Consider the following 84001-nt stretch of genomic DNA (forward strand, 5'->3'; position numbering starts at 1 on the left):
CTGTTGGCTGCGTATATGCAGGTAGTGGAGTACGGCTTGGTATTTGAAGTGTAATGTATATTTGCTCATAAAAAAACTGCACCTTGTGAGTTGGAGGGGATGTGTCCAACTTTTGGGGTGCAGTTCAGTTTTCAGACGACCTTTTTACTTCCTTAACACTTTACCTGACGCGTTTTACCTGCCCGACTGTGCCCACACGTTTTGCAGGTAGGCGTAGGTCAGCTCGGCGGTGCCGGACACCAGCGCGATGTCGCTGCCTAAGTCTTCGGCTTTACCCACGCCGATGGGCAGGGCGCCGGAGGCTTTGATGGCGGCTACTCCTGCTGCGGCGTCTTCGATGCCGATGCAGCGGCGGATGTCCGCGCCCACGCCCTCGGCGGCGGCGAGGAAGATGTCGGGGGCGGGTTTGGAATGCGCGACGGCGGCAGGGTCGGCGACGGCGTCGAAGAAGTGGGTCAGCCCCATGCGTTCCAGCAGGAACGGGCCGTTTTTACTGGCGGACGCGAGGGCGATTTTTTTGCCGTTTGCCCTCAATGCTTCCAGCAGCGGCAAAATGCCGGGGTACACGTCTTCGGGTTTGACTGCCTGAATCATCTCGACGTAGTTGTCGTTTTTGCGGCGGGTCAGTTCGGCGAACTCGGCTTCTCCGACGGTTTTGCCGCCGTGCGCGAGGATGCGTTTGAGCGAATCGTCGCGCGACACGCCTTTGAGCTGCTCGTTAAACTTGCGGTCGATGCTGATGCCCAGTTCTTCGGCGAGCTTTTTCCATGCGCGGTAGTGGTATTCGGCGGTGTCGGTGATGACGCCGTCGAGGTCAAACAGGACTGCGGTAAAAGTCATTTTTCGTCCTCCTTATTTTTCCAACGCGGCGGTATGGCTGCCGTTAAGCGTGATGTCTTTGCCGTACACCTGCAATTCGAGCGGCTCGCCTTTGAGCAGGGTGAAGACGACGTTTTCTTTGCCGACGGCGACTTTAATTAGACGGCCGCGGTAGTTGATGTGGAAGGCATAGCCTGTCCACGCACTCGGCAGGAACGGTGCGAAGCTGAGTTTGCCGCCCCAGGTTTTCATTTGGGCGAAACCTTGGACAATGGCGAGCCACGAGCCGGTCATGGAGGTGATGTGCAGGCCGTCTTCGGTGTCGTTGTTGTAGTTGTCCAAGTCCAGGCGGGCGGTGCGCTGGTACATTTCCACGGCTTTTTCTTCTTTGCCCAGTTCGGCGGCGAGGATGGCGTGGATACAAGGCGACAGCGAGCTTTCGTGCACGGTCATCGGTTCGTAGAAGTCGAAGTTGCGGCGTTTTTCGTCCATGTTGAAACGGTCGCCGAAGAAGTAGATGCCTTGCAATACGTCCGCCTGTTTGATGAAGGGCGAACGCAGGATTTTGTCCCACGACCATTTCTGGTTGAGCGGCAAATCGTCGGGCGAAAGCGCGGACACGGGGCGGATGTCTTTATCGAGGAAGCCGTCGTGTTGCACGAATACGCCGAGTTCTTCGTCATGCGGACGGTACATATTGGCGCTGATGTCCGCCCATTTTTCCAGCTCGGCGGCACTCACATTCAAATCCGGACGCGGATATTTCGCCAAGGCTTCGCGGGTGTAGTCCAATACCCATGCGGCGAGGGTGTTGGTGTACCAGTTGTTGTTGATGTTGTTTTCGTATTCGTTCGGGCCGGTTACACCGTGAATCATGTATTTGCCGTTGCGTTTGGAGAAGTGGACGCGGTCCGCCCAGAAGCGGGACACTTCGACCAAGACTTCCAAGCCTTCTTTGGCAAGATAGCTTTCGTTGCCGGTGTAGTTGGTGTAGTTGTAGATGGCATAAGGAATCGCGCCGTTGCGGTGGATTTCCTCGAAGGTGATTTCCCATTCGTTGTGGCACTCGATGCCCGTAAACGTCACCATCGGATAGAGTGCGCCCGCCAAGCCCTGTTCGCGCGCGTTGTGCTGCGCCTGCGGCAGTTGGTTGCGGCGGTATTGCAGCAGGTTGCGGGTAACTTCGGGTTCCGCCAGTGCGAGGTAGAGCGGCACGGCGTAGGCTTCGGTGTCCCAATAGGTCGCGCCGCCGTATTTTTCGCCGGTAAAGCCTTTGGGGCCGATATTCAGGCGCGCGTCTTCGCCGTAGTAGGTGGAGAACAGTTGGAACAGATTGAAGCGGATGCCCTGCTGCGCTTCGTCGCTACCTTCGATGACCACGTCGGCGATTTCCCAACGGTGCAGCCAGCCCGCTTTGTGCGCGTCCAACAAGGTTTCGAACGCAACGCCTGCGACTTTTTCCGACAAGGCGCGGCCTGCGGCTTTCACCGCTTCCAAGCCCTGATAATCGCGGCTGGTAGTAACAATCACGCGTTTTTCAAAGGTTTCGGGCGTGCCGCCGACTTCGGCTTCAAAAGAATTGGAGACCTGCCAGTCGGTTTGGCTGCCGCCGAGGGCTTTGAAGCTGCCGGCGAAGGTTTGCTCGGCGTTGACGATGAATTGTTCCACGCCGAAGGGATTGGCGACGGTTTGGGTGGCAATGTAGGAGCGGTCGTCTGAAACGCCTTTGTCCAATACCTGCCAGAATTTTTCTTCGTAGTTGGAGTCTTCGTTTTTCACGTCGGCGTCGATGATGGAATCGATGCGGACTTGGTGGGTTTTTCCGTCAACGGATACGGCTTCCCAGCGGATAACCGCCAGTTCTTTTTGCGCGACGGACAGGAATTTGCACACATCGAAACGTACGCCGAATACGGTGAACGAGCGGCGCAACACGCCGTGCTGCATATCGAGTTCGACGGAGAAGCCGGCAACATCGTTTTTCGCCAAATCCACTTCCTGCCCGTCAACAAAGATTCTGACTTTGCTGAAATTGAGCGCGTTGATGGCTTTGCCGAAATATTTGGGGTAGCCGTTTTTCCACCAGCCGACGCGGGTTTTGTCGGGGAACCACACGCCGGCGATGTAGGTGCCCAAGTGGCTGTCGGCGGAATAGGTTTCTTCAAAGCTGCCGCGCATACCCATATAGCCGTTGCCCAAGCTGGTCAGGCTCTCTTGCAGCCGTTTGTGTTCTTTTTCCAGTTTTGCCGAACGCAGCGTCCAAGGGCTGATTTCCATGATTCTTGTATACATCGTAAAGCTCCTGTTTTGATGGTTTTATGGCAAACCGTTTTGGAATACGGTTCGTCTTATTCAATCGGATAAAGCGTCGGCAGAAGTTTCAGACGACCCTCCTGCCGATAAATGAAGAAAATTATGCGCCGCCGCGTGTTTCTTTAATCAGGAACACGGAAAACGCGCCCAGCAGCAGGGCGACGCCCCCTACCAAGAACATATTGGCCTGCAACTCGCCCAGCATCGGGAACAATTTGACGGTCGACAGCGAAGCGACGATTTGGGGCATACAGATGGAGCCGTTGAACAAGCCCAAGTAAGTGCCCATGTGTTTGCCCGACAAGGCGTTGGTCACAATCGTCAGCGGATAAGTGATGATGCCCGCCCAAGCGATGCCGATTAAGGTGTAAGACAACACCAGCGCGTATTGGTTACTGATGTAGCAAACGGAGAAAAAGCCGAGCGCGCCCAAAGCCAGACAGCTGAAATAACCCGCCTTATGGTATCGGTTGGGGATTTTTGCCAATACAAACGAACAAATCACTGCCGCAACCGACTGCACCGCCGCCAATACACCATACCAGTTGCCCGCTTCCTGATAGCCTACGGAAGACGCATTGGTCGCATGCCAGACGTTTTCCGCAATCGCGCCTGTGGAATAAATCCACATATATTGGAAGGCGAACCAGCAGAAAAACTGCACCAAAGTAACCGTCCAAAACGCCTTAGGCGCGGTTTTCAAGAGTTCGATCCAGTTGGTCTTTTCCTGATTCGCCGCCACATCTATGCCGTGGTAGCGGGCGTAGGTCTCCGGATCGTATTCCTTCACTTTGAAAATCGTGAACGCGCTGGTAATCACCAGCAACGCCGCACCCACATAAAACGCCACGACCACGGTCTGCGGCACGACGCCTTTCTCGGCAGTGTTCGCCAAACCGATATACGCAAACACAAACGGCAGAATCGCCGCCAAAACCGCGCCCGTATTCGCCAAGAAGCTCTGAATCCCGTAGGCGTAGCTTTTCTGCTCCTCATTGACCATGTCGCCAACCATCATCTTAAACGGCTGCATCGCCATATTCGACGACACGTCCAACAGCGCAATCATCAGCGCGCCAAACGACAAAGCCGCCAGAGACGCATAGCCGAAGCCGAAGCTGCCCGAGTTCGGCATCAAAATCATCACGATGACCGCAATCAGCGTGCCGTAAAGCAGATACGGCAGACGGCGGCCGCCCAAGTGCGGCTTCCAAGTGCGGTCAGAGTAATGACCGACAATCGGCTGTACCAGCATCCCCGCCAACGGCGGCAGGATAAAGAACCAGCCGAGGCTGTGCGGGTCGGCGCCGAGCGTCTGGAAGATGCGGCTCATCTGCGAACTTTGCAGGGTAAAGGCCGTCTGAACGCCGAGAAAGCCGAAACTGAGCATCCAAATCGTGCTTTTCGGCAGCGAGGGCAAGCCCTGCCGCGTAGGTTGCGTATTGTCCGACATGAGGTAGTCCTTTCGTTTTTTTGTAATAAAACCGGTTTCGGTAAACATCATCGATCGATGGATACCGATAAAAGGGGCGTGTTGTGACAGCGCATGATGTTGAGTTGCGCGGGTCAGGGGTCGTCTGAAAACGAAGACAGAAGACGTTTTCAGACGACCTGATGTCCACATCACACTAAGCTATTTTTTAATCAACAGTTCGGGCAATTCAGCCCCATCGGTGCAATTTCGGTAACGCAGGCAGCGGTTAAACCATAATCATCGTTATGATGAAGTCGGTTTGGGAGAGGACATCCGGCTGCGAAACGGTAAGAAATTGTTTAAGGAATTCAATTAAAGAGGAGGCGTCCTTACTTGGATAACAGTCGGATAAAACCATTTTCTGCGCTTGTCACGGATAGAAAGCGTAACGTTCAAACATTTGTTTTCAGACGGTTTTGAGTAACGTGTCATCAGTAAAAACGCGCAGGGGATATTGTCGGAAGAGTAGGGTGGGCGCGATTTGCTGAGGGATGGTATTGTTGTTGTGAAGCATCTGGTATAGATAAGCGGGGTCATTATGTTTTAAAACATACATGCTGGCAAGTGGCTATAAGTACCATAGTTGACTATCCGCAAAGTTTGAGTGGAGAAGCAAAGAAACGGCTTGCAAGCTGTTTACTGATTCGTCCTATTTTCCGTAGGGTATATCAGGAAGTCGGCAGAGAGTTTGGAGGTAGGGTATACAGGTCGTCTGAAAACGGTTCATCCTGTTTTCAGACGACCTTTTTTGACAATGTGATACACTGTCATTCTGACGACATAAATTATAGTGGATTAAATTTAAATCAGGACAAGGCGACGAAGCCGCAGACAGTACAGATAGTACGGAACCGATTCACTTGGTGCTTCAGCACCTTAGAGAATCGTTCTCTTTGAGCTAAGGCGAGGCAACGCCGTACTGGTTTAAAGTTAATCCACTATATCGATGCAAAGCCAAACGCTTCAGGAATACAAATTGAACATCCTCATCACTTCTCCCCGAGCGCCCGTTGCGCTGGAATGGGCGCGGTTCGCCAAACGCGGCGGGCATCAGGTTGTGTTTTGCGACAGCCTGCATTTTCCGGTCGGCATTTTTGCCGGATTGGGCGGATACCGCCGCATTCCCGCGCCGCGTTTGGATTTCGCCGGCTATGCGCGTGCTATGACGGAATTGGTGGCGCAGGCGGATTGTGTGATTCCGACCTGTGAAGATATTTTTTATTTGGCGAGGCTGGATTTGCCGGAATCGGAGCGCGCCAAATGTTGGATGCCCGATCATGGAACGTTGTTCACCCTGCATGACAAATTCCGTTTTTTCGAGCGGATGCCGCAGGATACGACGGTGCGTTTTCCGGCTACGCGCCGAATTACATCGGTCGGCGAGGTCGGATACGACAGCGTGAAGAAAACGGTATTGAAGCCCGTTTATTCGCGTTTCGGGCGTTCCGTAATACGCGGCGTAACGGAGGGTCGTCTGAAAAACATCCATATCAGTGCGGATTATCCTTGGGTGCAGCAGGATTTCATTACGGGGCAGGGGGTGTGTAATTATGTGATTTGCGAACACGGCAGCGTGTTGGCGCATGCCGCCTACCGCCCGCGCTACCTGCTCAACGATTCGGCATCGACCTATTTCGAGCCGCTTTCCGACCCGCGTTTGGACGAATTTGTGACGAAATTTGCCGAGCAAAACGCGTTTCACGGACAGGCGGCTTTTGACTTTATCGATGACGGAAACGATTTGTGGCTGTTGGAATGCAACCCCCGCGCGACCAGCGGCCTGCATCTTTTACGCGAGGATTTGATATTTGACGGAGCAGGGCGCTTGCAGCAACGGAAACACAACGCGCCATCCAAACCTTTACGGGTCGGCGCGACCTTGCCGTTGCTTTTCGGTTATCGGGCTTGGAAAGAGGGAAAATGGACGGCGCTTTGGCAGGACTTCCGCCGAGCCGATGATGTGATTGCCGATTTGCCTTTCTATGCGCAATGGCTGGCATTGGGCGAGATGATGTGGCGCAGTATCCGGCATCATAAGCCTTTAACCAGCGCCAGCACTTTCGATATTGAGTTTGACGGCGATGAAAACTGATCTGTCCCACGAATTTGCGGCATTGTTCCGAGACATTCCGCTGCAACGCCTGTTTGCCAATATGAATGTCCGCGCCGAGGTTTTGAATATCGACGGTTTGGATATTCCCTGCACCGTCATCGACCGGATCACACCTAATTGCTATACCGCGTCGCCGCATTCGGCAATCGTGGATTATGCGAGGGACGAGTTGGTCAAGCTGCCCGGCGGGCAGCGTATGCTTGCGGCCGGTTTGTTGTCGGCGTTAAGCGGCATTCTGCGGCTGAATCAGATTGACCGTATGGTGACGCTGAACAATTATTGCCTCTCTACCAATAGCTTCTCTGAGGCTTTTCAGACGACCTCAATGTCGAAGCTGACCCAAGCCGCCGTCGCAAAATGGCCGAAACATGCTTTGTCCGTCCGTTCGCTGAATCCGCGCCAACATAAGGATTTGATTGAACGGCTGGAACAGCTCGGTTGGAAAATGGTTGTGACGCGGCAGGTTTACATTATGGACGATTGGCAGGCAGTCATGGCAAAAACCAATACCAAACGCGACCGCAAGATATTTAATGACGGACGTTATGTTTTTGAGCGCTTGAGTGCCGACAGCCCTGATGCGGATTTTGAAGCGGCGGTGCATTGGTACAACCGCCTGTATCTGAACAAATATTCCAAGCAAAACGTACAATTTACCGCTGAATTTATGCGCGAAGCCGTATCGCGCAATATCTTGAATTTATTTCTACTGTGTGACGGCAAAACCGGTGAAAGTGCCGGAGTATCAGGCGTGGTCATCGACAGCAATACCGCTACTTCGCCCATCGTCGGCTACGATGATGTCAAGCCGCAAAGTGATGCCTTATACCGCCGCTGCATGACGCGTTCCATGCAAACCTGTATCGAAGCGGATGTCCCTTTAAATTTCAGTTCCGGTGCGCCCGATTTCAAAAGGGTACGCGGCGCAGTACCTGAAATCGAATATATGGCGGTCTATACGTCCCATCTCCGACCTGCGCGCCGGCTTATTTGGAAGCTGTTACACGCATTGAGCCAGGGGTATTACAAAAAAATCCTGATTAAATACAAACTGTAAACATAAATATTGAACTTAAAAAACGGAGTACATCATGAAAAAAACGTTTTTACTCATCTGCCTTGCCGCCACTGCGGCCGCATCCGCCGAAACGATATCGTTGGAAGTATCGGGCAATCCGGCATTCCGTCAATATTCCGCAAATGCAAAGGTAGAGCCTGCGTTCAAATCCATACAAAACGAATGCGGTGATTTTGCCGTTGCACCTGTTTCGCTTTCCCCGAAAAAGGACACCAAATATTTCGTCGCAGTCTGCACAATGGGCGGCAGCGCATCGACAGAATTCCAAATCCTCTCCAGCGGACGCGGCAAATCAAAGGTCTTGTTGGAAGACGGAGGTTATGGAATCAATATCTTGCCGAAACAACATAACGGCTTGCGCGATATCGCCGTTACAGAAGGCAATGCAGGATATTGCACCGAAACGCGTTACCGCTTTAATGGAAAAGCCTACCGTCCCTATAAACGTAAGAGCTGCCTAGGTTAATCCATGCTGTAAGTTTCAAAAGAGGTGTATCAACATGAAAAAGTTGATTCAACATCACAATCAAATAAAACGACACAAACCATGAACATAGAAAAAATGAAACGTGCTTGGTATCCGTTGATACCGAGCAAGCAGCTGAAAGACAAACCCGTTCATCGCGAATTGTTGGGACAGCAGCTGGTATTGGTACGGCTGAACGGACAGGCAGCCTGTATGGATGATTGCTGTCCGCATCGACATGTGCCGCTGAGTGCGGGCAAAATCGTTTCAGGCAAACTCCAATGTTGTTATCACGGCTGGGAGTTTGACGCGCAAGGCAAAGTTTTGACTGTTGTCGGCGGGATGTGTGCTTGTGAAGAAGCTGAGAGTGTTCCTACGTTTCCATGCCGAGAGTACGACGATTGGGTGTGGGTTTGTCTGGTTTCCGATATTCCTTTTGAACCGTATGCCGATTTTGAAGCGCCGGAAGGTTTTGAAACCGCCAACGCCGTCCGATATATGGAAGGCGATTTTATCCACGCCATCGAAAACTTCCTCGACCCGACCCATACGCGCTATATCCATGCCAAACTGCTGCGCAACAACGGCAGGCAAAGCATGCAGATCAGCCAGAGCCACCATGAACGTGGTTTCGTGACGCATTATCGTCTCAATCAACAGCAAAATGGATTGATTAACAAGCTGTTCGACAAAGGCATTACCGTTAACGATGCGGCATTTACCTTCCCGGGTTTGGTGCGTATCGATTACTTCACGCCGAACAGTCATGAATATCGGATTTCCGCCTTTTTTATCCCTCAAAACAAGGGCAGTATGGGCTTAAATGTCCGAGTCCATTTCCCTAAAAGCCGCTTTCCTTTGCCCATCAAATTCCATCTGTTCCGCCCGTTTCTGGAACGGCTGATGGTTCAGGATTCCGCCGTTATCAAAAAACAATACCATCATCACAAAGAACATTATGCGAATAGGCCTTATTGCAGCACCACCAATGATTTGGTGATTGATCATTTGCTGCATCTCTTCTTGGAAAACATGCCGGAGGGCATAGACAAAACGGGAGAAGTGAGTTTATAGAGAATGCGAAACTGGAGGAGGAGGGTGGTAGCCTGAGGGTCGTCTGAAAACAGTGTAAAACGGGTTTCAGACGACCCCTTCTATAAAAACTGTCAACAATTTTCATTAATATATTCCGAATGCCCGAATATTTATTTTATAAAAATCAATACTCAATCTTTTCGGTATTCGGATAATGTTAAAAGATGAAAGATTTTGTCTTGATTGAACAGGCGGTTTGCGTTATCGTTTGCATTCTTTCATTCATAAACTCTGTGTTTCATTCCAATTGATTGGACAGTCTGACTGTCGCCGTGTTCCTTCAATGCGCGTACCCTAAACCGCTGCTTGGAGGGCTTGCATTACAGGTGCTGTGGCGAGGCGGGTTGCCCCTATTGGTTTGAAGCCGTATAAAAGAGGTCATTATGCAATTATCAGGTGCACAAATCATAGTGCAAAGTCTCAAAGCCGAAGGTGTAGAGTATGTTTTCGGCTATCCGGGCGGCGCAGTCATCGAAATCTACGACGCTATTTTCCAACTCAATAAATTCAAGCACATCCTGACCCGACACGAGCAGGCGGCGGTACACGCGGCAGATGCGTATGCGCGCGTCAGCGGCAAAGTCGGCGTCTCGCTGGTTACTTCCGGTCCGGGCGTGACCAATGCGCTGACAGGCATTGCCACCGCATACAGCGATTCGATTCCGATGGTGGTCATCAGCGGACAGGTCGGTAATTCGCTCATCGGTACGGATGCGTTTCAAGAGGTGGATACGGTCGGCATTACCCGTCCGTGCGTCAAACACAATTTCTTGGTAACCAACGTCAACGAGCTTGCCGAGACCATTAAAAAGGCATTCCAAATCGCCGCCAGCGGCCGACCCGGCCCGGTCGTAGTCGATATTCCCAAAGATGTAACGCAGGCGATGGCAAAATTCAGCTATCCGCAGGAAGACATCTTTATCCGCTCTTACCAACCTGTCGTACAAGGCCATATCGGGCAGATTAAAAAAGCCGTCCAAATGTTGGCTTCCGCCAAACGTCCGGTCGTTTATTTCGGCGGCGGCGTGGTATTGGGCAATGCTTCGGAAGAGCTGACGAAGTTTGTCCGCATGATGGGCGCACCATGTACCGGCACACTGATGGGCTTGGGCGCATATCCTTCAAGCGACCGCCAATTCTTGGGTATGCTGGGTATGCACGGTACTTACGAAGCTAACCTCGCTATGCAAAACGCAGATGTCGTGTTGGCTGTGGGCGCGCGTTTTGACGACCGTGTCGTATCCGTTCCGTCTAAATTCTTTGAAAAAGCCAAAAAAGTTATTCATATTGATGTTGACCCGTCCAGCATTGCCAAACGCGTCAAAGTCGATATTCCGATTGTCGGCGACGTGAAAAACGTGTTGACCGAAATGATCGGCTTGTGGGGTAAACAAGATACGACTCCCGCGTCCGATTCTTTAGACAAATGGTGGAAAAGCATCGAAGAATGGCGTTCGCGAGACTGTCTGTGGTTTGACAACGACAGCGAAATCATCAAACCGCAATATGTCGTGCAAAAACTTGCCGAGATCACCAACAACTCCGCCATCATCACTTCGGACGTAGGGCAACACCAAATGTTCGCAGCGCAATATTATCCGTTCGAACGCCCGCGCCAATGGCTTAACTCCGGCGGCTTGGGTACGATGGGTGTAGGTTTGCCGTATGCGATGGGCGCGAAACTCGCCGCTCCCGATCAAGACGTGTTCTGTATTACCGGCGAAGGTTCGATTCAGATGAACATCCAAGAATTGTCCACCTGCTTCCAATACCGCATTCCGGTAAATGTCGTTACCCTCAACAACGGCTATCTCGGCATGGTTCGCCAATGGCAGGAGCTGTATTACGGCAACCGCGAATCGGAAACCTATTTCGATTCCCTGCCCGATTTCGTCAAACTGGCGGAAGCATACGGACACATCGGCATCCGCGTGGACAAAAAATCCGATGTTGAAGGCGCGCTTTTGGAAGCGGTCAAACAAAAAGACCGTCTGGTATTTATGGACTTCTTGACCGATAAAAAACAAAACGTGCTGCCCATGGTCGGCAACGGCAAAGGTTTGGACGAAATGGTCCTGCCGCCGCATATGCGCGAAAACCCGAAAGCGTAAGGAGAACGACAATGCGACATATCTTATCTGTTCTGATGGAAAACGAATCAGGCGCGATGAGCCGCGTGGTCGGTCTTTTCTCCGCTCGCGACTACAACATCGACTCTTTGGCAGTAGCTCCGACCGAAGACAAAACCCTTTCACGCATGACCATTGTTACTCATGGCGACGAGCAAGTCATCGAACAAATCACCAAGCAACTCAATAAATTGATTGAGGTTGTCAAAGTGGTCGATTTGAACGAAAGCCGTTTTGTCGAACGCGAATTGATGCTGGTAAAAGTCCGCGCCATCGGTAAAGACCGCGACGAATTTTTACGGTTGACCGAAATCTACCGTGGCAGCATCATCGACGTAACCGACCGCAGCTATACCATCGAAATCACAGGCTCGACCGACAAACTCGACTCCTTCCTCGAAACCGTCGGACGCGCCCAGATTTTGGAAACCGTACGCACAGGCGCAGCCGGTATCGGCCGCGGCGAGCGTATTTTGAAAATTTAACGCCGTCAGGTCTTCAGACGACCCGATAGGTCGTCTGAAAACAGAAACGGCAGGAGAGATTGATGTCAAACATTAAAATCGTCGCGCTGGTTACCGTCAAACCCGAATACACGGAAACGCTGAAACCCTTGTTCCAAAGCCTGGTCAAAGCCAGCCGCGCGGAAGAAGGCAACATCAGCTACGATCTGCATCAGGAAATCGGCAAACCCGAACGTTTCGTCTTCGTCGAAAATTGGAAATCTCAGGCGGCCATCGATGCACACAACGCCAGCGAACATTTCCAAGGCTTCGTCAAAGCCATCGACGGAAAAACCGACGCACTCGAAATCGTTTTGATGGAAGAACTCTCCGTTTAACCCTTTACCCTCAATCCAACCGTCCGGCATCCTCAACACACAGCCGGAATCCATTTTACCCAAAGGAAATCAAATGCAAGTTTATTACGATAAAGACGCCGACCTGTCCCTGATCAAAGGTAAAACCGTCGCCATCATCGGCTACGGCTCGCAAGGCCACGCCCACGCGGCCAACCTGAAAGATTCAGGTGTAAACGTAGTAGTCGGCCTGCGCCAAGGCGGTTCTTGGAAAAAAGCAGAAGCGGCCGGCTTCGAAGTATTGTCCGTAGCCGATGCCACCAAAAAAGCAGACGTGGTGATGATTCTGCTGCCCGACGAAAACCAGCCTGTTGTGTACAAAAACGAAATCGAGCCTAACCTGAAACAAGGCGCGGTACTCGCTTTCGCACACGGCTTCAACGTACACTACAACCAAATCGTACCGCGTGCCGACTTGGACGTGATTATGGTTGCTCCCAAAGGTCCCGGCCACACCGTACGCAGCGAATTCTTGAAAGGCGGCGGCGTACCTTCCCTGATCGCCGTTTACCAAGATAAAAGCGGCAAAGCCCGCGACATCGCCCTGTCTTACGCAGCAGCCAACGGCGGCACCAAAGGCGGCGTGATTGAAACCAACTTCCGCGAAGAAACCGAAACCGACCTCTTCGGCGAACAAGCCGTGTTGTGCGGCGGTGTGGTCGAACTGATCAAAACCGGCTTCGAAACCCTGACCGAAGCAGGCTACGCGCCCGAAATGGCCTACTTCGAATGCCTGCATGAAATGAAGCTCATCGTTGACCTGATTTACGAAGGCGGCATTGCCAACATGAACTACTCCATTTCCAACAACGCGGAGTACGGCGAATACGTTACCGGCGTGGAAGTCATCAACGACAAATCCCGCGAAGCCATGCGCAATGCCCTCAAACGCATCCAAACCGGCGAATACGCCAAAATGTTCATCCAAGAAGGCGCCGTCAACTATGCCAGCATGACCGCACGCCGCCGCCTGACTGCCGACCACCAAATCGAAAAAGTCGGCGCGCAACTGCGTTCCATGATGCCTTGGATTGCCAAAAACAAACTGGTTGACTTGGACAAAAACTAATTCAATTCAGCCATAAGAAAACCTGCCCGATGATTCGGGCAGGTTTTTTGTTACGTTGAGATTTTGAGAAATTAAAAATTCCGGTAGAGGAAAGGTCGTCTGAAATATAGTGGATTAAATTTAAATCAGGACAAGGCGACGAAGCTGCAGACAGTACAAATAGTACGGCAAGGCGAGGCAACGCCGTACTGGTTTAAATTTAATCCACTATACGAATTGAGAATTTCAGACGACCTTTGGCTTGAGTTGGAAGTTATAGTGGATTCAGTTCAAACCAGAACATAGCGACGAAGCTTTATCTGTGGTTTGTAGTGTTCTTTTTTATTAACGAATTTCAGGTCCGAAATCGGCTATGATAAATTCTTGAACAATCATGACCGTGCAGTTGTCTTTACGTTTTTTCATAAAAAGCAGTTTTGCCTTTGCCGGAGCGGGTAACGTAAGAATGGATATGTCTTTACCGTCTAAATGGCCGATAAAGCTGGGGCTGCCTGCGAACTCTTCATAGTTTGTAGGTGGTAACGGACAGCGATTATGGTGAAGTTCAAATTCAAGCTGCTTCATCTTGCCTTTTTCAGACGACCATTCAGCAAACGAAATACTGCGGATACCGTATTGTTGATGGGGTTGTTGGTTAACATGGTATGTGCTGTTGAACTGCTTGTCGTTTTTTATCGTATGGTTAACAGTTCGATTGATTTCATGCGCCAACTCGGGGATGTCAATACTGCGACCGATTTTATCCAAGTCAATAAAACTGCCATCGCGGGCAGCTTCTACCAAAACCTTAGACAAAGATTTATCGTACATACGCATGGTTTCCATCGTATCAGCCTTGGCGATATTGACAGATGTAAGCAATGCGCAAAATATCAAAAAATGAGATTTCATTATAAATCCTTGTTATTAAATAGAGTTTAAGAATAAAACAAAATTGTCTGCATAAAAGATGGGATATTATAAGGTATACCAATAATTTATTGAAATTTTCCCAACATTATTTTTCTTATGTCTGAAAAACTTTTTGATGAATTATTTTTAAGAGCTATATAAATTTCATCATCAATTTTGTTTTGTGTTAATACCATATCTTCAATATATGGAATAATTTGTTCACAGTTGATTGAGATTAGGTAGGCAGCTATCTCAATATAAATATATGATTCTATGCGAGAATGGTCTAATCTGTTTTCTTTTAATGCATACACAATCCAAGAGATAACTTTGGGGTGTCTGCTATTTAAATTTTTTATTAGATATTCTTCAATATAATCCCTTTTGGGAAAAATGCAGAGCTGAACGCAGTAGCAATAACAATAGAATATCTATGTATTTGCCAAATTAATTTAATTTTTTCTTCTATTGCGCAGAATTCTTCCTCTCCTAAATCATAATGGTGAAACAAATGCCCTAAAGAGGATATCGCTGAGGATTTTACGTTAATGCTTTTATCGTTGTTTATAAAATGAATTAAAAGAGATAAAACCTCTTCAAGTTCGGATTTATCAAGCTTATTTTGAATTTGTCCGAGAATAAAAACAGCAAGTTCCCTATGCCGACTATACTGGCTTGTTAAGAGAACATTTTTAACGATGTCTTTGATTTCACGATATCGGAAAAATTGCAATCTTCTAGCTGCTTCGTATTGAGTTTGAGTATTAGAATTCAACAGGATATTGAGTAATTCAGTAGATGATAAATCTTTACATGCCAAATAAGCATCAAAACTCATAGAATCGTTATTTTTCATATAGTTTGCCTTGTCTTGTGTCTAATGCAGGGGGCTATCTTGAAAAATGTGATTTGATTTCATGAGTTTTGGCATTTATATGAATCTCGATAATTCCATGTCCCCCTCTGCGATGAGGATTTAATATTTGAGGAGAGTAGGTAAAACATAATATTTGTTTTCTGTTTTATCAATGTAAGTGCTGCATGATATATTGTAGTCGGAGATATTTAATCCTTTAGCCTCTATTTCTTTCATGGAGAGAAATAGAGGTTGGGAATATTCTTTTTCTATTAATAGTTTTTTACCCGAATATCTGTAAATTTCAAAAGAATCAGCCATAGTATTTTGCGGTATAAAGAATATAAAGAGTAAAGTAATCAGATATTTTTTAAGATTCATTTTTAGCATTAACTCGATAGGATTTAAAATCGAAGGAACCAAGTTTCATGGTTTATAGCAAGCTGTTGGATCAGCAGATGTAGGTTGGGTCGTGACCCAACATTCAGGTTTTTGTTGGGTTTGCCAACCCAACCTACGCTTGCTATTCAAAAGAATTGCAACTTATTAATACAGTTCAATAAAATATAATAAACACATATAATAACTAAAGACAAAGTTATCAAGGAATTTGGCAAATATGGAAAAGATTGAGAAATTTAAATCTGAATTATTGGATAACATCTTTGAGTACATTCAGTGTATATCCATTTTTGTCTATAAGAAAAAGATATATTATTTGATTGATTATAAGGAAAATTTTGAATTAAACGCAAAAATATCTTTTGATATTTATCTAAGAGAAGGAATTATAACCAAAGAACAATATAATTATGATTATAAGAATTACCGTAATGGTATCTGGCAGTTAACAAAGGACAATTTCGAAAGCTATCTTCAATCAGATTCGGTCGTCGTACTGGAAAAAGATGAATTGATGGCACTGATGTTACAGGGATTTACTTCTGATGAAGCGGTAAGGTTATATTCCGTTGTCGAAAATAAGTTGTCGTACAATGAACCTATCTCGGATTCTGGCCAACAAAGTGATTTCTTAAAAATCAATCAGATTTCTTCGAGACTGCCGTTGTTTTATATTAATTTTGATACGGAAGTTTACCTTCATATGGATTGGGACAGATGTCATGAAGATTATGTCTATGATGGTTGGTTTTCTAAGGCAATGGACTTTGGGTATTTGATACCGGACGAATTTTGTTATTGGAAAATTGAAGGACGGGATTATTGGAAATTTCAGCAATTATAAAAATAAACAAACGATACAAGTCGTAGTCTGCCCAAAACTGAAGGTGGGGGCTGAGGCACGCACGAGGTTCAACAAGTGATATTTCGCATCATTTGATAAAAGGTCGTCTGAAAGCCGGAAAAACGTTTCAGACGACCTTTGTTTAATATGGTGTCTGTAATTGATAATTAGCCTGCATGCGTACTACACTCTTATAACTCTTCCGAATCTGAAAGATCCTCAAATCCAACAACATCATTATCGTGGTAGTTGATTAAAATGCCGTATGGCTCGGCAATAGGGAGCTGACTTTCTCTAAATATAATATCCCAATCTTTTGTTTTTTCATAAAACATAAACTCCGGAAAAGAAATCAATTCTTTGGTTTCGTCTAATTTATCTTTGTAATGATTAAATCCAAGTTGTTTGGGTTGGGTATATAGAATATTTCTTAAGAATAGTTCAGTTTTTACTTTGATCTGAGAAAAGTTATTCATTTTGTTTTGAATAAAGTTAAAATCTATTTCCCCTAAATTAAATGGTTGACTGACTTGAATAGAGAAAGATATTTCATCAAATTTACCTTGAAGAAAAGATATGTTTGTTGTTTCTTCAGTAATAAGGGTCAAGTTGCCCAGTGGGGTATGGAATTTACCCATATTAGCGTCCTCTATAAGATATTAATTTTTTGATTGTTTAATATTTTTCATTGCATTGGAAAGTTCTATTGGTATGGGTATATCATGTTCACTTGAACGTGAAATTTTTAGCAAATAGCTATGTAGAATAAATTCAAAATCAGAAAATATTTTTAATTTGATTAGGCAACATATTTTTAACTCTTGGATTTTTAAGTCTCGCCAATTTTGATGACTGGATAGTTTTGAAAAGTAATTATCTGGAATTTGCTCTATCATATCAAGGCAATGATTAAATTCCTTTAGGTCATAATAAATATGTGCTAGGTAGGCTTTGGCAAACATAGCATTTTCAGAATCAGAAGTAGCCTTTTTAAGGGGAATTTTTGCTTGTTCTAAAAGAGAAATTCTATTTTTATCTTCTGATAGACTAGCTTTTAAATATAAGTTATATCCTAAAAGATATGGGTAATTATCTAAATTTAATAAATTATTTAGAAGATAATCTATCAGGATTAATTTTGTTCGATTCTCCTCAGTCAATTCGATTACCTCAGTTATTACATAAGGATTGTTAGTTGATATTGAGTCTAAAGGGGAGTCGATATATTCCAAAGCATTCATAATATTAACTTATGGTTGTACTGTTTTCTTATAGTATATTCTCTGTTAGTTACATATTTTGCTATTGAATCATTCACTTACTTTACGTCGATAATCGTAGGTCAGATCCCTGAAACCGTCATTTTGTATCTAACAGTTGTGCAAGATAGGGTCGTCTGAAAATCGTTTCAGACGACCTTTTCTTCACTAGCCTCTACCTTGCTATCATTCTTTCTTTCAAAGTCTTCAACACACTTTTCACCGTCTTAATTCTTATCTCCACATCCTCCATCTGAGCCGTAAACTTCAACTTATCCGCTCCAGCCAGCCGATATTTTTTATCTGTCTGAATCAGCAGGATGATTTCTGTCGGGTCGATTTGGTGGTGTTTACCGAAGGTAATGGTGACGGCTTCGCTGGTCGCGTCGATGGCGTCTATGCCCAATTCTTTTGCGGCGAGCCGCAGGTGGTGGCTTTCGATGAGGGTTTTGACGGGTTGTTCGGGCAGGCCGAAGCGGTCGACGAGTTCTTCGTGTATGGCGTTGATTTGCTGTACGGTTTCGCAGACGGCGAGGCGTTTGTAGAGGACGAGCCGTTCGTGGATGTCGGGGCAGTAGCTTTCGGGCAGCAGGGCGGGGCTGTGCAGTTTGATTTCGGTGGTGATGCCCAGCGGTGCGTCGAGGTCGGGCTGGCGGCCTTTTTTGAGGTCGCGCACGGCTTGTTTGAGCATTTCGGTGTAGAGCGTGAAGCCGACCTGCATCATTTCGCCGGATTGTCCTTCGCCGAGGATTTCGCCTGCGCCGCGGATTTCCAAATCCTGCATGGCGAGGGTGAAACCTGCGCCGAGTTCGTCTGCCGCCGCGATGGCGTCGAGGCGTTTTTCTGCGTCTTTGGTGATGTATTCGGGTGTGAGCAGGTAGGCGTAGGCTTGGTGGTGGCTGCGGCCGACGCGCCCGCGAAGCTGGTGCAGTTGCGCCAGTCCGAATTTGTCGGCGCGGTTGATGATGATGGTGTTGGCGTTGGGGATGTCGATGCCGGTTTCGATGATGGTGGAACAGAGCAATACGTTGAATCTTTGCTGCAAAAAGTCGCGCATGACTTGCTCCAGCTCGCGCTCGCGCAGTTGTCCGTGCGCCACGCCGATACGGGCTTCGGGTAACAGGGTTTCCAGACGCTCGCGCATGTTTTCGATGGTATCCACTTCGTTATGCAGGAAAAATACCTGCCCGCCGCGTTTAAGTTCGCGCAACACGGCTTCGCGCACGCTGCCTTCGCTGAAGGGTTTGACAAACGTTTTCACGGCGAGGCGGCAGCTGGGTGCGGTGGTAATCAGCGAGAAGTCGCGCAGGCCTTCGAGCGCCATACTGAGGGTGCGCGGAATCGGCGTGGCGGTCATGGTGAGGATATCGACATTGGCGCGCAGGCGTTTGAGCTGCTCTTTCTGACGCACGCCGAAGCGGTGTTCTTCATCGATAATCACTAAACCTAAGTTTTTGAATTTGATGTCGTCTTGCACCAATTTGTGCGTGCCGATAACGATATCGACCGTGCCGTCCGCCATGCCTTCCAACGCGGCTTTGGTGGCTTTGCTGTTGTTGAAACGCGAAAGGCTGGCGACTTTCACGGGGAAATCGGCAAAGCGGTCGGCAAAGTTTTGCGCGTGCTGCTCGACCAGAAGCGTAGTCGGAGCGAGTACGGCGACCTGTTTGCCGCCCATCACTGCTACAAACGCGGCGCGCAGGGCGACTTCGGTTTTACCGAAGCCGACATCGCCGCACACAAGGCGGTCCATAGGCTTCGCCTGTGTCAGGTCTTTAATCACGGCGGCAATAGCGGCGGCTTGGTCTTCGGTTTCTTCGTAGCCGAAGCCGTCGGCAAACGCCTGATAGTCCAACTCGTTGATTTCAAACTTGTGTCCCGATTGGGCGGCGCGCTGGGCGTAGAGATTGAGCAACTCGGCGGCGGTGTCGCGCGCTTTTTCGGCGGCTTTGCGCTTCGCCTTGTTCCACGCGCCGCTGCCAAGCTTGTGCAGGGCGACGTTTTCATGCGCCTGACCGGAGTAGCGGCTGATTAAATGCAGTTGCGAAACAGGTACATAAAGCTGCGCTTCGCCCGCGTATTCGAGCAACATCATTTCGTTGGTTTCGCCGCCCAAATCCATCGTTACCAAGCCCATATACCGCCCGATGCCGTGTTCCTCGTGCACGACGGGATCGCCGATATTGATTTCAGCAAGGTCGCGCAACAGGCCGTCTGAAACGGCGGCGTGTTTCTTGCGGCGGTTGTGGACGCGCGAACGGGCGACGTATTGGTAGAGCTCGGATTCGGTGATGACGGCGATGGCACTTTGAGCGGCAACCGCTTTGCCCTCTCCCCAATCCTCCCACACGTGGGAGGGAGCAGGTTGCTGTCGGATTTGCCCGTGCAGACTACTTTCGACGGGGTGCAGGCTGCTTTCGGTTTTCAGGTCGTCTGAAACGGCGGCGGCACTTTGTTCCCTCTCCTGAGGGAGAGGGCTAGGGAGAGGGTTTGTTGCGGCTGCGGAAAATTCGGTTTGGTCAGCAACCGTTTTGCCTTCTCCCTCGGAGGCGGGAGTGGGTTGTTGTTGGTTCAGGGATTGCGGCCCGCCCAGTTTGAATCCGTATGCCAACGGCGCGACTGTAATCATCAGCGGCTCGTGTGCCGATAAAAAGCCCTGCCAGTCGGACACAGGTTTGGCTTTCAAGCCGTTTTGCTGCAAGAAGCCGAGCATGGTTTCGCGCCGTCCCAAGCTTTCGGCACACAGCAAAATCCGCCCGTCAAAGGTCGTCTGAAAATCCTTCAATGCCTGCAAAGGTTCGTCGGATTGGCGGTTGACGGCAAGGTCGGGCAGGATGTGTTCCTTGCCGGAAACATCGGGCAGCACTTGTCCGTAGTTTTTCAGACGACCTGCGAACACATCGGCAGAGAGATATAAATGCTGTGGAAGCAAAGGCGGATAGGTTTCATCGCCCTGCGCCATGGCGTAACGCGATTTGACGTCGCTCCAAAAGCGGTTTGCCTCGGCGTGAACGTCGCCCAAAGAGACAAACAGCGCATCTTCGCCGATATAGTCAAACAGCGTTTCCAGCTCGTTTTCAAAAAACAGCGGCAGATAATATTCCACGCCCGCGCCGAAGTGGCCGTTGCTGACGGCTTTGTACACGGCGGCATCGTTCGGATTGCCATCGACTTCCTCGCGGAAGCGGCTGCGGAAGATTTTTTGCGCCTCGCTGTCGGTGGGGAACTCATGCGCCGGCAGCAGGCGGATTTCGGAAACGGGGGAGATGGTGCGCTGCGTGTCGGTGTCAAAGGTTTTGATGCTGTCGATTTCATCGTCGAACAAATCGATGCGGTATGGCATCTCGCTGCCCATCGGGAATAAATCGACAATGCCGCCGCGCACGGCAAATTCGCCCGCGGCGACAACATGGGAAACATGGTTGTAGCCCGCATCCACCAAATCGGTTTTCAGACGACCTATATCCAAAGTCTGCCCCGTTTTCAGCCAAAACGTGCGCCCCGCCAGAAATAGCACGGGCGGCAGCTTCTGCATCGCCGTGGCAACCGGCACGAACAACACGTCCGCCGCGCCGCTCTTAATCTGCCACAACGCCGAGAGCCGCTCCGACACCAAATCCTGATGCGGCGAAAAACGCTCGTAAGGCAGCGTTTCCCAGTCCGACAGGAACACCGCTGTATCGTGCGGACGGAAAAACCGCCATGCCGTCTGAAGGCGCAACGCCTGTTCCGCATCTTGGGTCAGCACGACTTTGAGCCGCTTATGCGGCAGATAACGCGCCAAAGCCAGCGGCAGCGAGCCTTGCGAAAGATTGAGCCAACGGGATTTTTCACGGGGTTTGGGGATAGGGTAGTTCATGGCGTAGGGACAATGGCTTGCGGCAGCCGGAAAATTTTTCGGGCCGCCGTAGTGGGTTGTAAAAGCGGGATTTTAGCAGATTAAAAGCGGGTATAAGGAGTGGGATGGCTTGGGTGGTTTTCAGACGACCCGCGATGGTTTGTGATAAGGTATAACTATTCCTATTTCTGGAATGAAGAGGTCGTTGAAAAAATGGTTTAATGGCTTTCAGACGACCTCAACCGCATCAGAGGTGCGGTATCATCGTATTATCTTTTTATTTTATGCCTGCCATCCGTGGCTAGAAGGAAATAATGTTATTAGCCAATTTAAAAAAATCTGACACATCAGCGGAATTTATACACCAAAAATTTACAGCGGAAGAAATACAGGAGTTGCTGAAATACAAACGTCTCAAAGGTATCGTGTTTCGCGATTGTCCGCTAGAGGATAATGATGTCGCCCAAATTGCCAAGCTGCCCCAATTGGTGAATCTGACTTTGGATAATACTGCCATAAGTGATAAAGGGTTGGCTGCATTGGCTGATGCGGGTAAGCTCATGTATTTGTGGATAACTCATGCCAAAATTGATGGAAGCGGGCTGGCAGCATTTGTAGAGAAAGGGCACAAATTGCGTTGTCTGAAGTTGGAGCATACTATGTTTGACGATCAAGCATTGCAACTTGCCGCCCGAATGCCTAAATTGGATACGTTACATTTGAACCATACTCGAATCAGTGAAGCTGGATTGATGTCAGTTACAAGTAATCCGCGTTTGACGATTATCGCCAAACAGTTTTCAGACGAAATATACGCCCGATTCGAGCAGCAACAACGCGAACAGGCTAAAAAGCAGAAAACACCCCCTGAACCGGCAGATGTAGCTGCTGCCCAAACTGTGTTGCAGGCTTTTTTTGATGCCATGACGGAATGTGAAGCTAGTTTCGTCAACTTTGATGATGACTGGACAGAACGCACGATTGCCCTGTTCCAACAATACGGCAGTGAAAAATTGCCAGAACGGCAAAGCAAGGAAGACCGTTACCATACCAGTGGGCAGCCGGAAGGTACATATGGAAACCATGTTTTCATAGATCAGGAAAAACAGGGGCGCAAAATCTGGCTCTATACCCAAGATGGCCGTGACTTCTACCGTTTTTTGATGGTTAATGAAAACGGCGAATGGAAATTGGAAAAGTCGCAAACTAAATTAGATGGTGGATGGAGTCGGAATTGGTTGTAGGACAGGGGGCAGGCAGTTGCCTATATTTTTAGCAGGCATTTCAGATTTGCGTTATACTTTTCCCCGTCTGTGTACTTTACTTATGAGAAAGGCAGCAAAATTATGATTTTAGAATTCATTAAAAAACTGTTTGGCGCTACTGGCGGCAGCGTATCGTCTTCGCCTAAACGCGGCGGCTGGAACGAGGAAGAGGGCGTGTATTACGCCAAAGGCAGCTATGATAATGCAGTAGAGTACAACAATGAGTTGATGTGTATTGCCAATTTTATGCTCTACCACATGGAAGACATGAACAAGGCAATGGACAGACGCGATTACGCCCAAGCCGAAAAAGTCCGCGTGCAGTGGATAGCCGCGATTCCCAATTACATCGCGCAAGCCGATAAATTGGGCGCATACAAAGGCGATACATCCCTGTTGAATGATTTGAAACGCCATCTGCGTTTCTTTAGCGATTTGATGGAAGACGGCTATAAAAAGCTGATTCAAATACGCGCTTCCGGCAAACACGGTTCGGAAGAAGACGAAGAACAATTGGACGAAAATAACGAGAGAATCTTGGACAGTACCGACAAGTTCAATGAAGTGAGCGACGAGTTTTTGGAAAAATTCGAAGACGAATAAACCTTGTAGGCGAATTTTGTGAAACGCCATCTTTAAAATCAAAAATCCTCTAAATTTTTTTTCAACAGAATTTAGAGGATTTTTTTATAAGCAGTAGTGTTCAAGCAAACAGCACAAACGTAGCGAATCGCCAATGATCAAAAAGGTCGTCTGAAAATCGGTATGGCGGGTTTGCTACAAGTTTTCAGACGACCTTGTTCAAACCGCCACCCCCGCTAGTTTGCCGATAAGGCCGGTAACGGCCAACGCCGCCACACCCCACAGGCACACGCGCAGGACGGCGGGTGCGACGGGGGCGCCGCCGAGTTTGGCGGAGGTGTAACCCAGCGCGGCCAGCCCGCACAAAGTGGTTGCCGCCAGCGTAGGGATAAGGGCGGTGGGTGTGGTCAGCGCGACCAGCAGCGGCAGTATGGCGCCTGCACAGAACGAACCTGCAGAGGCAAGCGCGGCCTGCATGGGCTTGGCGGCGGAGGTTTCAGTGATGCCGATTTCGTCGCGGGCATGGGCGGAGAGCGCGTCTTGTTCCATCAATGCTTGTGCGACTTCGGCGGCAAGCGCGTCGGACAAACCGCGGCGGCGGTAGATTTCGGTCAGCTCTGCCAGTTCGGCAGAGGGGTTGGCTTCCAATTCGTGGCGTTCTTTGTGCAAGTCGGCTTTTTCCGTGTCCGACTGGCTGGATACGGAAACGTATTCCCCCGCCGCCATCGAAACCGCGCCGCCGATAAGGGCGGAGACGCCCGTCAGCAGCAGGGTTTGAAAATCGGGGGCGGCGGCCGCGACGCCCGTCAGCAGCGAGGCGGTGGAAATCAGGCCGTCGTTCGCGCCCAATACGCTCGCTCGCAGCCAGTTGTTGCGGTTGCTGAAATGGCGTTCGCTGTGTTGTGAATACATGGCAGTGTTCCGGCGGTGTTTTGCGTTATGGTAGCACCGTATCGGTTTATCGGGGGCGGCGCAAATGGATGTTTTAAGGCTGAAATTCCGTTTATACCTGATAACAATTGTCGCTTATGCGGGTTTGTGGTATAAATCGAAATTCTAGAAATTTAGCTCTAAACTCTAATAACTGCCGTTCAACAGAGAATCATGATGACACACACCGAATCAAGCGCGCAGCCGTCAACTATGGACACGGCTGCTTTTTTAAAGCACATCGAATCCGCATTCCGCCGCATTTTTTCAGACGACCTCAACCTCATGCAATACCTGCCCGAAGACAAATGGCTTGCCTTGAAGCAGGCGGGTTTGCTGTTGCCCTTCCTCGACAAAAAACACGGCGGCCGCAAGGGCTGCCAGTTTGAAATCCAAGAAGTCCTGCGGATTGCGGGGCATTACGGCGTGCCCGTTACCCTGCGTACCGGCATCGAAGGCGCACTGGTGTTGCAGCCTCTGCAAGAGTTCGGCGACGAAGCCCAAGTCGCGCAAGGTTTGGACATGATTTTCGAAGGCGAGGGCGGCGGTTTGGGCATTACCGAACCCGAAACCTCCGGCGCGGCGATTGCCCGCGAAATGCAGTCCTACTACGAATACATCGACGAACAAACCATTTACGTCAATGCCGCGAAATACTGGCAGGGCAACTCGCAAAGCGACTTCCTCCTCGTTGCTGCCAAAGAGCGCAAAAACGGCAAACTCTCCAAAGTCATCAACCTGCTGCTCGTTCCCAAACAATACATCCGCTACGAAGCCCTTACATCCGAAGGCTTGCGCGCCGTCCGTTATGCCGTCAACCGCATAGACGCCGAAATGCCAGCCGCCGCCGTCATGAAACTCTCTCAGAACGACGCCGCAGGCTTGCGCGCGTTCCAAAACATCTTCATCCGCAGCCGCCTGCAACTGATCGGCATGACACACGGTATCATGGAATACATCCTTGAAAACCTGAACCGATACGTCCGCAACGACATCAAATTCGTCGATTACGAACGCCGCGAAATCCAACGCCGCCATCAGGTTTCCGAGATTCTTTACCGCTACGTCTGCCATTCCGTTTCGCCCGTTGCCCCCGTCGCCCATCAATTGATGGAGGCAAACATCATCAAAACCCTCGCTACGGAATACACTTACGCCGCCGCGCAAATGTTGCAAAAACTCTTGGGCGCGAAGGGTTTTGAACGCGGACACACCGCCAGCAATATCGCTATCGACATCCGTCCCTTCACGATTTTTGAAGGTCCGAACGATATGCTTTATGCCGAAATTTACGACCAGTTCGTCCGCGCCACCGCCGAAGAAAAAGAAGCGGGCATTAAGTTGGACAAAAACCAAACCCTGCTCGACCGCCTGCAAACCGACGCCCGCTTTGCCGCCGTTGCCCGCGACTACACCTTGCCAGAAGACATCCGCAGCTTCCTGCAGGAACACACCCTGACCGATGCCTGCGCCTTGCAAAAAGTCTTTATCGGCAAAATCATCGCCCGACTCTTCGTTTTCGTACAGGCAGAACATGAAGACACCGTAGCCTTCCTGCTGAACGACATCCGCAAAGACATATTGGATTGCCGATATTGCGGTTGATGGTTTAAATCAGAAAGGTCGTCTGAAATCGGTTTTCAGACGACCTTTCGTCGATTTTCATATTTTTAATTCAAAAACAGCTTCGTCGTGAAAAGTATATGAACCGACCATCTGGTTGATGTCCATTGATTTTCAGACGACCTCAAGCCCATGACTCTTTCCAAACTTTCTCTTTGGCAGACTCCCGAACAAGTCTGCGACATCTTACTTGCCTTGCCGGAGAAGCAGCGTAATCGTGCGTTGTACGAACTTGTCTCTCTTTTCGGTCACGATAATCCGCAAGGTTGGACCGAATCCGAAAGTCAGCTCGCTACCTTGCGCCTGCTGTGGCATGACCCGCGTTTTCAAGGTTTGGAAAACATCAAACATTGGCTGCGCGATGTACTTGCTTTGGACGAGGTAAACGGTTCATGGCTTGCGTTGCAAGGCGAAATCGAAACGCTGATGGAAACGCTTCATCCTGAAACCTGCCGCACTTACGGCGAATACGGCGGTATGTTCAAAAGCGCGCAAACGCTCGAACCTTTTGTCGCCCGAATGCTTGAGCGAGATACCGAAGCCTCGCGCAGCATGGCTTGGGACTGTCTGTATTGGAATAAAGAACTCTGCCGTTTACGCCATGATTGGGATGAATGGTTGAAAGAAGGAATCCGAAATCTGCATAATAAATACGGCGAAAACAAATAGCCGCCGCAACTGATTCAGGTTGACTGAAAGGTGTTTCTGACTTTGAGCGGCTGAAAATCAAACCCGACAGTTTTTTATAGTGGATTAAATTTAAATCAGGACAAGGCGACGAAGCCGCAGACAGTACAGATAGTACGGAACCGATTCACTTGGTGCTTCAGCACCTTAGAGAATCGTTCTCTTTGAGCTAAGGCGAGGCAACGCCGTACTGGTTTAAAGTTAATCCACTATAAAACGGCAATTTTGTGCAAGAACGAATAGCAAGCAATAAAAAGGTCGTCTAAAAATTTTCAGACGACCTTTCTTCATCTTATCAACAGGCTAGTTGAATCAATCCAGCTTTTTGAAGTGGCGGCGGCGTTCCAGTTCGCTCAGGTAACGCTTGCGCAGGCGGATGGATTGCGGCGTGATTTCAACGAGTTCGTCATCGTCGATAAACTCGACCGCACCTTCCAGCGTCAGCTTGATCGGCGTAGTCAGGCGCACGGCTTCATCGGTGCCGCTGGCGCGGACGTTGGTAAGTTTTTTGCCTTTGAGCGGGTTGACGACCAAATCGTTTTCTCGGCTGTGGATGCCGATAATCATGCCTTCGTAGATTTTATCGTTGGGTGATACGAACATACGGCCGCGGTCTTCCAAGTTCCACAAGGCATAAGCGACGGCTTCGCCTTGCTCTTGGGAAACCAGTACGCCGTTGTGGCGGCCTGGCATATCGGGTTTTACGGGCGCGTAGTCGTCGAATACGTGGCTCATCAGGCCGACGCCGCGCGTAAGGGTCATGAATTCGCCTTGGAAACCGATCAAGCCGCGTGCGGGAATATGGTATTCGAGGCGGGTACGGCCGTTGCCGTCGCTTTCCATATTGGTCAGTTCGCCGCGGCGGCGGCCGAGTTCTTCCATTACCGCGCCTTGGTTGTCGTCGGGCACGTCCACGGTCAGGTTTTCATAAGGTTCGCATTTTTGACCGTCAATGTCGCGGTAAACGACGCGCGGTTTGCCGACTGCCAGTTCATAGCCTTCGCGGCGCATGTTTTCCAGCAAAATCGTCAGGTGCAGTTCGCCGCGCCCGGATACGCGGAACACGTCGGCATCGGCGGTATCTTCCACGCGCAGGGCGACGTTGGTCAGCAATTCTTTTTGCAGGCGGTCGCGGATTTGGCGGCTGGTCACGAATTTGCCTTCGGTACCCGCCAGCGGGCTAGTGTTTACCATAAAGTCCATCGTCAGCGTCGGTTCGTCCACGCTCAACATCGGCAAACCTTTAGGGTTGTCTTTGTCGGTGATGGTCACACCGATACCGATGTCTTCGATACCGGAAATAATCACAATGTCGCCGGCTTCGGCTTCTTCAAGCGGCACGCGTTCCAAACCTTTGAAACCCAAAAGCTGGTTGATGCGGCCTTGGGCGATTTGTTGATCGTGGTTCATCACGGCAACGACTTGACCGGGTTTGATACGTCCGTTCAGGATGCGGCCGATGCCGAGACGGCCGGTGTAGTTGTCGTAGTCGAGCTGGGAGATTTGCAGTTGCAGCGTTTCGTCCGCGCTGCCGCTTGGTGCGGGCGTGTGTTTTAAGATGGTGTCGAACAGCGGACGCATGTCGTTGCTCTCGTCGGTTTCCTCCAGTTTGGCGAAACCGGACAGGCCGGAAGCGTAGACAATCGGGAAGTCCAACTGCTCGTCGGTTGCGCCCAAGTTGTCGAAGAGTTCAAAAGTTTGGTCGATGACCCAGCTCGGACGGGCGGACGGTTTGTCGATTTTATTGATGACGACGATCGGTTTCAGTCCCAAAGCCAAGGCTTTTTTGGTAACGAAACGGGTTTGCGGCATCGGGCCTTCCTGCGCATCTACCAACAATACGACGCAGTCCACCATACCCAAAACGCGCTCTACTTCGCCGCCGAAGTCGGCGTGTCCCGGAGTGTCGACGATGTTGATGTGGTAGCCTTCGTAATCGATGGCGGTGTTTTTGGCGAGGATGGTAATGCCGCGTTCTTTTTCAAGGTCGTTGCTGTCCATCACGCGCTCGTCAACCTGCTGGTTGGCGCGGAATGTACCGGATTGGCGCAGCAGTTGGTCAACTAATGTGGTTTTGCCGTGGTCGACGTGGGCGATGATGGCGATGTTGCGAATTTGTTTCATGGTGATATGTATTTCAAATGATTTTTATCAAAAAGTAACTCGCAATTATATCACGGTTCATCTTATCGGACGGTGGGGGAGTAGATTAAATTTGAATCGGTACGGCGTTTGTTCCGGTTCAACCGTCATTCACTAATGCGTACTGCAGCACAGTTTGACGATATAGTGGATTAACTTTAAACCAGTACGGCGTTGCCTCGCCTTGCCGTACTATCTGTACTGTCTGCGGCTTCGTCGCCTTGTCCTGATTTAAATTTAATCCACTATAAAAGCATTTGAGAATAATTAATAATAAAATTTGATTGGATTTTGTAATTTATTTGCTTTTGTTTATGGTTAAAGAGTGTAAATGTTTTTGAATGTTGAAATGGATTCTTAATACCAATGGCAACAAATATCTATATAAAACAAGATATTGAATTTTCAGACGACCTTTTAAGGCTTCTGTTTCTTTTGATAATTGTTTGTATTTTAAATAGAAAATTTGTCAAGCGTCAGGCTTTTTCATACAATTCAGTCATCAAAAAACAACACGCAATGTTTTTTACAGACACTTTACAATTTCAAAGAAAGAGAAAGAATTATGCAAGGCAATCAAGCTGTTATCGATTATATGAACGAACTGTTGTCCGGCGAGCTGGCTGCACGCGATCAATACTTCATCCACTCACGCCTGTACTCCGAATGGGGCTACACCAAACTGTTCGAGCGTCTGAACCATGAGATGGAAGAAGAAACCACTCACGCCGAAGACTTCATCCGCCGTATCCTGATGCTGGGCGGTACCCCTAAAATGACCCGTGCCGAACTGAACATCGGGACCGACGTGGTTTCCTGCCTGAAAGCGGACTTGAACACCGAATACGAAGTACGCGATGCGTTGAAAAAAGGCATCAAACTGTGCGAAGAAGCACAAGACTACGTTACCCGTGATTTGATGATTGCCCAGCTGAAAGACACTGAAGAAGATCACGCGCACTGGCTGGAACAACAACTGCGCCTGATCGAACTCGTCGGCGAAGGCAACTACTACCAAAGCCAAATGTAATTAAGCGTATATAAGGAGCTGAAAATGAAAGGCGATCGCTTAGTTATCCGCGAATTGAACAAAAACTTGGGCTTGCTTTTGGTTACCATCAACCAATATTTCCTGCATGCCCGCATTTTGAAAAACTGGGGCTTTGAGGAATTGGGCGAACATTTCTTCAAACAATCCATCCGCGAAATGAAATCCGCAGACGATTTAATCGAGCGTATTTTGTTCTTGGAAGGTCTGCCTAATCTGCAAGAATTGGGCAAACTGCTTATCGGCGAATCAACCGAGGAAATCCTGACCTGCGATTTGACAAAAGAACAGGAAAAACACGATGCCCTCGTCGCTGCCATCGCCATCGCGGAACAACAGCAAGACTATGTCAGCCGTGATTTGTTGGAAAAACAAAAAGACATCAACGAAGAACACATCGACTGGCTCGAAACCCAGCAGGAGCTGATCGGCAAAATCGGTTTGCCGAACTACCTGCAAACAGCGGCGCAAGAGGACTAAAACACAAACCACTGCCAAATATAGCAGTCCCTGCACCCATAAACGGCATATCTTTTCGGATATGCCGTTTTTCTTTTAAGTTTTTTGAGTAAAAGGACCGGTTTTCCTGCCTTGTTAATGGCTGAATATGGAGCGTATATGGGTTTAAAACAAAATAAAATCATATGAATATTAATAAGTTATAAATATTTTTGTATTATTTCCCTTGCTGCTCTTGAAATATTTAGAATTTTTGTTTTAAACTGCACACGTTACCTATTCCATTATTTATGTATTCTGTCATGCAAACAGCGCATCATTCATCTGCTTTCTTCTATTGGTACCACACAAACGTGCGGTACTTTTTTGCGCTTGTCTGAAACAGATTAGAGATAGGATACGCAAATCAGAGCCGCCTCAGTTTGAGCGGCTTTTTTGTTACCTATACATGGCCGCATCAATTGAAATATGAAATAAAACACAACTGAATCAGGATTACAGCCATGACCCCGTCCATAAACGCCCAAACAAAAATGCTTCCTTTACACCGCTGCCAAATGATTGTTGACGGCAACAGCCATCACCACACATCAAATCCCCAAACTTTGCCGGGCAGCGCAGATACGCTGATCAGCGAGGCATTGATTCCGCAAATCCGTATGGTTGCCACTTTGATTGCCGTGGAAAGACACGATTTTGAAGCAGGCAGCCCTGCTGTCTTTACGGAGGAAGCCGACTTTTTTGCCGCGCGTATCTTAGTATTGGGTGTACAACGTTTTCATTTGGATATCACGCTGTTGCCGATGTTGAAAACCGCCAACCAACGCGCCCAAGCTTTTGCCAAACGCCATCATCTTCCATTTACCCCCGCCCAAATGCATATGAGCCTGCATGCCCGTCGCCCTGATAACTTGCTGATTGTAGAAACCGAACATGAAATGGAAAATCATGGCAGCCTGATTGCCAACAGCCTTGCTTTCGCAGCCAAACTTCCCCGTCTGCCTTTGTAAAAAACATTTACGCGCTTGATAAAAATCAAATTTGCACCATATACCACGGCAAGGTGCAGTATATTGATGCGCAGTTTGCCGATAACGCTCGGCTTGGACAATACCACTTCAAAAAAGGATAAAAAAATGAAAAAACTCATTGCCTTAGCCGCACTTTCCTCACTTGCTCTTGCCGCCTGCAAAGACAATACCCAAGCCCAGCTTGAGCAGCAGCAAAAACAAATCGAAGCGCTTCAGCAGCAACTTGCCCAACAACAAGACAATACGATTTACCAACTCACGCCGGAAGGTGTGAAAGATACCATTCCTGCCGAAGCACAAGCCAACGGCAACAATGGTCAGCCTGTGACCGGAACAGACGGACAACAATATATTTACGACCAATCCACTGGCAGCTGGCTGCTGCAAAGCTTGGTTGGTACAGCGGCAGGCGCATTCATCGGTAACGCGCTGGCAAACAAATTCACACAAGCACGCAATCAAAACAGCCCGATTGCCCAACGCGCACGCGCCAATTATTATCAAACAGCCCGTCCTAACAGCCGTACCAGCCAGCAACTCAATACCCGCAGCCTGCCTGCACAACAACAAGCGGCGCAACAACAACGTTACCGCCAAACCACCCAGCAGCCGTCCAACCATCGCCGTCCAATGAGTCGCGGTTTTGGCCGTCGCCGCTAAAGCCATCTGGTTTTTTAAAACGGGTTTCCGATTCGGCAAAGAATGGTTATTAGGAAAAGACAACGTATTTGCCGATTAAAACAGATGAAGGTCGTCTGAAAATTCAGACGACCTTTGTTTATCCATAGCCATATAGTGGATTAAATTTAAATCAGGACAAGGCGACGAAGCCGCAGACAGTACAGATAGTACGGCAAGGCGAGGCAACGCCGTACTGGTTTAAAGTTAATCCACTATACAAGATGCCTTCAGCCACTACCCTTTATCAAAAGAAAAGTGGAATGCGGATGCATCTACATTTTCAGACGACCTGAGTTTCAAGTAAAATCTACCTCGTCTGAAACACACTCAATCTCTCAGTAAGGAAAACATCATGAGCAACCATCACAAACTCATCATCCTCGGCTCAGGTCCTGCCGGCTACACTGCCGCCGTCTATGCCGCCCGCGCCAACCTCAAGCCCGTCATCATTACCGGTGTCGAACAGGGCGGACAACTGATGACCACCACCGAAGTCGACAACTGGCCCGCCGATGCCGAAGGCGTACAAGGCCCGGAGCTGATGGCTCGTTTTCAAGCCCACGCCGAACGCTTCGGCACCGAAATGATTTTCGACCAAATCCACACCGTTGATTTGCAAAACCGTCCCTTTACCCTCAAAGGTGACATGGGCGAATACACCTGCGACGCCTTGATCGTTGCCACCGGCGCATCCGCCAAATATCTGGGGCTGCCCAGCGAAGAAACCTTTGCGGGCAAAGGCATATCTGCCTGCGCGACTTGCGACGGTTTCTTCTATAAACAACAAGACGTCGCCGTCGTCGGCGGCGGCAATACTGCCGTAGAGGAAGCCCTTTACCTCGCCAACATTGCCAACACCGTTACCCTGATCCACCGCCGCGACAGTTTCCGCGCCGAAAAAATCATGGTGGACAAACTCATGCAGCGCGTTGAAGAAGGCAAAATCATCCTCAAGCTCAACAGCAATCTGGATGAAGTCTTGGGCGACGAAGGCGGCGTTACCGGCGCTCGCCTGAAACACAACGACGGCACTACCGAAGACATCGCCGTCAAAGGCGTTTTCATTGCCATCGGCCATAAACCCAACACCGACATTTTCAAAGGTCAGCTCGATATGGACGAAACCGGCTATTTGAAAACCAAAGGCGGTACTGGCGACAACGTCGGCGCGACCAACATCGAAGGCGTATGGGCAGCGGGCGACGTCAAAGACCACACCTACCGCCAAGCCATCACCAGCGCGGCTTCAGGCTGCCAAGCCGCACTTGATGCCGAACGCTGGCTCGACCGCCAAGGCTTGTAAAACATCCGAAACGGTTTTCTAAAGCATAAAGGTCGTCTGAACCTTTCAGACGACCTTTTTCACAATATAAAAACATATTATCCATCCTGCCTTATCCCATTTTATGAGCAAACAGCCCAACAGCGCAGACGCAGTCGAAATCCCGCAAGACCAAACCGTCCCGCGCAGCAATACCGACAACGCTCCACGTTCCGCCATCCACCAAACGCTTTATTCCGCCAATACGTTTGCCCAGCACGATTATCTCGCGGGTAAAAAACTGCCCGACATCGCCTGCCCGCAAGCGGGGCAGACCAACTGGCTGCATTTCGTCGGCATCAACGACGCCGCGTTGCTCAAACACACGCTGGAGCCTTACGGTATCCACGAGCTGGTCATCGAAGACATCCTCAGCCGCAAACAACGCCCCAAAATCGAAGACTACGACAATTATCTGTTTATCGCCGCACAGGTTTACCACTACACCGCCGCCGGCAAACTGAATTCCGACCAAGTGTATCTGATTATCGGCAAGGATTTCGTGTTGTCGTTCCAGCAAAAACCGCTGGGGCTGTTCAGCCAGTTGCGCCGCCAAATGAGCGAAAACCCGCGCGGCATCCTCGGTAAAAACACCGCCTTCCTCGCCTATTGCCTGCTCGACCGCATCGTGGACGACTATTTCATCGTCTTGGAAGAGTACAACAACCGCGTCGAAGCCATAGACAAATCCCTGTTTAAAAATGAAAACAGCGACATTCTCGGCAAAATCCACCGCCTCAAGCGCGACGCCGTCCGCCTACGCCGCACGCTTTTGCCCTTGCGCGACGTGTTCTATCAGCTTGCCGTGCGCGGCGATTTTGCCATTTTCAAAGGCGAGTCCACCGTCTATCTGCGCGACGTGTACGACCACAACATGCAGCTTATCGAATCGCTCGACGCCTCGCGCGACATGGTGTTGAGCATGATGGACATCTACCTTTCCTTCCAGTCCAACCGCATGAACCAACAAATGCGCGTCCTGACCGTCATCACCATCATCTTCATGCCGCTGACCGTCATCACCGGCATTTACGGCATGAACTTCGACAATATGCCCGAGCTGCATTGGCATTACGGCTATTTTATGGTTTTGGGTTTGATGTTGTGCATCATCGTCGGGCTGCTGATTTTCTTCTCGCGTAGGAAATGGTTATAAACCCATAAAAAAATCCAATTGCCGTATATTCATAGATTAAATACACTCGTTAAGGTCGTCTGAAACCATTCAAAATACTCGCAGACCGCCCGTTTCAACACAAACATTTATTTCAAAAAGAGGAACATCATGGAACAAGCCCGCCAACTCCCTTCACACGAACTCATCATGTCCGAGCTGATGATGCCGGACACCGCCAATTTCAGCGGCAACGTCCACGGCGGCGAACTTTTGCGCCTGCTCGACCAAGTCGCCTACTCCTGCGCCAGCCGTTACAGCGGCAACTACTGCGTTACCCTGTCTGTCGATAAAGTCTTGTTTAAAGAGCCGATACACGTCGGCGACTTGGTAACTTTTTACTCCAGCGTCAACTACACGGGCAGAACTTCCATGGAAATCGGTATCCGTGTCGAAGCGCAAAACATCCGCACCGGCGAAGTGCGCCATACCAACAGCTGCTACTTCACCATGGTCGCGGTTGAAGACGGCAAACCCGTTCCCGTCCCGCCGCTGGAAATTACTACCGAGCGTCAACGCTGCCGTTACGAAAAAGCTCAAAAACGCAAAGCCTTGAGCCTTCAGACATCGGACGAAACGTCTTGCGGATGCTGAAAACGGACGGATAAAACGGATTACAAGACAAAGGTCGTCTGAAAACCAAGGTTCAGGTTTTCAGACGACCTTTTTATAGTGGATTAACTTTAAACCAGGACGGCGTTACATCTGTACTGTCTGCGGCTTCGTCGCCTTGTCCTGATTTAAATTTAATCCACTATATTTGACGGATAAGGACATTATCGAAACTGCGTTTGTCGAAGCAGTTTCAGACGACCTTCTTCAATAGGGCAAACCCTTACGCTTCTTCCGCTTTGCTGCGGATAATCAGAAGCGGCAGGTGGCTTTGGCGCATTACGGTTTCGGCGAAGCTGCCCATCAGGAGGTGCATCAGACCGGTGCGGCCGTGTGTGCCGAGTACCAGCAGGTCGGCGCCGTTTTCATCGGCGTAATCGACCAAATCCTGCGCCATTTCGCGCGCGCCTTTGTTGGCTACCAGCAGGTGTTTGACAATGTTTTCCACGCCGTTTTCGCGGGCGGTTTTTTCAGCGAAGTCCAAGACTTCGTTGCCTTGGGCGACGGCGGCGGCTTCGTAGCTTTCGTGTTGCAGGAATTCGGGGGCGAGCGCCATGTATTCGGCGGGGTTGGCGACGTGTACCAAAGTCAGGCGGGCGTTGTTGACGCTTGCCAACTCGGCGGCGTGTTTCAGGGCGTTGAGGGAAGTTTCGCTGCCGTCAACGGCTACAACCAGATGTTTGTACATAGTTCATTCTCCTTTTTGCGCCGCAGGCGGCACTTTGTTGGATGCGGTTGGGAAGGGTCCAATATGAAACGATTATAGACCCTTTCGGGCTGCTGCAACAGTCCGGCTGCTTTCCAGTATAATATGCGCCGGATTCTTCCGCAGCGTTTTGCGTTGATTTTCATTCATTTATTGACATATCACAAGGTTGGGTATGAACGACACTGTTTTTCTTCCTTCGCGCCGTTTCGGCGGTATTGCCAGACTCTACGGAGATGAAGCACTGGTGCGGTTTTCGCGCGCGCACGTCTGCGTGGTCGGCGTGGGCGGGGTAGGCTCTTGGGCGGTGGAGGCTTTGGCGCGGACGGGCATCGGTCGTTTGACCTTGATTGATTTGGACAACGTCGCCGAGTCCAATGTCAACCGCCAGCTTCATGCGCTGACCGACGATTTCGGCAAGGCGAAGGTGACGGCGTTGCGCGAACGCATTGCCCAAATCAATCCGCAATGCGAAGTGGAGGAGATCGAGGATTTTGTGACGGAAGACAATCTGGAAACGCTTTTCAGACGACCTTTCGACTTTGTGATCGACGCGATAGACCAAGTACGCGTCAAGGCGGCGATGGCGGCTTATTTTGTGAAACACAAACAGCCGTTTATCCTCAGCGGCGGCGCGGGCGGACAGAAAAATCCGGCGTTGATTCAAACCGCCGATTTGAGCCGCGTGACCTACGACCCGCTGCTTGCCAACCTGCGCTACACCCTGCGCAAACGCTACGGTTTCAGCCGCGATACCAAAGAAAAAATGCGCGTGCCGTGTGTGTTCTCGACTGAAAACATTACGCCGCCGCAATCGGGCGAAGCGTGTTCGACCGATGCTGCGCCGCAAGGGTTGTCCTGCGCGGGCTATGGGGCGAGTATGTTGGTAACGGCTTCGTTTGGGCTGTATTGTGTGCAGGCGGCGGTGGAACATATTGCGGGACGGAAGTGAGATGAATCGATTTTTTAAAGCCTACTTTATCAGTAGCCTGATTTATGCGGTTGTCTTCGGTTTGCTGGTGTACAGTGTCGGTTTGCTGTTTTCAGGATTCGAATGTTTTGATATTGACGCTGACAATGAACAGTATGCAGAGTATTGTTCACGAGCTCATGAAATGTCGGCTTTTGAGAAAGTGTCTTTGAAGTTTTTCTTCTTTCCGTTTTTATCTGTAATGTTATTGTCCCTACTCAATGCCGGCATTATGAAGTGGACCAAACGCTGTACAACTTCGATGACTCTTGCCTTGCCTATTGTCGAATGGTTGATTGTTTGGTTTGTTTTTTTACTGTGGGAGTGGAGTAGTCTGGATAGTAGTTGGACGGCAATAACGGGACTTCTTTTTTTCGGATTGCCTGTTTATGGCATGGCAGCAGTTCAAGCCCTGAGTGTGTTGGTCTCTTCTGCAAATGCCAATCAGAAAATTTGATGTGGGTTTAAGCCTTTTGAAATTTATTTTTTCAGACGACCTTTTTTGCCTATGAACCGATTTTTCAAAGCCTATTTTATTGCCAGCCTGATTTATGCGGTGTGGTTCGGCGTGTTGATGTATGCCGTCGATCCGATGTTTGGCGCAATGGGATGCGACATGCAGTCGGGCGATTATTTGTGTTTTCAGGACGGCTCTCCGCGGCCGTTTACCAATTTCCTTTATCCTTTCCTGTCCGTTCCGATATTCAGCCTTTTGCACGCTGCCATCATGAAGTGGCGCAAACGCTGCTCGGTCGGGATGATTTGGTTTTTGGTCGGCTGCGAATGGCTGCTATTGTCGGCTTGGATAATCGCGATGCTGGCACGCGATGGCTTTGTGTTTTCCCGCGATGCCGTTACGGTGCTGACCGGTTCGTTTTTCGCCGTTTTGCCGCTGCTGGGCATGGCGTTGGCGCAAACGCTTGCCATTGCCATCGCTTCTTTGAAAAGCCAACGCGAAAAAGGCTGATTTTTGTTTTGCCGCACTCGTTTTGACGAACCCCGCTGCGTTTTCAGACGACCCTGCTATGTATCAGATACCTATCAAACCTAAAAATAAAAAGACCCTCTAAACATGCCTTCAGAACACCTTATTCCTTCCGCTGCGGCAACGTCGTCTGAACACACTGTCGCGTGGGTATTCGGTCAACCCGTAACCGATTTGCCGCAGGATTTGTTTATTCCGCCCGATGCTTTGAAGGTTGTCTTAAGCAGCTTCCAAGGGCCGTTGGATTTGCTGCTTTACCTTATCCGCAAACAAAATATCGACGTTCTCGATATTCCGATGGTGAAGATTACCGAGCAATATCTGCACTATATCGCCCAAATGGAAGCGTATCAGTTTGATTTGGCGGCGGAATATCTCTTGATGGCGGCGATGCTGATTGAAATCAAATCGCGCCTGCTCTTGCCGCGTCCCGAAGAGGTTGAGGATGAAGAGGCGGATCCGCGTGCCGAGCTGGTGCGCCGTCTTTTGGCTTACGAACAAATGAAGCTGGCGGCGCAGGGTTTGGATGCGTTGCCGCGCGCGGGAAGGGATTTTGCTTGGGCGTATCTGCCGTTGGAAATCGCGGTCGAGGCGAAGCTGCCGGAGGTGTATGTCGCCGATTTGACGCAGGCTTGGCTGGGCATTTTGTCGCGGGCGAAACATACGCGCAGCCATGAAGTGATTCAGGAAACCATTTCCGTGCGCGCGCAGATGACGGCGGTTTTACGTCGTCTGAACGAGAGCGGGATATGCAAATTCAGCGATTTGTTCAAGCCGGAGCAGGGCGCGGCGTATGTGGTCGTCAATTTCATCGTGCTGTTGGAGCTTGCCAAAGAAGGTTTGGTCCGCATCGTCCAACCGGACAGCTACGGCGAAATCGAAATCAGCCTGAAACAGGAAAATTTAGAACGCCCGGAAGCGGAAGGGGGCGTTTCAGACGACCCCTCCGCCGATGTTGAAGACGAAACAGCATGATGATTTCACGCTTGGCAAACCCATACTCATTTCCATCAACTGCCCTTTATATAGTGGATTAAATTTAAATCAGGACAAGGCGACGAAGCCGCAGACAGTACAGATAGTATGGCAAGGCAAGGCAACGCCGTACTGGTTTAAAGTTAATCCAATATAAACAAACAGGTACGAATTTATGAACAGTGTTTCCCCGCTCAACCGTAAAGCCTCGCTGTGGGCGGTCGGTTTGATGTTGTTCGCTTTGTTTTTCGGTGCGGGCAATCTGATTTTCCCTGCTTATCTCGGACAACAGGCGGGGGAAAGCTGGTTCTCTGCGATGACAGGTTTCCTGTTGACCGGCGCGGGTCTGCCGCTGTTGGGCGTGATTGCCATCGGCTATTCCGGTTCGCGCGATGTGCAGGCGCTGGCATCCAGGGTTGCCCCTTGGTACGGCGTGGCGTTTGCCGTCGCACTGTATTTGTCCATCGGGCCTTTGTTTGCCATGCCGCGTACGGCGACGGTGTCGTTTGAGATTGCCGTTGCGCCGTTTTTGAATGAAAGCCAAAAAACAGTCGGGTTGGCGGCGTTCAGCGTGGCGTTTTTCGGCGTGGCGTATTGGCTGTCGATGTCGCTGGGCAAACTGGTGGACCGCATCGGTAAAATTCTGACGCCCGTATTGCTTTTGACGATTGCCGTTTTGGTCGGCTACGCCGCGTTGAATCCGATGGGCGTTCCCGCAGCGGCACAAGGCGATTTTACCCTTCGTCCGTTCATAAAAGGCATTTTGGAAGGCTACAGCACAATGGACGCACTCGCTTCGCTGGTGTTCTCCATTATCGTCATTGACGCCGTGCGTGCGATGGGCGTGGACAACCGCTCCGAGCTGCTGCGGACGACTGCCGTTTCAGGCATCGTTGCCGCATCTTGTCTGGCTTTGGTGTACCTCTTTATCGGCTATATGGGCGCGACCAGCGTGGCAGGCTTGGGACTTCAGGAAAACGGCACGGAAGTGTTGTCGAAAACCGCGAATTTCTACTTCGGCGTACCCGGCAACACCCTCTTGGGCGTCATCGTCCTGCTCGCCTGCTTAAGTACCGCCGTCGGACTGATTACATCATGTTCCGAATATTTCAACCGCCTGTGTCCCGGCATTTCTTACAAAATGTTCGTCATCATCAATACGGTCGTGTCTATGGCGTTGGCGAACAAAGGCCTGTCCTCCATCCTGACCTTCTCCATTCCGATGCTGATGCTGCTGTACCCGCTGACCATCGTCATCATCCTGCTGGTCTTCCTGCACAAACTGTTCGGCGGCAGCCGCATCGTCTATTTCTGCACTATGATGGCAACGCTGGCAGTCGGCTTGCTCGATGCCTATAAAGCCGCGTTCGGTTTCAGCGAAGAAGTCGCCGCCGACATCAACGGCGCACTGCCGCTTTACAACGTCGGACTGGGTTGGCTGCTGCCCGCAACCGTCGGCTTCGTTTTAGGGTGCATCCTGAACGCCGCGCTCAAGAAAAAACATAAGGCTTAAATCACAAAACGAAGGTCGTCTGAAAGATTTCAGACGACCTCTTTTGTTGTTTTTCCAACTTATTCATACCAAAACGAAAATTTTTACCTAAGCCGGATAATTTGTGTGTTAGTATCCAAACACTAAATTGTTGACAATAAGCCCGATCCCGACTACCGGCTTTGCCGTGTATAGCCGCTTTCGGAGCGGATATAAAAAGTCGGACGGCGATTGCCGACAGAACCAAAAACAAGTCAACCAAAGGAGAAATTATGAACCACGACACATCATATTCCGGCATGCACAAGCCGCCGTCGGACTTTGAAAGCCGTGAAGCGTATTTGGAACATGAGCTGCAAATCATGCAGCCTAAACGCTGGCGGCTCAATCTGCCGTTTCGAGATTACCGCTTCGAACCTGAAGACCTGATTCCTGCGGTGGCGGGAACCATTGGCAAGGTGGTGATGGTCAGCGCAGTAGCGGCGGCGTTTGCCGTGCCGTTGGGTCTGCCCGACACCTTTCTGCCGCAAAACGTCCGTTACGAGCTGCTGATTGCTTCAATCTTTATCATTCTGCTCTCCGGCCTTTTTCTCCCCACTTCCAACTTACCCGGTACGCACGGGCCGTTGATTCCGCTGATTCCCGTCGTCGTTGCCGCAGGCGGGCATCCGCTGGCTTTCGGCTTGTTGATTGGTGTGTTCGGTTTCTTGTTGGGCATTACCAAAGGCGGCAGCCTGATGGCGAAACTGACGAGCAACGGCGTATGCGGCGGGCTGCTGCTGTATCTGGGCTTCGTTGGTACGACCAGTCAGGTCAAGAAACTTTTTGAATGGGCAGGCAGTTTTGACAAAAGCTACATTGCCTTCATCGTGATCATCGGCACCATCCTGCTCTATGCGCTGCTGGAACATTGGCGCAAACGTTGGCTTGCCGTCCCGTTGGGCTGCGTGCTGGCAGGTTTTACCGCGTATCTTTTGGGTGCACCGTTTTCCTTCCAAACCGCTCCAGGCCTGCCGCCTATGAGTCCTGCTTACTGGTGGGGTGAAAATACCGGCTGGATGATGGGTCTGCCGACGATGGACAGCTTTTTGGTCGTGTTCCCCTTTGCCGTACTCGCCGTCGCCATGTGGTCGCCTGATTTCTTAGGGCATCAAGTGTTCCAAAAAATCAGCTATCCCGAGCGATCCGAAAAAGCCTTGATGAACATCGACGACACCATGTTCACCTGTTCCGTCCGCCAAGTCGCAGGCTCGGTACTGGGCGGCGCGAACTTTACCTCTTCATGGGGAACTTACATCGTTCCCGCCTCCATTGCCAAACGTCCGATTCCCGCAGGCGCGATACTGACTGCCTTGTTCTGTATCATTGCATCCGTCTGGGGCTATCCTATGGATTTGGCGATTTGGCAGCCCGTATTGAGCGTTGCGCTGATTGTCGGCGTCTATGTCCCACTTTTGGAAGCAGGCATGGAAATGACGCGCAAGGGAAAAACCACCCAATCCGCCGCCATCGTTGTCTTCTCCTCTGCACTGGTCAATCCCGTTTTCGGCTGGTCGCTGACCATGCTTTTGGATAACTTGGGCTTAATCGGATGTAAAGAACGCAGCGCGGAACTCGGGTTTATGGGTCGCGTCGTCGTACCTACCGTCGGCTTTGTCATCCTCTGCGCAGCAATGGGCGCAGTCGGCATGCTGCCCGGCATTCCCGCCTTCCTCGAGCAGTTTAGAAATCTGCATTAACAAAGCAGCACGAGCGTTTCAGACGACCTTTTTAGAACTATAGTGGATTAAAATTGCAATGATACAGCGTTGCCAACGCCCTTATGTACTACCCGTACACGGCGGGCGTTGCCGCCTTGTCTCATTTTTATTTTAATCCACTATAAAGGTCGTCTGAAAACCTCAAATCTCGGATAAGTCGGATAATCGACATTGGTTTGAAGTTTTAACATAAAAGGTCGTCTGAAAAACTGATTTTCAGACGACCTTTTATATTCAATCCTAGATAAGCCCATGAAGTCGCAGACGGTAATCGATTGACGCGAGAATCGTTTGCTGTATGGTTGGTAGCCGTACTTCGGATGAGGGCTGCTTAATCAGAAACCACAAAATCCACCGTATGCGCTTCGCTGTAATCGGGAATTTCCAGCTTATTGATCATGCGGTGTATCACATCGTTCGGCACGGAATATTCGCGGTTACGGTTTTGCGACAGCAATTGCGTGTAAGGCACTTCCAAATAAATCAGGTGTACCCGCGCGCCGTAGTCGGCGAACATCGGCAGCCATTTGCTCCGCAGGTCGCGGTTGAGGTTGGTGGCGTTGAAGACAAAGGACGTGCGGGCGCGCAGGTATTCTTTTGCCTGCTCTTTACCCAAGCGCACGGCTTCGGCGGTGTGCTTCGGATCGGCAGGGTCGAGTTTGTGCTCGCGGCGGATGTCGTCCAGCGACAGCATAGGCAGATGGGAAAGGTGTTGCCTGATGTAACTGTCTTTGCCGCTGCCCGCTATGGCGCACATGGCGTACACGTCAAAGGTTCGGTCATCAAACGGTTGGTAATCGGGCATTTCGCTGCGGCCGTTAAGGTAGAGATAGCGGCCGTAATCGCTGGCGAAATCGCGCGCTTTACCCCAGCAGCCGTTTTCTTCACACAACTCGCGGAACAAGTCGATGCGCAGCAGGATATCCTGTTGATCGTTGCAGGTGCGGCCCAGAATGTCAGCTTTGGCAAGCATGGCGAGGTGGGCGGTATCGACCTGCAAAGAAGCAGCGATGGTGGCGCGTTCCGGATTCGGTTTGTCGATTGCCCACAGCGGCAGCCCGTGCAGGCGCACGAGTTTGGCTATCGCTTCGCGCACGGCAAACGGCGTGGCAAGTTCGGTGTAAAGCAGGGCGCGGGCAGTGTATTCACCTTTTTTGGCATGGTTAGGCGACACAATCCGCTCTTTGCCGTCTTGGATCTCGCGTTTGGTGGTGCTGCGTTTTTCTACATCATGCAGCATGGCGGCGGTAAACAAGATATGTTGCTCCTGCTCGCTGAGCGCTTGGAATTCGGGCAGTTGCAGCAGGGCTTCGCATACCATTTTAGTATGGACGAATACATCGCCTTCTGCGTGCCATTCAGGATCCTGCGGCACGTTTTTCATATCGGCAAACCAACTGAAACGGTGTTCCAAGGCTTGCCAGTCGGGAAGTTTGCCGGGTGTGTAATGGGGGAATGTCCACATGGTAGTCTTTCTTATTATTGGATGACTTGACTTCAGGTCGTCTGAAACTGCCAGCTTTGCCAATGGTATTTATCATAATCGATAAGGCGGGCGGGCTTCCAAGTTTTTGTCCAATGCACATCGGTTTTAACGTGTTTGGCGCGAACAAGTTTAAAGAGGTTGTCAAACTCGTTGGACTGTACGGGCAGGTTACCGTTGTTAGTGGCAAAATCAGCGGCATTGCGGATGACGAAGCCTTCACTGCATGCTTCGCCTGTTTTCGGGTCGTAGCCGCCGAGTTTGCCTGCGGTTTGCACGCTGTCTGTCCATGTTGTACCTAAATTGGCGAGCAGCCATTGCTCCAAAGCGATGTCTTCGTCGGTGTATTTTTGGGTGAAGTCGGCAAGCGGATGCACGATGGGGAGTTCGGGAACTGTGGGAAAGTCGAACAGCTGGGCATAGAATTTAACTTCTTCCCACGACAGCCAATGTCCGCCGCGTCGGACGGCAAACAGGTAAAAATAGCTTTCCAACTGCGAATAGGCGATGGAGTGGATGCCGTACATGTTTTCGCCGAAAAGTTCGAGGTCACCCAAGTCGTTTTTGATGTGCTGCCAGCGTTGCAGCAGCGGTTTGTCCCACGGATGTTGGGTGGGGGCGGCATGGCTGCGGGCATAGAGGCCGTGGGCGGCGAAGCAGTTGTTTTGCCCGTCCAGCTTTTCGGTTAATACCAATTGCGGCAGGGCGGCGAAATGTGCGAGGTAGCCGCGGGGCATAAAGCGGTCGTCTGAAGTCGTACCTAAGCTGATGGGTGCGTGCAGGCTGCGGGCGTATTTCTGTGGTTCGGTATTGGCTATCATGATTTGTCCTTTAAATTTATTTTTTAAGTTTTTCGGATGGTTTCTGCGGCTGATTATATAGTGGATTAACAAAAATCAGGACAAGGCGACGAAGCCGCAGACAGTACAGATAGTACGGAACCGATTCACTTGGTGCTTCAGCACCTTAGAGAATCGTTCTCTTTGAGCTAAGGCGAGGCAACGCCGTACTGGTTTAAAGTTAATCCACTATATTTTTTCTACTGTATCGCTTTGTTTGGACACCAAAAGCTGGTCGACTTTCAGATTTTCGGTGTCGATGATTTCAAATTTATAGCCCGCGTAAACCAAAAAATCGGTGCGTTTCGGGATTTTGCGCAGGGAATACATCATAAAGCCAGCGATGGTTTCGTAGTTTTCCGAATGGGGAAATTCCTCAATGTCCAGCGCGCGCATGACGTCGGCGAGCGGGGTCGCGCCGTCCACCAGCCAAGTGTCTTCGGTGCGGCGGATAATTTGCGGCTCTTCTTCGGTATTGACCAGCTCGCCCATGACGATGCTCATCACGTCTTTCAACGTGACCACGCCGACCACCAGCGCGTATTCGTTCACCACCACGGCAAAGTCTTCGCCGGAGGTTTTGAAGGTTTCCAAGACATCGTAAAGCGACAGCGTGTCGGGAATAAACAAAGCTTTGCGCAGCACGCGCTTGTCGGTCAGGCGGACGTCTTTTTCTTTTAAAAACAATGTTAAGAGTGTGTGCGATTCGATGTAGCCGATGACGCGTTCCAAATCGCCGTCGCACACCAAGAATTTGTTGTGCGGTTTTTCCGACATGATTGCCAACACGGTATCGCTGTCGTCGTTTTTATCGAAATAGGCGATGTATTCGCGCGTGCTCATGGTGGAAGTTACCGTGCGCGCCTGCATGTCGAAGATATTTTCAATCAGGTAGTGTTCCTGCTCTTTCAACACACCCGCCTGCGCGCCCGCATCGACGACGGCGTAAATGTCTTCCGAAGTCAGCTGCTCTTGGCGGACGGTGGAAATTTTGAAGAGTTTGAATATCGCGTTCGCCATTCCGTCGAAAATCCAGACGACGGGTTTCAGGATAAAAATCAGGAACATCATTGGACGTACGATGCGCACCGCCACCGCTTCGGGATGGGTCATCGCCATGCGCTTGGGCATCAAGTCGGCAATCAAGATGAAGCTGCCCGTTACCAGCGCGAACGTCAGCAGAGACGCGGCGGTACTGCCCCAACTGCCCGCATTTGCCAACAAACCGCCGAAATAAGGGCGCACCGCCGCTTCGCCGACGATACCGGCGAGAATGGCGACGGCGTTCAAACCGATTTGAACGACGGTGATGAAGCTGCCCGGTTGCTGCTGCATATTAAGTACGTCCAGCGCGCGCGTGTCGCCGCCGTCTTTCGCCATCACTTGCAATTTGATTTTGCGCGCCGAGGCAAGCGCGAGTTCGGAACAGGAAACGAATGCGCTGATGACAATCAGCAGGCACAATAATAATAAGGCTTCGAGAATATTCATGAAAAATGGTGTGTGTGGCAAACAGAAGACATTTTAGCATTAAAGGTCGTCTGAAAAATTCAGACGACCTTTTTAGATTGGGCGGCAGATTGTCTTTCGCCTTCAAACCTATGAAGAGTTTTGCAAAGATCGGCCTTTGCTTCAACTGAATTCAAAACTTTCTATATTGACTTTATATTTTGCATTTCACGTTTTTTACCGGTTTCATTTTAAACCGACGGCCCAATTCACATATTGCAATCAAATTTTCTTCTTTCCTCTGTTTAAATCCAATTAAATCTTCCCTCTTCCCTGCTAATAAAATTCAAATTCAGACCCGCTTTATCTTTTCAGCTATATTCATCATATGCGTTTGAGTTATCTCCTAAATTTTATTTTTCAATAAATAAAATTCATTATTAAAATATTTGTAAAGTTTAATAATATGTTATAAAGTAACGGACTTCGTTTCTGAGGTAACTATTATGAATCCTAATTTCAAATTAAACCTACTGACATTATCTTTACTGGCTATAACAAGTATCGCACACGCAGAAGACGAGGTTTCAACTCAAGAGCTTGATGAAATTCAAGTCAAAGGCAAATACATTGCCAAAGAGAAAAAAGTTTTTACCGAAGGCCAAGCCAAAAGTTCGCGTGAACGCGTTTATCAATCCAGCGAAAACATCGACGCCATCGTGCGGAGTATGCCCGGTGTTTTCACCCAACAAGACAAGGGATCGGGGGTATTGGCGGTCAATATCCGTGGCGATAGCGGTTTGGGTCGCGTCAATACGATGGTTGACGGCGTAACCCAAACCTTCTATTCCACTTCTGCCGATGCCGGACGCAGCGGCAGCTCTTCGCAATTCGGGACAGCACTGGATCCTAATTTTATTGCCGGTGTGGATGTAACCAAAGGCAGTTTCTCGGGCGCCAACGGCATCAATACCTTATCCGGTACAGCCAATTTCCGTACTTTACGGGTAGACGATGTGGTACACGGAAACCATACCTTTGGGCTTTTAACCAAAGGATTGACCGGCACAAACAGCACCAAAAGCAATTTTATGGCAACCGGAGCAGTACAAAAATGGTTTGAAAGCGGTGCACGCCTTGGCGCGTTATATGGCTACAGCCACCGTAATGTCGAGCAAAACTATAAAGTAGGCGGCGGCGGTCAGCGTATCGGCAATTTTGGCGAAGAATATTTGGACCGTAAAAAACAAGAATATTTTGAAAGCAACTTATTGAAATTCGACCAAGGGCAAAATCGTTGGGTTCGCGACTTTTCTAAGCGCAACGCAGTCGGTAAAAGCTATTGGGACTACCCTTTCTCCAAAAAATATAACGATCCTGAGGTTTTGCAAAGAGATTATGTTGATGATTTGGAAAGAAGCTGGAAAGAGAATTTGGCACCGCAATGGGATCTGACACCTATCGACCCTACCAGCCTGCAACAACGCTCAAACAGTCATTTGGTCAAAGTGGAATACGAAAACGACAACAACAAGCTGGATCTTCAGCTTCGTACCATGAACAACCGTATCGGCAGCCGTAAAGTAGAAAATCGCAGCTACCAAGCCAATTACAATTTAAACATTGGCGATTATGTCGATTTAAACGTATTGGCCGCCCATAATCTGGGAAAACAAAAATATCCGAAAAACTCACGTTTTTCAGGATGGGGGCTGCTGGATTATTTGGAAACCAAAAACACAGCCAACCTTTTGGATATCAACAACCGCTTCTCTTTCAACCTTCCCAACAAAACAGATTTAAAAGCCACCGTCGGTTTCAATTTCTTTAAAAACCAATACAGTAAAAACCGCTTTCCGGAAGAGCTGAGCCTGTTTTACGACGGCCCCGATCAAGATGCCGGCCTGTACAGCTTTTTAGGCCGCTTCAAAGGCGACAAAGGAATATTTCCCCAAAAATCAACCATATTACAACCTTCAGGCCAGCAAAAATTCAATACGTTCTATTTTGATACTTCCTTGAAAAAAGGCATTTATCAATTGAATTACAGCACCAATATGGTCAACTACCGCTACAAAGGCGAATATACCGACTACTTCAATACCCAAGAAGACTTTAAAAAAGCATTTGGAGAAGATTCTGAAATTTATAAACAGCATTGCACGCCAAGCTGCGACCTTTACGAACCGGTTTATACCAAATCCGGTAAAAAGCATGCGGTAAACCATTCGGTGGCATTAAACATCAATGTCAACGACTACTTTATGCCGTTTATCAGCTATTCGCGTACGCATAGAATGCCAAATATTCAAGAAATGTATTTTTCACAAATCGGCGACTCGGGCGTCAATACCGCCCTCAAGCCGGAACAGGCCAATACTTACCAAATAGGCTTCAATACCTTCAAAAAAGGGATTTTCAAGCCGGATGATGTATTGGGTTTCAAACTGGTCGCCTATCGCAGCAGGATAAACAACTATATTCACAATGTTTATGGCAAATGGTGGGATTTGGATAAAGCACCCAGCTGGGTAACCAGTACCGGCTTGCAATACTCTATCCAACATCGAAACTATGCCAAACCTGTCCATAAAAATGGTTTGGAAGTGGAAATGAACTATGATTTCGGCCGCTTTTTTTCAACCCTGTCTTACGCATATCAAAAAACCAACCAGCCGACCAATTATAGCGATGCCAGCGAATCGCCCCGTAATTCTTCTAAAGAAGACCAAATCAAACAAGGTTACGGCTTAAGCAAAATTTCCCGCTTGCCCCGAGATTACGGGCGGTTTGAATTGGGTTCCCGCTGGTTGGGCAATAAATTGACCATCGGCGGCATTATGCGCTATTACGGCAAAAGTACACGGGCGACGACTGAGGAAGAATTTGTTGACGGTACAACCGGTGCCAACACCTACTCTTCACACCAAATGGGCAGAAGGGCGATCAAAAAAACAGAAGGCATCAACAGACAACCGCTGATTTTTGATTTCTATGCCAATTACGAACCGAAGAAAAACCTTATCCTTCGTTTCGACATTCAAAATGCGTTCAATAAGCGCTATATCGATCCTTTGGATGCCGCAAACGATGCCGCAACTCAGCGCTATTTCAGCGTATTTGAAAGAAAAGGCGGTTTAGATGACGAAGAAGTCGAATGTGATGTCAACGGTTTATGCAATGGCAAATATGGCGGCACGACACGCTCCGTTCTGAATAACTATGCGCGTGGCAGGACTTTGCTCTTTACCATCAGTTATAAGTTCTAAACCTAACCGTCAGCATTCTTAATACTGTGCTGACTAAAAAGCCGACAAACATAATGGTTGCCGGCTTTTTTAATATATTCTCAAAGTTCTCAATCTGCGACCTTTGCAAAAATGGTCCGTTACCGAAATTTGACGCATAAAAATGCGCCAAAAAAATTTTCAATTGACTAAACTGATATTGAAAAAAAGTGGAAGAAATCAGGTAGGTTCTTCATTTTGAAAATGGTATTGGGCATAAAATTTTAATAACTCATGTTATTGCAAAGGTCTCCTATGGTTTAACCTTTGGCGGTAAAGCGTTTGTTGATGCGCAGGCGTTCGCCGCGGCCGGCTTTTTTGATTTCCAGCCAGTCGGCGAAGATGGCGTGGATAAGGTGGCGTATGGTCTCGAAGCCGTATTGTTGCGGGTCGGTGCCTTCTGCGGCGAGTTGCTTCGATACGTCGCTCAAGCGCGCCCAGCCTTGTTCGTCGGCGTGGGTATCGACTGCCTGCTGTACGGCGGGGATAACTCGGGTAACGGGCAGTTTGCTGCTTTTGGCGGCGGGTTCGGGTTTGGCAGGTGTCGGCTGTGCGGTGTCTGCCGCTGGGCTTGGTTCGGTATTTTCGTTTTTGGTTGGGTTGGTTTTTTTGCCGCGCGTTTTGCGTTTTGGTGCGGTGTTGGGGTCGTCTGAAACGGTTTCTTCTGCTTGATGGGTTGCCACAGGATTTTCAGACGACCTCTCTGCCGGCTTGTCGGCGGATTTGCGGCGGCGGACTTGGAGTTGGTTGTTGTCGGTGCGGTGTTCGAAGATGTCGAAGGATTTGATGAGGTCGGAGAGTTTGCCGTAGCCGTACAGCCTTGAATCGAAATCGGGATTGATTTTGCTGATGTAGCTGCCGATGGGGCCGAGGTTTGCCCAACCGAGGTCGTCGGCGTTTTCGCGCACGGCGCGTTTGAGCAGGGACAGTGCGTCAGGGGCGGCGGCGGGGGTGTTTTTGCCGCTGTTCTTCTCTTTTTCTTGGCGTTGTTTTTCGGGACGGAAGATTTCGGTGTAGATGAATTTGTCGCAGGCTTTGCGGAAGGCTTCGGGCGTTTTCTTTTCGCCGAAACCGTACACGGTCAGCCCGCTTTCGCGCAGGCGGCTTGCCAGGCGGGTGAAGTCGGAATCGCTGGATACGATGCAGAAGCCGTCGAAATTGCCGCTATACAGTAAGTCCATCGCGTCGATGACCAACGCCATATCAGTGGCGTTTTTGCCTTTGGTGTAGGCGAATTGTTGGACGGGGATGATGGCGTGGGGCAGGAGGGCGGCTTTCCATTTGGAAAGGCCGTGGCTCCAGTCGCCGTAGATGCGTTTGACGCTGGCGATGCCGTATTTGGCAACTTCTTCGAGCAGGCGGTCGATGATGTCGGCGGGGGCGTTGTCGGCGTCGATAAGGACGGCGAGTTTTTTGTTGGCCAATGTGGTCATGGGGACTCCGTGGTGTTCATGTCAGTCGAGGTCGTCTGAAAACCGGTTTTCAGACGACCTCGATTTTTAGAGCATATCTTGTATGGCGGCGCGTTCTTCTTCCAGCTCCGCCAGTGTCGCGGTGATGCGTTGGCGGCTGAACTCATCCGATAAATCCAAGCCTTGGACGATGCGGTAGCTGCCTTCGTCGCAGACGACAGGGAAGCCGAAAACCAAACCTTCGGGGATGCCGTAAGAGCCGTCGGAGGGGACGCCCATAGTGATCCATTTGCCGCTGCTGCCGAGCAGCCAGTCGCGCAGGTGGTAGATGGCGGCATTCGCGGCGGAGGCGGCAGACGACGAACCGCGCGCGGCGATGATGGCGGCACCGCGTCCGGCGATTTTCGGCATGAAGACTTCGGTGTTCCAATCGGGTTCGGTAATCATGTCTTGGACGGACTCGCCGTTGCTGGTGGCGTAGCGGTAGTCGGCGTACATGGTCGGGCTGTGGTTGCCCCAGACGCACATTTGCTCGATGGAAGGAATCGGGCGGTTGATTTTCTCGGCGACTTGGCTGACGGCGCGGTGGTGGTCGAGACGCATCAGGGCGGTGAAGTTTTCCGGCGGGATGTCGGGCGCGGATTTCATGGCGATGTAGGCGTTGGTGTTGGCGGGGTTGCCGACGACGAGGACTTTAACGTTGCGGTTTGCAACTTTGTTCAACGCCGCGCCTTGTACTTTGAAAATTTCGGCGTTGGCGTGCAGTAGGTCGGCGCGTTCCATGCCTTTGGTACGCGGACGCGCACCGATCAACAAAGCGATGTCGGCATCTTTAAAGGCGACTTCGGGGTCGTCTGTCGCGAAAATGTCGTCAAGGAGCGGGAAAGCGCAATCCTGCATTTCCATAATCACGCCGCGCAATGCCTGCTGCGCCTGAGGCAGGTCGAGCAGTTGCAGAATAACGGGTTGGTCGCGTCCGAGCATAATGCCGCCGGCGATACGGAACAGGGTCGCATAGGCAATTTGGCCTGCGGCGCCGGTAACGGCGATTCGGACGGGGGGCTTAAGCGTCATATTTTTCCTTTTGAAGTCATTGTTTTACTTGATTTACGAATTATAACAGCATTGAGTAGTTGAGAATAAAAAGGTCGTCTGAAACTTGGCATAGGTTTTCAGACGACCTTTCATGTTGCTGTCTGTCAATTTTCTGCATCGCGGCAGATTTCGATGGCTTCCTGAAGGCTGGAAACGCCGAAGATTTTTAGATTCGGAAACTCTTTTTCGTTGCGCGGCATATTGGCTTTCGGGACGATGGCGCGTTTGAAGCCGAGTTTTTCCGCTTCTTTGAGCCGCTCTTGTCCGCGCGCGACGGGGCGGACTTCGCCGCTTAAGCCGATTTCGCCGAATGCGACCATTTTTTCGGGTAGCGGGCGGTTGCGGAAGCTGGAGAGCATGGCAAGGATGACGGCGAGGTCGGCGGCGGGTTCGCTGATTTTGACGCCGCCGACGGCGTTGAGGAACACGTCTTGGTCGAAGCAGGCGATGCCGCCGTGACGGTTGAGGACAGCGAGCAGCATGGCGAGGCGGTTTTGTTCGAGGCCGACGGTGAGACGTTTGGGGGTGAAGCCGTGCGCGTCATCGACCAATGCTTGAATTTCAACCAAAAGAGGGCGGCTGCCTTCCTGCGTGACCAAAACGCACGAGCCGGGCGTGTCGTCGCGGTAGCTGGCGAGGAAGATGGCAGACGGGTTGGACACGCCTTTCAAACCGTTTTCGGTCATGGCGAACACGCCCAATTCGTTTGCCGCACCGAAGCGGTTTTTGATGGCGCGTATCATGCGGTAGTTGGAATGTTGGTCGCCCTCAAAATACAGCACGGTATCGACCATGTGTTCCAGCACGCGCGGGCCGGCAATCGCGCCGTCTTTGGTCACGTGTCCGACCAGTATCATGGCGATGCCCATCTGTTTCGCCATACGCGTCAGTTGGGCGGCACATTCGCGCACTTGCGACACGGAACCTGGGGCGGAAGTGATTTGGTCGGAATACATGGTTTGGATGGAGTCGATAACGACGACTTCGGGCTGATGCTGTTTTAACGCTGCTTGAATCGCTTCCATGCGGATTTCGGCAAGCAGGTTCACGCCTTCGGTGGGCAGTTCTAAACGCTGCGCGCGCAGGGCGACTTGTTGGGCGGATTCTTCGCCGGAAACGTACAGCACTTTACGGCTTTGCGCCATTTTGGCGATGGTTTGCAACAGCAGCGTGGATTTGCCGATGCCGGGGTCACCGCCAAGCAGGATGACCGCGCCGTCTACCAAACCGCCGCCCAATACGCGGTCGAGTTCGCCCATGCCGGTCGGATTGCGCGGCACTTCGGTGGCGGTAACGGCGGAGAGGGATTGGACGGTCGATGTGTCCGCCGCCCAAGATTGGAAGCGGGCGTTTTTCGGTTCGGGCGCGGCAAGGCTTTCCTGAAGCGTGTTCCACTCGCCGCAATGCGGACATTTGCCCTGCCATTTCGGGGAAGTGCCGCCGCATTCGGTGCATTGGTAGATAGTTTTGAGGGCTTTTGCCATGATGTTTTCCCTATGGGATTTTTGAAGTGTGAAAAGGTCGTCTGAAAACTGATAGCGTTTTCAGACGACCTTTTTTCAAGGATTCGGACTGGGCTTATTTGCTTTCGTCTTTACCGTCTTTCTTGTCTTTTTTCGGAGCCGGTTTTTTCGCCGCCAAACCTAAAGACTTCTGCCATTCGACTGGATTTTTGACTAAATCCAAGGCTTTGCGGAGTTGGTCGTCTTTGGCGGGATTGGGAATGCGACGGCTGGAAATGTCTTCGTCTTTTTCTTTGTCCTTGCCTTTTTTGGACTTGGCGTTTTCATCGGCTTTGGCAGCTTCGTTTGAATCAGGCGCACTGATTTCGTTGCTGCTGTTGACGTCTTCGCCGCCGAGCGGGTTGCCGATGTGTCCGGCGAGGTCGGCTTCGCGGCTTTCAAAGGCGCGGTCTTTGTCTTTGACTTCGACGTCGGGAACGATGCCTTGCGCTTGAATCGAGCGGTCGTTCGGCGTGTAATACAGCGCGGTGGTCAGTTTGACCGCGCTGCCGTTAGACAGCGGAATCAGGGTTTGAACCGAGCCTTTGCCGAAACTTTGCGTACCGACAACGACGGCGCGTTTGTGGTCTTGCAGCGCGCCTGCGACGATTTCAGAAGCGGAAGCAGAGCCTGAGTTAATCAAGACGGTCATCGGAATGGTTTTCAACTCGGCAGGCAAATCTGCAAGCGGGTCTTTGCCGCTTGTGCGGATGTAGTCTTCGGGACGGGCTTTCAAGACCATGCCTTCTTTGCCGTCGCGTCCTTTGGTGCTGACGACTTTAGCATCTGCAGGCAGGAAGGCGGCGGATACGCCGACTGCGCCGTCAAGCAGACCGCCCGGGTCGTCGCGAAGGTCGAGGATAAGGCCTTTGAGCGGCGCGCCTTTGTTGGCTTTAATCAGGGCTTTGGCGGCTTCGTTGATGCCCGCTACGGTGCGCTCTTGGAATTGGGATACGCGGATGTAGCCGTAGTTCGGCTCAAGCAGGTGGTGGCGGACGCTTTTGACTTTGATGATGGCGCGGGTCAGGTTGACGACGATGGGTTTGTCCACGTTTTTGCGCGAAAGGGTCAGGGTGATTTTGGTACCCGGTTTGCCGCGCATTTTTTTGACGGCTTCGCTGGTGGTCAGGCCGCGTGTGGAAACGTTGTCGATTTTGGCAATGAAGTCGCCGCTTTTCACGCCTGCACGCTCGGCGGGCGTATCTTCAATCGGGGCGATGACTTTGATGAAGCCGTCTTCTTGACCGATTTCCATACCCAAGCCGCCGAATTCGCCGCTGGTGGATTCTTTCATGTCGGCATAGCCTTTTTTATCCATATATTCGGAATGCGGGTCGAGGTCGGATACCATGCCTTTCATCGCGCCTTCAAAGAGGTCGGCGTCGGATTTGTCTTGATAATAATTGGCTTTGATCTGTCCGTAAACTTCCGCCATGTTGCGTATGGATTGTACGGGCAGGGTTTCGTTGTCTTTTTTGTCTTTTTCGGCGGCAAAGCTTTGAACGCTCAAGCTGAGGGCGACACCGCTGAATGCGCCGAGTGTGTAGAGTGCGACTTTTTTCAAAGTGGATGTTGACATTATAAATAGCTTTCTTTTTGTCTTATTTCATTTCAGACCGTAATGACTGTGAAACGGGATAGGGAAACATTGCTTCAGACGACCTGAATTTACGTCCGCAAAACTGTATGCGATTTACGCTTGATAAACAATAGGATTAGCGTAAAAAATATCTGCGCGGGTGTAAAAGCTTTTGAATATAGGGTCGTTGGGAGCAGTTGTTAAATTTCAGACGACCCTGTGGTGCGGAAAGAGGTCGTCTGAAAATATAAAACTGGTTTGCAGGTCAGCTTATCCAGGAGAGCGGGTTCATTGCCTGCCCGTTGTAGCGGACTTCCAAATACAGGCCTTCCATGCCCGAAGGCAGGGTTCCGCTGATGCCTAGGCGGTTGCCTGCGGCTACGGCATAGCCTTTGGCGACTTCGATTTCGCTCAAGCCTGAATAAATGCTGATATAGCCGTCGCCGTGATCGATGACGATGACTTTGCCGAAACCTTCCAATTCATCGGCGTAGGTAACCGTACCGCCGGCGATGCTGCTGACGGTTGACGGAGTCGTTTGGTAGAACACGCCTTTCCACACTTCACCGTCGCCGCGGTCTTGTCCGAAGAGTCCGGCAAGCGTGCCGCTGACCGGTTTTTTCAGACGACCCTGCATACGGCTGAAGCTGTTGGCATTGCTGATTCTGACGTAGGAAGGCGCGCGGATGTTCATGTCTTCGGCGGTCAGGTTGGACATGGCGGCGCGTTCGTCGGCGGCTTTTTGCGCGGCGGCAGCGCGGTCTTTGCGCGCTTTTTCAGCGGCGGCAAGACGGGCTTCGGCGGCTTTTTTACGCGCTTCGGCTTCCTGGCGGCGTTGCTCGGCTTTGTGTTTGTCCAAGTCTTTCAACAAGTTGTTCAGGCGTTGTTCGTTTTCTTTGTGGTTGATTTTTTTCTGCGCATCTTTTGCCATTTGCGCATTTTGGCGGCGGCTTTCCGCTTGTTCGGCAGTGTTGGTTACACCTTGGCGGCGCAGCGAAGACTGGATGTTGACCTGAAGTTTTTTCAAGTATGCCAGTTCGTTGTTGATTTTCTGCTCTTGCGCTGCCAGCTCTTTTTGCTGCTTCTCAAGGTCTTTGATGACTTGATCGTTAGCGGTGTTGATATAGCGGGTGTAACGCAGGAAGCGGGTTTTCTGACCCGGCTCGGCATTTTTCAGGAATAGGGCAACGGCGTTGGGTTGGCTGTTTTTATAGTTGCCTGAAACAAAACGGGAAATTTGCGCGCGCGTGTTGGAAACCTGAGTTTTCAGGTGGTTCAAATCAGCATTGAGCTTTTGAAACTTGTCCCATGCGTCGCGCTGTTGGCGGTTGATGGCGGACAGGTTGATACGGCTTTGCTGCAACTGTTTCAACGTGGTGTTGACGTGGATGATGAAACCTTCGTTGCGGCTGCGCAGCGATTTTTTGCTTTCCAAATCATTGGCGGCAGCAGTCACTGCGGCTTTGAAGTCGTCTGAATCGGCGACAGCGGTTTTCTTATCGGCTTTGTCCGTTTTTTTCTCGACGGTTTTTCTGTCCTGTTTTGCCGCTGCTTCGTCTTTTTTAGGCAACTCGGCAGCTTCTTTTTTTGCCTTTACATTGTTTTTGGCTGCGGGTTTGTCTGCCACTTTGTCCTTGCCTTTTACAGGTTCGGTTTTTGCGGGAACGGCTTTGCCTGTTTTCTCTTCCGCTTTGACTTCGCCTTTTTTGGTTTTATCAGCTTTATCTTGTTTTTTGGCTTCGTTGCCATTTTTGCGTTCTTTGGCACGCTCGTTTTTCGCCGCTTCGGCAGTTTCCTTTTTGCTTTGGGCTACCGGCTTGTCGTCTGCCTTGTCCCTAGCGTTTTTGGCAGCAGGCTTTGCTTTGTCTTTGGCTGCTTCTTTCTTAGCAGGTTCGACAGCGTCCTTTTTGGCTTTGACGTTTTTTTTGACAGGCGCAGCCTTCTCTTTGGGCGCGTCTTTGGCAGCAAAAGAAGGCGAGGCGAAACCGATGAGCAGGGCGAGTAAAAGAGGTTTGTAACGCATGATTGGGTTCTGGATCGTTAAAATAAAGGCAATAGGCGGAATTATATAGTCAGCGGGGTCGTCTGAAAATATTGTTAAACCAATTAAAACGGCGGTCATGCTGTATCGTTTGTCATGTTTGTTGCAATGTTGACAAGCTGTGCAGCAATGTTTGGTCATATATTGTTAATGGAATACCCCGTTTATTTTTGTTGTAAAACCGACGGCACAAATCGGGCGATGGTATCGCGCAGGACGATGAGTTTGCCGTGGAAGAAGTGGGATGAGCCGGCGATGGTGATGACGGGCAAACCTTGCGGCTCCGCCCATGTCCAAGCCTTGCTGATTTCAACAACTTCATCTTCCGCGCCATGAATCATCAGGGTTTTGGTAACGTCCGGGACGGCTGAAGGTTCGGGGCGGTCGGTGTAGTGGTGTACTGCCGCGCCGATGAGCAACAGCAAATCCGGTTCGCGCTCTTGGGCGGCAAAAGTGGCGACATAGCCGCCGAAAGAGAAACCTGCCAATGCGAACAGTTCGGTTTCGGGATGTTGCGCGCGGGCATAGTCGATGACGGCGATGCAGTCTTGCGTTTCGCCGCGTCCGTAATCGTGTGTGCCTTCGCTGTTGCCTACGCCGCGCAGGTTGGGTAGGTAGCAGTGAAAACCGATTTGCGATAAGGCTTTGGCGGCAGTTTGGATGACTTTGTTGGTGTTCGTGCCACCTTGCAGCGGGTTGGGATGGTTGATGACTGCCACGCCGCGTGCGGGCGTTTGCGCGGCAGGTAGGAAAATGGTTTCAAGCAGTCCGACAGGACCGGATATTTGGATGATGTCAGGTTTCAACATGGGTTTTCCTTTATTTTTTGTGTGTGCTGTGAGGAGGATTGATTGCTTTATCAGGTGTTGTCATCGTCCAATCTGTATTTGGGTTTTCAGACGACCTATCCGTCTCACAGATAAAAATGTTTGCCGTTGTTCGGGTTGCTTGCTTTCAAATCGGTCAACATCCGTTTGAAATCCAAGCCGTATTGTTCGCTTAATTTTTCTGCGCGTTTTTTCAGTTTGTCGAGGTTTTGCTCTTTCGGGCTGCTTTGAAACGCCATGACCGCCATATTGCCGTGGCTTTCAGCGGGCATTTCCAACACGCGGCCTTCGAAGACGTTGAGCAGGCGTTCGACGAAGCGTTGGTAGCGTTTGTCGCCGCTCCACCAGTTGGTGACGAATACGCCGTCGGGCGAGAGGGCGTTGCGGCAGTCTTGGAAGAAGGGTTCTTCCACCAGTGCGTCGATGATTTGTTCGCCGTCGAAGCCGTCCACCAAAATCACGTCGGTATTGTGGCGGAACACTTTGATGTATTCCGCGCCGTCCGCTTCGACGATTTCGAAGTTTTCCCCTTCAAAAGGCAGCTCGAACAGGCTTCGGGCGACGGCGATGACCTGCGGGTTGATGTCCACGGCGGTTTGCTTGGTGTCAGGCAGGTGGCTGTCTATCCAGCGCGCGAACGAGCCGCCGCCCAAGCCGATTTGGGTGATGTGTTTCGGCGTTTCTTCGGCAAACAGAAGCCAGCCCATCATTGCGCGGCTGTACGACAAAACCAGTTCGGCGGGATGGTCGAGGTTCATCGAGCTTTGGATGGTGTCGCTGCCCAGATGCAACGAGCGGATGTTGCCTTCTTCGGAAATGCCGACTTCGGGCAGGTCAGACTTGGCGCGGCGCAGGCGGCGGTAGGGGTGTCGTGGCATGGTGTAGGACGGATGGAGGGGAAAGGGGTATATTTTATCAGAGTGTCGTCTGAAATGCTTTTTGTGCTTGTGTTTTTCAGACGACCTTGTGCGGATATGCCTAAGCGGCTTGGTTTATATATGGGGTAATCATTACGCCTGAAATAAATTTCTTTTTAAATCAGATATTTTTTATAAAAATTTACTTTGTTGGCAACAAGCTCTTGCCAAGCGGGGCAGTTAACGGCATAATTCGGCTTCTTTGCCGGTATAGCTCAGTTGGTAGAGCACCTGACTTGTAATCAGGGGGTCCCGAGTTCGACTCTTGGTGCCGGCACCAGTTTATAGCTGAAGGTGCCGCAAGGTATTTCAGTAAGCCGGTATAGCTCAGTTGGTAGAGCACCTGACTTGTAATCAGGGGGTCCCGAGTTCGACTCTTGGTGCCGGCACCAATCAAACAGCCCGATTGTGAAAGCAGTCGGGCTGTTTTGCGTCTGCCGTTCGGGTGGCAGGGCGGCGGGCATTTCACTATAATAGCCCGTTTTAATCTAAAAGGTCGTCTGAAAAAAGGCGGAACACATTCCAATGATTACTGTGAACACACTGCAAAAGATGAAGGCAGAAGGCGAAAAAATCGCCATGCTGACCGCCTATGAATCCAGCTTTGCCGCGTTGATGGAGAATGCCGGCGTCGATGTTTTGCTGGTAGGCGATTCCTTGGGCATGACCGTGCAGGGACGCAAATCCACGCTGCCCGTCAGCCTGCGCGATATGTGTTACCACACCGAAAACGTCGCACGCGGTACGGAAAACGCGATGATTGTCAGCGACTTGCCTTTTGGTGCGTATCAACAGAGTAAAGAACAGGCGTTTGCCGCCGCTGCCGAACTGATGGCGGCAGGCGCACATATGGTCAAACTCGAAGGCGGCGTTTGGATGGCGGAAAGCACCGAATTCCTGCAAATGCGCGGCATTCCCGTCTGCGCCCATATCGGCTTGACCCCGCAGTCCGTGTTTGCGTTTGGCGGATATAAAGTGCAGGGGCGGGGCGATAAGGCGGAAGCCTTGTTGGCAGATGCGAAAGCATACGACCAAGCGGGTGCCGCCATCGTATTGATGGAATGCGTACCGGCGGAATTGGCGAAAAAAGTAACCGAAACCGTCTCTTGCCCGACCATTGGCATCGGTGCAGGTGTGGATTGCGACGGACAAGTTTTGGTCATGCACGATATGCTCGGCATTTTCCCGGGTAAAACCGCCAAATTCGTCAAAAACTTCATGCAGGGTAAAGACAGCATTCAAGCCGCCGTTGAAGCCTATGTCCATGAAGTCAAAGCCAAAACCTTCCCCGCGGCGGAACATTCGTTTGCTTGATACCCTCAACTAAAAAAGGTCGTCTGAAAAGGTTTTCATCGTGAAAACCGAATTTCAGACGACCTTTGTTTGTCCGTGTTCCCAGCGTATAATCGGCGCATGATTTTCGGGCTGACAAAACATGGCGGCTGTGTACCGTAATCCCGAAAAAGATAAAGGACATTTTCCATCATGCAAATCATTCATACCATTAAAGAATTACGCGAATGGCGCAAAAACGCAGGCAGCGTTGCCTTTGTTCCGACCATGGGCAATCTGCACGAAGGCCATCTCGCCCTCGTTCGCGAAGCCAAAAAACGCGCCGACAACGTTGTTGTCAGCATTTTCGTCAACCGCCTGCAATTCGGACAGGGCGAAGATTTCGACAAATACCCGCGCACCTTGCAGCAAGACGCCGACAAACTCGCCAACGAAGGCGTAGCCGTCGTGTTCGCGCCCGACGAAAAAGAGCTGTATCCCAATGTTGAGCAACGTTTCAACGTCGAACCGCCCAACCTTCAAAACGAATTGTGCGGCAAATTCCGCCCCGGGCATTTCCGCGGCGTGGCTACCGTCGTCAGCAAACTGTTCAACATCGTCCAACCGAATACCGCCTGTTTCGGCAAAAAAGACTACCAGCAGTTGGCGATTATCAAAGGCTTTGTCGAAGACCTGAATTTCAATATCGACATCGTCCCCGTCGATACCGGCCGCGCCGCCGACGGACTCGCGCTTTCCAGCCGCAACCAATACCTCAGCGAAGCCGAACGCGCCGAAGCCCCGCGTCTGTACCGCGAATTGCAGCGCGTCGCCGCCGAACTCAAAAACGGCAATCTCGATTACGTTGGATTGGAAACGCAAACCGTCCGCCGTCTGACCGAGGCAGGCTGGGTGGTCGATTACGTCGAAATCCGCCATGCCGAAAGCCTCGCCGTCGCGCGTACCGGCGACAAAGCCCTCGTCGTCCTCGCCGCCGCCCGACTGGGAACGACGCGTCTGATTGACAACTTGGAAGTCAGCTTGGCTTGATTGTTGGAATGGAAAAAGGTCGTCTGAAAACCAAATGTGTTTTCAGACGACCTTTTTGTTGGGGAAGCGTTTTACATCTGCACTGAGCCGATGACGGTGATGCTGATTTCTTCTGAGCCGGGAGAAGGAGCTTGGATGGTGTTGTTTTCGTCGCTTACCGCACTTCTGGCAACAGCGGATTCAGCACTCATCATTTTGGTGCGGGCGAAACCCAAACCGTTGTCGATGGAGCGGTTGCCGATGTGGCCTAAATTGAGTTTGACGATTTTGTAGTTGGAAAAGCCGAGTGTTTTCGCCAAATCTTGCGCGCGGTCTTTAAAGCGCAGGATGGCGGCTTTGCTGACTTGATCGACGGCGGCTTCGCGTTTTTCTTTGGATATGCTGAAGCTGATGCGGTTGAGCGTGGCAGATTGCAGCGTCTCGTCAATCAGGCGGTTGATTGCGTCAAAGTCTTTGCCTTCGACTTTGAACGAGGCAACTTCTTCCCAGCCTGTTTGGATACGTTTGCCGTTGTTGTTGTATTCATGGCGCGGGCTGGCACTGCGTCTGAGAAGTTCGGCTTGGAGTTTGTTGTTTTGTACGGCTTTGTTGAAGTCGTTGAATTTTTTTTGAAACGCTTTGTTAACCGTGGCGCGGTCTTTGCCTTCGGCATTGATGCTGAAGTGGGCGGTCATGGTGTCGCGGGTTATTTCGAGATGGGCAGATTCGGCAAATTCGACGATGTTGTATTGAAGGGTGTCGGTTTCGGCTGCGGCGGGCAGGGCGGTTGCGAGCACGAGGGCGGCAAGGATGGGGCGTAACATGGATTTTCCTTTTGGTATCGGATGTGGAAACGGATGATATTGGATAATTTGTGTCAGGTCGTCTGAAAGCGCGGCTTCAACAAAGTTGAAAAAGTTCTAACTTTGCTGCAACAGGTTTTCAGACGACCTCTGACGGTTAGCCGAAAAAGCCCATTTTGACTTGGATGAGTTTTTCGAGTTCGGGCAGGACGCGGCGGCGGGAGACGAAGAAGATGATGTGGTCGCCGTCTTGGACAATGGTGTCGGTGTGGTGCCCCATGATGACTTCGCCCGTTTCGGCGCGGACGATGGCGGCGATGTAGCAGTCGCCCGGCCATTTGATGCCGCTGATGCGCCTGCCGACGATGGCGGAGGTGTTTTTGTCGCCGTGGACGACAACTTCAATGGCTTCGGCAGTGCCGCGTCGGAGGGGATGGACGGCAACGATGTCGCCTCGGCGGATGTGGGCGAGGATGGAGCCGATGGTGATGAGGTGCGGCGACACGACGATGTCGATTTTGTTGCCTTCGAGCAAATCGACGTAGCTGGAGCGGTTGACGATGGTGACGACGCGCTTGGCACCGAGGTTTTTCGCCAACAGGCTGGACATGATGTTGTTTTCGTCGTCGTTGGTCAGGGCGCAGAATACGTCGATTTCGTCGATGTATTCTTCGTCCAGCAGCGTTTCGTCGGTGGCGCTGCCTTGCAGGACGAGGGTGTTGTCGAGGTTTTCGGCGAGCCACTCGGCGCGGCGGGGGTTGTGTTCGACGATTTTGATGTCGTATTTGGATTCGAGCTGCTTGGCAAGGCGGTAGCCGATGTTGCCGCCGCCGGCAATCATGATGCGGCGGGTGCGCGCTTCTTTGGGTCGCAGTTCGCGCATGATGATGTTGACGCTGCTGATGTCTGCGGCAAAAAGTACCTCGTCGCCTTCGATGATGACGGTTTGCGGCGTGGGGACGATGAGGCGGTTGTTGCGGTATATGGCGCAGATTTGGCAGTCCGCGCCTTCGGGGAGGTGTTGGTTGATGTCGGCGATTTCGCGGTTGACGAGCAGCCCGCCTTTACGCGCCTGTACGATGACCATGCGGACTTTGTCGCCGGCGAACCTCAATACCTGCAATGCACTGGTGTAGCTGAGCAGCCCAACGAGCTGTTCGGTAACGAGCTGTTCGGGGCTGATGGTTTCAGTGATGTCGAAGACGGTAAGGCTGCCGTTTTCCGTATCGCCGTTTTCGGGGTAGGAGTATTCCAGATATTCACTGGAGCGGACGCGGGCGATGCGGCTGGGGATATTGAAGAGGTCGGCGGCGATTTTACAGGCGACGATGTTGGTTTCGTCGCTGCGGGTCAGGGCGAGCAGGAGGTCGGAATCCGCCGCACCCGCCTGTTCGAGGATGAACGGGGATGCGCCGTTGCCGAGTATGGTTTGGACGTCGAGGCGGCTGCCGATGTGTTGCAGGGCTTTTTCGTCAATGTCGATAACGGTAACGTCGTTGCTGGAAACGGAGGCGAGGTTTTGCGCGACGGTCGAGCCGACCTGTCCGCTGCCGAGGATGAGGATTTTCACGGTTTGGGGTGTGGGTTGGTAAGGATGATGGGATTGTATAGTAAAACAAAATAAAAAGGCTACAATGCCATCCTTGCCTTATTGCGGCTGCTTTGAATCTACGGGGTCGTCTGAAAAATCGCCGCTCCGGTTTTCAGACGACCTTTTTGTCCAAATCCTTCATCGCCGAAACCTCACAACTCCTTAAAAATCAGCTATAATTGCCGACTATTTTGATTCCGGTATCCCTAATTTGAAATGGCACAAAAAATCCAATCCGTCAAAGGCATGAACGACCTTTTGCCCGTCGAACAGAAAGATTTCAAACTGACCGCCGCGTTTTGGCAGGCGTTTGAAGATGTGGTCGGCCGCTGGACGCGTGCTTATGGTTATCAGCAAATCCGTACGCCGATTGTCGAGCAGACGGGTTTGTTTGTCCGCTCCATTGGTGAAGAAACCGATGTGGTCGGCAAGGAAATGTACACGTTTTCCGATTCCAACGATTCTTTGAGCCTGAGCCTGCGCCCGGAGGGTACGGCGTCCTGCCTGCGTGCGGTGGTCGAACACAATTTGTTGTACAACAGCCCGCAAAAGCTGTGGTACATGGGTCCGATGTTCCGCCGCGAGCGTCCGCAAAAAGGACGTTACCGCCAGTTTCATCAAGTCGGCATCGAGGCGTTGGGTTTTGAAGGTCCGGACATCGACGCGGAAATCATCGCCATGTCGGCGGATTTGTGGGACAAACTGGGTATCCGCGATTACCTGACTTTGGAAATCAACAGCTTGGGCAACCGCGAAGAACGTGCGGCGCACCGTGCGGCTTTGGTCGAATATCTGACCCGTTATGAAGACAAATTGGACGAAGACAGCAAACGTCGTCTGAAAACCAATCCGTTGCGCGTTTTGGATTCCAAAAATCCCGATTTACAGGAAATCTGCAATGCCGCGCCGCATCTGACCGATTATCTGGGCGAGGAATCGCGCAATCATTACAGCCGTTTCAAAGCCATGCTGGAAGGCTTGGGCATTCAATACGTCGAAAACCCGCGATTGGTGCGCGGTTTGGATTATTACAATCAAACCGTTTTTGAATGGACGACCGACAAACTCGGCGCGCAGGCGACGGTGTGCGGCGGCGGACGTTACGACGGTTTGATTGAAGAACTCGGCGGCAAGCCCGCTCCGTCCATTGGTTTTGCAATGGGTATCGAGCGTTTGCTGCTGCTGGTTAGCGAATATGGTTCGCTGGAAGTCAATGCCGCGCCTGACGTGTACGCCATTCATCAGGGCGAGGGCGCGGATTTGCAAGTGATGAAATACGCACAAGCCCTACGCGCACAAGGTTTTAACGTGATGCAGCATTCCGGCTATCAAAGCCTGAAAGCGCAAATGAAAAAAGCCGACAACAGCGGCGCGCGCTTTGCCCTGATTGTCGCGCAAGACGAATTGGCGAACGGTACGGTTACGCTTAAAGAAATGAACGGCGCACACGGTCAGCAAACTGTCGCCGCCGACGATTTAATCCACACTTTACAACAATGGAAGAACGCATAAATGGCAGCCCATCTCGAAGAACAACAAGAGTTAGACAATTTTAAATACTTTTGGAAAACTACCGGCCGATGGCTGTTTGCCCTGCTGATGGCGGCGGCGTTGGGCTATTTGGGCTATACCATGTATAAAAGCCATAAAGCCTCGAAAAATCAGGAAGCTGCTGCGGTATTGGCGAAAATCGTCGATAAAATGCAGGCAAAAGCCTCGCAAGCCGAAGTGAATGCAGAGTTGACCAATCTTCAGCAAAACTATTCTGATTCCATTGCCGCCGCGCAAGCGACGCTGATGGCAGCTGCGACCGAATATGATGCCCGCCGCTACGACGTGGCTGAAGGTCATTTGAACTGGGTGCTGCAAAACCAAAAAGCCCCGCTGGTTCAAGCATTGGCGGCGCAGCGTTTGGGTATTGTCCTATTGCAGCAGAAAAAATACGATGCCGCGATTGCCGCTTTGAATACGAAAGTTGAAGCCGATTTCGAGCCGCTGCTGTTGGAAGCGAAAGGCGATGTTTATGCCGCGCAAAACAAAACCAAAGAAGCCGCGCAAAGCTATCAGCAGGCTTTGGAAAAGCTGCCTAAAGACGCCATCGAACGCGAATTGCTGCAAATGAAGTTGGATTCGCAAAAATAAGGTCGTCTGAAAAATTGAGAGATGTATGCGGCTTGTCGGAATCTTTCCGGCAAGCCTTGTCTGTTTTAATTGTGTTCCACTTTATATAGCGGATTAAAATAAAAATGAGACAAGGCGGCAATGTCTGCCGTGTACAGATCGTACATAAGGGCGTTGGCAACGCCGTAGCATTGCAATTTTAATCTACTATATTTTCAGACGACCCCTTATCTTTTTTAACCTACCGTGTTTTGAAAAACACCTGCTCGTGTTGCAGGTTCGCTTCCGAACCGACACTTGACACAGAAAGACTCCATCATGAAACCCACCATCGCCCTTGTCGGCCGCCCGAATGTCGGCAAATCCACCTTGTTCAACCGCCTGACGCGCACCAAAGACGCGCTTGTGCACGACCTGCCCGGCCTGACCCGCGACCGCCATTACGGACACGGCAAAATCGGCAGCAAACCTTATCTCGTCATCGATACCGGCGGTTTCGAGCCGGTTGTGGACAGCGGCATTTTGCACGAAATGGCAAAGCAGACTTTGCAGGCTGTCGATGAGGCCGACGCCGTCGTGTTTTTGGTGGACGGTCGCACCGGTCTGACCCCGCAAGACAAAATTATCGCCGACCGCCTGCGCCAAAGCCCGCGCCCCGTTTATCTGGCGGTAAACAAAGGCGAGGGCGGCAACAGAGCCGTGCTTGCCGCTGAGTTTTATGAATTGGCATTGGGCGAGCCGCACGTTATTTCCGGTGCGCACGGCGACGGCGTGTATTACTTAATTGAAGAAATTTTAGAAAAATTCCCTGAGCCAGAAGCCGAAGAAACAGAAGTCAAGCATCCTGTTTTTGCCGTTATCGGCCGTCCGAATGTCGGCAAATCCACGCTGGTTAACGCCATTCTCGGCGAAGAGCGCGTAATTGCCTTCGATATGGCAGGCACGACGCGCGACAGCATCCACATCGATTTCGAACGCGAAGGCAAACCGTTTACCATCATCGATACCGCAGGTGTGCGCCGTCGCGGCAAAGTCGATGAGGCGGTGGAAAAGTTCTCCGTTATCAAAGCCATGCAGGCGGTTGAGGCGGCAAATGTTGCCGTTTTGGTGTTGGACGCGCAGCAGGACATCGCCGACCAAGATGCCACGATTGCCGGTTTCGCTTTGGAAGCAGGGCGCGCGCTGGTGGTTGCCGTTAATAAATGGGACGGCATCAGCGAAGAGCGGCGCGAACAGATCAAACGCGACATTTCCCGCAAACTGTATTTCCTCGATTTTGCCAAGTTCCACTTCATTTCCGCATTGAAAGAACGCGGCATCGACGGATTGTTCGACAGCATTCAGGCAGCCTACAACGCCGCCATGATCAAAATGCCGACGCCGAAAATCACCCGCGTCCTGCAAAGCGCCATCGAACGCCAACAGCCGCCGCGCGCAGGTTTGGTGCGCCCGAAAATGCGTTATGCCCACCAAGGCGGCATGAACCCGCCGGTGATTGTGGTGCACGGCAATTCGCTGCACGCGATTTCCGACAGCTATACGCGCTACCTGACCCAGACGTTCCGCAAAGCTTTCAATCTGCAAGGTACGCCGCTGCGGATTCAATACAATGTTTCCGAAAATCCGTATGAAAACGCGGAAGACAAACCGAAGAAAAAACCTTTGCGCCGCGTCAGTCTGAGCAACCGCATCGAAAAACGCGAGGGTCGCAAGGAAGAGAAAAACCGTTTTAAAAAGAAAGCCAAAGTCAGCTTGAAAAAACAGCACAGCAAATAAATCTGACGAAACAAGGGGTGCGCCACGAGGCGTGCCCCTTTTAGATTGCAGTCGGAACGAGTAGGGCGGTTGGGGATGAAGCCTTTTTGGAGTTGGTTGGCTAAGATTTTGTAATAAAAGGATTTTGTTTGGTGGCAAGGTCGTCTGAAAATCCAAATCCTCCGCCGTATGTCTGATTGCAAAAATTGTTTGTATTGAAATAAATTTTTAATACATTGTGGTAGAAAATCGTTGAGAAGCCCGTTGTTTGATAGAGGTTTGCATATTCTTACGGAAAAATAGTTGGTAATTTTTCTCGTTCGGGTCTACAATCCGACTCATGTTCGTTTTCAAAACGATTTCAAAATCATAATAATGGAGCTTATGAATATGACAGCTAAAGGACAAATGTTACAAGATCCTTTTTTGAATGCGTTGCGTAAAGAGCACGTTCCGGTTTCGATTTATCTGGTCAACGGTATCAAACTGCAAGGCCAAGTCGAGTCGTTTGACCAATACGTCGTTCTGCTGCGTAATACTTCCGTTACCCAAATGGTTTATAAACACGCGATTTCAACTATCGTTCCTGCCCGTGCCGTGAGCCTGCAACACGAGAACAAACCCCAAGCCGCTGCGGCTGCCCCGGTTCAAGTTGAAACTGTGCAACCTGCCGAATAATGTATGTAACGCATTAATCGATTCTGATACCTTACCGCTTAGCCGGTAAGGTATTTTTATTTTCAGCCGACCTCTGTACGGTTTCATCTTATGCAGCTTGAAAACATCCTCCCTTTTGCACACTCGCTTCTCAAACAAGCCTTAAAACCCGATGCCCGAGCTTTGGATGGCACGGCGGGAAACGGCAACGATACGCTGATGCTGGCGCGTTCGGTCGGCAGCGGCGGAAAAGTGTGGGCGTTTGACGTGCAAGAGCAGGCATTGGCAAACACGCGAATGCGCTTGGAAGAAGCGGGCATGGCGGATAGGGTGGAACTGATATGGGACGGACATGAAAACCTAGCCGCCCATATCCGCGAACCGTTGGACGCGGCGGTATTCAATTTCGGCTGGCTGCCCGGCGGCGATAAAAGTTGTACGACAGAAGCGGCAACCAGTATCCGCGCGTTGTCATCCGCCTTATCGCTGCTGAAAACGGGCGGGCTGGCGGTTGCCGTCTTATATCCAGGACATGAGGCGGGGCAGCATGAAGCGCAGGCAATCGAAGACTGGGCGCAGCAGTTGCATCAGGATGAATTTGCCGTTTTGCATTACGGCTTTATCAACCGCCGCAACCGCCCGCCATATTTGTTGGCGTTTGAAAAGTTACGTCAAGAATGAATGTTTGCGGTAGAATAGACGCTTCTCTCAAAAACAATAACGTGCGACCGCTATGCAATATCTGTTTGTAAAATACAGCCATCAGATTTTCGTTACCATCACCATTTTGGTGTTCAATATCCGCTTTTTCCTGCTTTGGCGGCATCCCGACAAACCTTTGGCGGGCATCTGGAAAGCCCTTCCCCATCTCAACGACACCATGCTGCTCTTTACCGGCTTGTGGCTGATGAAGATTACCCACTTTTCGCCTTTCAATTCGCCGTGGCTCGGCAGCAAAATCCTGCTGCTCTTGGTTTACATCGGGCTGGGCATGGTCATGATGCGATCCCGTCCGCGTTCGCCGAAGTTTTACGCCATTTATGTTTTGTCGATGGCTTGCGTCGGTTGTATCGTCTATCTTGCCAAAACCAAAACGCTGCCGTTTTAAAGAGGTCGTCTGAAAATGCCGCCAACCCATTTTGCCGTCATCGCTTTGGGCAGCAACCTTGCCGACCCCGCCCGCCAAGTCCGCGCCGCATTGTCCGCGCTGGAGGCGCATCCGCAGATTCAAATCGAAAAAACTTCCTCGCTGTACGTAACCGCGCCGGTCGGCTACGACGATCAGCCTGATTTCGTCAACGCCGTTTGTTCCGTCCGCACTTCATTAGACGGCGTTTCGCTGCTTGCTGTGTTGAACCGCATCGAGGCGGATTTCGGGCGGGAACGCACGTTCCGCAATGCTCCGCGCACGTTAGACTTGGACATCATCGACTTTGACGGCATCTCCAGCAGCTACCCGCATCTGACCCTGCCGCATCCGCGCGCGCACGAACGCAGCTTTGTGATGAAGCCGCTGGCTGAAATCCTGCCCGATTTTGTTTTGGGCGGACACGGACGGGCGGCGGATTTGGCGGCTGCTTTGGGCGATGAAGGCATACGCCTGTTGGAAGCCGTTTGAGGCAAGGCGGTGAAATATAGTGGATTAACTTTAAACCAGTACAGCGTTGCCTCACCTTAGCTCAAAGAGAACGATTCTCTAAGGTGCTGAAGCACCAAGTGAATCGGTTCCGTACTATCTGTGCTGTCTGTGGCTTCGTCGTCTTGTCCTGATTTTTGTTAATCCACTATAAAAACGCCTGTTTGCTTCAATCGCGTGTCAAAGTTTTTATTTGAGGCAACTAGGTTCAAGAGGTCGTCTGAAAAGGGAAATGGCTTGGAAGTTTCCTTTTTCAGACGACCTTTCAAGAAGGACGGCGGCAGGTTTGGGCAAATTCCGTCGGTCTGATAAAATGCCCCTTTCCAAAATATCAAAACAAAATTATCCATCAAACCATGAACTACCGTTATATTGTCGTCGAAGGCTCCATCGGCAGCGGGAAAAACGCATTGAGCCGCCGCCTTGCAGAACATTTCAGCGCGATGTCGCTGGCGGAAAACCCCGAACACAACCCCTTTCTTATGAAGTTTTACGCCAACGCCTCACATCACGGCTTGGCAACCGAGCTTTTTTTCCTGATGCGCCGCGCGGAAAGCGTGGACATCATCAAAAACGAATACGCACAAGGCGGCATGGTCGTCGCTGATTTCCTGTTGGAAAAGGACCGGATTTTCACGCCGGTCGTGTTGAATGAAGACGAGCAGCAGCTCTTCGCCGATTTGAAACAAAAAATCCTGCCCCAGTATCCCGCGCCCGATTTGGTGATCTACCTGCAAACCGCCGTGGACGGCAACCGCAAACGCCTGCAAAAACGCGGCGACGGCATCATCAATCTTTTTCCTGAGGGCTATTTGGGGCGGATACACGAGGGGTACAGCCAGTTTTTCCACCTTTATCAAAATTCCCCGCTGCTGACCGTCAATGCCGACGAGTTGGATTTGCAAGGCAATGACGAACATTTCCAACTGTTGCTCAATGCGCTGAACGATTTGCAGGGAACGCGAAATTATCTGAATTTGAGCGAACGCTGACGCAGTGTGCAAGATTATGGTGAAACGCTAAAGCGGCTATGTTTGGGATTCATTTTATTTCCTGATCCGCTACTATAGTGGATTAAATTTAAATCAGGACAAGGCGACGAAGCCACAGACAGCACAGATAGTACGGAACCGATTCACTTGGTGCTTCAGCACCTTAGAGAATCGTTCTCTTTGAGCTAAGGCGAGGTAACGCCGTACTGGTTTAAAGTTAATTCATTATACATTTCCGTCTTAGGTCGTCTGAAAGGATACATCATGACCCAATACCGATTCACTTTGCCCTCAAGTAGCGGCAACGACTTTGACTCCGCCGAACATCTGCCGCTGGTTGTCTATTTCTACCCCAAAGACAGCACGCCCGGCTGCACCACCGAAGGCTTAGATTTCAACGCCCGTTTGCCGCAATTCAAAGAACTCGGCTACACCGTCGTCGGCATCTCGCGCGACGGCGTGAAATCGCATCAGAATTTCTGCGCCAAGCAAGGCTTCAATTTTGAATTGTTGAGCGACAAAGACGAAACCGTGTGCAAAATGTTTGACGTGATCAAGCTGAAAAAGCTGTACGGCAAAGAGTCTTTAGGCATTGAACGCAGCACCTTCGTCTTGGACGCAAACGGCGAAATCAGCCACGAATGGCGCAAAGTCAAAGTCGCCGGACACGCGCAGGAAGTTTTGGAAACGCTGTCCCGATAAACCGATAATGCAGTAAAAGGTCGTCTGAAAACGAACATGGCGGGTTCTGCCCAAGCAGGTTTTCATTTTCAGACGACCTTTTATATCATTTTCAGACGACCTTTTATAATGGACGTCAATCAGGGCAGGGTTGCTTGTCCTGATTCATATTCGATCTACGATATAGCTAAATTATAGTGGATTAACTTTAAACCAGTACGGCGTTGCCTCGCCTTGCCGTACTATCTGTACTGTCTGCAGTTTCGTCGCCTTGTCCTGATTTAAAGTTAATCCACTATACTTTATTTTCGATACGTAACTTATCGGTTGTCGTCATTCCTGCCTCGCCCACGCGAGGACAGGCTACGGCGGGAATCCATTTTTGAAATTCAGAAACTGTTTTTCAAACCAATGTTTCTCAAGTTTTACGATGGATTCCCGCCGGCGCGGATTGAGGGAATTGGATGACATGCTGTGTTTAAAGTTAAGTATGCTTGCGATACACCATCTTCGGACTGCCCATAAAACTCCATGACCGATGAACTCATAGACAAACTGCTCGAATCCCTGTGGCTGCAAGACCGTCTCAGCCACAACACCTTGCAAGGCTACCGCCGCGATTTGGAAAAAATCGCCGCGCGTTTGGAAGCGGGCGGGCATACCTGGCTGGATGCCGAAGCTGCCGATTTGGCGGATGTCGTCTATGCGGCGGACGAAAAACACAGCTCGCAGGCGCGCGCCTTGTCCGCCTGCAAACGCCTATACGCCTGGCTGGAAGAAACCGAGCGTCGGACGGACAACCCGACCCGTTTCCTCAAAGCCCCGAAACAGACGCAAAAACTGCCTACACTGATTACCGAAGCGCAAATCGAAAACCTGCTTGCCGCGCCCGATACCGACACGCCGCACGGCCTGCGCGACAAAGCCCTGCTCGAAGTCATGTACGCCACAGGTCTGCGCGTAACTGAAGCCGTCAAGCTCCAACTGGGCGACCTCGACCTCAACCGCGGCTGCATCCGCACCATAGGCAAAGGCGACAAACTGCGTATCGTGCCTATGGGCGAAGAAGCCGTTTACTGGGTCGAACGCTATTGCGCCGAATCGCGCCCGCTACTGCTCAAAAACAAAATCTGCGACGAAGTCTTCGTCAGCCAAAAACGCAGCGGCATCTCCCGCCAACTCGCGTGGATGATTGTCAAAAACTACGCCGAAGCCGCCGGCATCACCTCGCTCAGCCCGCACGGCCTGCGCCACGCCTTCGCCACCCACCTCGTCAATCACGGCGTCGATTTGCGTGCTGTCCAGCTCATGCTCGGACACGCCAACATCAACACCACGCAAATCTACACCCACGTCGCCAACATCCGCCTGAAAAACATCATTGACGTACACCATTCGCGAAACTAAACGATTTCATTAAAAAAGGTCGTCTGAAAACGGAAATCTTGTTTTCAGACGACCTTTTGCCTTTATCCGTCAAACCGCTGCTGCTTCAGGTTTGGCTTTGTTTTTCTTGAATTTCAACACGGCTTCTTCTTTTGCCGCATCCCAGTCTATCCGCACGAAGCCGCCGTCGGCGAGTTTGCCGAACAGGAGTTCGTCGGCGAGCGGTTTGCGGATTTTTTCCTGAATCAGGCGGTGCATCGGGCGCGCGCCCATTTGCGGGTCGAAACCTTTTTCCGCCAGATATTTGCGCAATGCCGGCGTGAATTCGGCCTCGACTTTTTTGTCGAGGAGCTGGTGCTCGAGCTGGAGCAGGAATTTGTCCACGACTTTGGCGATGACGGGTTCGGACAAGGGCGCAAATGGGATAATCGCGTCCAAGCGGTTGCGGAACTCTGGCGTGAAGAGTTTGTTGATCGCCTGCATTTCGTCGCCGCGTTCGCGCTTGGCGGTAAAGCCGAGGCTGGGGCGGCTGAGGCTTTCCGCGCCTGCGTTGGTGGTCATAATCAGGATGACGTTGCGGAAATCGGCACTCTTGCCGTTGTTGTCGGTCAGTTTGCCTGCGTCCATGACTTGTAGGAGGACGTTGAAAATGTCGGGGTGGGCTTTTTCGATTTCGTCTAAGAGTAATACGCAGTGCGGATGTTTGTTGGCGGCTTCGGTCAAAAGACCGCCCTGGTCAAAGCCGACGTAGCCCGGCGGCGCGCCGATGAGGCGCGATACGGCGTGTGGCTCCATGTATTCGGACATGTCGAAACGTTGCAGCGGTACGCCCATCGAGTAGGCAAGCTGTTTGGCGACTTCGGTTTTGCCGACGCCGGTCGGACCGGAGAAGAGGAAGCTGCCTATGGGTTTGTCGGGCAGGGCGAGGCCGGAACGCGACATTTTGACGGCAGCAACCAGCGCGTCGATGGCGTTTTCCTGACCGTAAACCATGTTTTTCAAATCGCGGCCGAGGAATTGCAGCACTTGTTTGTCGTCGTTCGACACGGTTTTTTCAGGAATCCGCGCGACTTTGGCGATGACGGTTTCTATTTGCGCTTTGCCGATGACTTTTTTCTGTTTGGATTTGGGCAAAATCCGTTGCGCTGCGCCTGCTTCGTCCATCACGTCGATGGCTTTGTCGGGCAGGAAACGCTCGTTGATGTAGCGGGCGGAGAGTTCGGCGGCGGCTTCGAGTGCGCCTTGCGTGTAGCGGACTTGGTGGAAACCTTCAAACATCGGTTTCAAGCCGCGCAGAATTTGCACGGTCTCGGCGACGGTGGGTTCGACCACGTCGATTTTTTGGAAGCGGCGGCTTAAGGCATGGTCTTTGTCGAAAATAGTGCGGTATTCGTCGTAGGTGGTCGCGCCGATGCAGCGCAGCGAACCTTTTGCCAGCGCGGGTTTGAGCAGGTTGGATGCGTCCATCGTGCCGCCGCTCGTGCTGCCTGCGCCGATGATGGTGTGGATTTCGTCGATAAACAAAATGGCGTGCGGGATTTTTTCGAGCTGCTTCAAGACGGATTTGACCCGAGCTTCAAAGTCGCCGCGGTATTTTGTACCCGCCAAAAGCGAACCCATATCCAGCGCGTACACTTCGGCCTCTTTGAGCGCGTCGGGAATATCGCCGTTGACGATTTGATGCGCCAAGCCTTCCGCCAGCGCAGTTTTGCCCACGCCTGCTTCGCCGACCAAAAGCGGATTGTTTTTGCGGCGGCGGCACAGGATTTGTACCAGCCGTTCCATTTCGTGTTTTCTGCCGATTAAGGGGTCGATGCGGCCGGCTTTGACTTCGGCGTTGAGGTTGACGGTGTAGTCCGACAACGAGCCGCTTTTCGATTCGATAGGGTCGTCTGAATCATTGTCGGGGTCGTCTGAAAAGCCTTTGTGTTCGTCATCTTCAGTTGCACCGTGGGCAATGCAACGCAAAACTTCAAAACGCGTAACCGATTGCAGCTTGAGGAAATAGACGGCGTGGCTGTCGGTTTCGCTCATCAGCGCCACCAAAACGTCCAAAGGCTCGACCAAGCCTTTGCCCGCCGATTGGGTATGCACCATTGCGCGCTGGATGACACGTTGGAAGCCGAGCGTGGGCTGGGTTTCGACCGTGTCTAAAAGGTGGTCGGGAATCTGCGGGGTATTTTCGGCAACGCTGGCGGCGAGTTGTTCGGACACCACTTTCAAATCCGCGCCGCAGAGCTTGAGGACGTTGGGGACGGAGGCATCTTCTTCGATTAACACCAAAAGCAGATGTTCGAGGCTGATAAATTCATAATGAGCCTTACGCGCCTCGCGGTAAAGCTGTTGCAAAATCTGTTCCAATTCGGGTGAAAGCATATTAAATCTCCTCGACAATACATTGCAGCGGATGCCCTTCGGCTTTTGCCCGCTGCATGACTTGTTGTTGTTTGGTTTGGGCGATGTCCCGTGTGTAAGTGCCGCACAAGCCTTTGCCTTCGTGATGAACCAAGAGCATTACCGCCACCGCCTGCTCTTCTCCGAGCATAAAGATTTCGGTTAGGATTTCGACGACGAATTCCATCGTGGTGTAATCGTCGTTCAGCAAAAATACGCCGTAACGTTTCGGTGGGGCGGTTTTTTGGTCGCTTAAAAGAGTATCGGATTCGTGATGTGTGTTTGGGTTGTTCATAAATATTTTGGCTTTGTGGAAGAGGGTTTGTTTTCAGACGACCTTGTGAAAGGTTTGATACCAAATGAATCTATAAATAAAGTGATTATAAGGTTTATTTCGATTTCTGTTGTATTTTGGTCGGTTTCCGCCATTTTCGCATTTTTTCCCTTGTATGGCTTGACGTTTTGACTTAACAAATGTAAAAAGACGGTTAAGCAGAAGCTGGCACTCGACCAAGTATATAAAGCTAGGGAGAAACGCTGAACGTTTAAGTTTGCTGTATGCCTTATTTTGCTGATTTTGTTAATTTTTAAGTATAGGAAGTTTCTAATGGCAACCGGTATCGTAAAATGGTTTAACGACGCTAAAGGTTTTGGTTTCATCACTCCTGATGAAGGTGGCGAAGATCTGTTCGCTCACTTCTCAGCGATCAACATGGATGGTTTCAAAACCCTGAAAGAAGGTCAACGCGTATCTTTCGACGTAACCACCGGCCCTAAAGGCAAACAAGCTGCTAACATTCAGGCTGCTTAATTAAACGTGCGGCTTATGCCGTAGAATAATGGCGGGATTGATTCCCCGCCATTTTTTATTGTCTATGAGAAACGGAACCTATATGGCAGAAGACACGCAAAACACCGCCTACGAAAACGCCTTACGGCAGCTGGACGAACTCATCGCGCATCTTCGCAGCAGCGGGGAAGTGAGCTGCGCTGTGGCGGAACAAGAAGACCTGATGCTGATACGGCTTGCCGATTTGAAAATCGATTTGAGGCCGAATGATGAAAAGGCGATAGCGGATATCGACCGGTTTTACCACCGCCATTTGGGCGACGGTAAATGAGGACGGATGATCGCAATCGCGTGATAAAGGTCGTCTGAAATCTCTATTTCGCCCCTGCCTGTTTTTTGGGCAGTATTATTTTTCCTTTTAGTATCAAAAAGTAATCCAATATATCCACAACTGGATTCACATAAAGCAAGGATAACTATATTTTTTCTTCATCATGCCTTCGGGGTCGTCTGAAAATCCATTTCTTCCATACAGCGAACACATTTACTCAAACGGCTTTTTCTGCCAATAAAACTTATCCTTCTTCAGACGACCTTTAAAAATTTCATCGCCACCCAGCTCAAATACCAATGCACCCGACAAGTCCGTCCGCAACAAAGTCGCGCCGTGTGCGCGGACGCGGGTTTGGACGGCGGGGGTGGGGTGTTTGTAGGCGTTGGCGTAGCCACTGGAAGCGACGGCATATTTGGGCGCGACGGTGTTTAGGAAGCCGCCGGATGAAGCCGTATTGCTGCCGTGGTGTCCCAATATCAAAACTTGGCTGTACAGCGAGCTGCCGTAGCGTTCTACCAGTTCTGCTTCGCCCTTCACGCCCAAATCACCCGTAACCAGCAAAGCCTGTCCGTCAGAAACGACGCGCAAGACGCAGCTTCGGTCATTGTCTTCGCCGCCCGGGTTTTCAGACGACCTCAATAACTCGAAATCCACACCGTCCCATTGCCATTGCGCTTCGGCACAAAATTTTGCGTTCGGATAAAACTCAGGCTGCCCCGCCAACGTTTCGCCGATTTCAATATCGGAAACGGCATCCAAACCGCCGTCGTGGTCGCTGTCGTGATGCGACAGAATCAGCTTGTCCAAACGGCGCACGCCCATGGCGTTCAGGCTTGGCACGATACCTGTTTGCGCCGCCTGCGCCGTACCCGTGTCAAACAGCAGGTTGCGGTCGCGCGTCTGTACCCATACCGACAAACCCTGTCCCGCGTCCATCACGGTAATCCGCGCCAACCCGTCGTCCAGTCGTTCGGGGCGGTAAAACACAAATCCAGCCAACACCAAACACGCCCAAGGCCGCAGCCCCAGTCCGCGCGGCAACAGCCACAGCAAAGCCGCCGCAAGAGCCAAAACCAACAGCGGCACAGGCGCGGCGGCTACGGCAAATTCAGGCGATACCTCCGCCAGCCAAACCAAGCCGCACAAAGTGTATTCCGCCAAACCTGCCGCCACCCATTGCAAAGACGCAAACGGCAACACCGACCCCAACAACGCCAACGGCGTCAGCACCCAAGAAAACCAAGGAATCATCGCCGCATTGACCAAAGGGCTGATGATGGGCAACGACGCAAAAATATAGCCCAACAATACCACCGACAACACCGTCGCCGCCCATTGTCCGCGTACAGCCAAACGCCAGCCGCGTTCTTTCAGACGACCCGCTGAAGCCCAAATCAAGGCGGCAACCAAGCCGAACGACAGCCAAGTGCCTACGCCCAAAACCGCCAGCGGATCAAGCAGCAACACTACTGCCAAAGCCTGCCACCACGCCGTCCAGCCCGAAGACAGGCCGCCGCGCCACCAAGCCCAGGCAAACGCCGCCAACATCAAAACGCTGCGCTGCGTCGGCACGGAAAAGCCCGCCAGCAACGCATAAAACAAAGCCCCTGCCGCGCCGCCCGCCAAAATCCATACGCGCGGTTTAGCTGGTATCCAAGGCAGTCGTCTGAAAATCAGTTTGACCAGCCAACCCGCCAAAACTGCCACCATCGTAACGTGCAGCCCCGAAATGCTGACCAAGTGCGTCAAGCCCAAAGGTCGGAATGCTTGCCACAATTCGGGTCTCAATGCCGATTGTTCGCCTATGCTCAAAGCCCGCATCAATCCGATACCGTCCGAAAAATCCGGACTGTCCGCCCCGACAGCCTGCCAACGGCGGCTAACCGCATCGCGCCACACCGCCAAGCTGACACCGCCTCCCTCGCGAACCAAGCTCCTGCCTTTGCCCAGCGTACCCGCGCCATCCAAACCGTTTGCCAACGCCCAAGCCTCGCGGTTCAACCCGCGCAGGTTCACTTCGCCGATAACCGGCTTGAGCCGTGCCGACACCTTCCAGCGGCTGCCCACCGCCCAATCGCGTTTCTGATAATCCGACAGTAATAAATCAAACTGCCGCCCATCCTCCGTCCACGCCTTCGCCTCAAACTGCACCCGCCGCCCGTCACCGCGCGGCATATCCGCGACTTCAACCGTCAACACCGACTCCGAAGCCCCGTTCAGTGGCCATTGCGACGACAAAGCCGCTTCCGTCCGAAACACGCCGTAAGCCGCGCCAAGCAGGACACACAGCATCATTCCCGCCGCTGCAAACCGCCGCGAAGCCGCCAGCAAAACCAATGCCGCCGCCAGCCACACGCCCCAATGCGGTACAAACGGCAAAGCGAACGAAGCGATGACGCCGACTGCCCAAAACGGCAATCCATAATATTTCAGCAAAACTGTTTCCCTTTTTATTATTAGTTTTGAAATTAGGTGGGGATAATAATTGAATTTCCTACAAACGTCATGAAAAAGGTCGTCTGAAAACCTGATTGTGGGTTTTCAGACGACCTTTCGTCTTAGGGTTTCGATATTTCACATCGGCAACGCGGTTTTATAAATTTTGCAAACGCTCGACCGAAGGGGCGTAGTAATATGCGCCGGAAACAGCAGTCGAGAGATGCTTGAGCAGCAGGTCGGTTTTGCCGTCGGCATCGCCGAACATGTGCAAAAGCTGTACTTCGATGTTGTGCAAGGTATGGCAGTAGGCAGTGAACATCAGACCGTGTTCGCCGCTGATTTTGCCGAAGGGCAGGCTGCGGCGGACGATTTTCAGACCCACGCCGTTTTCTTTCAGGTTGACGCGGCCCAAATGCGAATCAGGTAGGCGCACGTCTTTGCTGAACTCTTCATTCGTTTCTTTGCTGCGGCCAACGCTGGCTTCTTGTTCGGCAACGGGGACGGCATCCCATTTTTTCAGGTCGTGCAGGTATTTTTGCAGCAGGACGTAGCTGCCGCCGGCATCGGGTCGGCCTTCGGGAATAATGGCGACATTGCGGACGTTTTCATCGCCTTGCGGATTTTCAGTGCCATCGACGAAGCCGTCCAGTCCGCGGTCTTCATACAGGCGCAAGCCGTGTTCCTCGGTGGCGATGCTGATGCTGTCGCCGAACGCGGCAAAGACGGATTGTGCGAGCGCGAAGGCGGCTTTTTGGCGGCAGGCTTGGATGTGGATGTAGATATCGTGTTGGGTTGAGGGTGCAAGACCGTTGCCCATCACGGGGAAGGGCTTGATTTCGCTGCCTTCTTCTGCATGTCCGAACGCTTTCCATGCTTCGCTGCCGAAGGCGATGGTCATGCCTAAAATGTCTTCTGGAAAGCGGGTTTTGAGTTTCTCCAAGGCTTCAAGTGAGCTTCGGCAGGAGGTTTTGATGTCGTCGTAACGGTGGTCGCGGATGTCGGCTTCGATGAATATGCCGGCTTGGGCGTGGTCGGGGATGATGGAAGTTTGCGGGCGGGGCATTGTGTTTCCTTTTCAGTTTATTGAGTTTTTCGGACAATATTATAGCACTTAAGGTTTTAAGACGACCTCGTCTGAAAGGGCGGATATGATAGAATCCGCCGTTTGTGTTCTGATTTTCAACAGGTTCGCTTTATGTTTGGTACGATGTTTTTGATTATGATTCTATTGCTCCAGCTTTTCACGTTCGGGTTGGGGCGTTCGTTGCAATGGCTGTTCGCGCCGGTGGTCGGTAAGGTGGGCAGGCGTTGGCTCATGGGGGTGTCGTATTTCGTGACTAACGGCCTGCTGGCAGGGCTTTTGTTGGAGTTAGGTCATTTTATGTTCCGCATCATGGCGTTTTGGATGGTGTTGCTGCTGTTTGTGATGTATGCGGCATTGGCGACGTTTATCCTGTTTCTTCTGCTGCGCAAATTCGTGGCTAGCCGGTCGCTGTCGCGCAGCCTGCGGTTGTTCGCGCCGTTGTTTGTGTTCGGTTTGGTTGGCTTTGGGCTGTACAACGCCTATACGCCCGTCGTCCGTCATCAGACCGTCGTGATCGATAAGAAAATGGACAAACCGCTGCGCATCGGCGTGGCAAGCGACCTGCACTTGGGAATTTTGTTCGGCGCGCGGCAACTGGATAAGCTGGTGGACATCATGAACCGCGAAAAAGTCGATTTAATCCTGTTGCCGGGCGATTTGATGGACGACAACGTTGATGCCTACCGCAAAGAGAATATGCAGCCGCATCTGGGTCGTCTGAAAGCGCCGCTGGGTGTTTACGCGACTTTGGGCAATCACGATATGTTCGGCGACAGCGCGCGCATCCGCCATGACCTTGAAGCGGCGGGCATTACCGTACTTGGCAACCAAGTGTTGCAACAAGATGCTTTCTTGCTCGTCGGCCGCAATGATGACTTGGATCACGACCGTCCGTCTGTCGCGCAGTTGCTGGAAAACCACAATACCGACCAGCCTGTTTTGCTGATGGATCACCGCCCGACCGAAGTCGAGGCGCACGCCACGCTGCCTATTGATGTTCAAGTTTCCGGCCATGTACACAACGGTCAAATCGCGCCGGCGAACCTGATTGTCCGCACGCTCTACCGCCTTGCCTACGGCTACGAGGAAATCGGCGGAAGACACTTTTTTGTTACGTCCGGCTACGGTTTCTGGGGGATTCCGCTGCGCTTGGGTTCTCAGTCGGAAGTTTGGGTGATTGATGTGAAGGGGAAATAGCGGGTATTGCAAAATGAAAAGATAAAAAATACAGGCTTGCCGTTGCGCAGCCTGTATTTTTTTATTCGCTGTGAAATGTTATGAGGTGCGCGACTTTGCTGTTTTCTAGAATACTCTTGCTAATCTATTAAATAAATCAAAATAAGGAAATTAATAGAAAATTACCAAATAAAACCATTCAAAGCAGTCTTGCAATGCAAACTGTTTTTATTTATATTCACGTTTAAGAATAAAACACACTATCAATACTGAGCGAAAGAAAACACGGAGCACATTATGTTTGTCTGCATTTGCAACGCCATTACCGACCACGACATTAAAGAAACCATCGCAGCCGGTGCCAGTACCATGAGCGATTTACAGGCTCAATTGGGCGTTGCTACCTGTTGCGGCTGCTGCGGCGAATTGGCGGCTTCTTTCCTGAATGCCAACAATGCGCAAACGACCGTTACTGCCGGCATTAATGTGCAATCCTAATCTTATCTAAAAGCATTCTTAAAGGTCGTCTGAAACCGAAATCCAAGGTTTCAGACGACCTTTGCATTAATCGCCGCCTTTATCTTACAATCCGTTTTCGTTTATCACACCGCAAAGCATCCGCCATGAAGCTGACCCTGATGTTCCGAGAATATTGCAGTCTCTGTCACAAAATGCGTGAACAGCTCAAGCCGTATCAAGAGGCATTCGGTTTTGAGTTGGAAATCTTCGATGTCGATGAAGACCCTGTTTTAGAAGAACAATATAACGAGCTTGTCCCCGTCTTATTAGATGGGAACAAAGAAATCTGCCATTGGTTTTTGGATGAGGAAAAACTGACGGCTTGGTTGGAAGGGAAAAAACCGATCGTCCGAGCATAGTTTGTTGTTCCATCCTGATTTGAAGTCAATCCCTTATCAATAAAAAAGGTCGTCTGAAAATCCCAAACGGAGTTTTTCAGACGACCTTTGTTATGGTTGAAACCGGATTATTCAGCCTTCAAACCTGCCACACACTGCTTGTCGCGATCTTCAAATGCTTGCGCACCGCCGAGCAGGTCGAGCTGTTCTTGCGGGCTGAGTTTGCCTAATGAACGGATTTGCTCTTCGGAAAGTTTGTCCAAAGGCTTGTCCCACATACAGGTGCAGTAATCGGCGGCGAGTTTGCTGTTGTTTGAATCCAAACCCCTTTCTTTCAAATCGTTTTGCCATTTTTCGGCAAAGGGGATGTTTTTCACGCAAGACTCAAAGATGTTCTGCTTTGCCTGCGGTTTAGACATGGCGCATTGGGAGAGCAGGGCGGTCGCGGCGAGCAACGCCAAAATGACCCACGCCCAAATGCGGATGGTGCGGATTTTGGCTTTTGCTTTTTTACGCGCTGCGGCTTGCTCTTCAGCGGACATTTCGTTTTTCGGCTCAGTCATGCAGGCTTTCCATGCGGATCATGGTGATCGGTTTTTCCACGCAGCTTAATGCTTCGATGGCGGCAATGGCGCGTTTGATGTGTTTCTCGACTGTGCTGTGGGTCAGAATCACGATTTCGGCGGTGGTTTGGTCGATTACGCCTTTTTGGATTAAGGCTTCGATGGACACGTTTTCTTTTGCTAAAAGCGCGGCGATTTGTCCCAGCGTACCCGGTTCGTCTTTGGCTTGGACGCGCAGGTAGTAGCTGCTGGTGATTTCGTCCATAGGCAGGATGGTTTGCGCTTGGACTTGCGCGGGTTGGAACGCCAGATGCGGTACGCGGTGGTCGGTATTCGCTTCAATCAGGCGGGCGATGTCGATGATGTCGGCAACCACGGCGGAAGCGGTCGGCAATGCGCCTGCGCCCGCGCCGTAATATAAGGTTTCGCCCACCATATCGGCATTGACGCGCACGGCGTTCATCACGCCGTTGACGTTTGCCAAGAGGCGGCTTTCGGGAATCAGGGTCGGATGGACGCGCAATTCGATGCCTTTGTCGGTTTTGCGGGTGATGCCTAGAAGTTTGATGCGGTAGCCGAGTTCTTCAGCGTATTTGATGTCGCGGCTGTCGAGTTTGCTGATGCCTTCGAGGTAGCAGGCGGAGAAGTTCATCGGCGTACCGAATGCCAGCGCGCTCATGATGGTGATTTTATGGCCTGCATCGTTGCCTTCGATGTCGAAGGTCGGATCGGCTTCGGCGTAACCCAATGCTTGCGCTTCTTTCAATACGTCGGCAAACGCGCTGCCTTTTTCGCGCATTTCGGAGAGGATGAAGTTGCTGGTGCCGTTGATGATACCGGCGATGCTGCGGATGCGGTTGGCGGCGAGGCCTTCGCGCAGGGCTTTGATAATCGGGATGCCGCCCGCCACAGCCGCTTCAAATTGCACCATGACATTTTTTTCTTCCGCCAACGGGAAGATTTCGTTGCCGTATTCGGCGAGCAGTTTTTTGTTGGCGGTAACGATGTGTTTGCCGTTTTCAATGGCTTTCAACACCGCATCTTTGGCGATGCCGGTACCGCCGAACAATTCGACGACGACATCGACGTCTTCACGCGCGACCAGTTCGAACGGGTCTTTGACAAAGGCTGCGGACGGGCAGATTTGGCGGGCTTTTTCTTCGCTCAAGTCGCATACGGCACTGATGCGCACTTCGCGTCCCAAACGGCGGCTGATTTCCGCCGCATTGTCCTGCAACACGGCAGCCGTACCGCCGCCGACCGTACCTAAACCTAAAAGACCGATGTTTACTGGCTTCATTGTGCCTCCTTGTGAGCCGATTTTCTTAAATCAAAAAGTAAAAACAGAAATTCAGAAAGCCCGAAACGCACCGCCGCCGCAGATTGATATAATGCTGATTTTGCAAGGGCGGAAGGCGCAGGCTAAAGTCGCCCATCCTACCTGAAATTGCCTGATTTTGCACCTTTTTTACGGAACGCAGCGAAAGGGGGCAAGGCCTGTTTAAAATAGATGTATCAAGCCGAGAAAGAAACGGAAGAAAAATGCTGATTGAAGAAAACAAAACCGATGAAACCCTAAGCCTGACCGCTTATCGGGCGGGCGCAATCGAAGCGGGCGGCAAAACCTACACCGCGCCCATCATCTGGCGCAACGGCAAAATTGAAGCGATGAACGTGCAAACGCCGTCCGAACTGACTGCCGACGACCTGTTTCAGACGACCTCCGAGTCGGACGGTTGGCCCGAAGTCATTATTGTTGGCACAGGAGAGAAGCAGCAGTTCCTCCACCCGAAAATTGCTGCCGAACTTGCCGTACACGGCATCGGGCTGGAATGTATGAACACAGCCTCCGCCTGTCGAACGCTGGTGTTGCTGCAAGGCGAAGGGCGCAGCGTTTGGGCTTGGCTTTGGGGGTGAACGGGCATACGGTGCAATATAGTGGATTAACTTTAAACCAGTACGGCGTTGCCTCGCCTTAGCTCAAAGAGAACGATTCTCTAAGGTGCTGAAGCACCAAGTGAATCGGTTCCGTACTATCTGTACTGTCTGCGGCTTCGTC

General features: G+C 51.0%; 74 protein-coding genes, 2 tRNA genes and 1 pseudogene. 48 read left to right on the forward strand and 29 right to left on the reverse strand.

The window, feature by feature from the left end:
* Nucleotides 1-174: 174 nt before the first annotated feature.
* The 3 genes from pgmB to AAG834_RS04380 all read right to left on the reverse strand — a co-directional run bounded on the left by pgmB (nucleotide 175) and on the right by AAG834_RS04380 (nucleotide 4585).
* A complete protein-coding gene (gene pgmB / locus AAG834_RS04370; RefSeq protein WP_342031378.1) occupies nucleotides 175-840 on the reverse strand; it encodes a beta-phosphoglucomutase in 666 nt (221 codons plus the stop codon).
* A gap of 12 nt (nucleotides 841-852) precedes the next feature.
* Nucleotides 853-3111: a glycoside hydrolase family 65 protein gene (locus AAG834_RS04375; RefSeq protein WP_342031379.1), complete on the reverse strand. Its 2259-nt coding sequence runs from the start codon at nucleotides 3109-3111 to the stop codon at nucleotides 853-855.
* A 121-nt stretch (nucleotides 3112-3232) separates the two neighbouring features.
* On the reverse strand, nucleotides 3233-4585 hold the full coding sequence (locus AAG834_RS04380; RefSeq protein ID WP_070513755.1) for an SLC45 family MFS transporter: 1353 nt from the start codon (nucleotides 4583-4585) through the stop codon (nucleotides 3233-3235).
* Nucleotides 4586-5582: 997 nt separating this feature from the next.
* Here AAG834_RS04380 and AAG834_RS04385 point away from each other — a divergent pair.
* From AAG834_RS04385 to AAG834_RS04425, 9 genes and pseudogenes are all read left to right on the forward strand, one after another.
* On the forward strand, nucleotides 5583-6698 hold the full coding sequence (locus tag AAG834_RS04385) for a carbamoyl-phosphate synthase large subunit (protein ID WP_342031380.1): 1116 nt from the start codon (nucleotides 5583-5585) through the stop codon (nucleotides 6696-6698).
* Complete coding sequence (locus AAG834_RS04390) at nucleotides 6688-7776, forward strand: GNAT family N-acetyltransferase (protein ID WP_342031381.1); 1089 nt, start codon at nucleotides 6688-6690, stop codon at nucleotides 7774-7776. Before AAG834_RS04385 ends, AAG834_RS04390 begins: the two co-directional genes overlap by 11 nt.
* A 34-nt stretch (nucleotides 7777-7810) precedes the next feature.
* A complete protein-coding gene (locus AAG834_RS04395; RefSeq protein WP_342031382.1) occupies nucleotides 7811-8263 on the forward strand; it encodes a hypothetical protein in 453 nt (150 codons plus the stop codon).
* Between the two features lie 81 nt (nucleotides 8264-8344).
* Nucleotides 8345-9337 carry a Rieske 2Fe-2S domain-containing protein gene (locus AAG834_RS04400; RefSeq protein ID WP_342031383.1) on the forward strand — a complete coding sequence of 331 codons (993 nt, stop codon included), beginning with the start codon at nucleotides 8345-8347 and terminating at the stop codon, nucleotides 9335-9337.
* A 404-nt stretch (nucleotides 9338-9741) separates the two neighbouring features.
* A complete protein-coding gene (ilvB, locus tag AAG834_RS04405) occupies nucleotides 9742-11469 on the forward strand; it encodes a biosynthetic-type acetolactate synthase large subunit (protein WP_342031384.1) in 1728 nt (575 codons plus the stop codon).
* An 11-nt stretch (nucleotides 11470-11480) separates the two neighbouring features.
* Nucleotides 11481-11972 carry an acetolactate synthase small subunit gene (ilvN, locus tag AAG834_RS04410; RefSeq protein WP_049230419.1) on the forward strand — a complete coding sequence of 164 codons (492 nt, stop codon included), beginning with the start codon at nucleotides 11481-11483 and terminating at the stop codon, nucleotides 11970-11972.
* Nucleotides 11973-12034: 62 nt separating this feature from the next.
* Nucleotides 12035-12328, forward strand: a complete 294-nt coding sequence (locus AAG834_RS04415) for a putative quinol monooxygenase (protein WP_003674893.1) — start codon at nucleotides 12035-12037, stop codon at nucleotides 12326-12328.
* A 73-nt stretch (nucleotides 12329-12401) separates the two neighbouring features.
* Nucleotides 12402-13415, forward strand: coding sequence for a ketol-acid reductoisomerase (gene ilvC, locus AAG834_RS04420; protein ID WP_003755457.1), 1014 nt, complete (start codon nucleotides 12402-12404; stop codon nucleotides 13413-13415).
* Nucleotides 13416-13511: 96 nt separating this feature from the next.
* Nucleotides 13512-13628: pseudogene (locus AAG834_RS04425) on the forward strand (IS5/IS1182 family transposase); the annotation flags it as partial.
* A gap of 111 nt (nucleotides 13629-13739) precedes the next feature.
* Here the strand turns inward: AAG834_RS04425 and AAG834_RS04430 are convergent.
* On the reverse strand, nucleotides 13740-14306 hold the full coding sequence (locus tag AAG834_RS04430; protein ID WP_342031385.1) for a hypothetical protein: 567 nt from the start codon (nucleotides 14304-14306) through the stop codon (nucleotides 13740-13742).
* Nucleotides 14307-14667: 361 nt separating this feature from the next.
* The gene (locus AAG834_RS04435) at nucleotides 14668-15165 is read right to left on the reverse strand and encodes a hypothetical protein (RefSeq protein WP_342031386.1); all 498 of its coding nucleotides are present in this window, start codon (nucleotides 15163-15165) and stop codon (nucleotides 14668-14670) included.
* Between the two features lie 619 nt (nucleotides 15166-15784).
* Here AAG834_RS04435 and AAG834_RS04440 point away from each other — a divergent pair.
* A complete protein-coding gene (locus AAG834_RS04440) occupies nucleotides 15785-16411 on the forward strand; it encodes a hypothetical protein (RefSeq protein ID WP_342031387.1) in 627 nt (208 codons plus the stop codon).
* A 191-nt stretch (nucleotides 16412-16602) separates the two neighbouring features.
* On the opposite strand, the gene AAG834_RS04445 is transcribed toward AAG834_RS04440, so the two are convergent.
* From AAG834_RS04445 to mfd, 3 genes are all read right to left on the reverse strand, one after another.
* On the reverse strand, nucleotides 16603-17049 hold the full coding sequence (locus AAG834_RS04445) for a hypothetical protein (protein ID WP_342031388.1): 447 nt from the start codon (nucleotides 17047-17049) through the stop codon (nucleotides 16603-16605).
* Between the two features lie 21 nt (nucleotides 17050-17070).
* On the reverse strand, nucleotides 17071-17652 hold the full coding sequence (locus tag AAG834_RS04450) for a hypothetical protein (protein ID WP_342031389.1): 582 nt from the start codon (nucleotides 17650-17652) through the stop codon (nucleotides 17071-17073).
* A gap of 193 nt (nucleotides 17653-17845) precedes the next feature.
* Nucleotides 17846-21529 carry a transcription-repair coupling factor gene (mfd, locus tag AAG834_RS04455; protein WP_342031390.1) on the reverse strand — a complete coding sequence of 1228 codons (3684 nt, stop codon included), beginning with the start codon at nucleotides 21527-21529 and terminating at the stop codon, nucleotides 17846-17848.
* A 293-nt stretch (nucleotides 21530-21822) separates the two neighbouring features.
* Between mfd and AAG834_RS04460 the strand changes: the two genes are divergently transcribed.
* Entirely contained in the window at nucleotides 21823-22752 is a 930-nt protein-coding gene (locus tag AAG834_RS04460) for an NTF2 fold immunity protein (RefSeq protein ID WP_342031391.1), read from the forward strand.
* A gap of 102 nt (nucleotides 22753-22854) precedes the next feature.
* A complete protein-coding gene (locus AAG834_RS04465; RefSeq protein ID WP_342031392.1) occupies nucleotides 22855-23376 on the forward strand; it encodes an LIC11966 family surface protein in 522 nt (173 codons plus the stop codon).
* Nucleotides 23377-23574: 198 nt separating this feature from the next.
* Here AAG834_RS04465 and AAG834_RS04470 read toward each other — a convergent pair whose 3' ends face one another.
* Nucleotides 23575-24267, reverse strand: coding sequence for a VIT1/CCC1 transporter family protein (locus tag AAG834_RS04470; RefSeq protein ID WP_342031393.1), 693 nt, complete (start codon nucleotides 24265-24267; stop codon nucleotides 23575-23577).
* 195 nt (nucleotides 24268-24462) lie between these two features.
* Between AAG834_RS04470 and AAG834_RS04475 the strand changes: the two genes are divergently transcribed.
* Both AAG834_RS04475 and AAG834_RS04480 read left to right on the forward strand, forming a co-directional pair.
* Nucleotides 24463-25890: an acyl-CoA dehydrogenase family protein gene (locus tag AAG834_RS04475; protein ID WP_342031424.1), complete on the forward strand. Its 1428-nt coding sequence runs from the start codon at nucleotides 24463-24465 to the stop codon at nucleotides 25888-25890.
* A gap of 150 nt (nucleotides 25891-26040) precedes the next feature.
* Nucleotides 26041-26577: a hypothetical protein gene (locus tag AAG834_RS04480; RefSeq protein WP_342031394.1), complete on the forward strand. Its 537-nt coding sequence runs from the start codon at nucleotides 26041-26043 to the stop codon at nucleotides 26575-26577.
* A 330-nt stretch (nucleotides 26578-26907) separates the two neighbouring features.
* Here the strand turns inward: AAG834_RS04480 and typA are convergent, their stop codons facing one another.
* Complete coding sequence (gene typA / locus AAG834_RS04490; protein WP_070514320.1) at nucleotides 26908-28719, reverse strand: translational GTPase TypA; 1812 nt, start codon at nucleotides 28717-28719, stop codon at nucleotides 26908-26910.
* A 583-nt stretch (nucleotides 28720-29302) separates the two neighbouring features.
* Between typA and bfr (AAG834_RS04500) the strand changes: the two genes are divergently transcribed.
* From bfr (AAG834_RS04500) to AAG834_RS04535, 7 genes are all read left to right on the forward strand, one after another.
* On the forward strand, nucleotides 29303-29767 hold the full coding sequence (bfr, locus tag AAG834_RS04500; protein ID WP_070514321.1) for a bacterioferritin: 465 nt from the start codon (nucleotides 29303-29305) through the stop codon (nucleotides 29765-29767).
* Between the two features lie 24 nt (nucleotides 29768-29791).
* Nucleotides 29792-30265: a bacterioferritin gene (gene bfr, locus AAG834_RS04505; protein WP_016687569.1), complete on the forward strand. Its 474-nt coding sequence runs from the start codon at nucleotides 29792-29794 to the stop codon at nucleotides 30263-30265.
* A 482-nt stretch (nucleotides 30266-30747) separates the two neighbouring features.
* Complete coding sequence (locus AAG834_RS04510) at nucleotides 30748-31254, forward strand: hypothetical protein (RefSeq protein ID WP_342031395.1); 507 nt, start codon at nucleotides 30748-30750, stop codon at nucleotides 31252-31254.
* Nucleotides 31255-31380: 126 nt separating this feature from the next.
* The gene (locus AAG834_RS04515) at nucleotides 31381-31935 is read left to right on the forward strand and encodes a hypothetical protein (RefSeq protein ID WP_070498033.1); all 555 of its coding nucleotides are present in this window, start codon (nucleotides 31381-31383) and stop codon (nucleotides 31933-31935) included.
* A 373-nt stretch (nucleotides 31936-32308) separates the two neighbouring features.
* Nucleotides 32309-33259, forward strand: coding sequence for a thioredoxin-disulfide reductase (gene trxB / locus AAG834_RS04525; protein ID WP_342031396.1), 951 nt, complete (start codon nucleotides 32309-32311; stop codon nucleotides 33257-33259).
* Between the two features lie 103 nt (nucleotides 33260-33362).
* On the forward strand, nucleotides 33363-34433 hold the full coding sequence (gene corA, locus AAG834_RS04530; protein ID WP_342031397.1) for a magnesium/cobalt transporter CorA: 1071 nt from the start codon (nucleotides 33363-33365) through the stop codon (nucleotides 34431-34433).
* 129 nt (nucleotides 34434-34562) lie between these two features.
* Complete coding sequence (locus AAG834_RS04535) at nucleotides 34563-35045, forward strand: acyl-CoA thioesterase (protein ID WP_019270557.1); 483 nt, start codon at nucleotides 34563-34565, stop codon at nucleotides 35043-35045.
* 241 nt (nucleotides 35046-35286) lie between these two features.
* Here AAG834_RS04535 and AAG834_RS04540 read toward each other — a convergent pair whose 3' ends face one another.
* Nucleotides 35287-35751, reverse strand: a complete 465-nt coding sequence (locus AAG834_RS04540; RefSeq protein WP_003755397.1) for a universal stress protein — start codon at nucleotides 35749-35751, stop codon at nucleotides 35287-35289.
* A gap of 193 nt (nucleotides 35752-35944) precedes the next feature.
* On the opposite strand from AAG834_RS04540, the gene AAG834_RS04545 reads away from it, so the two are divergent.
* The 6 genes from AAG834_RS04545 (at nucleotide 35945) to AAG834_RS04570 (ending at nucleotide 41930) form a co-directional block, all read left to right on the forward strand.
* Nucleotides 35945-36721 (forward strand): tRNA threonylcarbamoyladenosine dehydratase, encoded by a 777-nt coding sequence (locus tag AAG834_RS04545; RefSeq protein ID WP_342031398.1) that lies wholly within the window; start codon nucleotides 35945-35947, stop codon nucleotides 36719-36721.
* A gap of 1 nt (nucleotide 36722) precedes the next feature.
* A complete protein-coding gene (locus AAG834_RS04550) occupies nucleotides 36723-37196 on the forward strand; it encodes a hypothetical protein (RefSeq protein ID WP_003763711.1) in 474 nt (157 codons plus the stop codon).
* Between the two features lie 51 nt (nucleotides 37197-37247).
* Nucleotides 37248-37706, forward strand: a complete 459-nt coding sequence (locus AAG834_RS04555; protein WP_342031399.1) for a hypothetical protein — start codon at nucleotides 37248-37250, stop codon at nucleotides 37704-37706.
* Nucleotides 37707-37811: 105 nt separating this feature from the next.
* Nucleotides 37812-38699: a segregation and condensation protein A gene (locus AAG834_RS04560; protein WP_342031400.1), complete on the forward strand. Its 888-nt coding sequence runs from the start codon at nucleotides 37812-37814 to the stop codon at nucleotides 38697-38699.
* A 175-nt stretch (nucleotides 38700-38874) separates the two neighbouring features.
* The gene (gene brnQ / locus AAG834_RS04565) at nucleotides 38875-40212 is read left to right on the forward strand and encodes a branched-chain amino acid transport system II carrier protein (RefSeq protein WP_342031401.1); all 1338 of its coding nucleotides are present in this window, start codon (nucleotides 38875-38877) and stop codon (nucleotides 40210-40212) included.
* Between the two features lie 251 nt (nucleotides 40213-40463).
* Entirely contained in the window at nucleotides 40464-41930 is a 1467-nt protein-coding gene (locus AAG834_RS04570) for a DUF3360 family protein (protein ID WP_342031402.1), read from the forward strand.
* A 352-nt stretch (nucleotides 41931-42282) separates the two neighbouring features.
* Here the strand turns inward: AAG834_RS04570 and AAG834_RS04575 are convergent, their stop codons facing one another.
* From AAG834_RS04575 to AAG834_RS04585, 3 genes are all read right to left on the reverse strand, one after another.
* Nucleotides 42283-43416 (reverse strand): AAA family ATPase, encoded by a 1134-nt coding sequence (locus tag AAG834_RS04575; RefSeq protein WP_070514330.1) that lies wholly within the window; start codon nucleotides 43414-43416, stop codon nucleotides 42283-42285.
* 32 nt (nucleotides 43417-43448) lie between these two features.
* Entirely contained in the window at nucleotides 43449-44255 is an 807-nt protein-coding gene (locus AAG834_RS04580; RefSeq protein ID WP_070514331.1) for an RNA ligase family protein, read from the reverse strand.
* Nucleotides 44256-44462: 207 nt separating this feature from the next.
* Nucleotides 44463-45764, reverse strand: coding sequence for a hemolysin family protein (locus AAG834_RS04585; RefSeq protein ID WP_342031403.1), 1302 nt, complete (start codon nucleotides 45762-45764; stop codon nucleotides 44463-44465).
* Between the two features lie 464 nt (nucleotides 45765-46228).
* Between AAG834_RS04585 and AAG834_RS04590 the strand changes: the two genes are divergently transcribed.
* Entirely contained in the window at nucleotides 46229-48991 is a 2763-nt protein-coding gene (locus AAG834_RS04590) for a TonB-dependent receptor domain-containing protein (protein WP_342031404.1), read from the forward strand.
* Between the two features lie 278 nt (nucleotides 48992-49269).
* On the opposite strand, the gene AAG834_RS04595 is transcribed toward AAG834_RS04590, so the two are convergent.
* From AAG834_RS04595 to AAG834_RS04625, 7 genes are all read right to left on the reverse strand, one after another.
* Nucleotides 49270-50442 carry an NYN domain-containing protein gene (locus tag AAG834_RS04595; protein WP_342031405.1) on the reverse strand — a complete coding sequence of 391 codons (1173 nt, stop codon included), beginning with the start codon at nucleotides 50440-50442 and terminating at the stop codon, nucleotides 49270-49272.
* A 66-nt stretch (nucleotides 50443-50508) separates the two neighbouring features.
* Nucleotides 50509-51495, reverse strand: a complete 987-nt coding sequence (locus AAG834_RS04600) for a malate dehydrogenase (RefSeq protein WP_342031406.1) — start codon at nucleotides 51493-51495, stop codon at nucleotides 50509-50511.
* A gap of 125 nt (nucleotides 51496-51620) precedes the next feature.
* Nucleotides 51621-53000 (reverse strand): DNA repair protein RadA, encoded by a 1380-nt coding sequence (gene radA / locus AAG834_RS04605; protein ID WP_342031407.1) that lies wholly within the window; start codon nucleotides 52998-53000, stop codon nucleotides 51621-51623.
* A gap of 94 nt (nucleotides 53001-53094) precedes the next feature.
* On the reverse strand, nucleotides 53095-54597 hold the full coding sequence (locus AAG834_RS04610) for a S41 family peptidase (RefSeq protein ID WP_070514337.1): 1503 nt from the start codon (nucleotides 54595-54597) through the stop codon (nucleotides 53095-53097).
* A 265-nt stretch (nucleotides 54598-54862) separates the two neighbouring features.
* Nucleotides 54863-56620, reverse strand: coding sequence for a murein hydrolase activator EnvC family protein (locus AAG834_RS04615; protein ID WP_070514348.1), 1758 nt, complete (start codon nucleotides 56618-56620; stop codon nucleotides 54863-54865).
* 182 nt (nucleotides 56621-56802) lie between these two features.
* Entirely contained in the window at nucleotides 56803-57447 is a 645-nt protein-coding gene (locus AAG834_RS04620; protein ID WP_070514338.1) for an alpha/beta hydrolase, read from the reverse strand.
* A 104-nt stretch (nucleotides 57448-57551) separates the two neighbouring features.
* Nucleotides 57552-58343 carry a polyamine aminopropyltransferase gene (locus AAG834_RS04625; RefSeq protein ID WP_070514339.1) on the reverse strand — a complete coding sequence of 264 codons (792 nt, stop codon included), beginning with the start codon at nucleotides 58341-58343 and terminating at the stop codon, nucleotides 57552-57554.
* A 243-nt stretch (nucleotides 58344-58586) separates the two neighbouring features.
* On the opposite strand from AAG834_RS04625, the gene AAG834_RS04630 reads away from it, so the two are divergent.
* The 4 genes from AAG834_RS04630 (at nucleotide 58587) to panC (ending at nucleotide 60704) form a co-directional block, all read left to right on the forward strand.
* A tRNA-Thr gene (locus tag AAG834_RS04630) sits at nucleotides 58587-58662 on the forward strand.
* A gap of 36 nt (nucleotides 58663-58698) precedes the next feature.
* Nucleotides 58699-58774, forward strand: a tRNA-Thr gene (locus tag AAG834_RS04635).
* A 133-nt stretch (nucleotides 58775-58907) separates the two neighbouring features.
* Complete coding sequence (gene panB, locus AAG834_RS04640) at nucleotides 58908-59696, forward strand: 3-methyl-2-oxobutanoate hydroxymethyltransferase (RefSeq protein WP_342031408.1); 789 nt, start codon at nucleotides 58908-58910, stop codon at nucleotides 59694-59696.
* Nucleotides 59697-59867: 171 nt separating this feature from the next.
* Complete coding sequence (gene panC, locus AAG834_RS04645; RefSeq protein ID WP_070514341.1) at nucleotides 59868-60704, forward strand: pantoate--beta-alanine ligase; 837 nt, start codon at nucleotides 59868-59870, stop codon at nucleotides 60702-60704.
* A gap of 71 nt (nucleotides 60705-60775) precedes the next feature.
* On the opposite strand, the gene AAG834_RS04650 is transcribed toward panC, so the two are convergent.
* Entirely contained in the window at nucleotides 60776-61507 is a 732-nt protein-coding gene (locus AAG834_RS04650; RefSeq protein WP_070514342.1) for an SIMPL domain-containing protein, read from the reverse strand.
* A 136-nt stretch (nucleotides 61508-61643) separates the two neighbouring features.
* Complete coding sequence (trkA, locus tag AAG834_RS04655; protein WP_342031409.1) at nucleotides 61644-63056, reverse strand: Trk system potassium transporter TrkA; 1413 nt, start codon at nucleotides 63054-63056, stop codon at nucleotides 61644-61646.
* Nucleotides 63057-63293: 237 nt separating this feature from the next.
* Here trkA and hisS point away from each other — a divergent pair, with 237 nt between their 5' ends.
* The 10 genes from hisS to xerD all read left to right on the forward strand — a co-directional run bounded on the left by hisS (nucleotide 63294) and on the right by xerD (nucleotide 72326).
* The gene (gene hisS / locus AAG834_RS04660) at nucleotides 63294-64589 is read left to right on the forward strand and encodes a histidine--tRNA ligase (protein WP_342031410.1); all 1296 of its coding nucleotides are present in this window, start codon (nucleotides 63294-63296) and stop codon (nucleotides 64587-64589) included.
* Nucleotides 64590-65219 carry a YfgM family protein gene (locus AAG834_RS04665; RefSeq protein WP_342031411.1) on the forward strand — a complete coding sequence of 210 codons (630 nt, stop codon included), beginning with the start codon at nucleotides 64590-64592 and terminating at the stop codon, nucleotides 65217-65219.
* A 297-nt stretch (nucleotides 65220-65516) separates the two neighbouring features.
* Nucleotides 65517-66974, forward strand: a complete 1458-nt coding sequence (gene der, locus AAG834_RS04670) for a ribosome biogenesis GTPase Der (protein WP_342031412.1) — start codon at nucleotides 65517-65519, stop codon at nucleotides 66972-66974.
* 369 nt (nucleotides 66975-67343) lie between these two features.
* Entirely contained in the window at nucleotides 67344-67631 is a 288-nt protein-coding gene (gene hfq / locus AAG834_RS04675) for an RNA chaperone Hfq (protein ID WP_029609698.1), read from the forward strand.
* 90 nt (nucleotides 67632-67721) lie between these two features.
* Nucleotides 67722-68291 carry a class I SAM-dependent methyltransferase gene (locus tag AAG834_RS04680; protein ID WP_342031413.1) on the forward strand — a complete coding sequence of 190 codons (570 nt, stop codon included), beginning with the start codon at nucleotides 67722-67724 and terminating at the stop codon, nucleotides 68289-68291.
* Nucleotides 68292-68343: 52 nt separating this feature from the next.
* Nucleotides 68344-68718 carry a SirB2 family protein gene (locus AAG834_RS04685; RefSeq protein ID WP_003762962.1) on the forward strand — a complete coding sequence of 125 codons (375 nt, stop codon included), beginning with the start codon at nucleotides 68344-68346 and terminating at the stop codon, nucleotides 68716-68718.
* 15 nt (nucleotides 68719-68733) lie between these two features.
* Nucleotides 68734-69228, forward strand: a complete 495-nt coding sequence (folK, locus tag AAG834_RS04690) for a 2-amino-4-hydroxy-6-hydroxymethyldihydropteridine diphosphokinase (RefSeq protein ID WP_342031414.1) — start codon at nucleotides 68734-68736, stop codon at nucleotides 69226-69228.
* Between the two features lie 374 nt (nucleotides 69229-69602).
* Nucleotides 69603-70238 carry a deoxynucleoside kinase gene (locus AAG834_RS04695; RefSeq protein WP_070514483.1) on the forward strand — a complete coding sequence of 212 codons (636 nt, stop codon included), beginning with the start codon at nucleotides 69603-69605 and terminating at the stop codon, nucleotides 70236-70238.
* 264 nt (nucleotides 70239-70502) lie between these two features.
* Entirely contained in the window at nucleotides 70503-70940 is a 438-nt protein-coding gene (locus tag AAG834_RS04705; RefSeq protein ID WP_342031425.1) for a peroxiredoxin, read from the forward strand.
* Nucleotides 70941-71450: 510 nt separating this feature from the next.
* Nucleotides 71451-72326: a site-specific tyrosine recombinase XerD gene (gene xerD / locus AAG834_RS04715; protein WP_342031415.1), complete on the forward strand. Its 876-nt coding sequence runs from the start codon at nucleotides 71451-71453 to the stop codon at nucleotides 72324-72326.
* A gap of 69 nt (nucleotides 72327-72395) precedes the next feature.
* Here xerD and clpA read toward each other — a convergent pair whose 3' ends face one another.
* Complete coding sequence (gene clpA, locus AAG834_RS04720; protein ID WP_342031416.1) at nucleotides 72396-74681, reverse strand: ATP-dependent Clp protease ATP-binding subunit ClpA; 2286 nt, start codon at nucleotides 74679-74681, stop codon at nucleotides 72396-72398.
* Between the two features lies 1 nt (nucleotide 74682).
* Nucleotides 74683-74994: an ATP-dependent Clp protease adapter ClpS gene (gene clpS / locus AAG834_RS04725; protein ID WP_003741750.1), complete on the reverse strand. Its 312-nt coding sequence runs from the start codon at nucleotides 74992-74994 to the stop codon at nucleotides 74683-74685.
* A gap of 312 nt (nucleotides 74995-75306) precedes the next feature.
* Between clpS and AAG834_RS04730 the strand changes: the two genes are divergently transcribed.
* Complete coding sequence (locus AAG834_RS04730; RefSeq protein WP_003682902.1) at nucleotides 75307-75510, forward strand: cold-shock protein; 204 nt, start codon at nucleotides 75307-75309, stop codon at nucleotides 75508-75510.
* An 82-nt stretch (nucleotides 75511-75592) separates the two neighbouring features.
* The gene (locus tag AAG834_RS04735) at nucleotides 75593-75820 is read left to right on the forward strand and encodes a branched-chain amino acid ABC transporter (protein ID WP_342031417.1); all 228 of its coding nucleotides are present in this window, start codon (nucleotides 75593-75595) and stop codon (nucleotides 75818-75820) included.
* A 213-nt stretch (nucleotides 75821-76033) separates the two neighbouring features.
* On the opposite strand, the gene AAG834_RS04740 is transcribed toward AAG834_RS04735, so the two are convergent.
* Together AAG834_RS04740 and AAG834_RS04745 are read right to left on the reverse strand one after the other, a co-directional pair.
* Complete coding sequence (locus AAG834_RS04740; protein ID WP_342031418.1) at nucleotides 76034-78259, reverse strand: DNA internalization-related competence protein ComEC/Rec2; 2226 nt, start codon at nucleotides 78257-78259, stop codon at nucleotides 76034-76036.
* 157 nt (nucleotides 78260-78416) lie between these two features.
* Nucleotides 78417-79325 carry a Dyp-type peroxidase gene (locus AAG834_RS04745; protein WP_342031419.1) on the reverse strand — a complete coding sequence of 303 codons (909 nt, stop codon included), beginning with the start codon at nucleotides 79323-79325 and terminating at the stop codon, nucleotides 78417-78419.
* A gap of 132 nt (nucleotides 79326-79457) precedes the next feature.
* Between AAG834_RS04745 and AAG834_RS04750 the strand changes: the two genes are divergently transcribed.
* The 3 genes from AAG834_RS04750 (at nucleotide 79458) to AAG834_RS04760 (ending at nucleotide 81400) form a co-directional block, all read left to right on the forward strand.
* Nucleotides 79458-80543 carry a metallophosphoesterase gene (locus AAG834_RS04750; RefSeq protein WP_342031420.1) on the forward strand — a complete coding sequence of 362 codons (1086 nt, stop codon included), beginning with the start codon at nucleotides 79458-79460 and terminating at the stop codon, nucleotides 80541-80543.
* Between the two features lie 276 nt (nucleotides 80544-80819).
* Complete coding sequence (locus AAG834_RS04755; protein WP_049229952.1) at nucleotides 80820-81020, forward strand: (2Fe-2S)-binding protein; 201 nt, start codon at nucleotides 80820-80822, stop codon at nucleotides 81018-81020.
* A 125-nt stretch (nucleotides 81021-81145) separates the two neighbouring features.
* Entirely contained in the window at nucleotides 81146-81400 is a 255-nt protein-coding gene (locus AAG834_RS04760) for a glutaredoxin family protein (protein ID WP_342031421.1), read from the forward strand.
* A 107-nt stretch (nucleotides 81401-81507) separates the two neighbouring features.
* On the opposite strand, the gene AAG834_RS04765 is transcribed toward AAG834_RS04760, so the two are convergent.
* Complete coding sequence (locus AAG834_RS04765; protein ID WP_070511861.1) at nucleotides 81508-81942, reverse strand: hypothetical protein; 435 nt, start codon at nucleotides 81940-81942, stop codon at nucleotides 81508-81510.
* Nucleotides 81935-83242 carry a homoserine dehydrogenase gene (locus AAG834_RS04770; RefSeq protein ID WP_342031422.1) on the reverse strand — a complete coding sequence of 436 codons (1308 nt, stop codon included), beginning with the start codon at nucleotides 83240-83242 and terminating at the stop codon, nucleotides 81935-81937. The genes AAG834_RS04765 and AAG834_RS04770 overlap by 8 nt, the downstream gene beginning before the upstream one ends.
* 242 nt (nucleotides 83243-83484) lie before the next feature.
* Between AAG834_RS04770 and AAG834_RS04775 the strand changes: the two genes are divergently transcribed.
* Entirely contained in the window at nucleotides 83485-83859 is a 375-nt protein-coding gene (locus tag AAG834_RS04775; protein ID WP_342031423.1) for an Mth938-like domain-containing protein, read from the forward strand.
* The last annotated feature ends 142 nt before the right edge of the window (nucleotides 83860-84001 follow it).

The sequence above is a fragment of the Neisseria sp. Marseille-Q2251 genome, from assembly GCF_940793045.1.
In the GTDB taxonomy this organism is placed as follows: Bacteria; Pseudomonadota; Gammaproteobacteria; order Burkholderiales; family Neisseriaceae; genus Neisseria.

Bases quoted from the DNA above. Each gene is read 5' to 3' on its own strand.
- AAG834_RS04435 (WP_342031386.1), bottom strand. From the start codon at position 15,165: ATGAAAAATAACGATTCTATGAGTTTTGATGCTTATTTGGCATGTAAA.
- typA (WP_070514320.1), bottom strand. From the start codon at position 28,719: ATGAAACAAATTCGCAACATCGCCATCATCGCCCACGTCGACCACGGC.
- AAG834_RS04570 (WP_342031402.1), top strand. From the start codon at position 40,464: ATGAACCACGACACATCATATTCCGGCATGCACAAGCCGCCGTCGGAC.
- AAG834_RS04580 (WP_070514331.1), bottom strand. From the start codon at position 44,255: ATGATAGCCAATACCGAACCACAGAAATACGCCCGCAGCCTGCACGCA.
- AAG834_RS04775 (WP_342031423.1), top strand. From the start codon at position 83,485: ATGCTGATTGAAGAAAACAAAACCGATGAAACCCTAAGCCTGACCGCT.
- clpA (WP_342031416.1), bottom strand. From the start codon at position 74,681: ATGCTTTCACCCGAATTGGAACAGATTTTGCAACAGCTTTACCGCGAG.
- corA (WP_342031397.1), top strand. From the start codon at position 33,363: ATGAGCAAACAGCCCAACAGCGCAGACGCAGTCGAAATCCCGCAAGAC.
- AAG834_RS04585 (WP_342031403.1), bottom strand. From the start codon at position 45,764: ATGAATATTCTCGAAGCCTTATTATTATTGTGCCTGCTGATTGTCATC.
- AAG834_RS04650 (WP_070514342.1), bottom strand. From the start codon at position 61,507: ATGTTACGCCCCATCCTTGCCGCCCTCGTGCTCGCAACCGCCCTGCCC.
- AAG834_RS04590 (WP_342031404.1), top strand. From the start codon at position 46,229: ATGAATCCTAATTTCAAATTAAACCTACTGACATTATCTTTACTGGCT.
- AAG834_RS04465 (WP_342031392.1), top strand. From the start codon at position 22,855: ATGATTTTAGAATTCATTAAAAAACTGTTTGGCGCTACTGGCGGCAGC.
- brnQ (WP_342031401.1), top strand. From the start codon at position 38,875: ATGAACAGTGTTTCCCCGCTCAACCGTAAAGCCTCGCTGTGGGCGGTC.
- AAG834_RS04395 (WP_342031382.1), top strand. From the start codon at position 7,811: ATGAAAAAAACGTTTTTACTCATCTGCCTTGCCGCCACTGCGGCCGCA.
- AAG834_RS04510 (WP_342031395.1), top strand. From the start codon at position 30,748: ATGACCCCGTCCATAAACGCCCAAACAAAAATGCTTCCTTTACACCGC.
- mfd (WP_342031390.1), bottom strand. From the start codon at position 21,529: ATGAACTACCCTATCCCCAAACCCCGTGAAAAATCCCGTTGGCTCAAT.
- der (WP_342031412.1), top strand. From the start codon at position 65,517: ATGAAACCCACCATCGCCCTTGTCGGCCGCCCGAATGTCGGCAAATCC.
- AAG834_RS04685 (WP_003762962.1), top strand. From the start codon at position 68,344: ATGCAATATCTGTTTGTAAAATACAGCCATCAGATTTTCGTTACCATC.
- AAG834_RS04750 (WP_342031420.1), top strand. From the start codon at position 79,458: ATGTTTGGTACGATGTTTTTGATTATGATTCTATTGCTCCAGCTTTTC.
- panB (WP_342031408.1), top strand. From the start codon at position 58,908: ATGATTACTGTGAACACACTGCAAAAGATGAAGGCAGAAGGCGAAAAA.
- AAG834_RS04610 (WP_070514337.1), bottom strand. From the start codon at position 54,597: ATGTCAACATCCACTTTGAAAAAAGTCGCACTCTACACACTCGGCGCA.
- AAG834_RS04480 (WP_342031394.1), top strand. From the start codon at position 26,041: ATGACTCTTTCCAAACTTTCTCTTTGGCAGACTCCCGAACAAGTCTGC.
- AAG834_RS04460 (WP_342031391.1), top strand. From the start codon at position 21,823: ATGTTATTAGCCAATTTAAAAAAATCTGACACATCAGCGGAATTTATA.
- AAG834_RS04445 (WP_342031388.1), bottom strand. From the start codon at position 17,049: ATGGGTAAATTCCATACCCCACTGGGCAACTTGACCCTTATTACTGAA.
- xerD (WP_342031415.1), top strand. From the start codon at position 71,451: ATGACCGATGAACTCATAGACAAACTGCTCGAATCCCTGTGGCTGCAA.
- trxB (WP_342031396.1), top strand. From the start codon at position 32,309: ATGAGCAACCATCACAAACTCATCATCCTCGGCTCAGGTCCTGCCGGC.
- ilvN (WP_049230419.1), top strand. From the start codon at position 11,481: ATGCGACATATCTTATCTGTTCTGATGGAAAACGAATCAGGCGCGATG.
- AAG834_RS04695 (WP_070514483.1), top strand. From the start codon at position 69,603: ATGAACTACCGTTATATTGTCGTCGAAGGCTCCATCGGCAGCGGGAAA.
- AAG834_RS04560 (WP_342031400.1), top strand. From the start codon at position 37,812: ATGCCTTCAGAACACCTTATTCCTTCCGCTGCGGCAACGTCGTCTGAA.
- AAG834_RS04400 (WP_342031383.1), top strand. From the start codon at position 8,345: ATGAACATAGAAAAAATGAAACGTGCTTGGTATCCGTTGATACCGAGC.
- bfr (WP_070514321.1), top strand. From the start codon at position 29,303: ATGCAAGGCAATCAAGCTGTTATCGATTATATGAACGAACTGTTGTCC.
- hisS (WP_342031410.1), top strand. From the start codon at position 63,294: ATGGCACAAAAAATCCAATCCGTCAAAGGCATGAACGACCTTTTGCCC.
- AAG834_RS04475 (WP_342031424.1), top strand. From the start codon at position 24,463: ATGACACACACCGAATCAAGCGCGCAGCCGTCAACTATGGACACGGCT.
- AAG834_RS04730 (WP_003682902.1), top strand. From the start codon at position 75,307: ATGGCAACCGGTATCGTAAAATGGTTTAACGACGCTAAAGGTTTTGGT.
- AAG834_RS04430 (WP_342031385.1), bottom strand. From the start codon at position 14,306: ATGAAATCTCATTTTTTGATATTTTGCGCATTGCTTACATCTGTCAAT.
- AAG834_RS04375 (WP_342031379.1), bottom strand. From the start codon at position 3,111: ATGTATACAAGAATCATGGAAATCAGCCCTTGGACGCTGCGTTCGGCA.
- AAG834_RS04470 (WP_342031393.1), bottom strand. From the start codon at position 24,267: ATGTATTCACAACACAGCGAACGCCATTTCAGCAACCGCAACAACTGG.
- AAG834_RS04550 (WP_003763711.1), top strand. From the start codon at position 36,723: ATGAATCGATTTTTTAAAGCCTACTTTATCAGTAGCCTGATTTATGCG.
- AAG834_RS04440 (WP_342031387.1), top strand. From the start codon at position 15,785: ATGGAAAAGATTGAGAAATTTAAATCTGAATTATTGGATAACATCTTT.
- ilvC (WP_003755457.1), top strand. From the start codon at position 12,402: ATGCAAGTTTATTACGATAAAGACGCCGACCTGTCCCTGATCAAAGGT.
- AAG834_RS04770 (WP_342031422.1), bottom strand. From the start codon at position 83,242: ATGAAGCCAGTAAACATCGGTCTTTTAGGTTTAGGTACGGTCGGCGGC.
- folK (WP_342031414.1), top strand. From the start codon at position 68,734: ATGCCGCCAACCCATTTTGCCGTCATCGCTTTGGGCAGCAACCTTGCC.
- AAG834_RS04595 (WP_342031405.1), bottom strand. From the start codon at position 50,442: ATGACCACATTGGCCAACAAAAAACTCGCCGTCCTTATCGACGCCGAC.
- AAG834_RS04390 (WP_342031381.1), top strand. From the start codon at position 6,688: ATGAAAACTGATCTGTCCCACGAATTTGCGGCATTGTTCCGAGACATT.
- AAG834_RS04535 (WP_019270557.1), top strand. From the start codon at position 34,563: ATGGAACAAGCCCGCCAACTCCCTTCACACGAACTCATCATGTCCGAG.
- AAG834_RS04515 (WP_070498033.1), top strand. From the start codon at position 31,381: ATGAAAAAACTCATTGCCTTAGCCGCACTTTCCTCACTTGCTCTTGCC.
- AAG834_RS04745 (WP_342031419.1), bottom strand. From the start codon at position 79,325: ATGCCCCGCCCGCAAACTTCCATCATCCCCGACCACGCCCAAGCCGGC.
- bfr (WP_016687569.1), top strand. From the start codon at position 29,792: ATGAAAGGCGATCGCTTAGTTATCCGCGAATTGAACAAAAACTTGGGC.
- AAG834_RS04450 (WP_342031389.1), bottom strand. From the start codon at position 17,652: ATGAATGCTTTGGAATATATCGACTCCCCTTTAGACTCAATATCAACT.
- AAG834_RS04545 (WP_342031398.1), top strand. From the start codon at position 35,945: ATGAACGACACTGTTTTTCTTCCTTCGCGCCGTTTCGGCGGTATTGCC.
- AAG834_RS04540 (WP_003755397.1), bottom strand. From the start codon at position 35,751: ATGTACAAACATCTGGTTGTAGCCGTTGACGGCAGCGAAACTTCCCTC.
- hfq (WP_029609698.1), top strand. From the start codon at position 67,344: ATGACAGCTAAAGGACAAATGTTACAAGATCCTTTTTTGAATGCGTTG.
- panC (WP_070514341.1), top strand. From the start codon at position 59,868: ATGCAAATCATTCATACCATTAAAGAATTACGCGAATGGCGCAAAAAC.
- AAG834_RS04765 (WP_070511861.1), bottom strand. From the start codon at position 81,942: ATGACTGAGCCGAAAAACGAAATGTCCGCTGAAGAGCAAGCCGCAGCG.
- AAG834_RS04625 (WP_070514339.1), bottom strand. From the start codon at position 58,343: ATGCCACGACACCCCTACCGCCGCCTGCGCCGCGCCAAGTCTGACCTG.
- AAG834_RS04760 (WP_342031421.1), top strand. From the start codon at position 81,146: ATGAAGCTGACCCTGATGTTCCGAGAATATTGCAGTCTCTGTCACAAA.
- AAG834_RS04665 (WP_342031411.1), top strand. From the start codon at position 64,590: ATGGCAGCCCATCTCGAAGAACAACAAGAGTTAGACAATTTTAAATAC.
- AAG834_RS04755 (WP_049229952.1), top strand. From the start codon at position 80,820: ATGTTTGTCTGCATTTGCAACGCCATTACCGACCACGACATTAAAGAA.
- radA (WP_342031407.1), bottom strand. From the start codon at position 53,000: ATGGCAAAAGCCCTCAAAACTATCTACCAATGCACCGAATGCGGCGGC.
- AAG834_RS04680 (WP_342031413.1), top strand. From the start codon at position 67,722: ATGCAGCTTGAAAACATCCTCCCTTTTGCACACTCGCTTCTCAAACAA.
- AAG834_RS04555 (WP_342031399.1), top strand. From the start codon at position 37,248: ATGAACCGATTTTTCAAAGCCTATTTTATTGCCAGCCTGATTTATGCG.
- AAG834_RS04615 (WP_070514348.1), bottom strand. From the start codon at position 56,620: ATGCGTTACAAACCTCTTTTACTCGCCCTGCTCATCGGTTTCGCCTCG.
- AAG834_RS04575 (WP_070514330.1), bottom strand. From the start codon at position 43,416: ATGTGGACATTCCCCCATTACACACCCGGCAAACTTCCCGACTGGCAA.
- AAG834_RS04600 (WP_342031406.1), bottom strand. From the start codon at position 51,495: ATGACGCTTAAGCCCCCCGTCCGAATCGCCGTTACCGGCGCCGCAGGC.
- AAG834_RS04415 (WP_003674893.1), top strand. From the start codon at position 12,035: ATGTCAAACATTAAAATCGTCGCGCTGGTTACCGTCAAACCCGAATAC.
- AAG834_RS04705 (WP_342031425.1), top strand. From the start codon at position 70,503: ATGACCCAATACCGATTCACTTTGCCCTCAAGTAGCGGCAACGACTTT.
- ilvB (WP_342031384.1), top strand. From the start codon at position 9,742: ATGCAATTATCAGGTGCACAAATCATAGTGCAAAGTCTCAAAGCCGAA.
- clpS (WP_003741750.1), bottom strand. From the start codon at position 74,994: ATGAACAACCCAAACACACATCACGAATCCGATACTCTTTTAAGCGAC.
- AAG834_RS04620 (WP_070514338.1), bottom strand. From the start codon at position 57,447: ATGTTGAAACCTGACATCATCCAAATATCCGGTCCTGTCGGACTGCTT.
- pgmB (WP_342031378.1), bottom strand. From the start codon at position 840: ATGACTTTTACCGCAGTCCTGTTTGACCTCGACGGCGTCATCACCGAC.
- AAG834_RS04735 (WP_342031417.1), top strand. From the start codon at position 75,593: ATGGCAGAAGACACGCAAAACACCGCCTACGAAAACGCCTTACGGCAG.
- AAG834_RS04380 (WP_070513755.1), bottom strand. From the start codon at position 4,585: ATGTCGGACAATACGCAACCTACGCGGCAGGGCTTGCCCTCGCTGCCG.